The sequence below is a fragment of the Enterococcus sp. DA9 genome (assembly GCF_008000875.1).
Classification (GTDB): domain Bacteria; phylum Bacillota; class Bacilli; order Lactobacillales; family Enterococcaceae; genus Enterococcus_B; species Enterococcus_B lactis.
The window spans coordinates 1,886,887-2,002,229 of record NZ_CP042839.1 but is presented as its reverse complement, the minus strand read 5'-3'; the positions used below and the strand labels follow the sequence as shown (position 1 = coordinate 2,002,229).

The 115,343-nt window shown below is 37.7% G+C and carries 117 protein-coding genes, 1 tRNA gene, 8 pseudogenes and 1 other annotated feature (2 of these 127 only partly in view); of the genes and pseudogenes, 32 read left to right on the top strand and 94 right to left on the bottom strand.

Annotated elements, in window-relative coordinates; all coding sequences use genetic code 11:
- The 5 genes from FTX43_RS10605 to amaP (FTX43_RS10580) form a co-directional block, all read right to left on the bottom strand.
- Positions 1–190, bottom strand: partial view of an ammonium transporter gene (locus FTX43_RS10605; RefSeq protein WP_002313728.1) — the start only. It extends 1,025 nt beyond the left edge of the window; only the first 190 of its 1,215 coding nucleotides appear in the window; its start codon is at positions 188–190; its stop codon lies beyond the left edge, outside the window.
- Positions 191–518: 328 nt separating this feature from the next.
- The gene (locus FTX43_RS10595; protein WP_002290686.1) at positions 519–761 is read right to left on the bottom strand and encodes a GlsB/YeaQ/YmgE family stress response membrane protein; all 243 of its coding nucleotides are present in this window, start codon (positions 759–761) and stop codon (positions 519–521) included.
- A 31-nt stretch (positions 762–792) separates the two neighbouring features.
- Positions 793–1,350: an Asp23/Gls24 family envelope stress response protein gene (locus FTX43_RS10590; protein ID WP_002290684.1), complete on the bottom strand. Its 558-nt coding sequence runs from the start codon at positions 1,348–1,350 to the stop codon at positions 793–795.
- A 12-nt stretch (positions 1,351–1,362) separates the two neighbouring features.
- Entirely contained in the window at positions 1,363–1,551 is a 189-nt protein-coding gene (locus FTX43_RS10585; RefSeq protein WP_002290682.1) for a DUF2273 domain-containing protein, read from the bottom strand.
- A 12-nt stretch (positions 1,552–1,563) separates the two neighbouring features.
- Positions 1,564–2,130 (bottom strand): alkaline shock response membrane anchor protein AmaP, encoded by a 567-nt coding sequence (gene amaP, locus FTX43_RS10580; protein WP_002309174.1) that lies wholly within the window; start codon positions 2,128–2,130, stop codon positions 1,564–1,566.
- Between the two features lie 417 nt (positions 2,131–2,547).
- Here amaP (FTX43_RS10580) and FTX43_RS14975 point away from each other — a divergent pair, with 417 nt between their 5' ends.
- On the top strand, positions 2,548–2,721 hold the full coding sequence (locus tag FTX43_RS14975; protein WP_002291299.1) for a hypothetical protein: 174 nt from the start codon (positions 2,548–2,550) through the stop codon (positions 2,719–2,721).
- Positions 2,722–2,797: 76 nt separating this feature from the next.
- Here FTX43_RS14975 and FTX43_RS10570 read toward each other — a convergent pair whose 3' ends face one another.
- From FTX43_RS10570 to FTX43_RS10555, 4 genes are all read right to left on the bottom strand, one after another.
- Positions 2,798–2,953, bottom strand: a complete 156-nt coding sequence (locus tag FTX43_RS10570; RefSeq protein WP_002291297.1) for a cyclic lactone autoinducer peptide — start codon at positions 2,951–2,953, stop codon at positions 2,798–2,800.
- The gene (locus FTX43_RS10565) at positions 2,950–3,531 is read right to left on the bottom strand and encodes an accessory gene regulator B family protein (RefSeq protein ID WP_002329239.1); all 582 of its coding nucleotides are present in this window, start codon (positions 3,529–3,531) and stop codon (positions 2,950–2,952) included. Before FTX43_RS10565 ends, FTX43_RS10570 begins: the two co-directional genes overlap by 4 nt.
- Before the next feature lie 166 nt (positions 3,532–3,697).
- Entirely contained in the window at positions 3,698–4,438 is a 741-nt protein-coding gene (locus tag FTX43_RS10560) for a LytTR family DNA-binding domain-containing protein (RefSeq protein ID WP_002306636.1), read from the bottom strand.
- A 7-nt stretch (positions 4,439–4,445) separates the two neighbouring features.
- A complete protein-coding gene (locus tag FTX43_RS10555; RefSeq protein ID WP_053002113.1) occupies positions 4,446–5,723 on the bottom strand; it encodes a GHKL domain-containing protein in 1,278 nt (425 codons plus the stop codon).
- A gap of 310 nt (positions 5,724–6,033) precedes the next feature.
- Here FTX43_RS10555 and FTX43_RS10550 point away from each other — a divergent pair, with 310 nt between their 5' ends.
- Both FTX43_RS10550 and FTX43_RS10545 read left to right on the top strand, forming a co-directional pair.
- Positions 6,034–6,507: a DUF2975 domain-containing protein gene (locus FTX43_RS10550; protein ID WP_147607046.1), complete on the top strand. Its 474-nt coding sequence runs from the start codon at positions 6,034–6,036 to the stop codon at positions 6,505–6,507.
- A gap of 8 nt (positions 6,508–6,515) precedes the next feature.
- On the top strand, positions 6,516–6,749 hold the full coding sequence (locus tag FTX43_RS10545; protein ID WP_002306632.1) for a helix-turn-helix transcriptional regulator: 234 nt from the start codon (positions 6,516–6,518) through the stop codon (positions 6,747–6,749).
- A gap of 121 nt (positions 6,750–6,870) precedes the next feature.
- On the opposite strand, the gene FTX43_RS10540 is transcribed toward FTX43_RS10545, so the two are convergent.
- From FTX43_RS10540 to FTX43_RS15515, 4 genes are all read right to left on the bottom strand, one after another.
- The gene (locus tag FTX43_RS10540; RefSeq protein ID WP_261801533.1) at positions 6,871–7,896 is read right to left on the bottom strand and encodes a hypothetical protein; all 1,026 of its coding nucleotides are present in this window, start codon (positions 7,894–7,896) and stop codon (positions 6,871–6,873) included.
- A 38-nt stretch (positions 7,897–7,934) separates the two neighbouring features.
- Positions 7,935–8,333: a helix-turn-helix domain-containing protein gene (locus FTX43_RS15260; RefSeq protein ID WP_261801532.1), complete on the bottom strand. Its 399-nt coding sequence runs from the start codon at positions 8,331–8,333 to the stop codon at positions 7,935–7,937.
- A gap of 168 nt (positions 8,334–8,501) precedes the next feature.
- Positions 8,502–11,525, bottom strand: coding sequence for an LPXTG cell wall anchor domain-containing protein (locus tag FTX43_RS10535; protein ID WP_147607139.1), 3,024 nt, complete (start codon positions 11,523–11,525; stop codon positions 8,502–8,504).
- Between the two features lie 1,263 nt (positions 11,526–12,788).
- Positions 12,789–12,971, bottom strand: coding sequence for a hypothetical protein (locus FTX43_RS15515; RefSeq protein WP_147607045.1), 183 nt, complete (start codon positions 12,969–12,971; stop codon positions 12,789–12,791).
- Between the two features lie 605 nt (positions 12,972–13,576).
- Here FTX43_RS15515 and FTX43_RS10525 point away from each other — a divergent pair.
- Complete coding sequence (locus tag FTX43_RS10525; protein ID WP_002306626.1) at positions 13,577–13,948, top strand: hypothetical protein; 372 nt, start codon at positions 13,577–13,579, stop codon at positions 13,946–13,948.
- 287 nt (positions 13,949–14,235) lie between these two features.
- Here the strand turns inward: FTX43_RS10525 and FTX43_RS10520 are convergent, their stop codons facing one another.
- From FTX43_RS10520 to FTX43_RS10480, 9 genes are all read right to left on the bottom strand, one after another.
- Entirely contained in the window at positions 14,236–14,478 is a 243-nt protein-coding gene (locus FTX43_RS10520; RefSeq protein ID WP_002313724.1) for a GlsB/YeaQ/YmgE family stress response membrane protein, read from the bottom strand.
- Between the two features lie 31 nt (positions 14,479–14,509).
- Complete coding sequence (locus FTX43_RS10515; protein ID WP_147607044.1) at positions 14,510–15,415, bottom strand: Asp23/Gls24 family envelope stress response protein; 906 nt, start codon at positions 15,413–15,415, stop codon at positions 14,510–14,512.
- A gap of 12 nt (positions 15,416–15,427) precedes the next feature.
- Positions 15,428–15,616, bottom strand: a complete 189-nt coding sequence (locus FTX43_RS10510) for a DUF2273 domain-containing protein (protein ID WP_002291274.1) — start codon at positions 15,614–15,616, stop codon at positions 15,428–15,430.
- A gap of 11 nt (positions 15,617–15,627) precedes the next feature.
- Positions 15,628–16,191 (bottom strand): alkaline shock response membrane anchor protein AmaP, encoded by a 564-nt coding sequence (gene amaP, locus FTX43_RS10505; protein WP_002313722.1) that lies wholly within the window; start codon positions 16,189–16,191, stop codon positions 15,628–15,630.
- A gap of 37 nt (positions 16,192–16,228) precedes the next feature.
- Positions 16,229–17,122, bottom strand: a complete 894-nt coding sequence (locus FTX43_RS10500) for an SDR family oxidoreductase (RefSeq protein ID WP_002306620.1) — start codon at positions 17,120–17,122, stop codon at positions 16,229–16,231.
- A gap of 79 nt (positions 17,123–17,201) precedes the next feature.
- Entirely contained in the window at positions 17,202–18,125 is a 924-nt protein-coding gene (locus FTX43_RS10495; RefSeq protein WP_002313721.1) for a magnesium transporter CorA family protein, read from the bottom strand.
- Positions 18,126–18,173: 48 nt separating this feature from the next.
- Complete coding sequence (locus tag FTX43_RS10490) at positions 18,174–18,524, bottom strand: iron-sulfur cluster biosynthesis family protein (protein WP_002291264.1); 351 nt, start codon at positions 18,522–18,524, stop codon at positions 18,174–18,176.
- A 32-nt stretch (positions 18,525–18,556) separates the two neighbouring features.
- Complete coding sequence (locus FTX43_RS10485; RefSeq protein ID WP_002306618.1) at positions 18,557–19,459, bottom strand: glycosyltransferase family 8 protein; 903 nt, start codon at positions 19,457–19,459, stop codon at positions 18,557–18,559.
- A complete protein-coding gene (locus FTX43_RS10480) occupies positions 19,452–20,309 on the bottom strand; it encodes a glycosyltransferase family 8 protein (protein ID WP_002329245.1) in 858 nt (285 codons plus the stop codon). Before FTX43_RS10480 ends, FTX43_RS10485 begins: the two co-directional genes overlap by 8 nt.
- 333 nt (positions 20,310–20,642) lie before the next feature.
- Here FTX43_RS10480 and FTX43_RS10475 point away from each other — a divergent pair, with 333 nt between their 5' ends.
- Complete coding sequence (locus FTX43_RS10475) at positions 20,643–21,452, top strand: Cof-type HAD-IIB family hydrolase (RefSeq protein WP_002306615.1); 810 nt, start codon at positions 20,643–20,645, stop codon at positions 21,450–21,452.
- A 39-nt stretch (positions 21,453–21,491) separates the two neighbouring features.
- A pseudogene (locus tag FTX43_RS10470) lies at positions 21,492–21,994 on the top strand (isochorismatase family cysteine hydrolase).
- Positions 21,995–22,507: 513 nt separating this feature from the next.
- Here FTX43_RS10470 and FTX43_RS10460 read toward each other — a convergent pair.
- Positions 22,508–22,581: transfer RNA gene (locus FTX43_RS10460), tRNA-Ile, on the bottom strand.
- Positions 22,582–22,753: 172 nt separating this feature from the next.
- Here FTX43_RS10460 and FTX43_RS10455 point away from each other — a divergent pair.
- The 4 genes from FTX43_RS10455 (at position 22,754) to FTX43_RS10440 (ending at position 24,246) form a co-directional block, all read left to right on the top strand.
- Positions 22,754–23,077, top strand: coding sequence for a hypothetical protein (locus tag FTX43_RS10455; protein ID WP_002306612.1), 324 nt, complete (start codon positions 22,754–22,756; stop codon positions 23,075–23,077).
- Positions 23,078–23,233: 156 nt separating this feature from the next.
- On the top strand, positions 23,234–23,488 hold the full coding sequence (locus FTX43_RS10450; RefSeq protein ID WP_002306610.1) for a hypothetical protein: 255 nt from the start codon (positions 23,234–23,236) through the stop codon (positions 23,486–23,488).
- Positions 23,489–23,557: 69 nt separating this feature from the next.
- Complete coding sequence (locus FTX43_RS10445) at positions 23,558–23,803, top strand: helix-turn-helix domain-containing protein (protein WP_002306609.1); 246 nt, start codon at positions 23,558–23,560, stop codon at positions 23,801–23,803.
- Between the two features lie 77 nt (positions 23,804–23,880).
- Entirely contained in the window at positions 23,881–24,246 is a 366-nt protein-coding gene (locus FTX43_RS10440; RefSeq protein ID WP_002306607.1) for a TIGR02328 family protein, read from the top strand.
- A 222-nt stretch (positions 24,247–24,468) separates the two neighbouring features.
- Here FTX43_RS10440 and FTX43_RS10435 read toward each other — a convergent pair whose 3' ends face one another.
- The 3 genes from FTX43_RS10435 to FTX43_RS10425 form a co-directional block, all read right to left on the bottom strand.
- Positions 24,469–25,056 (bottom strand): hypothetical protein, encoded by a 588-nt coding sequence (locus FTX43_RS10435; protein WP_002320081.1) that lies wholly within the window; start codon positions 25,054–25,056, stop codon positions 24,469–24,471.
- A gap of 523 nt (positions 25,057–25,579) precedes the next feature.
- Positions 25,580–25,780: a cold-shock protein gene (locus tag FTX43_RS10430; protein ID WP_002293303.1), complete on the bottom strand. Its 201-nt coding sequence runs from the start codon at positions 25,778–25,780 to the stop codon at positions 25,580–25,582.
- A gap of 242 nt (positions 25,781–26,022) precedes the next feature.
- Positions 26,023–26,514 carry a flavodoxin family protein gene (locus FTX43_RS10425; RefSeq protein WP_002293299.1) on the bottom strand — a complete coding sequence of 164 codons (492 nt, stop codon included), beginning with the start codon at positions 26,512–26,514 and terminating at the stop codon, positions 26,023–26,025.
- Positions 26,515–26,676: 162 nt separating this feature from the next.
- Here FTX43_RS10425 and FTX43_RS14970 point away from each other — a divergent pair, with 162 nt between their 5' ends.
- Both FTX43_RS14970 and FTX43_RS10420 read left to right on the top strand, forming a co-directional pair.
- The gene (locus FTX43_RS14970) at positions 26,677–26,826 is read left to right on the top strand and encodes a hypothetical protein (protein WP_002293298.1); all 150 of its coding nucleotides are present in this window, start codon (positions 26,677–26,679) and stop codon (positions 26,824–26,826) included.
- Between the two features lie 842 nt (positions 26,827–27,668).
- Positions 27,669–27,875 (top strand): DUF3955 domain-containing protein, encoded by a 207-nt coding sequence (locus tag FTX43_RS10420; protein WP_002306600.1) that lies wholly within the window; start codon positions 27,669–27,671, stop codon positions 27,873–27,875.
- Between the two features lie 243 nt (positions 27,876–28,118).
- On the opposite strand, the gene FTX43_RS10415 is transcribed toward FTX43_RS10420, so the two are convergent.
- The 3 genes from FTX43_RS10415 to FTX43_RS10405 all read right to left on the bottom strand — a co-directional run bounded on the left by FTX43_RS10415 (position 28,119) and on the right by FTX43_RS10405 (position 31,713).
- Positions 28,119–29,120 carry an alpha/beta hydrolase gene (locus tag FTX43_RS10415; RefSeq protein WP_002313716.1) on the bottom strand — a complete coding sequence of 334 codons (1,002 nt, stop codon included), beginning with the start codon at positions 29,118–29,120 and terminating at the stop codon, positions 28,119–28,121.
- A 4-nt stretch (positions 29,121–29,124) separates the two neighbouring features.
- Entirely contained in the window at positions 29,125–31,038 is a 1,914-nt protein-coding gene (locus FTX43_RS10410; RefSeq protein ID WP_147607043.1) for an alpha/beta fold hydrolase, read from the bottom strand.
- A 168-nt stretch (positions 31,039–31,206) separates the two neighbouring features.
- On the bottom strand, positions 31,207–31,713 hold the full coding sequence (locus FTX43_RS10405; protein WP_002306591.1) for a cysteine hydrolase family protein: 507 nt from the start codon (positions 31,711–31,713) through the stop codon (positions 31,207–31,209).
- Between the two features lie 155 nt (positions 31,714–31,868).
- Between FTX43_RS10405 and FTX43_RS15435 the strand changes: the two are divergent.
- Positions 31,869–32,201, top strand: a pseudogene (locus FTX43_RS15435) (Spx/MgsR family RNA polymerase-binding regulatory protein); the annotation flags it as partial.
- A gap of 245 nt (positions 32,202–32,446) precedes the next feature.
- Here the strand turns inward: FTX43_RS15435 and FTX43_RS10395 are convergent.
- Together FTX43_RS10395 and FTX43_RS10390 are read right to left on the bottom strand one after the other, a co-directional pair.
- Positions 32,447–33,259, bottom strand: a complete 813-nt coding sequence (locus FTX43_RS10395; RefSeq protein WP_002336432.1) for a hypothetical protein — start codon at positions 33,257–33,259, stop codon at positions 32,447–32,449.
- A 195-nt stretch (positions 33,260–33,454) separates the two neighbouring features.
- Positions 33,455–34,293, bottom strand: a pseudogene (locus tag FTX43_RS10390) (lysostaphin resistance A-like protein).
- Positions 34,294–34,477: 184 nt separating this feature from the next.
- Between FTX43_RS10390 and FTX43_RS10385 the strand changes: the two are divergent.
- Positions 34,478–35,365, top strand: coding sequence for a peptidylprolyl isomerase (locus FTX43_RS10385; RefSeq protein ID WP_002293286.1), 888 nt, complete (start codon positions 34,478–34,480; stop codon positions 35,363–35,365).
- Between the two features lie 289 nt (positions 35,366–35,654).
- On the opposite strand, the gene FTX43_RS10380 is transcribed toward FTX43_RS10385, so the two are convergent.
- A complete protein-coding gene (locus FTX43_RS10380) occupies positions 35,655–36,440 on the bottom strand; it encodes a glycerophosphodiester phosphodiesterase family protein (protein WP_002336433.1) in 786 nt (261 codons plus the stop codon).
- A 610-nt stretch (positions 36,441–37,050) separates the two neighbouring features.
- Here FTX43_RS10380 and FTX43_RS10375 point away from each other — a divergent pair.
- Both FTX43_RS10375 and FTX43_RS10370 read left to right on the top strand, forming a co-directional pair.
- A complete protein-coding gene (locus tag FTX43_RS10375; protein WP_002293281.1) occupies positions 37,051–37,266 on the top strand; it encodes a DUF378 domain-containing protein in 216 nt (71 codons plus the stop codon).
- A gap of 137 nt (positions 37,267–37,403) precedes the next feature.
- On the top strand, positions 37,404–37,889 hold the full coding sequence (locus FTX43_RS10370; RefSeq protein WP_002306582.1) for a hypothetical protein: 486 nt from the start codon (positions 37,404–37,406) through the stop codon (positions 37,887–37,889).
- Positions 37,890–37,969: 80 nt separating this feature from the next.
- On the opposite strand, the gene FTX43_RS10365 is transcribed toward FTX43_RS10370, so the two are convergent.
- Positions 37,970–38,608 carry a hypothetical protein gene (locus tag FTX43_RS10365; RefSeq protein WP_002291921.1) on the bottom strand — a complete coding sequence of 213 codons (639 nt, stop codon included), beginning with the start codon at positions 38,606–38,608 and terminating at the stop codon, positions 37,970–37,972.
- A gap of 191 nt (positions 38,609–38,799) precedes the next feature.
- Here FTX43_RS10365 and FTX43_RS10360 point away from each other — a divergent pair, with 191 nt between their 5' ends.
- The 5 genes and pseudogenes from FTX43_RS10360 to FTX43_RS10345 all read left to right on the top strand — a co-directional run bounded on the left by FTX43_RS10360 (position 38,800) and on the right by FTX43_RS10345 (position 41,734).
- The gene (locus tag FTX43_RS10360; RefSeq protein ID WP_002291922.1) at positions 38,800–39,213 is read left to right on the top strand and encodes an Hsp20/alpha crystallin family protein; all 414 of its coding nucleotides are present in this window, start codon (positions 38,800–38,802) and stop codon (positions 39,211–39,213) included.
- Between the two features lie 181 nt (positions 39,214–39,394).
- The gene (locus FTX43_RS15430) at positions 39,395–39,655 is read left to right on the top strand and encodes a hypothetical protein (protein WP_033606565.1); all 261 of its coding nucleotides are present in this window, start codon (positions 39,395–39,397) and stop codon (positions 39,653–39,655) included.
- 159 nt (positions 39,656–39,814) lie between these two features.
- A pseudogene (locus FTX43_RS15425) lies at positions 39,815–40,049 on the top strand (hypothetical protein).
- Between the two features lie 392 nt (positions 40,050–40,441).
- Positions 40,442–41,232, top strand: a pseudogene (locus tag FTX43_RS10350) (TraX family protein).
- A gap of 109 nt (positions 41,233–41,341) precedes the next feature.
- Positions 41,342–41,734, top strand: a complete 393-nt coding sequence (locus tag FTX43_RS10345; protein ID WP_002291926.1) for a VOC family protein — start codon at positions 41,342–41,344, stop codon at positions 41,732–41,734.
- 80 nt (positions 41,735–41,814) lie between these two features.
- Here the strand turns inward: FTX43_RS10345 and FTX43_RS10340 are convergent, their stop codons facing one another.
- The 5 genes from FTX43_RS10340 to FTX43_RS14965 form a co-directional block, all read right to left on the bottom strand.
- On the bottom strand, positions 41,815–42,738 hold the full coding sequence (locus tag FTX43_RS10340; protein ID WP_002291928.1) for an NAD-dependent epimerase/dehydratase family protein: 924 nt from the start codon (positions 42,736–42,738) through the stop codon (positions 41,815–41,817).
- Complete coding sequence (locus FTX43_RS10335; RefSeq protein WP_002291929.1) at positions 42,739–43,416, bottom strand: type 1 glutamine amidotransferase domain-containing protein; 678 nt, start codon at positions 43,414–43,416, stop codon at positions 42,739–42,741.
- Positions 43,394–43,747 (bottom strand): helix-turn-helix transcriptional regulator, encoded by a 354-nt coding sequence (locus FTX43_RS10330; RefSeq protein WP_002306577.1) that lies wholly within the window; start codon positions 43,745–43,747, stop codon positions 43,394–43,396. The genes FTX43_RS10335 and FTX43_RS10330 overlap by 23 nt, the downstream gene beginning before the upstream one ends.
- A gap of 287 nt (positions 43,748–44,034) precedes the next feature.
- A complete protein-coding gene (locus FTX43_RS10325; RefSeq protein WP_002291933.1) occupies positions 44,035–44,232 on the bottom strand; it encodes a cold-shock protein in 198 nt (65 codons plus the stop codon).
- A gap of 292 nt (positions 44,233–44,524) precedes the next feature.
- Positions 44,525–44,668 carry a hypothetical protein gene (locus FTX43_RS14965; RefSeq protein WP_002291935.1) on the bottom strand — a complete coding sequence of 48 codons (144 nt, stop codon included), beginning with the start codon at positions 44,666–44,668 and terminating at the stop codon, positions 44,525–44,527.
- An 86-nt stretch (positions 44,669–44,754) separates the two neighbouring features.
- Between FTX43_RS14965 and FTX43_RS15255 the strand changes: the two genes are divergently transcribed.
- The gene (locus tag FTX43_RS15255) at positions 44,755–45,009 is read left to right on the top strand and encodes a hypothetical protein (protein WP_002306574.1); all 255 of its coding nucleotides are present in this window, start codon (positions 44,755–44,757) and stop codon (positions 45,007–45,009) included.
- A gap of 330 nt (positions 45,010–45,339) precedes the next feature.
- A complete protein-coding gene (locus FTX43_RS10315) occupies positions 45,340–45,642 on the top strand; it encodes a hypothetical protein (RefSeq protein ID WP_002313710.1) in 303 nt (100 codons plus the stop codon).
- Between the two features lie 180 nt (positions 45,643–45,822).
- Here FTX43_RS10315 and FTX43_RS10310 read toward each other — a convergent pair whose 3' ends face one another.
- Positions 45,823–46,083, bottom strand: a complete 261-nt coding sequence (locus tag FTX43_RS10310) for a hypothetical protein (protein ID WP_002329257.1) — start codon at positions 46,081–46,083, stop codon at positions 45,823–45,825.
- Between the two features lie 881 nt (positions 46,084–46,964).
- Entirely contained in the window at positions 46,965–48,800 is a 1,836-nt protein-coding gene (lepA, locus tag FTX43_RS10295) for a translation elongation factor 4 (protein WP_002291945.1), read from the bottom strand.
- Positions 48,801–48,946: 146 nt separating this feature from the next.
- On the opposite strand from lepA, the gene eis reads away from it, so the two are divergent.
- From eis to FTX43_RS10280, 3 genes are read left to right on the top strand one after another with little or no spacing between them, the layout of a single operon-like run.
- On the top strand, positions 48,947–50,167 hold the full coding sequence (gene eis / locus FTX43_RS10290; RefSeq protein WP_002291948.1) for an enhanced intracellular survival protein Eis: 1,221 nt from the start codon (positions 48,947–48,949) through the stop codon (positions 50,165–50,167).
- 19 nt (positions 50,168–50,186) lie between these two features.
- Complete coding sequence (locus FTX43_RS10285; protein ID WP_002313708.1) at positions 50,187–50,681, top strand: nucleoside 2-deoxyribosyltransferase; 495 nt, start codon at positions 50,187–50,189, stop codon at positions 50,679–50,681.
- Positions 50,659–51,345, top strand: a complete 687-nt coding sequence (locus FTX43_RS10280; protein ID WP_002316308.1) for a hypothetical protein — start codon at positions 50,659–50,661, stop codon at positions 51,343–51,345. The genes FTX43_RS10285 and FTX43_RS10280 overlap by 23 nt, the downstream gene beginning before the upstream one ends.
- A gap of 149 nt (positions 51,346–51,494) precedes the next feature.
- Here the strand turns inward: FTX43_RS10280 and clpB are convergent, their stop codons facing one another.
- The 36 genes and pseudogenes from clpB to FTX43_RS10100 form a co-directional block, all read right to left on the bottom strand.
- Entirely contained in the window at positions 51,495–54,104 is a 2,610-nt protein-coding gene (clpB, locus tag FTX43_RS10275) for an ATP-dependent chaperone ClpB (protein ID WP_002291951.1), read from the bottom strand.
- A 249-nt stretch (positions 54,105–54,353) separates the two neighbouring features.
- Complete coding sequence (locus tag FTX43_RS10270; protein WP_147607041.1) at positions 54,354–55,400, bottom strand: lysylphosphatidylglycerol synthase transmembrane domain-containing protein; 1,047 nt, start codon at positions 55,398–55,400, stop codon at positions 54,354–54,356.
- Between the two features lie 10 nt (positions 55,401–55,410).
- Positions 55,411–55,683: a DUF1294 domain-containing protein gene (locus tag FTX43_RS10265; protein WP_002306567.1), complete on the bottom strand. Its 273-nt coding sequence runs from the start codon at positions 55,681–55,683 to the stop codon at positions 55,411–55,413.
- A 34-nt stretch (positions 55,684–55,717) separates the two neighbouring features.
- Complete coding sequence (locus tag FTX43_RS10260) at positions 55,718–56,626, bottom strand: diacylglycerol kinase family protein (RefSeq protein ID WP_147607040.1); 909 nt, start codon at positions 56,624–56,626, stop codon at positions 55,718–55,720.
- Positions 56,627–56,756: 130 nt separating this feature from the next.
- The gene (pepT, locus tag FTX43_RS10255; protein WP_002291957.1) at positions 56,757–57,989 is read right to left on the bottom strand and encodes a peptidase T; all 1,233 of its coding nucleotides are present in this window, start codon (positions 57,987–57,989) and stop codon (positions 56,757–56,759) included.
- Between the two features lie 13 nt (positions 57,990–58,002).
- Positions 58,003–59,124 (bottom strand): Nif3-like dinuclear metal center hexameric protein, encoded by a 1,122-nt coding sequence (locus FTX43_RS10250; RefSeq protein ID WP_002313706.1) that lies wholly within the window; start codon positions 59,122–59,124, stop codon positions 58,003–58,005.
- Positions 59,121–59,821, bottom strand: a pseudogene (locus tag FTX43_RS10245) (tRNA (adenine(22)-N(1))-methyltransferase). The gene FTX43_RS10250 and the pseudogene FTX43_RS10245 overlap by 4 nt, the downstream one beginning before the upstream one ends.
- Before the next feature lie 141 nt (positions 59,822–59,962).
- Positions 59,963–60,403: a hypothetical protein gene (locus FTX43_RS10240; RefSeq protein ID WP_002291962.1), complete on the bottom strand. Its 441-nt coding sequence runs from the start codon at positions 60,401–60,403 to the stop codon at positions 59,963–59,965.
- A 128-nt stretch (positions 60,404–60,531) separates the two neighbouring features.
- Positions 60,532–61,458 (bottom strand): primosomal protein DnaI, encoded by a 927-nt coding sequence (dnaI, locus tag FTX43_RS10235; protein WP_002306563.1) that lies wholly within the window; start codon positions 61,456–61,458, stop codon positions 60,532–60,534.
- Complete coding sequence (locus FTX43_RS10230) at positions 61,458–62,831, bottom strand: replication initiation and membrane attachment family protein (RefSeq protein WP_002291965.1); 1,374 nt, start codon at positions 62,829–62,831, stop codon at positions 61,458–61,460. Before FTX43_RS10230 ends, dnaI begins: the two co-directional genes overlap by 1 nt.
- A gap of 22 nt (positions 62,832–62,853) precedes the next feature.
- Positions 62,854–63,357, bottom strand: coding sequence for a transcriptional regulator NrdR (nrdR, locus tag FTX43_RS10225; protein ID WP_002291966.1), 504 nt, complete (start codon positions 63,355–63,357; stop codon positions 62,854–62,856).
- Positions 63,358–63,670: 313 nt separating this feature from the next.
- Positions 63,671–64,003: a hypothetical protein gene (locus FTX43_RS10220; RefSeq protein WP_002291968.1), complete on the bottom strand. Its 333-nt coding sequence runs from the start codon at positions 64,001–64,003 to the stop codon at positions 63,671–63,673.
- Between the two features lie 51 nt (positions 64,004–64,054).
- Complete coding sequence (gene coaE / locus FTX43_RS10215; protein WP_002291970.1) at positions 64,055–64,684, bottom strand: dephospho-CoA kinase; 630 nt, start codon at positions 64,682–64,684, stop codon at positions 64,055–64,057.
- Positions 64,648–65,484, bottom strand: a complete 837-nt coding sequence (gene mutM, locus FTX43_RS10210) for a DNA-formamidopyrimidine glycosylase (protein WP_002291972.1) — start codon at positions 65,482–65,484, stop codon at positions 64,648–64,650. The genes coaE and mutM overlap by 37 nt, the downstream gene beginning before the upstream one ends.
- Before the next feature lie 44 nt (positions 65,485–65,528).
- Positions 65,529–68,174 carry a DNA polymerase I gene (polA, locus tag FTX43_RS10205; protein WP_002309058.1) on the bottom strand — a complete coding sequence of 882 codons (2,646 nt, stop codon included), beginning with the start codon at positions 68,172–68,174 and terminating at the stop codon, positions 65,529–65,531.
- 124 nt (positions 68,175–68,298) lie between these two features.
- Positions 68,299–68,982 carry a Bax inhibitor-1/YccA family protein gene (locus FTX43_RS10200; protein WP_002306560.1) on the bottom strand — a complete coding sequence of 228 codons (684 nt, stop codon included), beginning with the start codon at positions 68,980–68,982 and terminating at the stop codon, positions 68,299–68,301.
- The gene (locus FTX43_RS10195) at positions 68,975–69,460 is read right to left on the bottom strand and encodes a MaoC/PaaZ C-terminal domain-containing protein (RefSeq protein ID WP_002291977.1); all 486 of its coding nucleotides are present in this window, start codon (positions 69,458–69,460) and stop codon (positions 68,975–68,977) included. The genes FTX43_RS10200 and FTX43_RS10195 overlap by 8 nt, the downstream gene beginning before the upstream one ends.
- A 306-nt stretch (positions 69,461–69,766) precedes the next feature.
- Complete coding sequence (gene murC / locus FTX43_RS10190; protein ID WP_002313703.1) at positions 69,767–71,101, bottom strand: UDP-N-acetylmuramate--L-alanine ligase; 1,335 nt, start codon at positions 71,099–71,101, stop codon at positions 69,767–69,769.
- A 130-nt stretch (positions 71,102–71,231) separates the two neighbouring features.
- Positions 71,232–71,993 (bottom strand): YdcF family protein, encoded by a 762-nt coding sequence (locus FTX43_RS10185; RefSeq protein ID WP_002336444.1) that lies wholly within the window; start codon positions 71,991–71,993, stop codon positions 71,232–71,234.
- A 27-nt stretch (positions 71,994–72,020) separates the two neighbouring features.
- Positions 72,021–72,491, bottom strand: a complete 471-nt coding sequence (locus tag FTX43_RS10180; protein WP_002306555.1) for a SprT family protein — start codon at positions 72,489–72,491, stop codon at positions 72,021–72,023.
- Positions 72,492–72,510: 19 nt separating this feature from the next.
- Positions 72,511–74,691, bottom strand: a complete 2,181-nt coding sequence (locus tag FTX43_RS10175) for a Tex family protein (RefSeq protein WP_002313701.1) — start codon at positions 74,689–74,691, stop codon at positions 72,511–72,513.
- A gap of 143 nt (positions 74,692–74,834) precedes the next feature.
- Positions 74,835–75,566, bottom strand: a complete 732-nt coding sequence (locus FTX43_RS10170) for a metallophosphoesterase family protein (RefSeq protein WP_002291986.1) — start codon at positions 75,564–75,566, stop codon at positions 74,835–74,837.
- Between the two features lie 68 nt (positions 75,567–75,634).
- Positions 75,635–76,576 carry a rhodanese-related sulfurtransferase gene (locus FTX43_RS10165; RefSeq protein ID WP_002291988.1) on the bottom strand — a complete coding sequence of 314 codons (942 nt, stop codon included), beginning with the start codon at positions 76,574–76,576 and terminating at the stop codon, positions 75,635–75,637.
- A gap of 177 nt (positions 76,577–76,753) precedes the next feature.
- Positions 76,754–77,122, bottom strand: coding sequence for a VOC family protein (locus FTX43_RS10160; RefSeq protein WP_002291991.1), 369 nt, complete (start codon positions 77,120–77,122; stop codon positions 76,754–76,756).
- A 270-nt stretch (positions 77,123–77,392) separates the two neighbouring features.
- Positions 77,393–78,784, bottom strand: coding sequence for an L-cystine transporter (locus FTX43_RS10155; protein WP_002291993.1), 1,392 nt, complete (start codon positions 78,782–78,784; stop codon positions 77,393–77,395).
- 211 nt (positions 78,785–78,995) lie between these two features.
- On the bottom strand, positions 78,996–79,382 hold the full coding sequence (locus FTX43_RS10150; RefSeq protein ID WP_002291995.1) for a DUF1149 family protein: 387 nt from the start codon (positions 79,380–79,382) through the stop codon (positions 78,996–78,998).
- A 55-nt stretch (positions 79,383–79,437) separates the two neighbouring features.
- Positions 79,438–80,061, bottom strand: coding sequence for an HAD-IA family hydrolase (locus FTX43_RS10145; protein WP_002306550.1), 624 nt, complete (start codon positions 80,059–80,061; stop codon positions 79,438–79,440).
- A gap of 60 nt (positions 80,062–80,121) precedes the next feature.
- Positions 80,122–80,790, bottom strand: a complete 669-nt coding sequence (locus FTX43_RS10140; RefSeq protein ID WP_002309053.1) for a 2,3-diphosphoglycerate-dependent phosphoglycerate mutase — start codon at positions 80,788–80,790, stop codon at positions 80,122–80,124.
- Positions 80,791–80,801: 11 nt separating this feature from the next.
- Positions 80,802–81,239: a hypothetical protein gene (locus tag FTX43_RS10135; RefSeq protein WP_002292001.1), complete on the bottom strand. Its 438-nt coding sequence runs from the start codon at positions 81,237–81,239 to the stop codon at positions 80,802–80,804.
- A gap of 61 nt (positions 81,240–81,300) precedes the next feature.
- Positions 81,301–81,972, bottom strand: coding sequence for a hypothetical protein (locus tag FTX43_RS10130; protein ID WP_002292003.1), 672 nt, complete (start codon positions 81,970–81,972; stop codon positions 81,301–81,303).
- 184 nt (positions 81,973–82,156) lie between these two features.
- Entirely contained in the window at positions 82,157–82,555 is a 399-nt protein-coding gene (locus tag FTX43_RS10125; RefSeq protein ID WP_002313700.1) for a P-II family nitrogen regulator, read from the bottom strand.
- Complete coding sequence (locus FTX43_RS10120; protein ID WP_002306549.1) at positions 82,552–83,325, bottom strand: DUF1538 domain-containing protein; 774 nt, start codon at positions 83,323–83,325, stop codon at positions 82,552–82,554. The genes FTX43_RS10125 and FTX43_RS10120 overlap by 4 nt, the downstream gene beginning before the upstream one ends.
- Positions 83,322–84,005, bottom strand: coding sequence for a DUF1538 domain-containing protein (locus tag FTX43_RS10115; protein WP_002292009.1), 684 nt, complete (start codon positions 84,003–84,005; stop codon positions 83,322–83,324). Before FTX43_RS10115 ends, FTX43_RS10120 begins: the two co-directional genes overlap by 4 nt.
- Before the next feature lie 167 nt (positions 84,006–84,172).
- Complete coding sequence (locus FTX43_RS10110) at positions 84,173–85,060, bottom strand: carbohydrate ABC transporter permease (protein WP_002316317.1); 888 nt, start codon at positions 85,058–85,060, stop codon at positions 84,173–84,175.
- Positions 85,057–85,926, bottom strand: coding sequence for a carbohydrate ABC transporter permease (locus FTX43_RS10105; protein WP_002306540.1), 870 nt, complete (start codon positions 85,924–85,926; stop codon positions 85,057–85,059). The genes FTX43_RS10110 and FTX43_RS10105 overlap by 4 nt, the downstream gene beginning before the upstream one ends.
- 136 nt (positions 85,927–86,062) lie before the next feature.
- Positions 86,063–87,349: an ABC transporter substrate-binding protein gene (locus FTX43_RS10100; RefSeq protein WP_002313699.1), complete on the bottom strand. Its 1,287-nt coding sequence runs from the start codon at positions 87,347–87,349 to the stop codon at positions 86,063–86,065.
- A 273-nt stretch (positions 87,350–87,622) separates the two neighbouring features.
- On the opposite strand from FTX43_RS10100, the pseudogene FTX43_RS15250 reads away from it, so the two are divergent.
- From FTX43_RS15250 to FTX43_RS10090, 3 genes and pseudogenes are all read left to right on the top strand, one after another.
- Positions 87,623–87,883: pseudogene (locus tag FTX43_RS15250) on the top strand (response regulator); the annotation flags it as partial.
- 318 nt (positions 87,884–88,201) lie between these two features.
- A complete protein-coding gene (locus FTX43_RS15245; RefSeq protein ID WP_025476918.1) occupies positions 88,202–89,131 on the top strand; it encodes an AraC family transcriptional regulator in 930 nt (309 codons plus the stop codon).
- Positions 89,128–90,847, top strand: a pseudogene (locus FTX43_RS10090) (histidine kinase). The gene FTX43_RS15245 and the pseudogene FTX43_RS10090 overlap by 4 nt, the downstream one beginning before the upstream one ends.
- A 76-nt stretch (positions 90,848–90,923) precedes the next feature.
- Here the strand turns inward: FTX43_RS10090 and pheA are convergent.
- The 10 genes from pheA to FTX43_RS10040 form a co-directional block, all read right to left on the bottom strand.
- The gene (pheA, locus tag FTX43_RS10085) at positions 90,924–91,748 is read right to left on the bottom strand and encodes a prephenate dehydratase (RefSeq protein ID WP_002292021.1); all 825 of its coding nucleotides are present in this window, start codon (positions 91,746–91,748) and stop codon (positions 90,924–90,926) included.
- Positions 91,745–92,254 carry a shikimate kinase gene (locus tag FTX43_RS10080; RefSeq protein WP_002292022.1) on the bottom strand — a complete coding sequence of 170 codons (510 nt, stop codon included), beginning with the start codon at positions 92,252–92,254 and terminating at the stop codon, positions 91,745–91,747. The genes pheA and FTX43_RS10080 overlap by 4 nt, the downstream gene beginning before the upstream one ends.
- A complete protein-coding gene (aroA, locus tag FTX43_RS10075) occupies positions 92,247–93,542 on the bottom strand; it encodes a 3-phosphoshikimate 1-carboxyvinyltransferase (protein WP_002309041.1) in 1,296 nt (431 codons plus the stop codon). Before aroA ends, FTX43_RS10080 begins: the two co-directional genes overlap by 8 nt.
- 12 nt (positions 93,543–93,554) lie before the next feature.
- Entirely contained in the window at positions 93,555–94,646 is a 1,092-nt protein-coding gene (locus FTX43_RS10070; protein ID WP_002292024.1) for a prephenate dehydrogenase, read from the bottom strand.
- A gap of 16 nt (positions 94,647–94,662) precedes the next feature.
- Positions 94,663–95,829: a chorismate synthase gene (gene aroC, locus FTX43_RS10065; RefSeq protein ID WP_002292025.1), complete on the bottom strand. Its 1,167-nt coding sequence runs from the start codon at positions 95,827–95,829 to the stop codon at positions 94,663–94,665.
- A 1-nt stretch (position 95,830) separates the two neighbouring features.
- Positions 95,831–96,895: a 3-dehydroquinate synthase gene (gene aroB, locus FTX43_RS10060; RefSeq protein ID WP_002316320.1), complete on the bottom strand. Its 1,065-nt coding sequence runs from the start codon at positions 96,893–96,895 to the stop codon at positions 95,831–95,833.
- A 32-nt stretch (positions 96,896–96,927) separates the two neighbouring features.
- A complete protein-coding gene (gene aroF / locus FTX43_RS10055) occupies positions 96,928–97,950 on the bottom strand; it encodes a 3-deoxy-7-phosphoheptulonate synthase (RefSeq protein ID WP_002313693.1) in 1,023 nt (340 codons plus the stop codon).
- Between the two features lie 674 nt (positions 97,951–98,624).
- Entirely contained in the window at positions 98,625–99,599 is a 975-nt protein-coding gene (locus FTX43_RS10050) for a beta-galactosidase small subunit (protein ID WP_002306525.1), read from the bottom strand.
- The gene (locus FTX43_RS10045) at positions 99,580–101,463 is read right to left on the bottom strand and encodes a glycoside hydrolase family 2 TIM barrel-domain containing protein (RefSeq protein WP_147607039.1); all 1,884 of its coding nucleotides are present in this window, start codon (positions 101,461–101,463) and stop codon (positions 99,580–99,582) included. The genes FTX43_RS10050 and FTX43_RS10045 overlap by 20 nt, the downstream gene beginning before the upstream one ends.
- A gap of 17 nt (positions 101,464–101,480) precedes the next feature.
- On the bottom strand, positions 101,481–103,706 hold the full coding sequence (locus FTX43_RS10040) for an alpha-galactosidase (protein WP_147607138.1): 2,226 nt from the start codon (positions 103,704–103,706) through the stop codon (positions 101,481–101,483).
- 113 nt (positions 103,707–103,819) lie between these two features.
- On the opposite strand from FTX43_RS10040, the gene FTX43_RS10035 reads away from it, so the two are divergent.
- Positions 103,820–104,854, top strand: a complete 1,035-nt coding sequence (locus tag FTX43_RS10035; protein WP_002306521.1) for a LacI family DNA-binding transcriptional regulator — start codon at positions 103,820–103,822, stop codon at positions 104,852–104,854.
- A gap of 66 nt (positions 104,855–104,920) precedes the next feature.
- Here the strand turns inward: FTX43_RS10035 and FTX43_RS10030 are convergent, their stop codons facing one another.
- From FTX43_RS10030 to FTX43_RS10020, 3 genes are all read right to left on the bottom strand, one after another.
- Positions 104,921–105,931, bottom strand: a complete 1,011-nt coding sequence (locus tag FTX43_RS10030) for an alpha/beta hydrolase (protein WP_002345957.1) — start codon at positions 105,929–105,931, stop codon at positions 104,921–104,923.
- Between the two features lie 77 nt (positions 105,932–106,008).
- Positions 106,009–107,145: a 5-methyltetrahydropteroyltriglutamate--homocysteine S-methyltransferase gene (locus FTX43_RS10025; RefSeq protein ID WP_002292037.1), complete on the bottom strand. Its 1,137-nt coding sequence runs from the start codon at positions 107,143–107,145 to the stop codon at positions 106,009–106,011.
- 91 nt (positions 107,146–107,236) lie between these two features.
- Positions 107,237–107,468 (bottom strand) — a binding site (T-box leader).
- Positions 107,469–107,592: 124 nt separating this feature from the next.
- Entirely contained in the window at positions 107,593–108,354 is a 762-nt protein-coding gene (locus FTX43_RS10020) for a MerR family transcriptional regulator (RefSeq protein ID WP_002309028.1), read from the bottom strand.
- 98 nt (positions 108,355–108,452) lie between these two features.
- On the opposite strand from FTX43_RS10020, the gene FTX43_RS10015 reads away from it, so the two are divergent.
- Together FTX43_RS10015 and FTX43_RS10010 are read left to right on the top strand one after the other, a co-directional pair.
- On the top strand, positions 108,453–110,174 hold the full coding sequence (locus tag FTX43_RS10015; protein ID WP_002309027.1) for an ABC transporter ATP-binding protein: 1,722 nt from the start codon (positions 108,453–108,455) through the stop codon (positions 110,172–110,174).
- A 14-nt stretch (positions 110,175–110,188) separates the two neighbouring features.
- Entirely contained in the window at positions 110,189–111,973 is a 1,785-nt protein-coding gene (locus tag FTX43_RS10010) for an ABC transporter ATP-binding protein (RefSeq protein ID WP_147607038.1), read from the top strand.
- Here the strand turns inward: FTX43_RS10010 and FTX43_RS14955 are convergent.
- From FTX43_RS14955 to gatB, 5 genes are all read right to left on the bottom strand, one after another.
- Entirely contained in the window at positions 111,961–112,122 is a 162-nt protein-coding gene (locus FTX43_RS14955) for a hypothetical protein (protein WP_002306511.1), read from the bottom strand. The genes FTX43_RS10010 and FTX43_RS14955 overlap by 13 nt on opposite strands.
- A gap of 216 nt (positions 112,123–112,338) precedes the next feature.
- Positions 112,339–112,467, bottom strand: a complete 129-nt coding sequence (locus FTX43_RS15240; RefSeq protein WP_002292046.1) for a hypothetical protein — start codon at positions 112,465–112,467, stop codon at positions 112,339–112,341.
- A 2-nt stretch (positions 112,468–112,469) separates the two neighbouring features.
- Entirely contained in the window at positions 112,470–113,843 is a 1,374-nt protein-coding gene (gene rlmD, locus FTX43_RS10000; protein ID WP_147607037.1) for a 23S rRNA (uracil(1939)-C(5))-methyltransferase RlmD, read from the bottom strand.
- 110 nt (positions 113,844–113,953) lie between these two features.
- On the bottom strand, positions 113,954–115,009 hold the full coding sequence (locus FTX43_RS09995; RefSeq protein WP_002292050.1) for a diacylglycerol kinase: 1,056 nt from the start codon (positions 115,007–115,009) through the stop codon (positions 113,954–113,956).
- Between the two features lie 9 nt (positions 115,010–115,018).
- Positions 115,019–115,343, bottom strand: the 3' end of a protein-coding gene (gene gatB, locus FTX43_RS09990) for an Asp-tRNA(Asn)/Glu-tRNA(Gln) amidotransferase subunit GatB (protein ID WP_002309021.1). 1,106 nt of this gene lie beyond the right edge of the window; 325 of the gene's 1,431 nt are visible here — the last part of the coding sequence; the start codon falls outside the window, past its right edge; it ends in the stop codon at positions 115,019–115,021.

The window sequence follows — 115,343 nt, the reverse complement described above, 5'->3', positions numbered from 1 at the left end:
ATCCACCGAATATCCACATGATCGTTGTTATCCCAACTGAGAGAAAAGATTGAGTCATGATCGTCAGTATATTATTCTTTCGTGCCAGTCCGCCGTAAAAAAATGCTAAACCAGGAGTCATCAAGCAAACCATTGCTGTACATAAAATCATGAATGCTGTATCTCCTGTATTGATAGGTAATGTATTCATTTTTTCGCCTCCTTTCTACGTTTACGAGTATAAAAAAAATCTACTTGTATTTTTCTTCTGTTTTTATAAATACATTCTTGTATTTATAAAAGACAGACAATCAATAAAAGCTTGGTGTGCTGTGCTTTTTTATCGTTTTGACCAAATAAAGACAAAAAAATAAACGATTTTCTTTTATAGAAAACCGTTTATTTTCGTCTTTTTTTATTTTTCAAGCTATTTTTTCATAAGGAATAAAGAATACTTCATATAAAAAAGAACCGCAGCAAGTTTCGCTGCGGTTCTCAAATGTGTTCTTCATTTCAACATAAGTTTTTCTTCAATTTGCTTATAATTTACGTGCAAAGAATGAAACGACTAATACTAAAATGATTGCACCAATCAATGATGGAATGATAGCCATTCCTGCAATTGTTGGTCCCCAAGTTCCTAATAAAGCTTGTCCAATGGCTGAACCTACTAAACCAGCAATGATGTTTGCGATGATTCCCATTGATGATCCTTTATTCGTGATTGCTCCTGCAATTGCTCCGATGATACCTCCGACGATTAATGCCCAAATAAATCCCATTTTAAATTCCTCCTAACTGACTTTTTACTTCTTATTGTACACGTGGTTCGTTATTTTCTTTGACTTTTTGTGCACCTTTGCCTACAGCAGCTTTTGCTTTATCTGTTTGGCGTGAAGCAAATTGTCCTGTTGATTTTGCTGCTTCTGTTACTTTGTCTTGTACTGTTTCTTGATCTTTTTGGTATTCTTCTTGTGTTTTGATGTCTGCAACATTCACATTTACTTCGATAACATCTAAATGTGTCATATTGTTTACTTCAGTACTGATCAATTCTTTAATTTGGTTGTAGATGTCTTCGATGTCTTTACCGTATTCTACAATCACATCTAAATCCACAGCTACTTGTTTCTTTCCTACTTCTGTATTGATACCTGCTGTTACATTATCTGTGTTGACTAATTTTTCAGCCATATTTGAGAAGAATCCGCCATCTAATGTCAATAGACCGTCTACATCTTTCAATGCATAGCCGATGATTTTTTGGATAACTTTGTCTTCATAAGTCAATTCACCATTCATCATGCGGTTTTCCCCTTTTTCATTTGCCAAAACTGATCCATTTGTTGTGTTCATGTTTTTGTTTTCCATCTTTGTTTCCTCCTATGATTTAAAAAATTGATCCACTATTCCTGTCTGTTTCAAATAAAATCCGATTCCTGCGCCAATTGCTGTCATAATGATGATCAACAATGTTTTGAAAAATCCAATTGTTAACCATAAAACAGCTAGCAGTAGTCCAAGACCCCCAAAGATAATAGGGAGCTTGTATGCTGAAAATAGTTCTTTCATTATTTGGCCCTCCTATTCCACTCGAGAGTGCTTGTAGTCTCTTGTATCTTCTTGTTCTTCATAACCGCTGTATGTGACTGCCACTTTGACTGTTTCTTTTGTTCCAAGTACTCTAGTCACTTCTTCTTCGATGTCTTGCATCAGTACACCTGTTTTCCCTACTAATGAAGAAGTTCGCTTCAAGTCTCCGTTGACATGGATATGGATTCGATTTTTCGTTGAACGTATCCGTACTTTAGGTGAATGAATGAACTCTTCTTCGTGTAAATGGGAACGTACCAGCCCTTCGATCGCTTTTTTGTCGATCGTCAATTTGCCATCTTCCCGTTTCATAACGAAAGTTCCTCTTGATTTTGGATAGAAAAGAACGACTAGCAAGATGATAATAGCAAGAACGGCAAATACTACAGCTGCCCAGAAAATATATTGTTGCATGTAGTAATTCGTTAAGGTAAAGAAGCGAAATCGTTCCAATTGTTCAGGCATAATATACGGCGCATTAATTAACGCAATTGCTAGAAACACTGAAAGTAGTAGCAAACTCATGATAACACCGGTTATTTTTAACCCCTTATTCATTTTCCACCTCCTATAAACTTATTTTTACCCTGTAAATAACTCTACCGACAATCACAGTATAGAGAGCGAACAGTTAGTTTAGCACCAATAAATAAAGCGCTACCAAACGATATTGGATTATAACGGCATTTTATTGTCATTCTGATACTGAAATAACAACTACTCACTTATTCTCTATTTCTTTTTGATTGCTGGCTATACTTAAAGGATATTATTCAAGATTAAAAATTGCAAAGATTATGCTCAGTTATTATTACAAAATTCTATTTATTTGTTAAAATTTTTCAGTGAAGAAAAAAACGCAATAAAATAACTTAAGTTACTTTATTGCGTTTTTACTTTATTTTTCTATTATCATTTTTCTTATTCTCTTCTTTGGTTTATACTATTCTTATAAAGAAAAACGAGGTATGTCCTATGATGAAAAGATTGTATTATTCATTGATCATAACGATTGGCTATTTGATTGTATCGAATCTTGGAAATATGGTATTTGGTATCAGTAAAGAATTCAGTTGGACTACTACTCTATGGGAATCTTTATTCTTTTTCATCTTTGTATTTTTGTTACAAAACTATCGAAAAAAATAAAACTGTGTCAACGATCTGTTGGCACAGTTTTTAGGACTTACGGTACTTTTTATTCGGTAATCCATTTTATTTTTACTTATTTTTCTACTTCTTTTTTTAATGCTTCTGGTACTTTTGGTTCATAAACTAAACCAATACAGGTACTTCCGCTTATTACAGCCTTTTCGGCAACGCTGATAGCAATTGTTGTGATTGCATGTGAGAGACTAAATTTAGTTTGTGTGTGTTTCATTTGATGATCTTCCTTTCTTTTTTTGGAATGAATACAAGTAAGATTGCGGTCAACATACCCAGTAATATCATGACTCTTGAATCATTTGCTGGAATCACTGAACCGATCAGCGTGAGGCTTATTCCTGTTATAACTAGTTTGTTTCTTACGCTTCTTCTTTTTTGTTGGTCTTGTGCGATAAAGGAACCAATGATTCCTAAAACCATACTAAGAATAGCTGCTCCGATGAAATATTCGTAGCGTGTAAGTTCCAAATTGTAATGATTAGCCAAAACAGGTAGCGCCACCAATAATCCCATACTATAGAGCGTGCAGGCCATGCTTCGGCTTGCATGATATCCTTTTGCATATCTTCGTACAGCAATAAAAGACAAATGAGTGGTGATCACAGCAAGAATGCTATGTAAGAAAAACGCTGATACGTAAATAAGCATGAACTTGAAAAGATTAATGAACAGGATCGCTAATCCATAGTTGACTTTTGCTTCCTCCAGTTCTGTTAACCCATATTTCTCTCCGAGTTTTCTGCTCATCTTGCTTGACAGGTTCTCTTCAAGAGACAGATATTCATTTGGCATATCGTTCACCCCTTTCTCACTTTTGATTATACTAAAAATAAGGATGCATATATTAAAAAGTAAAAAGTGCGCGTTTTTTTTACATAACTGCAGTGTTTTCTTTCTTAATAAAGCCCTTATATTCTTTATATCTAAATTATTCTATAAAAAAAGAACGTGACATTCGTCACGCTCCTTTGCTAAATGCAATCAATAATTTTTTTAAACTTCGGGTGGAAACAAGACACTTTTCTCCGTTAGACATAAGGATCGTTCTTTCCTTCTTGTTGATGGAACAAATATTATCCACATTTACAACAAACGATTGATGGCAACGGTAAAAGCTCGGGCTAAACGATTCGATCTCTTTGATTTTTCCATTATATTCTAGCATTCGATTTTCAAGATGAACGATCACTTTGTGAGGAACAGGACTGGATTCAAAAAACAAGATTTCGTCTACGAACAATTTTGTATTGATTGGTCCACTCTTAATACGAATCTGTTCTCTTGTAGGTAAAATTGTATCAAGATATCTTTGGTTAGCCACATCGATACATTTTGTCACGCTTTCTTGCAGCAGTGTATCGTTCCCCTTCACAATATAATCCATTGCTTCTACTTTATACAAAAAAGTGAGATAAGCTAAATCCGTATAACTGGTCACAAAAATAATTTTTGCTAGTGGATCGTATTCTCTAATCGTAGCGGCTAGATTGATTCCGTTCATATTGGAACTTAAGTCAATATCTAAAAAATAGATGCCTTCTGTTTTATTTGAACGTATATATGAAAGCAACACTTCAGGGTCCGAGGTATCCATTTGAAATTTGATGTCATAATCTTGCATCATTAAATAATTTTGAATCATCTTTGCTAATTTTAATCTAAATGTTCCGTCATCTTCGCAAACAAAAATTTTCAACATAAAGATTCTACCCCTCCCAAATGGTCAGTATTTGAATAAACTGTCCTTCTTCGATTTTAGTATCTAAGTACACATTTTTATTCAACTGAACTAATTCATCAAGATTGCTTAGACCAATCCCACGTTCTTTCCCTTTTGATGAATAAGATTTTTTCTTTAATACATGTAAATCAGGTATATCAGAACGACATTTATTGGCAATAATAAAGGTTATCGCTTCTTCTTGTCTCAATCCGGCAAACAAGATTTTCGGCTTATCTATAATAGAAGATTCTTCAACTGCATTATCTAGTATGATCCCCAGCATCCGAACTAGCATGATAGAAGGAACGGGGAAAGAATCCAATTTTTGTGGCACATTTACGTCTATTTCTATTCCTTTTTCATGAGCTAGATACAACTTGCTCAAAACGATGCTTTTTATTTCCTTGGCTTCAAGATTTCTTATCGGTGACATTTCTAATAATTCCTGATCAAAAAGGGTTCCAGTTTCATTGATGTGGGAGTAAAAAAAATGTTTCAACCCATCTATATCATTACTTTGGATATAATTTTCCATAGAAACTAGTATGTTTTTGTAGTCGTGCTTGAACTTGCGTATTTCCATATAACTTTTTTCGATTTGCTCACTATATTCGATAAGATATTCCATTCGATTCTTTTCTTCTTTACTTTTATATTCTGCCTTTTTTGTATAAACAGCTAAAAAGCTGATAAGAATAGCAAAAAGGCTATATGCCAGCATAAAGATCCCATGAGCACCCTTCATGAAACAGTCTAAATCTGAAAAGCGTTCAATCATAAGAAAAATGAAATAAATCAAAAACGTAGCAATAACAGTATACTTACTAATATCATATACCATCGATTCAAGGGGTACTTTTTTTAATATATGATTCCTTAAATAAAATGCGAAACATAAATATAAAATAATTGATAAAAAACATATACCCAAATCATGCATCATTATAGATAATGATTTTAAGATAACGTAAATCAGATAATTAGAAAAAATAAGTAAGATAATAGATAACGAAGCATAGAATAAAGCTGATTGAAGCGTCTCTTCATGATAAATCACGAGAGCACACATGACTAGCCATACCAAACCAGTGGCAATTACATTTATCCATTGATAAAGCACCGATATTAATAGGATAACTAAGATTGATAATAAAGCATACTTTTTATTTCTTAGTTTCTTGTTCAAATAGCCCAATCCAACAAACATCGTCATCAGCTGCCCTGATATGAGTAGAGAATAACTTAACTGTAAAATATTCAATTTTAGAACCTCACTTTATGCATGTTTTACATAACAAAATAAACAGCAATTATGAATAAAAAAATTTATTTTTTAAGTTTTTCCCCATAAAAATTGTAACATAGTTTACTAACTATTTGTAAATAACATATTTAAAAGTTTCCTTATAAATCAAAAAGAATCAAAGGCTAACTTCAATTAAAACTCTCAAATACTATAAAACCACATTTGCTAAAAAAGGCAAAAATTTATTGTTTTTCGATAAAAAGTAATTGCTTTTCAATAATTATCCTGCTATATTTTAGCTATCAAAGATAAAAGAGGGATAAAAATGAAATTAAAAACATTATTATTAAAGTTTGTTGTTTTAGGTATAAGTGCCGTATTTATTTTATTCGGTATACTTTTTTATACTCAAATCGCTACAAGCGAAAAAGGATTCACTTTTGATTGGCAGACGACTTTATTCGTTTCTGTCATCTACTTCGCCCTTCTCTTAGGGATTATTATTGCTTATTTCTTATTGAGGCTGTTGAAACAAATCGAAGAAAACCAGGCCTTTTCCAATCAAAGCTTGGTCATTCTAAAAAAAATCGAACGAACGATTTTGATTATTGTCTTCGCCTTTTTCGGCTTGCTTCCTAAATTTTTGAAAGTGGCTGATTTAGATGATGCTCCTGGTTTGATGTTGGTAGGAATTGCTGTCGTATTCATTCCTTTTGCCGTATACACTTTGACAAGCGTGTTGGAAAATTTGCTCGAACACGCGATTTTACTTAAGACAGATCATGATTTGACAGTGTGAGGTGCGACATGGCTATTATCGTTAATCTAGATGTAGTATTGGCTCAAAAAAAGATGAGTGTAACAGAATTGAGTGAAAAAGTGGGTATTACGATGGCAAATATCTCTATTCTAAAAACCGGAAAAGCAAAAGCTATCCGTTTTTCTACCCTCGAAAAAATCTGTGAAGTATTAGAGTGTCAACCGGGGGATTTATTAAGTTACCAAAAAGACCCCGATCCTATACCAAAAAAAGGAATATAAAACATAACAATCAGTAAAAAAATAATCTGAATAATAGATGTACGAGAACTTTAGCGGTCATTACATCTATTACTCAGATATTTTATTTTGATGGAATATCCTGTTGTCTATAGATACGTATTTACACGTAGAGAGACTTTTCTTCTACTACTTGGTACTTCTCCTGATAAAAATGGAGAAGATTTTGGATCTCACGTTGATTTGGAAATAGAGAAATACCGAAGACCGGAATGTTTGTCTCATCATCAATCATTACATTTGTAATAATACAGTCGATATCTAGATGATATGATTTCTTTTCTTTCTGATTAAAGTTTGGCATGACACTAAATTGATAATAGTCTCCCAATTTTTTTTGCAATCTTTTTGCTATGTAATCCGCCTGTTTTTTTCTTGTATTTATGACTATCACTGCTTTTAATTTATTTTCTTTCCCTTCAATGTATGATAGCAATAACGGCCAGTCGAAAAGAATTTCTAAGATAGCATGGCGAACAAATGAATCGAGTTCAGGGATGACGTATCCTTTTTCTCTGCAGTCATCAACCATCCTGCCCTTCAGTTCTTCATATAAACAGGCTAAAATCGGCGGATCGACTATCGTTGTCTGGCTTGGATCATTTAGGATATATTCTGGAAATCGTGGTTGTGTCAGTATCTCTTTACATCGTTGAACGATCAGATCTTTGTTCTCACATTCCAACTGATATTTTTTTTCCAAGCAATCCATCCATGTCATTAAACAATTACTGATACAAAAATGATACTTTCTTTGCTCGCTTGCATTTCTTATTTTCAAAGCAGTATGGATGACTTCTGTATCAAATATCCACTGCCAGATTTTTTCTTCCCATGGCAAAGAAAAATGGCTCAAGTGATTTTTCTCCAAGAATGAAAAGGTGAAACAGCTGATTTTCTTTTGCTCCATTTCCATTTTATTTTTGTTGAATCGTTGTATACGACAAGCAATAAAAAAATGTAAAAAACATAAGGTTTTCGGATCATTTTTTGCTACCTCATACAGCTGATTTTCTTTTAAAAATAGGATAACCACGTCATAAATTGCTTCGCTAAAAGAACGATTAAAAATACTAGCAGGAGAAGGATACTTTTCCATCAGCAAACGAGCTGTAAGACCGTCGATCACCTGACCCTCTCCGACAATCCGAGTCAACCCTTTGATCCTCAAATCGTATTTTTTAATTTTGATTGGGTTTTCTTTACGATTCTTCGCAATGTACTTTCTGAAATAAACAGATACTCTGCTAATTCTAAATAATTCTCTTTTGGATGTAGCAGTATGGTTTCTAAATATTTATATTCAGTAGATTGGGAGATCACGATCTGATAAATATGATCTTTTGTGAAGGCAGGTGAAAATATAGCTGTCACACCAGCATCCCGATCAGTGACGATTTGGATATCGGAAGAATATGTATTGATTTCTATAAAATCGTTCCGCAATGTTTTTCCAGAACTTGCCAATCTTTTTTCCAATTGACTAAGACGGCAACGTTCCTCCTCGAATAGTATTTCTAACAGATTCAACTGACGTTGTAATTTTTTTGAGAGAAGATTCAACATGTTTCCACCCCTTTCTAACAAAATTCTTTTGATACATCCTGATAGATAAATGTAAAAGCACTCAATGTCGGTTTCCCTTATTGAGTGCCTTTAATTATATTATATCGTTTATCTGTTTTAGGAATAGGAACTTTGAGAACTATTTTTTCTTACTTAAGCAAAAAACGGTTATTGATTTTCAACTTTCTCTTTTGCTTTTCTTCTCATAACAATCGTCCCTATGCCTGCTACTAACGCGATACCAATCAACGTCCATGCAGTATTCCTAGTTGCATTGGTTTGTGGCATATTCAGTGAAGATTCATTATCTGCACTTGTTGTTGGATCATCTTGGATGCTTGGTGTCGTTCCTTCATTTCGTTCCGTACTGCCGCTTGTTCCATCATTATTCGTGTTATTATTTTGTGATTCATTCGTACTGGATTCCGTCGTGTGATCACGTACTTCATACGGCATATTCAATTCTGTTGAAAAACCGCCATAAGAACTGTCAGTCGTCACGTTGACTGCGACATTGTTCCGACCAGGAGTCGATGTGTCGATTTCAGAATTTAAAGAGACTGTATAAAGATTTTCTGGAATGACCTTGTCATTTACTTTTACATTTTTGATAAATGATTTAAGATCGAGATCCGTTGCACCTCGTGGGATTTCTACTTTATTAGCTTCTACATCAATTTTCCCGCTTGGTTCGAACCCATATTCTGTGACTTCATAATAAGCATATTGAGAACCGTAAGTGAAGTTCTTCTCCTGCTCATCTTCCATCAACATATTTCGTCTAAACTCTTTCGTATGATAGATCCTGACAATGTCTTCTATGTTGACATTCAATGGCTGTCCACTATTGAATCGAGACAATGCTTGTTCGATCGTTCGGTTTCCTGTTACATCATATGTGAATCTGCTAGTGGTATTATCTTTGTTCATCACATCGAATTGATAATAAATCGAGCGATCGGAATAATCATGCACTACTTTGGACAACTCTGTATTTGCCACACCTTGAGATGCTCGGATCATCATTTGAGTATTCTGATTGTTCGGATTTGTCTGTTTAATTAGACTGAATGCGCCAATCGTTGCGCCGTCATTGTTTTTGACTCGGATCGTACTTCCCCATTTCACTACATAAGGGATCTTCACTTCTGTGAACCCAGTACCATCAGTCGTGCTTACTCTCACACGAACCCCTTTTTCTCCCACTGTTGTCGTATCGAAGTTAGACAATTGTTCCACCGTATAAAGATCACTCGTTAGCGGACGTCCGTTGAATGTCACATTTTGGATCAATTCTGCCGGATTCACTGTATTCGTCTCATGTCCTAACAGCAGTTCTTGTGAAATCGGATCAGCCTTGATATCTGTAAATGGCTCGAATCCTTCTTCCGTTACTCTGTAATAGGCATAATTAGAACCACCTGTGTAATCTCTGACCATTTCATCCATCATCAGAAGATTTCTTCCTTGTGTCTCCGCGTGATAGACTTTGATGGTATCTCCTACATTGACTGCTAACGGCTGCCCGTTGTTGAAGCCGTTTACTGCTTGACGGATCAAGGTATTCCCTGTTATTTCATAGTTGTATTTTCGCGTGTCATTTTCTAGCACTTCGATGGCATAATAGATTCCTCTGCCGAACGGATTGTTCACTGGACGATTCAAGTCCGTGTTGCTTGAACCAGGAGAAGCATGGATTGCTAACTGATCGCCTTCTTTTAATAAACTAAACGCGCCGACGGTCATTTCTTCCAGTCCTCGAAGAACGAATGTACTTCCCCACTGTACTTCATAAGGCACTTCGATTTCGGTTTCAGCTAACCCATCATTCATCGTAATCTTTACTTTTGTCGTTCGTTTTCCAGTTGTACTTGTGTCAATCTCTGACACTTGTTCGATCGTGTAACGATCTTCTGAGATACTTTGATGATTGATCGTGACATCTTTGACTAGTTCTTTGACATCTAATGTGCTGACGTCCTCCCTCAAAGAGAATGTTTGCGAAGTCCCTTCTGCTTCCATCACTGGAATCGGTTCTAGTCCGAATGCAGTCACTCTGTAATAAGCATATTCGGAATCATAAGTGAAATCCCGTTCTTCTTCATCGATCATGACAACTGAGCTGTTCGGTGATCTCTGTGGGTGATAGATCTTGATTACATCATCCAATCGTACATCATAGTAACCATTCCCGTTCCCAAAGTTATTGATCACTTGCCGCAGAGTTCCTCTACCAAGTACCTCATAATTGTAGATTGACTGATTGTTTCTCAGGACTTCCAAAGAATAATACAAGGCGTGCATCGATTCTTCCGTACCGACCCGTTCATCTAATGCTGAAGGCAACCCACTGGTAACGGTTAATCTAGCTGCATTCCCACTTCTTAGATGTAAGGAATAAGCTCCTGCTGAGCCACCTTCGCTTGACTTGATCATGAATGTATCTCCCCAAAGATAATTGACCGATGTTTCGGCTGTTCCTTTGATCGTCTCCCCAGAAATCGGGTGTTTCGCTTGTACCGTGATCCGAATATCTTGTTTGCCAGCAATCGTATTCGTCGGCTCTGTCGATTCTGCTGCGACGAATTCTAAATCCTCGATCGCAACTGATTCCCCTTCAAAAGTGGCTTCTTCGATATAATTTTTAAACGTACTTGCCAGTGACGCAGAAGTTTCTCCTAATGTACGTTCTTCCATTGGCTTCAATTTCAGTTGGATCGCCGGATCAGGGAGTACAGGAAGTGGTTCAAATCCGAAAGCTGTGACACGATAATAGGCGTTATCTGTTCCGTAAGTGAAGTCCTGTTCTTCTTCTTCTACCATCAAGACTGAGCTTCCTGCACTCTTTTGTGGATGGTGAATATTGATGATATCGCCCAACTGTACATCAAGGTATCCATTTCCATTTCCGAATGTCGTGATCACTTGCTGTAGAGTAGCTCTCCCCGGCACCTCATGGTAATAAGCTTGTCGGTCATTTCGTAGCACCTCAATAGAGTAATACAACGAATCTTCAAGACCAATCCGTTCATCGAGAGGAGAATCTAATCCTCGAGTTGCCACGATTCGAGCATTATTCCCATTCCTCAACTGGAAAGCGTATGCTCCAGCTGATCGTCCATCATGGGCTTTCAATAAGAACGTGTCGCCCCAACGAATATTGACTGTTGTTTCAGCTGTTCCTTTGATCATTCGACCTGTAACAGGGTGTCTCGTTTGAACAGTCAGTTTGAGCGCCTGTTCTCCTACGATAGAAGAATCTGGCTCTGTTGATTCAGCGGCGACAAACTCTAAGTCAGCTGTATTAAGCCTTTGCCCTTCCATCGTCGCTTCTTGGATATATTCACGGAATGAAGAGGAAAGTGCAGGATAATTTCCACCGAGATGTCGATCTTCTACATTCTTCAATTTTAGTTCTAACTCTGGTTGAGGAAGAATATCCATCGTGATCGAACCAGTAGCTTCACGTCCATCAGCAGCCGTTGCTTTTGCCCGCCACGTTTTCGTACCAACTGAGCTCGTATCAGCATCGAGCCACTCTAACTGATGGGTCTGTCCAAGAGGGTCTCTCACTTCAAAGTAGTCAGCAGGATTAGGGATTGCTTCGCTCACGTAAATGGAATGCGGACCAGCCTTTCCAGTGATTTGTAGTGCTCTATCCTGAACCGTGATCGGCACAGTTACAGTAGTCGTTCTGCCAGAAGTATCTTCAGTTACTTTGATTCTAGTATTTTGAGTACCAATTGTATCCATTCTAGGTGGAGTTTCCCATTCTGTCTTCAGATCCCATTTGACATTACTCCGATCAATCGTCACATAATCAGAAGGATCTGGTACCGCATCGCCTTCCCATAAATTATGTGTGCCAGATTTGGCTTCGATTCCAAGCTCTCCCATTGATTTTGCTGCAGAGTGGAAATTTATTAATCTGTGTTGTCTATGAGACGCATTAGGTCCGGAAAGATACACTTGAACACGTAGCTCTATACTTTCATTACCTAAGTTTCGTTCGTCGCCTATCCTAGTTAATCTTATCTTATAGGGGTCGCCCCAATTAACCGTCAGCGCCCTAAATCTCCAATTCCCGCTCTTTGTATCTACAAAAGCAGAAAAATCATCTGAAGTAGATCCGATTGCTATACTTGTGCTAGTTATCCCAAGTGAAGAAAGTACATTGGAAGAAAAACTTGGAGAATCAATTTCTGGTACATTATGAACATCCATATATTCGTCATATGTTAGTTCTAAAAATTCCCCACGCGTAAAGGAATGGTCATGATTTGCCATCGCTTCATTGAATCTGTATACAAAATATCGTTCATAAAAATCCATTAATTCTGTTACCACTTCTTCCATTGTCCATCTAGTCAATCGTGTCTCTGGGAACATATAATCAACTTGGTTTGTTTCTTTTTTTCTTCTATTGGTAATCGTGGCAAGGTAGATGCTCGTGGTTTATTTTCCTCTTTCTTTGTTTCTTCCTGTTCTTTCTCTTCCTGAGGGCGTAATTAATTGCCTTAATACTGGTAATTCGATCGAATGTAAGGCAGAGGCGGCTTCTACTACGGTACCGCCCATATTCCCTAGAGCCAGTCCCAACGATAGTGTACTAGTCAATAACTTTTTTACTTTTTTCAATGAATGTTTTACCTCCTTTATTTTTCCTATACAGATCAATAGCGGTCTGTTTTAAACCGTCAGCAAAGAAGGTATGCTATTTTCTTGTTTTAAACATAAATAAATAGTGTAAAAATAGTTTTGTTCCTAACCTCCGTAGCTTTTGCTCAATTGACACAAGTCTGATCGATCAAATAGTATTTATTTTGCTAAACACCTAACGATCATTTGTTGTGACAAACTTGACGGTCAGCATTGTACGTGAATTGCTTCTGTTCCCCTTCTTACGATCTTTGAATATGTAGTTCTCTCACCAATAATCGTAACTGGGTGTCTCCCACTCCTTTCTTTTTGTTTTTATGCGGGAGCAAACTCCCACATTTATACTGTAAAGGGGTTCTTTCTATTATGTAATGCCACTTTTTACCATTTAATATGGAGTTTTTGACAGAATGTTTCGAATAACAACGATCCACTACTCATTTTTCTTTTTAACGTTAATTTGATAATAATGATTATTTATTTAAAAATACATTAGATAACATTTGTTACGACACGAAAAAGCTTCACAAACAAATATCGTTATTTTAAAATGAGGACGAATTCACACAATTAGGAGGAATAGTATGCCATTCATCGTTTACTTTTTTCTTTCATTACTCGTGATCTATATTCCATTACCAACATTCTTTCTGCTCGTCAATCGTCTAGCTGAGCAACATGATGCGATTACTGCTCTTACGAAACTTTGTTTACTTCTATTTGTTTGTCTAGATTACTTTACGAGCTATTATTGGCTAAAACAGACAAGAGTAAAAAAGAGATATTATTTCTTCCTTGTCTTTTTCAATCTCTTTGAGTTTCTGATCCATTGCTTTTTACTTCATCAGTATCATACGATTCATTTGTGGATCATCTGGGACTTTCAAGTGGTCGTACTATTTTGTATGTTCACCTTCCCTCTCTCAAGAAAATTTAGGGAGACATTGTTTTATTAAAAAAAGGTGGAGAAAGCTTATCTGTATCAATAAAGACACAGTTAAGGAAAAACTGGTCAACATACTGGTTTTTCTTTAAAAAACTTTTAAAAATCTAATTGGGAATTTACCCACACAAACAAGGGGCTATGACAAAATCTTGTCACAGCCCCTTATTTCGAATAAAAAGCTTGCATCTTCGATAATAAGCCCAACCAAACGAAAAATATGAAAAGCTATTTTTGTTTGGTTGTTCTTATTACTTGATGCAGAACAGCTTTTTCACGACCTTTTTATTAAAAGTCTTTTTACAGTTTTCTAGCAAAAAATGAGACAATCAGTACTAAAATGATGGCACCAATCAATGATGGTACGATTGCCATTCCTGCAATACTTGGTCCCCAAGAACCTAATAATGTTTGGCCAAGTGCTGATCCAACTAAACCTGCTACGACATTTGCAATAATCCCCATCGAAGAACCTTTATTCGTGATTGCTCCTGCAATTGCTCCGATAATTCCTCCGACGATAAGTGACCAAATAAATCCCATGTTTCGTTCCTCCTAATGTTTTGCTTCCTTATTACTGAACGCGTGGCTCTGTATTTTCTTTTACTTTTTCAACGCCGCTTCCAGCTGCTGATTTTACTTTATCTGTTTGATTAGAAGCAAATTCACCGGTTTTTTTCGCTGCGTCAGTTACTTTGTCTTGCACTGTTTCTTGATCTTTTTCAAATTCTTCTTTTGTTTTGATGTCCACTACGTTAGCGTTAACTTCGATGACGTCTAAGTGTGTCATATTTTTTACTTCTTTGCCGATTACTTCTTGCATTTCTTCAAAGATTTTTTCGATATCTTTGCCATATTCCACAATGATATCCATGTCAACTGCTACTTGTTTTTTACCGACTTCTGTTTCGATCCCAGCCGTTACATTATCTGTATTCACAAGTTTTCCTGCCACATTAGAGAAGAAACCACCGTTTGCAGATAATAAACCGTCTACTTGTTCAATTGCGATTCCAATGATTTTTTGCACCACTTTGTCTTCATAATTCAACTCACCGCGCATCGAATCTTCCTGCTCAGAGCCATGGTTTTCTTGGTCATTTGTATGTTGTGAACCAAATTTTTCTTGTCCATTTGAGTGTTCAGAACCAAGTTTTTCTTGTGCTTTCGCATGATCAGAAGGGTGCTTTTGTTCCTCTAATGGTTCAGAAGGATCGATTGCATCATGTTGTTCTGGAACTTTAGATTCTGGAGAGCCGGGATGATGAGGCGCATGTTTTTCTGCGTCATGTTTCTTTTCTTTTACACCTTGTTGAACATTTGGCACGACTGGATCTGGATGTGCAGATACTGGTGCTGTTTTGTTCTTTTCATCGTTCACACCATTTGATTGGTTTGGTGTCGTTGGGTCTGGATGTGCAGACACTGGTTTTTGGTTGTTCATTTTATTGTTATTATTATTTTTGTTATTGTTATTCATGGATGTTTCCTCCTAAGATTTAAAATAGTGATCTAAGATTTTCGTTTGTTTCAAATAAAAACCGATAGCGACACCGATAGCGGCCATGATCAAGATCAATAAAGTCTTGAAAAAGCCGACGGTTATCCATAAAACGGCTAATATCAACCCAAGTACCCCAAAGATGATAGGGAGCTTGTATGTCGAAAATAGTTCTTTCATTTTGGTCCCCCCTATTCTACTCGTTTGCGGTCATTACTTTGTTTAGCTGGTTCTTCAAAGCCTGTGTATCTCACGGATACTTTCACTGACTCTTTTGTGCCTAATATGTGTTGTACTTCGTTTTCGATTTCTTTCATCAATGTTCCCGTTTTACCAATGAGTGCTGAAGTTCGTTTCAACTCCCCTTTTACATTGACGGCGATCTTGTTTTTCGTTGCTTTGACATTTACTTTTGGTGAATGGATAAATTCATCTTCATGCAAGTGAGAACGAACCATTCCTTCGATTGCTTTTTTATCCAACGTCAACTCCCCATCACCATGTTTCAGTAAAAAGGTTCCGATCGTTTTTGGATAAAACAAGAAAACAAGCAACGTGATAATCGTCAAAATAGCAAATGCAACAGCAAGCCAGAATACATATTGTTGCACATATGAATTAGTGATGGAAAAGAATCGAAACTTCTCTAATTGAAAAGGCAGTGGATAGGCTGCACTTAATAGTATCGCAAACAAAAGTATAGATAGCAAAAGTAACGTTCCGATCACTCCAAGCGTTTTTACTCCTTTATTCATTTTCGCACCTCCTCATAGGGGTGAAACGATCAACTTTTTATAAGTTGATCGCTTCTCCACCAGTTACTCCGTAGATTTGAGCTGTGACATAACTTGCTTTATTCGATGCTAAGAAGACATAGACCGGTGCTAATTCTCCTGGCTGACCTGCACGTTCTAGTAAACTTTGCTGACCAAATTCAGGAATTGAATCAGAAGGCTGGCCTTCGTCTAGTTGCAGCGGTGTCCAGATTGGACCAGGTGCTACGCCATTTACACGGATTCCCTTAGGAGCAAGTTGTTTTGCTAAGCCAATCGTAAAGTTAGCGATTGAAGCTTTTGTTGCTGCATAATCCAATAAATGTTCACTTGGATTGAAGGCTTGGACAGATGTTGTTGTAACAATCGCTCCTCCTGCTGGGATATGCGGAACTGCTTCTTTCACTAAAGCAAACATAGCGATGATGTTGACCATGAATGTGTCTTTGATTTGTTCAAGTGGCAGTTCAACAATGGACTGGCAAGAAATTTGCTGTCCTGCATTCAATACCATCGTATCTAGCCCACCAAGCTCACTTACTGCTTTTTCAATGATTTCTTTAGGTGCTTGTTCATCACGAAGATCAAATGGTAGTAAGACGATTTTACGTCCTGCATCTTTGACGTATTTAGCTACTTCTTCTGCATCTTTTTCTTCTCCTGGGAAGAATTGAAGAGCGATGTCTGCACCTTCTCTAGCAAATGCAATCGCTGCTGCACGACCGATCCCTGAATCGCCACCAGTGATGAGTACACGTCGGTTTTCCAGCTGATTACTGCCCTCATAGGATTCTTCTCCGCAATCAGGAACAGGAATCATGTTCTGTTGTAAAGCTGGCGTATCCTGATCTTGCTTAGGAAATTTCTCCGTATGGTACAGATTTCGCGGATCGATTAATTTTGGTTCTGTCATTGCTGTATTCCTCCTAGTTTTTCTAAATTGTATTGCCAAAACAAATTTCTTTGTTTGATACCTGTTTTAAATAGTTTGTTTAATTCGTATAATCTTTTCGGTATAGATGGTAGCCTAAAACCGCCGCTGCTATCAAAGAGCCGAATACTACGAGGATAAATCCTAAAGCAGAGCTTTTACCCGGCAACCCTCCTGTATTCATTCCCCAAATCCCTGCAAACAACGCCGGAACGGAGATGATTAGTGCAGCTGAATCTAGATATTTCATGATGTGGTTTAGATTATTGTCCATCATCCCATTGAATAAATCACCAATACTCTCCAATAAGTCTCGATAGATCTCGATCATTTTTTCTGTTTGGCGCTGCCTCAAATGGACATCATAAAGCAACTGTTCATCGTCTAAACGTTTGATAAACGTTTCAGAATTCCATAATTGATCCATCGTTTTCCGCTGATCTCTTAAGGTATGATCGATATACACAATGTCTCTTTCAAGATCTGCCTGTTTATACAGTTCCTCATTCTCCGTCGTTTTACGAGCTGCTTTATCCAAAGCGTCAATTCTATGCTTCATTTCTCTTAGTTCTTTCACGTAATGGGTATAAATATCCAGTAATGTATACGTGATGATCTTTTCAAACGAGTTTAAATGATCTCCATGCTTTGTCAGCAAGCGATCCACGAAATCGGTCTTTCTATCAATACATGTAATCAAGAGATTATCGGAAAGTACAAAAGATATCGGTGTCAATTTTTTTTCGATACGATTATCTGACTGATCCAGATTAATCACAACCAAAGAAAATGGATGCGCTAATTTGGTCTCATAAAGGCGCTCCATCCGAGAAACTTCTTCCGGATATTCCGTGCCTACGAAAATATCATCTGGAAGCTCGAATTCTTTGATTGCCTGCTGAATCTCTTCTGGCTTTGTATTATCGAGAATAAGCCAATTGTATTTGTTTTCATCTGTTTCTGTGACTTTCATTTCATCATCCACAAAGTAGTATCTCAATGTATACCTCCTTTCTGGACTTTTCAAAAACGATTAGCTGAAGAAGCAGTTCTTTAATTTGATATTATAATCGAGTACTGCACTTTCATTTTCTAATGAGAAGCTGTCAAGCTGTTTATTAAAGTCCATGTTTAGTCGTTTACCGAAATAACTTTGTTCTACTTTAGATGTATAGATCTCCAGTAAAGGATGCTCGATTTTTGTTGCATACTCTCCAAATTCCGAAACAAAAGGAATGATTTGGAAAAAGCTGCCTTTTGCAAAAGCACCTTTATCCCTTAAAAATGGATCGGAATCATTGATGAGAGCGAGTGCAATTTTTGTATTTTCCCCCACTTTTTCGATTAACGTCTCTACTGCATTTTTAGACAGTGTAATTTCCATTCCTACTCCCCCTGTTCAGTTGTAGTCTTGTATTATTTAACAACTACGTCTGTTTTTTGTTGAATTTTTGCATATTTTGGATATTTAGGGAATTTAGCCACACAACGGAACGCCGTCATCCCTGCATATTTTTCGTAATATTTCTTCGTTGGTCCTTCAAAATCCTTGCTCCAAGGTTTCACATGTCCTGAGAAATGGATAATGTAAGGATTGTTGCGTGTTTCTTCGTATTCACGTTCACCTGCTGCTGTTGGATGTTTCTTTGCTTTAGCCATGATATAGCCTTGTGCATTCCAACGCGGATGAAGCGGAAGCCAACGATCATGTAAGATTGCATTTAATGCATCTTGGTCATGGAACCTTAATTTTTCTGGATTATGTTCGATGAAGTCTAATACTTTTTGCGTAATATTTTCATCTAACCATTTTTTTACATTGATCAGCATCAATCCTGAGTTGAAGTAACGCATTGATTTAGCTGGAATCTCCATTTTTTCTAATCGTTGATGAAACCCAGCGTCTTCAACAGCTGCTACGATTGAATCACCGAAGTCAAGACGCCATAATTTAGAGATATCTTGTAATGCAATCATGTCGCAATCCATATATAAGATACGTTCAACTTCCGTGCCGCGGAACAATTCCGGAATCGCTATGCGGTAATAAGCTGTTTCTGGAATACGATCGCTGATTACTACATTTGTAAAGAATTCTTTATTGATTTTCAAAAATTCTACATCTGAATTCATTCGTGCATTTTTCACTGAGAAACGTAAAAGCTGTTTGCTTTCAAAATCGATATCGTCGTCAATCACATAGAACCGAACAAATTTAGACGGGTTGCAATTATCTAATACTGAGACAAATAACGCAGCTAAATGCGGTACGAATTTTGTGTTACAACTTGCGACTACTGCTATTTCTTTTTTATTCATTGATCTCGCCTACTTTCGTTAGAGTACTGTGTGCTAATTTTTTTAAGTATAAATTGGTATACGGATGATCTTTCAACGTATTCCAAGGTTTATCATGTCCTGTAAAATGAACGATTGAAGGTTTTTCATTTCCTTCTTTATACAGACGTTCATATTTTTCATTTGGTGCTGGGTGTCGTTCAAAAATCAAAGAAGTCTGCATGTTCCATTTTGGATGAAGTTGTTCCCAATCTTCATAAAGGACAGCATTCAAAGCATCTTGATCGTGATAAATGATTCGATCACCATTTTCACTTAAATAATGGATAGTTTTTTCTGTAATTTCTTTTTTATTCCATTGATCGATGTCAATCACCATCACCCCTGAATTGAAGTACAAGTCATCGGAATCTATTCCTAATCTTTCCAATGCTTTCACTTGTCCTGGATCGATAATGGCGCCGATCGTTTTTCCATTTAATGGTTCATCATATAGTTTTACGATATCGTCTAGCACTAACACATCTGAATCTAAGTAAAGGACTTTCTTATAATCCTCTTTAGCTAATAAGTTGGGTAAAGAAATTCTTAAGTAAGCGGTAGTTGTGATATGGTCGCTGACTAGGAAGTCTTCGTAGATATCTTTTTCCACTGTCAGGAATTGGATACTTGCATTACTTGAATATTTATTTACCGTTTCTTCCAATCCTTGTTTACTATATTCTGATAGACCATCGTCAATCACATAAAATTTTATGCGTCTTGCTTTATTGCAATTTTCTAATGCAGTTGCGATCATCACGCTCAAGTAAGGAGCATAATTTTCGTCTGAAGCAGTCACCACAGGAACTACGCCGTATCTCTTCTCCATCAAAATCACTCCTTTTTCTAATCTTTTTCTAACCTGTTCTACATCTAGAATATTCCTCATTTGGCTTTAAAGCAAAATATATGCTTTGTTTTCATTGAATATTTTAAAATTTTTTTATTACAAAACGCATTGGTAAGCGCTAACTATTCGTTTTTCATGGCTTTTTATTCAAAGGTATTGACCAAAAACTACTATATATAGCCGCCTTTTTCTTAAGAATGTTTTTTGAAAAAATTCATAACGGCAAAGCAAGTTAGTTTCATTTTTTTAATTTCTCATTTAATCTTAAGGTAACAGGAAAATAGATATGTAAAAAGAAAGTAGGAAGATAAAATGAAACTAGCAGCGATTGATTTAGACGGTACCTTGCTTGATCGAAATGGAAAGATACCAGAAGAAAATATCCAGGCACTTCGGAAATTTGATGAAAATGGCGGAATCGTAACAGTAGCTACAGGAAGGAACAGCATTTCTGCTAAAGATATTTTTTCCGAATTAGGGATCGGCGGCTATTTGATTTCTTCCAATGGTTCGCTGATTGCTGAAATGAAGGATGGAAAGATGGCAAAGGTTCTCAGACGTTCGAAAATAGATATCGATACTCTGAAAAAAGCCTTCTTCTATGCTCAAGAAGCAAAAATCTCAATTATTGCCAGCCGAGAAACCCAAGATGATCAGCTGACATTCGATGAGTCAAATCTTGTCAAAGACGACCCCTATTATGAACATTTTAATCTGCAGAATCATTCTTTTGATCAAATTTTAAGTATGTTAGAAGATCCTTCTCTTAGCTATCTTAAATTAGCGTTAACAGATAAGAGTGAAGAAAAACTACAGAAGTTACAAAGAGATCTGCAAGCAGACGGCATCAATTCAGTATTCTCTGATCCGCATTTCTTAGAAATCACGCCTACAGGTATCACTAAAGCTCATTCACTTGTTTTTCTGGCGGATTACCTTGGAATCGAGTCGAGTGATATCATGGCTTTTGGCGATCAAGAAAACGACATTGCTATGTTGAATTATAGTGGGTTGAGTATTGCGATGGGGAATGCACAGCGGCAAGTAAAAGAAATTGCAAACCAAGTAACACTGACGAATGAGGAAGCTGGGGTTGCTTATATTTTAAAAAACTTCTATTGAAAATAAAAAAATGACGTCATGAACGTAGGAGGAAAGAAAATGTTAGTTATTATCGATATGCAAAATCATATTCTTGATCCAAATAGCGAATTTTATATTCCAGAATCAGACCAATTGGCGGAACGCATTGCTAAACGATTAGCTAAAGCACGCAAAAACAAAGAATATATTCTATTCACACGGGATATTCCAGTCGAACTGAAGGACAAAGAAGAGGAACGGGAAGATTTGCAATTGATCCCTCTTCTTTCTTCCCAAGGAAATGAACGAGTGATCAAAAAGTATTACTTTACGATCCCCCTGAAACTTTAGCTGAAATCAAGGAGACTTTGTTTGAAAGCAAAGAAGAACAAAAAGAGATCGAAGTGGTTGGGATCGAAACAAACTTATGTGTGCTCTCTAATTTGATAGGCTTGCAGAGTGCGTTTCCTGAAGCTGACTTTTTTGTTGATCCAACGTTAGTTTCTAGTAGAAAACATGGAGAATCTGCGTTGGAACTTCTGAAAGATTTCAATGTTTCGATCATTGAACCTAAAAAATAGACAGTCACACGTATGCTACAGTCTATTCTTTATATAAGTTCTATTATCATTTAGCAAGCAAATAAAAAAGAAAAAGCACGAAGAACTGTTTTCAGTCTTACGTGCTTTTTCTACAAAAGTATATTGGCTTTTCCATGACACCTTGGTAAACAGTGTTCTCCTGCCAACTCCTCAGTCACAAGTCACAATATTCAACAAACATGGGAAGCTGTTTTTTGAAATTGCTCCTTGTGACTCAGAGTTAAACGGTAGGCTCACGACCTCTTTCTTAAATGGTGTTCAATCAGCTGACTCTCGGTATTAGCTTAACAAACGGCAAAATATGAGGAACTATTTTTCCGTTTGTTTCTCTAATACTCAGGTCAAAACGCTTATTTCACAACCTCTTCCTTAAACGGTGTTCAAAAGCTTGCATCTGCGGTAATAAGTCCAACCAAGTTAAAAACATAAGAAGCTGTTTTTACTTGGCTGTTCTTATTAGTTGATGCAGGGCAGCTTTTTCACAACCTCTTATGTACCTTGTAGGACTCGAACCTACGACCGGACGGTTATGAGCCGTCTGCTCTAACCAACTGAGCTAAAGGTACATCATCATGAGATATATTTTAGTTACTTTTTAACTATAGCACGAATTATAGACGCTCACAAGCTTCAAAATATAAATAATATGATATATTTATTCTTATTTACTTGACTTGAAACTTGACTATTTTTTACTTGCTTATTTTAGAAGAAATGCTATTCTTTTAAAAATTCTCAATGCTAGGAGTGATTATTTTGCCATTTATTGCGATTTTATTCGATTTGGTTGCGGCAGCAGCTTACTTTCTCCAATACAATCATCAAAGTTCAGAAGTCCTGTTTGTTGGAATGATTTTCCAAGGTGTGATCACCCTTCTCCTTCTCATCATGATAATCAGCTACAAAGGAAAAAAATATGCACGTGTCCAGACAGAAATATTTGTTAAATATGTTTCTATTCGTTACGGGATCATCATTCTTTCCTTTTTAATGAATGCAATCGTCCTCTTTTTATATGTATTGAATTACTTAAATATCAATCCATTGATTTTTTCTAGATAGATAACTTGTATTTAGCGGAACAGTTCTCGCGTATGAGCAGAGAGCTGTTCCGCTTTTTCATCGGTCTATTCTTCTTTGATTTTCCTAGCATTTCATTTGTGATGTATGCAATAACATGTTATCTTTTATTAGAAGAAACGTTGAGGAGTCCGTTACATGATTACGTTGGTTAGAGTTTTGTTTTGGTTGCCTTCGGTCGTCCTGATCGCAATTATTTTTTATCTTATGCATTGGAACAAAGAACGGCTTTATTTAGCTGTTTTGACTCTTCCGGTTATTTATTTTATGTGGAAGGTTTTTAATTACAACTACTTTGAACCTGATAGTGTTTTTGTAGAAGAATTATCAGGGTTGGTTTTGTCTCTATTAATCGTCATTCTTTATTTGATACGTTTAAATAAAAAACATTGAGTCCTATTGATTGCTTGTGTAGCTTTCTATGGTCATTACAACTATCCTATTATGATGAAAGGTGATTAAATGAGTATCGAAGAAGCTATTTTACTGGATACTTTACGTTGTCGTCTGAATTTTTTAAGAACTGGCCGATCTTTATCCCAAGTAGCTGTTTCTAGCGCGTTAAGTATTCCTTTATTCAAATATCGTAAATACGAACAAGGGGAAGAAATTCCAAGTATCATTGAATTGATCTACATCGCCGACTTTTACGATATTTCCGTTGACTACCTGATTGGTCGCTCAGAAACAGCAAGCAAACTGAAATGATTTTTTCCAGCTATTGTGCTGGTTTTTTCATTTAATGTTTAAAGTGAACAAACTATGTACAAAAAGGAGATGTATCTATGCGTTTATGGCATGAAAAATTGATTTCAAAGCTTCCTCGTCAGCAGCTTTTAGGACAACATCGAGAATGCTGTGCGTTAAGAGGAAATGGTTGGGGAAAGAAACACGCTACTGTAGATTATGTCTTCCACTATTCTCCTTATAAATTATTTCAATATCATCAACTTGTCATGGACGAAATGGAAAAGCGTGGCTACAGCCCAGCACCTGAATGGACAGATCCTATGTACCGTGGCAAATCATGCGAAGCATTTTTTGATTTGCCTACTGTAGAACGTAGCGTTCCGATTTATCCGGAACATGATGAAGTGTATCTAGCAGAGTGTTTAGCAAATTTGGAGCAAAAAGGAATTTATCTTACCTAAAAAAGAGGCTGGGATAGAAGCGTTTAACTCCAAGAAATAAGAGGTAATTCACGAAAATTGCTTTTCAAATCTTTGTGAATTTCAGCTTATTTCCGAAGGAGTTGCTTCTGCTTCCGCCGTTTACACATGTTTAGAGCGTGAGACAAAAGTTTTTCTTTACTTTTGTCTCACGCTCTAATATAACATGAAAAACTCTTCTACTCTTCACTCATCGAAAAAGTCTTAACCAACGTAGGGTAAGCTCGAATGGTGCAAGTTGATTCTCAGGTTACCTTCGTCATCACGTATAAATCCGAAAGTATATTCTACTTTTGTTTCATCACCCGTTTTCCCAGAAGTAAAGTAATATTCTCCTGATGCGATTGCTGAATCCGTATCGATGATCGTTTCATGATTGTCGAAGCGGATGTCTGTCCAAGGCTCTAACGCAAAACCAGAATCTTCACTGATATCACCGCCAACGAAATAAGAAAGTGCTTCTTCTTTTGTTGCCCTGAATGGTAACTCTGCAGCTTTAGTTGGTTTAAAAAGCACAGCACCTTCGTCGTATGCATACAATGTCTCGATGACTTCTTCTGCTTTTTCTGTTGCTTCCTCCATGCCTTCTTCGCTTGCTGTACCGATACTTATGATTGCTTCTGCCCAGCGTTCCCGTGCTTCGTCGACTTCGGCTTCTGTGATCGTCTCAACTTTTACCTCTTCTGTCGTGTCTTCAGTTGTTTCTGTTGTTGATTCAGTTGCCGAATCGGTTGTAGAACAACCTGCCATTGCTAGTGTTAATGTTGATAGTAAAAATAGTTTTTTTATCATAAGATTATCCCCCCTGAAAACAGACTAAAATAATAACATTTCGTTTTTTTATTTTCAGTTAAAGCTTAATAATTTCTAAATGTTCTTAAATTTTATTTAAAAACTCTTATAACTTTCATAATACATAACATAGTTATTTTTAAATAAAAAATAAGCTCAATACATTTAAAATAAAAGACATAATTAAAATTAATCAAATAAATATCGTTATCTAAAAACAAAAAAATCCTTTTAAAATCTTACTACTATTAGGCTTTTTCGTTTTAATTTTCTTTAAATAATTATGCAAAAGTAATAGTTTATCTGTTTTTTTATTGTTTTAATAATCGATACACCACTTTATGTAAAATACTTCTCGAAAATACCTATTGACAAACAAACACAGCTATGAAATGAAAAAGCAAAGGACGAAGCAAAAAAGCACCAAGAAAAACATCCTTCCGCCTATTCAACGATTGATGAATTTCTTCGTACAAAAAAAACCGTCTTTTCGAAAGAAAAGACGGTTAAAAGTCAATTTTTATTAAGCTTTAACAATGTTTGTTGCTTGAGGGCCACGTTGACCATCTTCAACATCGTAAGACACTGCTTGGCCTTCTTCTAAAGTTTTGAAACCGTCGCCTTGGATAGCTGAGAAATGTGCAAATACATCATTTCCATCTTCACCAGTGATGAAGCCAAAACCTTTGTCTGCGTTGAACCATTTTACTGTACCGTTATTCATAAATAAATTCCTCCTGATACGTATCAATGTACGTTTTTTCGTTGCAATAAATATTTGATAGGCAAAAGGAGTTTTATCTATGTAGATATATCGCTCAAATTACGTTTCAAAATAGATTACTTATTTAATATATCATGCTTTTTCTAATAACACAAGAATAATGCAATGAAATATAAAATTTATTGTCTTCGAATCGATAAAAAAGTTGGATAACCGCGTTTGAGCCGCCTATTGTTCTCCATTTATTTGTTTTTATCTACTAGCATTTGTTTAAGTTGTCTGTTTGCTTCAGAGATTTGTTTCTTTTGATATAGTATTCCTTGTGAATCCATCATGAATCGTTTACTAATATTTTCTAGCATTCTCTCTATGCCTGGTATGGCTTCTTCTGGCGCTGCTCCTTGGACGATCCATAGTACTGGTAACTGGTGCAATGGCGCGTTTTCTGAATCAAGTCCGATTTGGAATAATTCTGTCCAACGGTCAATAAACGTTTTAAGCAGTCCACTAATATCCCACCAATAAATCGGTGTACCAATAACTACGTAGTTCGCCTTCGCCAATCTATCCATAACGGCATCAAAATCATCATTAGCTTTGACTTGACCTAATTGAGCAATATGAAAATCTACAAGATCGATCCTCTCATAATCTATTCCTTCTAGAACTTTCGCTCCCCACTTACTAGTCATACCTTCTTTGTTTGGACTTGCATTTATAAATATAGTTGTCATTGTGTTCCCTCCCCACTTTATTTTACAACATGATTGCTAAATTTTGACTTTAAACTTTCTTAACTATGAAAACCTTTCAATTGGTGATATACTTATAAATGGAATTTCGTTATCAACGTGTTCGTTGCCTTTCAGCAAGTATTTAAAGAAAGGAGAATGGCTATGACATTCTATAACAAAGATATACAATATCGAGTAACCTTGGATACAGATTTGAATCTCTTTGTCGTTTTTGACAAAGAAAATAGCAATCATGTAGCAACAGGTGTTACGATCGAACAAGCAGTGCAAGAATTAAAAAAATCTGCATAAGGAGTGGAAACCCTCATATGGACGATTCTCGTTCTTCTCTTTAAACGCATCTACTGGATGATAACAGTAGGTGCGTTTTGTGTTTTCAATAACTTCTTCTCTTCTGACAACCCTCCATCTAATTGACGATTGTATTCGACTGACTCAATCAACTAAATATTTTTTAAAAAAGGAAGAATCCTACTATAACAGAAAAAGTAAAAAATCCATTAAAACCTAAAAAGCCATTACCAAATATTTGGTAGTGGCTTTTCGGGTTCTGTAAGGGTGGTACAGAACATCAATAGTCGGTGGGTTAGAACGTATGTTATCACATCTTTGGAGAAGGTTGTATTGGTATTATTCGAGTGACTTATTAGATGCGATAACAAGGATAGTATACAGTAGGGAAAAAATTTATTTTTTCTTTTTTTATTAGTTTTGTTTCTTATTTTCTAAAAAATAAAAATAAATATTTGATGAATCAAGCATTCTCCGGATAAAACTGGCTTTCGAATACATATTAGGTTATCGTTTGTAATTTTATTTCACAGTTGTTATGATTGTTATGTAAAATAAAAAAGTTTAGGATACATCGATTTTTTGGGGAAATTCTTTTTGGGGGGTATCCTAAACCTTTTCTATTATTTTCTCATATTTTTCATTATTGGTCTAGACATATACTAATGAACTTCCTATCTATATGATGGATGAATCCTTTTTCATTTATCATGAGATAACTTTGCTCCAAACTTACTTATGATAGATGGATGGTATTTTTTGTTCACGTTCTAACAAACTTGACACATTTATGAATTCTTAATCTATCTATCCTATAATTATAAAAAAAGGAGGTGCTGCGTATGAAAGCTATTCATATTTCTTTGCTTTTTTTCGCTAGTGCATTGATTTTATTTGCTATTCATCTTTGCTCCCAGCCTTATATCAATAACAACGGAATATTAGTAGAACCAGCATTCTTTTGCTTACCGCTCGGTCTTTTATCCCTTTTTGCCTCCGCTGGATTCGGATTTGTTGCCTTTTTTAAACGATCGAAACAACAAATCTGACTATAAAATTTACGTAAAAGAGACCGTAAAAAAAACATATCACCTTTCCTTATTCCGAATAAATATTTTCCATAAACAATCTTTTGACAATAGGCTGGACGTCTCTTTCGCGAGAACTGATACACGGTACCTACAAGCTCTTCAGTCACCAGTCCCACTATTCATCAAACCTGAGAAACTGCTTAGTTCCTTCTGACTCGGAACTAAGCAGTTTCTTCACATCCTCTTTTACATCATGAGCGTTTATTCCTTGAAAAATGCTACTAATTTTTGGTATGTTTCTTGCGCTTGTTTATTACTAAAATCAAACTGATATTCATGGTTCAAGACAACATTTTTCTTCGTATAGTCTACTTTTGTGACTTTCACTCCTACTTTTTCAAATGCAGAAGCTGTTTGTTCCATTTGTTTCGTAAACGTATTTGTGTTCCCATCCGTCAAGAATGTTTTTTGCGTCCAACGGTCTGCATGTCTTGCTAAAGCTAAATGTTTGACGTCTTCTAAACGTTCAAAGTTCTTACTATCAAAATAAGCCCATCCACATTTTGCATAAAGAAAGCTAGAAATCTTATCACTTACTTGGGTAAATGCAGAAGGGTCTAGTAGTCCAGACAAAGAAACAAATTTTGTGATCTGCTTGTTCTCCAAAGTTGGATCAAGTTGATCGGCTTTTTTGATTTCTTCGTTTTGAAGTGCTAACAAATACTCTCCGCTAATTTGTGCGCCTGCTGAATCGCCACCAATCGAAATATTCGACCAATCCGCTTGCTCTTTTATCTCTTTTTTGGCTGCTTGAATGGCTTCGTTCAATTGGATAACTGGTGTAGGATGCTTTGCTTCAGGTGATCGTTCATAATCGATATTTACGACGATCTGCTGCGTGTCTGAACATAGGTATTCCAAATAATCACGACAATCGTTTTTATCCCCTCCTACATATGCGCCTCCATGCATCCAGAAAAGGATGGGCAACTTTTTCTTCTCCGTTTTCGGTGTGTAGATATCCATATGATTGTTTTTGTACTTTGAAGGATAAGTTATTTCTTTATTTCTATCGATTTGTTTGATTTTTTGCTGGAAATCGTCTGGTCTGGCATATACTTGTTCTTTTTCACTTGTGTCAAATTGTTTTCTAACAAGCAAACTAATCGGCTTTGGTGTGATTTGATTAATCAAAAATACAGTGACTAAAATAACTACGATGATAACTGGCACTGCAATCACTATTCGCTTGAACCATTTCATTCATTTACCCTCTCTTTCTTCGCCAAATCCATGTGATAATCGTGCTAGCAGATAAAAATCCACCTGAATAAATGAGAAGCGAATGTTTCTTTTCCCCAGTTTTCGGCAACATTCCTTTTTTTGTATCTGTCTTTTTTTGTACTTTCACTGTCATCTGAATCGGTAGCGTATCATCACTTGATTGATCATCTCGAGGTTCATCCTTTCCCTTATTGTCTGCATTCTCTGCCGGATCTTGTTTTTTTGGTGGAACTACTGGGATTTTTTTGTAATGGTAAATAATAGTTGGTGTCGTCTCGTTAAAAACCCCTTCAGTCGGTCCTTCAACATTTGCTAATTCGTATCCTTCGAATGTCTTTTGCTCTGTCACATAATTCTCTCCATAAGCTCCGTAAAGCCGGATTTCGTCCTGGTCTTTGAGTAGACTTTTATTGTTTTCATCCACATATTTCACGTTTATCTGATCATGGAACACTACTTTCAAAAAGTCCGTTACATGTTTCGTGTAGGCAGCATGGTCAACTTCCTGTGCCTTTCCATGCCCTGCTCCTTCTACCAATAAAAGGTCTTTATATCCTCCTGCTAACTCATATAGTTTTTGCGCGTTAGACACAGGTACTACATCATCTGCCGTTCCATGGATGATCAATTTAGGCAATGAACCAGACATTCCAATCGTAGGTAGAGCGGCTGTCGGATCCAAATGCATCTCCTGATCAAAATAATATTGTTTCAAAAGCCCCATAAACAAATCTTCATGCTCTTGATCCCCAATGATGTCTAACTGATTTTTTATGGCAGGCGGTAATGCAGGGACTACTGTCTGGCTATACGTAAAACGTAGTTGTTCATCGATTGATGCAAATCCGCAATTTTCAATAATTCCTTTGACATTGACTGGGATATCTTTTGCTAATACAGACATCATCGTAGCTGCTCCCATGGAACCACCATACAGCAGGATCTTTTGAGATGGACGTTCTCGAACTTCTTGATTGATCCAGTAAAGGACATCATCTGATTCATATTGTCCATAGGTTACATTATCGCCTCCACTGTTACCAGTTGCTCTGGAATCAACAAATAATAAATTATACCCTGCCTTATAAAAATCATTGTATTCTTCTGTAACGATCCCATTATTCCAATTCCCTCTAAATCCGCCATGGATCATGACTATTTTATCTGAACCCTGGTCGACATAGTAAGCATACACATCCATCATTTTGCCGTCTTGTTTGTTTAGTACAGTTTGATGAAGTTGTTTTGTGTTTGGATAGAAGCCTGTGTTTTCTGTAGGCGTCGTACCATCATCTGTACCTCCAAGCATTGACATCAACACACTATTTTTAGAAAAAGCGATATCATACAATAGATAAGTAGCAATCAGATGTTTGATAATCTCTTTGTCTACACCATAATCCTTACCAAAAAGCTCACTTAATACTAAACCTATTAGTCGTGCGTTAATTTCATCTACTGGTCCATTAAGTATATCTGTCATCTGTTTACCGAAGTAATTAAGATATTTCTTACCATTGAAGTTTTCGCCTTTACCGATATCATCATTTTCTGTCCCATTCTCTTTGTCACTTACTTTAGCAGAAGAGGATTTGTCGTTTGGCGTTTTTGTAGCTGTTGCTTCATCTGTTTGTTGGTTATCTGTGGTAGCGGTCGTTTCTTGATCTGTGCTAGTAACAGATGTCTCAGCCGTTGTTTCAGTACTTGTTTCTGTTTGTGAAGTACTCGATTTCGTTTCGTTTCTAGCATCAGTTGTTTCCGTGGTTTCGACCTCCCTAGATCCCGATTCGGAAAAGATACTCTCTCCATATACTGACCATTGCGGGACGTTTGTACTTACAGCAAATAAGACGACCAACGCTCCCTTTAACACTTGTTTTGTTCTCAATCGATTCACTCCTTTTTATGATTCTAGGAGAATTATATGTAAACGCAAACATTTTTTATACAAAAAACAAACGGTTTATCCCATAAAAATAGAACAGGATTATTTTCTCAATTTACGTAACAAAGCAGAATGGATAAACCAGTATCCATTCTGCTTTTCTTTAAACGATGAAACAGCTTATTGCTCCAAAAATGTCAGAAATCGTTTATCCCAAATATTCTCGTAAAAAGCGATTGTTTCCTTTGCTTTCATAAAAGGATGATCATAAGTCGTCGCTGCTCCTCTGCACATCATAAGCTGGTATCCTAATCCATGAGCAAACTTCACAGTCGTATCTATACAATACTCTGTTTGCGCCCCACATAATTCGATCGAATGACAGTCCAATTCAGTTAATAACATACTCAAATTAGTCTTATAAAATGAATTCGCATGGGTTTTTCTCACAAAATAACTGTGTTCAGGAATAGATAATTCCGACAATAGCTCCCATGGTTTTGTTTTTGGTACTAATTGATCATCTTCGTGTTGAACGAAAATAACTGGCTTTCCAATCGTTTCGTATGCTTTGATTCTTTTATTCACTAATGCTGTCACTGTTTTTAATCCGTGTATCGTCGAAGAATCAAAACATACCCCTTTTTGTAAATCGATCACTACGAATGCGTCGGCTGTGTTTGACATACGTATGCCTTCTTTCTTGATTTAATAGTATTTCTTATCTAGTTAGTTCCTTTATACGTGACAACAATTTCTTATTTTACACCTATAAATGGCACTTTTCGACTATTTCTTCATGTTATTATTTCATAAATATTTAGCTATTGGAGGAATGTATCATGATTAAATTATATATAGGTTCTAGTTGCTCGTCTTCTAGACGCGCAAAACGTTGGCTTATCACACATGATATACCGTTTATCGAACAGAACTTAATTCGTCAACCACTAACCAAAAATGAATTTATCCACTTACTAAAATTGACAAACAATGGCGTGACCGAAATGCCCTCTACTCATTCTATTAGTTATAAAAATCTTGTTCACAGAATAGATGAGCTCAGTTTGAGTGAACTATATATTGAGATTCGTACGTCCCCTTCTTTATTGAAAAAACCGATTATCTACGACCAACCTGCAAAACTTTTGACTGGATTTAGCGAAGATAAAATCAGGATGTTCCTTCCTAAAACTAAAAGAAAACAAGAGCTCAACGAACTCTTGCTTTCTGGTCATCTTGTTGATTTTAAAGAAAATAATCTTTGCGTTCCTGTTATTTCCTGTTTCTCAAATATGTTAGTAAACAAAAATAAACCTGGCAAAGCTACAACTTCGCCAGGCAATACAGCACTCTCGAATGAAATATTCACTCAAAAATCTATCGTTTTATTCAATTTTAAATCTGTTGCTTTTATTCTTTATTTCACTCGATGGAAGAGAGAACGAAAATAGCTTGCTCCTACAATCAAAATGAGTAACACACCCATCCATGTAATTAGCTTGTTTATGGTTCTACTACCAGTTTCTGGTAAATCGCTTTTTCTCTTATCTGTTTCTTTCGCTTTTTCTTGATGATCAATTCCACGAGAAACAAAATCAGACTGTTTTAGCACACTTTTTAGGTTGCTCCCTGCATTTCTCTTTTGTTCCTTAGTTGGTATGATAGGTACCAAATCAAGTTCATTATTTACTTTTCCTGTGCTGCTTTCGCTACTTGTGTTTCCTGTGCTACTTTCACTACTCGTACTATCCGTACTGCTTTCACTGCTCGTACTATCCGTACTGCTCGACGGTCCAACAACTGTCCAACTACTTGGTTTCAAATTCTCCGTAATCGTCATCTGTCCATCATAAAAAACAATCAAATCAACTTTATCTTTACTCTTGATCTCATCAATCGATAGTTCTGCAGAAATCATTATTGTATACTCAATACCAGCGGTCCATTGTACGTCCTTTAAATAAACTTCCCCAATAACCTTTTCTGAACTTCCATTACCATCCCAACCATATGTTAAAACAGCATGTATATCACTAGCATTCACGCTTTTATTTGGTTTGATCGGAATAGTAATGACTTGTTGTGTCACGTCATAAACGATCCGATCAGTTTTCACAGTAAATGAAAGATTTTCATTTGTCCGTTCATTTGCAGAAGTACTGATTCCAATCATTGCTGCAATTATACTTAGCCCAAGAATAACAAATAATACGGTCGCTGTTTTCTTCATTTCAATCACTCTCCATATAATAACCTTCTATTTGATAAAGGAATTATATAAAATGAAAATGATGAGAACACGACAGTCAGTTGTGAAAATTTAACAAAAGATGTCGTGTATTCGTTTGAATCTGTTTACTTTTTCGTTTAATCAATGAAAGACTTAAAAAAGCAAGACCGATATCAGCCTTGCTTTCTTCATCTTTTATTGATAAACAGCAGTATGTTTCTTCATTCGCTTTGTTTTATATGCATAGAGTAACAAACCAACAATCAAGACTAACAAGAATAATGTAGTCGATATAGACGCTTCAGCCCCAAAGTTTCCCCCAGTAATTATTGTGTTTTGCGATTGGACCAGAGTGGAGAAAAAACCTTGTTCTTACGTTCCGCTGACTGGTATACCTAAAATAACTCCTTGTGTCCAATTCCAAGTAATGTGAGCACCGATGGCCGTAAATAAACTTTCTGTACTGTAGATAAGTGCACTGAAAAAGCAACCTGCTAAAAAGATATTGAAAACTGCCAGAAATGTCATGTTAGGATTCAATCCGTGTAAAAGAGCAAATAATGCAGCAGATCCAATCATTGCTATTAATGGACCAAATCTAAGCAGCTGGTGCTGAAAAAAGCCACGGAATAAAAGCTCTTCGGATACCCCACTGCAATAAATAAAATAAAACTCGTGATCAGCGGCACAATATTTGCGTTTCCTGAATCTAACCGATACGCCCCTATCAAATATAATGGACTAGTAATAAGCAGAAACACTCCAATTCCACCAACGAGACCTCCCACTAAATACCCCCAGTCTTTTCCTCGTCCAGAAATACCATAATCTTCCACTTTTTTCCCTTCTATCTTACTAGCAAGAAATAAAGCTAGTAAAAAAACAACTAAATGTCCAACCGTACCAGCAATTGCTCCAATCCATTCACTGTCTCCAAGAAACATATCCGCAAGTGCATTATTGACAAGAATTCCTAAAACAAAACCAACTAAGACTATTAAAACAGAGCCAATCAATCGAATAATCCTGATCATCTTTCATCCCTCCTTTATATTAAGTGTAATAACCCTTTTCTTTCTTGTCTCGTGAAAACTATGTAAATGTTCTCCATCATAGAGAGAATAGATTTTTACGAACTAAGAATGTCTACAGCAACCTTACGAAAATGAAAGACTGTCTGCCTGGTTCTTCTGTTAGACTGTCTTTAATAAGGAAAGGATGGGAAATTTTTTGAAAAAACAACTACTGATTATGTGCCTTTCAGCATTTGCTATTTTGCTATTCTCAGGTTGTAGCAAGTCCAATGAAACAATTGCAACGTTTAAAGGTGGAACACTTACAGTTCAGGATTTTTATGATAACCCAAAAGTTAAATCAAACAATCAAACACTATTAAGAAAAATGATCGTCTTCAAAGCATTTGATGATGTATACGGAAAAGAGATTTCTTCAAAGGAAATAACAAAAGAATATAATGAACAGATCAAAAAACTTGGTCCAAACTACAAAGAACAATTAAAAGCAGTTGGCCAAACGGAAGAGACATATAAGAAACTTTTGAAACAGATGCTGGCTTTCCAGTACGGTTTGAAAGCCAATGTAAAATTAACAGATAAAGATCTAGACACTGCTTGGAAAGAATTCCATCCAGAAGTTAGTACACAGATCATCCCATTTTCGACTAAAGAAGAAGCAGATAATGCAAAAAAAGAAGTAAATGAAGGGGAAAATTTCTCCAAGCTTGTTCAAGCTTATGGAAAAAATAAAACACTAAAGGAAACTGATGGAAAAATGAATTTTGATTCAACCAATCCAGGGATTCCTACTGAAGTAAAAAAAGCAGCATTTCAATTAAACAACGGGGAAGTTTCTGATATCATTCCTGTAACAGATCCAACGACTTATCAGCAAAGCTATTATCTAGTAAAAATGGTAAAAAAACAGGATAAAGGTGCCAATAAAGATAAATACAAATCAGAGCTAGAAAAAATCGCCACGGAAACAAAAACCCTTGATACGGAATTCATGGATAAAACAATCCATAAAGTGATGAAAAAAGACAATGTAACTATTAAAGATCCTTATGTAAAAAATATATTCAAATAAACAAGTTTGACCCGATTGGGGATGTGGCAAGCAAGTTTCGGAAATTACTTCTTATTTCTTAAAGATGAACACTTCTGCCACGACCTCATGCGGGTTATTTTTTTCCATACCAAAACAAGTTCCATACCAAAACAAGTAACTGAATTTATCACAATCATATCAATATAAAATAAAAAAGAAGTTTTTTTATTTATGAACATGCTATATAAAAAAACCTAAGTCAACTTGACGACCTAGGTTCAAAAATGAATATAAAGATGAATAATTACATAAAATGAATATATTATGTTTATAAATCACTAGGATTGATTTCATCCGTTTCTACGATTGGAACGGATGATTTTTTTAACACTTCAAATCGTTTAACGTCATTTACCCCATACACTTGATACTCGATTCCAGATTTATTTAGTTTATTGATTGTTTCTTCTGTAGCAGCATCATTAGATAGTGAGAGCAACGCTTTTTTATAACTTTTTACTTGTTCAATCTCATCTTCAAGTTTATTTTTTTGGTCATATAACCAAGATACTGTGCAGTCAGGATGATTCTTTACGACTTCGTCTCGGATCTTTTTATCCGTCAGTACAAAAAATGAACGTTCATACACACTATTTTGTTTTAGCGTGTTTACGATGTCATTAACAAAATGTTCATCCTGCCAGTTTCCTTTTGAACCATCCACGTTGACAATCAAGTTATTTTTTTTGATTTCCTTTACGGCTTCTTCAAAAGTAGGTATCTTAACTTTTTTATTTACGTATTCTGGATAGTTTTTCGTATCTAAATTAAACTTCTTTAGTTGTTTGATCGTGTATGTATCTGGTTTCCCCGTTCCATCTGTTGTTCGATCCAATGTGTCATCATGCATCAAAAAATTCACGCCGTCTCTACTTGTCCGAACATCAATCTCGACTGCTTGGTAGCCTAATATTTTTGCTTGATGGATACTCTCCACCGTATTCTCAGGCGCAATAATGTGTGCGCCACGATGAGCCACTAAGTAAGTACCTTCATGTTCCAACCAATTATTTGCTAATGAAACACATCCTGTTAATAAAACAGTGAATAGCATTACTATTCCAATCTTTTTTTTCACTTGCCAAATCACCTCAAAAACAAGTATAGCAAACTTAAACCTGTTTAAAAAGTTATTTTAAAACGAGCTAAAAATATCCCTTATGGACTTTTTCTTCTTGTTCTGTTATACTAAAGAAACACGAAAGATATTTTTATGCGACACTTTTCATTTGTTTTTATGAAATTTATTCAAAACTGGCGTAACTTCAGAGTTACAAGGATGTATTAGAGGTTAGGGAATACATCGTTTAAATGAGAAATAAGTAATAGTTAGTAATAGTCACCGAAACTTTAAATTAATGAATATTGAATCGTCAGATAGCCTTCTCGAGTTTTCGAGAAGGCTATCGTTTATTTTATGGATAAGTGAGTCCGCAAGTCATTCCTCATCCCTCATCGGAGCTCATCAAGTATTTCTGACTGTCAATGTTGAAAATCAGACGTTTTGTAAGTCTATTTCTTTTTTTGATTGAAGGCATTATCTGCGATACCTTTACTTGTTTTTCCTCTTTTTGCATCATTTGCTAAAATCCCTGAGCGTTATATAAGCAATGTTTTTCTTTTTGATATATAATTGTTTTATCATTTAAGAAAGGAGAATTCTAATGAAAACTTTAGATGCTATTGCATTAACTTTATTGATTGTGGGAGGGCTGAACTGGTTGTTGGTAGGCTTGTTCGAATTTGATTTAGTAGCTATGATTGCTGGTGGTTCAACAACTATTTTTGCGAAGATCATTTATATCATCGTAGGTATTTGTGCGATTTACTGCTTGAAATTTTTCCCTATGATTACTAGAAAAGTTGATGAAAGATATTAGAAAGCTATAATTATTAAAAAAGCAATTATCTTCATGAACCTTCCCATTAGTGGGAAGGTTTTTTTATTTGAAGTCATCTGATTCCACATGGAAAGTGGTATACTGAATCAAGATAATCTATTTTAGGAGGTACCATCATGAATAAAGGGATTTACGTAGGATTGTTAGGGGTTGTACTACTTTTTTCAGCCTGTGGAAATGCTACAAAGAATTCTATCAATGAATCTTCACTAACCAATTCAACACCTGTGGTCGGTTCAACTAAAAGTACTTCTACTGCTTCCATTACTAATACTTCTACTAATAATGTAGATTCTCAATATAGCCAATCAAGCATTCAGTCGTCTACCATTTCTTCAACATCTGAAATGCAAGAAAGAACTGAACCTTCTCTTCCATTGGAAAACTCTGATGAAGCACTTCTATTTCTTATTGCCCATCGTTCCGAATTACAAAGTGAAGATATCGTTACTAGCTTTTATCAAAAAATCGATCAAGATTATTTGTTCACGACTTCTAGCAAGCAGACTCGTGCCCAAGGAGGATCAGGAAGTGTCGGTTTCTATCGAGTTTCCCCCGATGGAGTGATCTTGATTACTGATGCGTACGGCACACCGTTTTGATGATATAGAAAATTTCACATTTCTGTCTGTTCATTGTGTGTTTTAACGCTATTTTATTTTGAAAAACGCGAACGAGTATCTCAATCGTTCGCGTTTTCTATTTCAAAATTCTCTGGTACGTCCCATTTATTCGCCACCATTTTTTTGTCAGATGCAGTCATACGATATAAGTGACCATTTGCGTCAACTACATAGTTTGCTACAGCTACTTCTTCCATAAAAATATCTACTTCTACTTCTCTAACTTGATTGATACGAACGTCAAACCAATAATGGTTAGCGCTTACAATAGTTGGATCTTCTAACTTCAAATGATAGTATGCCCACTTCTCTACTTGCTCTCTTGTTAAATTTGTGGTATCTACTTCGCTTTTTGTCAGTTGTGTAATAAAATTAGTCGCCGGATGGTTTTCTAAATCCAATTTTTCTACATTTGGGTAAAAGAATTTGCTTATTATAAAAAATGACACGATGATGATTCCTGCTATACAACATGTGTAATAGACGATTTTTCTTCTACGGGTTTTACGTATCGTTTTTATTTGGTAATTTCGCGCTTCTCGATCTCGCCATTTTCGTTGCTGCAAAGCTGTTTTTTCTTTTTCTAAAAGATAGCCGAGTTCACGTTTCTTTTGTGGATTGCTTGTCCTAGCGATTTCTAATTCTAAATGATAGATTCTGCTTTCTTCTCGCCAATAGGGATTTGTGGTTTTTGCCATATTTTCTCCTCTCTAAATTATTTTCTTACTATTATTCTAGCAAACCCTTTCTCAAATTAGAAAGATAACCTTTGTAATTCACTAGATGAAACATTCACAAAGACAATCGTTATACTTGAATTTTTTTCAAAATAGAGTTATTACATAAATAGGGATAAATAAAAAATACTCTATTGAAAGGATGATCAAAAATGGCAAATGTACCTAGCATTCGCGACATGTTCCCTGATTTCAATGATGTGTTTAGTCCAGCGTTCAATGATTTTTTAGGTGTTTCAAGTTATCCAAAAGTAGATTTAGTTGAAAACGAAAAAGAATACAAACTAACAGCTGATATGCCTGGCTGTGACAAAGAAGACACGACAGTTGAATATTCAGACAATACTTTGACGATCTCTGCCAACCACGAGTCCCATACGGAAGATAAAGAAAATGGCAACTATGTACGGAAAGAAAGACATTCGGTCTCTTACAAACGTTCATTCTATCTTCCTGATGTTGATGAAGAAAAAATCACCGGAACCTTTAAAAATGGTGTACTGAAATTAGCATTACCTAAAACGGCGCATCATCCAAAAGAAACGAAAAAAATTGAGTTAAACTAAGAACTTTCGCCTCTCAATAAATGAGAGGCGATATTTTTATTTTTGATAAGAACAAGTGATTTCTAATTGAAATTTATAGTTATTCAGAACTAATTCAATAATCCTAATTAAAATTTCAAACGATACAAAAAAATATTTTGTTTTGGCGATAAAGATGGTATGATCTCTCTTGGTAAAAAATATGGGAGTTGATCATTTGATTGTCTTAAGTAAACTTTTATTTTGGATACCATTCATCATAATGACCAGTATTTTCTTTTACTTATTCAAAAAACCGAACAAATACTTACTTTTATCTGCTTGTCCGATGATTTATTTTATCCATAAAATCAGAGGCTTTTATTATTATGACTCTGGTATTTCATTGTTTTACTACGAAATCGGTTTATTAGCTTCGGCCATCTTTTTCATTTGTGTGTTAGGATATTTCAGAAAAAAATAAGCTTCCAGTCAAAATTGGCTGGAAGTTTTTTATTTTGGCGTAGAACTTTTCATTTGATATTCATACAAGTTGATCCATTTTTCTATTATTAAGTACATACCATTGTTACTCTTTGAATGTGAGGGATAAAGAATAAAAGGAGCTGGTATTTTGTTAGCTATGAGTAAAGCTTTATTTTTACTTCCCTGCACATTCATGTTTATTGTTTTATGTTACTTCAAAAGGGGGGAAATGGTGCTGGATCTATGTTTTGCTGTTTCTTCCCTTTTTTCCGCTTATTTATTTTCTGGAAGAAATTTAGGATGACATGGCATGTGATTCTGCTTTTCTTTTTAGTCATTCCTTGGGGCTTATGCTCTCACTTATGTTCTTTGCCATTGTGCTATTTTTTTGAATAAAAAATAATGTATAAACACGTTTGTCCCAACTAATTTATCTTGTAACTTGATTTTTTGCATTAAAACCAAATAAAAAGATAAAAAAGTGCGGTATTTCGCACATTTTTATTATATATAAACGTTTAGACAAATTAGATTACTTTTAGGTTCGTGATACATTGGCATAGAAATTATTTGCAAATTATAAGTTTACATCATTTAATTATAGTTACATACTATTTTCCCCCCTCATTCTCTGATATTCCAAAGATAATTTCTACTTTGTTTTGATTTTTGCAGTGATTCACATGACAAAAATGTTCGACTTTTCGATTGTATTTCTTACTTCAATTCATTAATAATGTGATTGTCACTTGTTTCATTTATTTAATCATTAGGAGGGGAAAATTTGAATACTGTTCGTTTGAAAAGAGGACTTTCTACCTTTGACTTGAAAATTTTAGGGATTACATTGATGTTTGTCGATCACATTCATCAAATGTTTTATCCGTTTGGTGTCCCCGACTGGCTGGATTGGTTTGGTAGACCAGTTGCTACTTTGTTCTTTTTTATAAGCGTTGTAGGCTTCTCACATACACATGATAAAAAGAAATATATGCAGCGGCTTTATCTCTCAATGGTTCTTATGGCCTTTTTTACTTATTTTTAGGTAATATCGTTCATTATGATGAAGTAGTATTAATGAATAACATTTTCAGAGATCTGTTTATTGGTACGGTCATGATGTATGCAATCGATCTTTTCACTGAGGGAAAAAATACAGGAAGTTGGAAAAAGATTGTTACAAGTATTCTCTTATTCATTTTACCAATCTTGCTCTCATTATTTATCCCGTTGTTATTTTCTAGTCCTGTTATCCTTCAAAACAAAGTTGTTTTTATGCTGATTACATCATTTTTACCTGCACTGCTTTTGGCAGAAAATAGTTTTATGGTTCTTTTGATTCCTTTGCTTTATTTAGCAAGAAATCACCGTAACATTCAATGTGTCATCATTTCGATTGTTGCTGGAATATTCTTCTTTTTAGGTACGACCCAGTGGATAATGATCTTTTCAATCATCCCAATCTTGCTATATAACGGACAAAAAGGAAAAGGAATAAAATATTTCTTTTATATTTTTTATCCGGCACATATTGCCCTATTATATTTGCTGTCTGCCTTTTTATATAAATACTAGACTGATGAATGACCATTTCGATTCAGTTCCTGTCTTTAGTCTTTTTTACCCATTCCATGTTACAATCGCTTTGCAATCGATCTCAAAAAAGGAAGCAGGAGGGAAAAAGATGAAGCAACTATTACCGTTTTTGACATATAATGGTCAAGCAGAAGAAGCAATCAATTGGTATCACAAAGCTTTTCCTAACTCCCAAATCACTAAGTTGAATCGGTATGGGGATGCGAGCAAAGAGGAATCGGATCTTATCCTTGAAGGTGAACTTAAGTTAGGCAATCAAGTAATTGGATTTTTGGATATGTCAAAAGATTTCCCTGCGCCTGTCTCCACCTGGGCATCTACCATTTTGATTGAAGTAGATAATCAGGAAGAATTTGATCAGGCATTTAATACATTAAAAGATAGCGGAACCGTAATGATGCATGAAAAAAATTACGAAAAGTATACGGAAGTTTGCTGGGTGACTGACAAGTTTGGCTTTACTTGGCAACTGTTATTCTAGTCATGAGATAAAACGAAAAAGCGATAGTTGACTTTCCATATTTAGTGGATGGCAACTATCGCTTTTTCTCTCGAGTAGCATTACTTTTCTAATTTGAATAATTCGTCTAACGCATTGGAGAATGTTGTTATTTCAAAATCTGGAAATTTCTTTTTAAATTTATCAGAATTAAACTTGTTATCATAATGATATCTAGGTAGTAACTCTTTTAGCTCTTGCATATTTTTATTGAATATAGAACCAAGATCAAACATCCATTGTTTGATCACTTTATATTTTACCGGTTTGCACAACTTTTCTTCCATCAACTTTATCATCTCTTCATATGTTCGACTTACATCACAAGGTAGATGCCAAGTTTGGTTATAAGTGTCAGGATGATTTGCTAAAAGTGCCATGGCTTTACTAGCATCAGGTGTCCAAATCAAGGTCCTTAAAGTTTGATCAGAAATTGGTACCAAAGCAGTCTTATCGTCTTTCACTCGGTTAAACAATAAACTGTTTGTAATACTTTGCGTCTTATTAGGTCCATAAAATTCAGGAGCGCGACAAATCATCACATCGATGTCAGGATTCTCCATTTCAGTCACTAGCCGATCTGCCATTTTAGCTCGAACAGTGGATTTGATACCATCATAAATAAATTTGCTATCCTCAAATTGTTCCGTGTCATTTTTTTCGTACATATAAGTGTTATCGAAAAAAACTAATTTCGCCTTTGTTTCTTTACAAGCCTGTATGACATTTTCTAACATGATTTCAAATTTTGTTTTCCACTGTTCGGAGTCCATCGGTAATCCTGCAGCAAAATAAACAATCTCACTTCCTGCTACAGCACGAATAGTTGCCTCACGATCTAAAATATCCGCTGAGATTAGTTCGTCTGTATCGTTGATTGATTTCGGATTTCGACTAACTAAGCGCAACTGTTTCCCGTACGTTTGATTGAGTTCTTTTGCTAATTCGTATCCAATTTGGCCATTACTACCAATAACTGTTTGCATTTAGATAACCTCCTTGATGAATGTTCGTGCTAGTTCTCTTGTTGAATACGGGTTTTGTCCAGTAATCAGATGTCCATCCTTTACCACATGACTCTTAAAGAAACGCTTCTTGATAAAATGTCCTTTTCTCTTTACAGTCATCTCTTCATTATCAAAAGGAACTACTTTGCTTTTCATCGCTAATCGTTCCTCCGTTTTAGTAAAACCAGTCAATTTTTTATTTGCTATTAAATAGTCATTATTAGCAAGTCTGATATTCAATAAACCTGCTATACCGTGGCACACAGATAATACATAGCCATTTGATTCATAAATATCACTCGCTATTTTTTGTAATGCGTTATTTTCTGGAAAATCCCACATCACACCATGTCCTCCGGTAAAGTAAATAGCAATATAATCTTCACTCTTTACGTTTGCAGGAGACAACGTATTCCTCAAACCTTTTTCAATAAATGTTGCATTAGAATAAATGTCCATAACATCAGAATCTAGATTTTTCATACTTCTAGGATCAATCGGCACATAGCCACCTAACGGACTAACAAAATCAGCTTCAAACTGATATTTATAGATTTCTGCTAAAAATTCTACTGTTTCTCCTAGCCAAAGCCCAGTAGCTTTATTTGTTCCTTTATATTGATTGACGTTTGTTTCAACGATCAGAATTTTCTTCACTGTCTTTTAGCTCCTCTATTTCAGTTATTACATCATTCAAAAAATCTCTTAATTTGTATATATTTTTATTTTCGTGTTTTAGATAGTAAAAATTTTTAGTTCCTTCTTCTCTGACCTCTAATAAATCGGCGTCTTTTAAAATTTTCAAGTGGTGTGATACTGCTGGTCTTGATAAACCTGTATCGTCAGTTAGTTCTCCTACTTGCAAACCATGACAGCTTTTTTCATTTAATAGTCTAATCAAGATCAATTGTCTTTTTGTGTCACCTAACGCTGCTAAAAAACCACTCAATGATTCTAGTTCTGTTTTTAAACGATCATGTCTAATCATTGTAGCTCACCTCTTTGGTTTATATGTTTAAACCATTAAACCATATTTGGTAAAATATGTAAATTCCTTTGCTCAGAAAAGTATCTTCTTTATGATTTGACGGTTTCAGAAAAAAATATCAAAGCAAGTAAAAACTGAGTAACAGAAAATAAACAAACTAAATCAAACAATAGTGTTAAACTTAATCAATGAACGAAAAAAATCCCTCACCTAATATTACAGTGAAGGATTTTTTCTACCAACATAAACAAAAAAACCACCTCATATGAGGCGGTTAACATTCAACATTATTTTACGATATTTACTGCTTGAAGACCGCGTTGACCTTCTTCAATATCATAAGTAACTGCTTGGCCTTCATCTAAAGACTTAAAGCCTTCTCCTTGGATTGCTGAAAAATGAGCGAATACGTCATTTCCATCTTCACCAGTGATGAAACCAAAACCTTTATCTGAGTTAAACCATTTTACTGTACCTTTATTCATATATATTTCCTCCTGATACGTATATAATACGTGTTTTATTGCAATTAATATTACTTGGTAAAAGGAGTTTTTATAGTGTGAATATATCGCTCAGATTACGTTTCAAATTAGATTACTTATTTACTGTAACACGGATATAATACTAACACAAGGATAATCACTCGATATAAGGTTTAAAAGATGTAAAATTTCAGAAAAATCACAACAATTGTTTAATGAACGAGTATGATCTCCGATTAAAAATCTCATATCTATCTACTTTCTTTTTGTTCTTCGTTAACTACTTACTTTTTCAACCTGAATGATGGCCGGCAATACAATTGCTCGCAATTTTATCCACTGCTTCTGTAGGAACACCGTATTTTTTAAACTTTGCTTTTATTTCAGTTAGTTCCGGTTTTCTGACTTTTTCCATTCTGGTGTGTTTGTAGTCCATTCGGAACTATTATCCTTAATATTTGGTTATTAGTTGATAAAGTGCTATTATCCTAATTGACATAAGACGATATGGGAGATGATACGGTGGTCACATTTAGCATGCTTTTATTTTGGATTCCAGTCTGTATTGGTATCAGCTCTTTTTTTTACTTCACTAAACGTTCTAGAAAAACAGTTATATTAATGCTTTCTTTTCTTCCTACAGCAATTTTTATCATAAAAATAGTGAAATATACATTTTATCAATCGCTTTCAGCATTATTTTTTTACGTAGTTGGGTTGTTTTTATCACTTATTCTTTTCATCATTGTTTTGCGATATCTTTATAAGAATGATTAATTATTATACATCGAAATGATTCTTGTTATCCTGAATGCTATTTTTTTAGATTTCAATTTTTTATAAATATTTTAGGTCTTGCTCTTATCTTATTTTCTAGCAATATTATAAAATTGATTGGTAACTTTCTAAAAGACGATCACTAGTTGATTGTCTTTTTTTCTGAATGTCTATGTAACTAAAAAATAAAAAAGAAGCTGTTTATCTTTTCACCTAGCGATAGTCGCTAAACTTTCCTTACCTTATTTTCTCTTCAGCAAAAAAATGGATAGAAACAAAAGTATCATGTATAATTAAATTAAAATTAAAATAATTAGAGAAGGTGAAATTATGGATGAATTCCAAATGATAAAAAGTACTCTTATGTCTATAAAAGAATATGTATCGATGATAAGTAGCTTTCCTAATGAAAGTGATAGAAACAGTGTAATAAGACAGTTTAATATTCAGTTTATAGGAAAAGAATGTAAAAAAGTTATTTCTATAGAGATTGCTAATTATTTAAAATTAGAAAATAGTATATTTAACAAATATATTCAAGAAATTGCCAAAGAACTCCACATCAAATTAGAAGGACTCCATAAGGTAAATTCTGCTACTTCGGAAGCTGATGCGTATTATATCTATCTTTGACAATAAGTAATTGATGTGTTTTAAATATGCGTAACTCCGATGTTTATAAATTAATAGACAGCAACGGAAATAGTAAAAACATACTAGGAAACAAGGATGTGAATTTCAACTCTTCATAATTGTTCTTACTATTTTTCAACCGTTGCTGTCTATCGCATTTCATCATTCTTTCAATCCGAATTAATTAGGGTACTTTATCGGCATATCTAGTATTAAACCGTCTATACCATGACTACTAGCGTAACATCTGTCTTTTTTTTCATTCCGCTCCCTCCCATTGACGAGCATCATTTTATATAGAAATCCAAGCTTACGAATAACCTCACTTGCAATAGCAACACCCTGACTTGCCACTTTATATACTTCTTCTGTAGAAACTCCGTATTCTTTTTCAAATGTTGCCTTCAGTACGTTCGATTCTTGTTTACTCGATTTATTCATTGCCGTTTTTCCAATTCTCATTAATCAATAACATTTTAAGTCGATTTTCTGAACTTATGTATCAATGATCATATAGCTTGAAACCGTTCTTATTATACTGTAGTAATCTACGTATCTAAGCAACCCTTCATTTTTGTATAAGTCTTTTATTACCGATCCCCCCCTTCAATCTCATTTTTTTCTCATAATCAATGAATAATGATAAGATAAATATATTGCAAAAGAGAAAAAATAAAGGGGATATAACTTTGTTATTTATTAGTAAAATTTTATTCTGGGTTACTTGTGCATATAAAATTATTGTTCTACATTGTTTAAAAACATGGCGTAAAAAAGATTGTTTACTGATCGTCTCATCCCTCCCATTTATCTATTTCATGATTCAGATTTGGGATGATTCAGATACTGATCCCCTTTTTTTATCCAATTATTTAGTTGGTTTAGTATTTTCGATAGTATTTTTTATTTGCATACTAATTTATCTGAATACAAAAAATTAAGTTTTCCAGCTCTTAGGGCTGGCTTTTTTTGTTTCTAGTCTATTTTTTCTGAAAAAGTTACTTGAATAAATACACTTTTTGAGAGATTATAGCCAAACTATTTTTTAAAACAGCTAAGAATTTTGCGCTAACTTAAGCGACATCACTCAGTTTATACATGGATTCTTTTGACTAATCCAAAGTTGTTTCCGACTAATCCTCTGATTCCATGGCATCCAAAACATGATTAGATGGACACCTATTCTCATATTACAAATAAAATGAGAATTGAAATGGTAGATATCATGGAGAATTTTACCAACAAAAAAACCACCGGTGACATTCCGGTGGCAAACCCATGTAAATATGGTATTTTTTCAGTATTGTCAAATAGACCTCTTACTACTTCTTACTTTCTTCTTCGTCCATTTTCAGAACGGCCATGAAGGCTTCTTGCGGAACTTCGACGGAGCCGATTTGTTTCATCCGCTTCTTCCCTTCTTTTTGTTTCTCTAAGAGTTTACGTTTACGAGAAACATCTCCACCATAACATTTAGCCAAGACGTTTTTACGCAAGGCCTTGATGTCTGAACGGGCAACGATTTTTTGTCCAATAGCTGCTTGGATTGGCACCTCAAATTGTTGGCGTGGGATTAGTTTTTTCAGTTTTTCAACGATTGCTTTTCCACGTTCATAGGCAAAGTCTCGGTGAACGATAAAGCTTAATGCATCGACTTTTTCTCCATTCAGCAAGATGTCCATCTTCACTAACTTGCTTTTTTGATAACCAGACATTTCATAATCCAATGAGGCATAGCCTTTTGTACTTGATTTCAATTTGTCAAAAAAGTCAAAGACGATTTCAGAAAGCGGAATATTATAGACGACATTTACTCGGTAATCGTCTAAATAATCCATCGTAATGAATTCTCCACGTTTTCGTTGAGAAAGTTCCATGACTGCACCGACAAAATCATTGGGCACCATAATCTGTGCTTTGACAAATGGTTCTTCTACATCTTGGATCGTTACAGGTTCAGGAAAATCTGCCGGGTTATCAACTGTAGCAGTCGTACCATCTGTTTTATTAACATGGTAAATAACGGATGGTGCAGTCGTAATCAATTCTAGATTGAATTCTCGTTCCAAACGTTCTTGGACGACATCCATATGAAGAAGTCCTAAGAATCCGCAGCGGAACCCAAATCCCAATGCTTGAGAAGTTTCTGGTTCGAATTGTAAAGCAGCATCGTTCAATTGCAGTTTTTCTAAAGCTTCCCGCAAATCGTTGTAACGAGAAGTATCAATTGGATAAAGACCACAATAAACCATCGGATTCATTTTTCGGTAACCTGGTAAAGCTTCAGCGGCAGGATTGTCTGCTAATGTTACTGTATCCCCTACTCGAGTATCTTGGACAGTTTTGATACTTGCTGTGATATAACCAACATCACCGACCATCAAAAAGTCTCTAGCAACTGCTTTTGGCGAGAAGACCCCGACTTCTGTAACATCAAATGTTTTGCCATTACTCATCAGTTTGATTTTATCTCCGGGTTTGACCATACCGTCCGTGATCCGGACATTTAGAACAACACCGCGGTAACTATCATAAATAGAATCAAAGATCAAAGCTTTTAGCGGTGCATCTAAGTCTCCACTTGGTGCTGGAACATATTCCACAATCTGCTCGAGAATATCTTCAATTCCAATCCCTGCTTTTGCACTAGCTAATACAGCTTCACTAGCATCGATTCCGATTACGTCTTCGATTTCTTGACGGACACGTTCGGGATCTGCTGCGGGTAGGTCGATTTTATTGATGACTGGCAGGATCTCCAAATCATTGTCTAACGCTAAATAAACATTGGCCAATGTTTGTGCTTCGATTCCTTGGGCTGCATCAACCACTAAAACGGCGCCTTCACAGGCAGCAAGGCTTCGAGAGACTTCATAGGTGAAGTCGACGTGCCCTGGAGTGTCAATCAAGTGAAAGATATATGTTTCTCCGTTTTTCGCTGTGTAATTGAGTTCTACAGCATTTAATTTGATCGTGATTCCACGTTCACGTTCCAAATCCATCGAGTCTAACAGCTGATCTTGCATTTCGCGAGACGTCACAGTGTGCGTCATTTCTAAAATACGATCGGCCAATGTAGATTTTCCATGGTCGATATGAGCAATGATCGAAAAATTACGAATCTGCTCTTGGCGTTCTTTCATTTTCTTTATATCCATAGCGTCTCCTCTTTTCATATAATCAGCACTTTCCATTATACCAACGAAAAGCAGTAATTTAAAGACTTTTTAATTAGTCAGCTTTAGAAGTTTTTTTGGTAGAATTTTGCTATACTGTTATCAAGCTAATAAATGGAGATGAAAAAATGGATCAAAAAGATTTTAGAGAAAATCTTGAATTAAAACCAGTCACTCAAGAACATATCGATCAGTTCAACGAATTACTTTCCTATGTGTTCCAAGTGACTGAAGCAGATATCGAGGAAAGCGGGTTTGAGAATAAACGAGCTTTTATCCGTTCCAAAAGACCGATTTTAGAAGTATCAAAAGTGTTCGGGTGGTTTCATGAAAACAAATTAATCTCTCAAATCGCTATCTATCCTTGTGAAGTCAATATTCACGGTGCACGTTATAAAATGGGAGGCGTGACTGGAGTTGGAACTTATCCAGAATATGCGAACCACGGATTGATGCAAGATTTAATCATCGTTGCATTGGATAATATGCGCAAGAACAAGCAATGGATCTCTTATTTGTATCCTTACAGTATCCCCTATTATCGGCGCAAAGGATGGGAGATTATGTCTGATAAACTTTCCTTTAAAATCAGAGATACACAGCTACCTAAACAAGTCCCAGTAAGTGGGATGGTTGAACGATTACCAGTTGATCATCCAGATGTATTTGCCGTTTATGACAAATTTGCCCAACGAAACCATGGTGCTTTATTCCGCAGTAATTTTCATTGGGAAGAATATTGGCGTTTCGAAAATGAAGATGAGCGCACAGCCGCTGTCTACTACGATAGCAATCATGAACCAAGAGGTGTTCTATTCTACTGGGTAGCTGAAGAAATATTTCACGTAAAAGAAATGTTCTATCTTGATCAAGAAGCTCGAAATGGCTTATGGAACTTTATTTCCGCACATTTTTCCATGATTTACTGGGTACATGGAGATATTTACAAAAATGAACCCTTAGCTTTTTTGATTGAAGACAGTCAGATCAAAGAGCAGATCGAACCATATTTTATGGCTCGGATCGTTGATGTAAAAGAATTCCTACAACATTTTCCGTTTGTTGGAACAGCTGATGCTTTTCATTTCATCATTGAAGATCCTGTCGCTCCTTGGAATAATGGCATCTTCGCCTTAACATGGGATGAACAAGGACAAGTCCGTGTCTTGAATGAACCTATAGGAAAACCTGTTCGATTGAATATCCAAACATTGACATGCTTGATGATGAATTATCGACGTGCTTCTTATTTGGCAAGAATCGAACGGTTAGAAACAGATGAAGAAACACTGAAGTCACTAGAGCGTATTATTCCAAATATGGAAGCTTACTTTAGCGATTATTTTTAATAAAAAGGATGATGTTTAGATGAAAATTTATTTTGCCGCACCAATGTTTGCTAAAAGTGATTTGTTATGTAACGAGCAGATAGTTAAAGAAGTCAGAGCGATCTCTTCTAAACTTTCAATTTATCTTCCTCAAGAAAATGAAGCAATCAATGACAAAACTGCTTATGCAGACAGTCGGATGATTGCTCTTGCAGATACAGAAAAAGTGCTGGAAAGCGATTTGATGATCGCTTTATTAGATGGATTGACGATTGATGCTGGCGTAGCATCAGAAATCGGTGTGGCTTATGCGAAAGGTATCCCAGTGATTGGCTTGTATACTGATACCCGGCAGCAAGGCGGAGCCCACCCGAAAAAAATCGCTGCGCTACAGGAAACAGCTGAGAATCAATTTCACTATCTGAACTTATATACAGTAGGACTGATCAAATTGAACGGAAAAGTGGTTTCTTCAGAGACTGAGTTGCTTTCAGAAGTAAAAAGATTTTTAGATGGAGGGACTTTCAGTGATTAAAGAAATCAAAAAGGTTCAAATAGCTTTACTTGCTTTTGGTGTATTCGTTGTCTGTTATAATTTTTATGAATTTATCACCCAAAAGTATTCGACTTCTCAAGGAATCACATTTATCGTGGAATCTTTATTAGGGATTGCATTGATTTTCATGCCACAAGTCATTTTGACAGTTTTCAAACTTAAAATTCCAGCAGCAATCGTTTTGTTTTACTGGTTTTTCTTATTTATCTCTGTCTTTTTAGGTACAGGGATGCATTTGATTAGTATCATCTCTTTTTGGGACAAAATCTTACATGCAGTGAGTCCAATGGTTCTGACAGCTCTTGGCTATGGATTGATTGGTTACTTGATGAAAGATGCGGAGATATCAAAAACCAGTCCTTGGTTGTTCCTCTTATTCGGCTTTGCGTTTGCTGGACTTTGCGGCGTGTTTTGGGAGTTCTGGGAATTCTTATGCGACCAGTTCTTAGGCATGAATCTTCAACGTTTTGCTGCTTCTGATGGCACACTGTTTGTTGGACGAGCAGCATTGATGGATACGATGGGCGACTTGCTGACAAATACGATAGGGGCTGCCTTGATGGGATTGTTTGCTTGGTCTCAAAGTAAAAAAGATGAGCGTTACTTTGAAAGTTATAAATTAGAAAAAGTGAAAAATACTTAATAACAAAGGTCGTGACAGAAGTGGACAGCTCAAAAAATTTCGGCTTATATCCGAAAAAGCTACTTCTGGAACACTGTTTATTTGAAAAAAAGGAGGTCTGACAGTAGTTGTGTCAGACCCCTTTTTTCTTTTATAGTCTCAATGGAAGATTAGACGATTTCTTCTAGCTCTTCTGTTTTGAAATGAAGTTGTCCATCAAGTAAAGTAATCGTTACTTTTGATTTAGGCATAACATGTCCTGCAACGATTTCTTTAGCTAATGGTGTTTCTACTTCCTTAGTGATAAATCGTTTCAATGGTCTGGCACCATATGCTGGTTCATAAGCATTTTCAGCGATCCACGTTTTGGCTTCATCACTGATTGTTAGTAGGATTTCTTGATGTTCCAGACGTTGTGCCAATTGCGCCACCATTTTGTCAACGATTCCTTTCACGTTGTCTAGGCTCAATGGTGTAAATAAAATCGTGTCGTCGATTCGGTTCAAGAATTCTGGTTTGAAGTTTCCACGTAATAGCGTGTTGACTTGTTCAGCCACTGCTTCTGGAATCGTTCCATCAGCAGTCACACCTTCCAACAGTAACTGTGAACCGATATTGCTAGTCATGATCAGAACCGTGTTTTTGAAATCAACTACTCGCCCTTTTGAATCGGTTAGGCGTCCGTCATCTAGGACTTGTAACAAGATATTGAAGACATCGGGATGCGCTTTTTCGATTTCATCCAACAAGACGATTGTATAAGGATTTCGTCTGACAGCTTCCGTTAATTGTCCACCTTCTTCGTAACCTACATAGCCTGGAGGAGCTCCGACTAGACGAGACACAGCATGTTTTTCCATATATTCACTCATATCGATCCGTACCATATGATCTTCTGAGTCAAACAAGTTCTCAGCTAAAGCTTTCGCTAATTCGGTTTTTCCGACACCAGTTGGTCCTAGGAAAAGGAAAGAACCTAGAGGACGATTTGGGTCTTGCAATCCAGCCCGTGAACGAATCACCGCGTCACTGACCGCATCAACTGCTTCATCTTGACCAATCACTCGTTTGTGAAGCGTTTCATTCAATTTAATCAGTTTTTCTCGTTCGCCTTCTACAAGTTTCGTTACGGGGATACCCGTTAATCTGCCAACGACTTGAGCAATTTCATTTTCGGTAACGGACTCTTGAACCATCTTGATCTCGCTGTCTTTTGCTTTGGTTTCTAGTTCCTTCAATTCTTTTTCTAATTGAGGTATCGTACCATGGCGCAATACAGCAGCGCGTTCCAGATCATAATTATTTTCTGCATCTTCTAATTCGTGTTTTGCTTTATCGATTTCAGCACGTTTTGCTGAAACAGAATTGACCTCTTCTTTTTCTGTTTCCCACTGCATCTTCATTGCATTTGCTTCTTCACGAAGTTCAGCTAATTCTTCTTGCAAATTTTTCAGTCGTTTTTTACTTGCATCATCTGATTCTTTTTTCAGTGCAGCTTCTTCGATTTCCAACTGCATCAAACGTCTGGTCACTTGATCTAATTCCGTTGGCATAGAGTTCATTTCTACCCGAATCGTTGCACTGGCTTCATCGATCAAATCGATTGCTTTGTCTGGTAAGAATCGATCAGTAATATAACGGTCAGATAAAGTAGCTGCTGCGACCAGTGCGTTGTCATGGATGTTAACACCATGGTGGATCTCAAAACGTTCTTTTAATCCACGCAGAATACTGATCGTATCTTCCACTGTTGGTTCTTTGACTAATACCTTTTGAAAGCGACGTTCCAACGCTTTGTCTTTTTCCATATATTGACGGTATTCATCTAAAGTTGTGGCACCGATCAAATGTAATTCACCGCGAGCAAGCATTGGTTTCAACAGATTTCCGGCATCCATACTTCCTTCTGTTTTTCCTGCTCCTACGATATTGTGAATTTCATCAATGAACAAGAGGATCCGCCCATCACTTTTTTTGACTTCTTTCAAGACCGCTTTTAGTCTTTCTTCAAATTCACCGCGGAATTTTGCTCCAGCGATCAATGCACCCATATCTAATGAAAAAATTGTTTTATCTTTTAAATTTTCAGGCACATCTTTGCGTACGATACGTTGAGCAAGTCCTTCAACGATCGCCGTTTTACCTACACCTGGTTCTCCTATCAGAACAGGATTATTTTTTGTTTTTCGTGAAAGAATACGGATGACATCACGGATTTCTTCATCACGACCGATGATTGGATCCATTTTTCCACTTTTGACTTGCTGTACTAAATCAACGCCGTATTTTTCTAATGCTTTGTATTGTTCTTCTTGGTTTTGCGAGGTCACCCTTTCTCCTCCTCTCATCTCTTCGATGTTTTTACGCAATTCTTTTTCAGATAATCCGTTTTTATTCAAATAAACAGTTAACGGATAATTTTTTAATTTCATCAACGCTAAAATAACGACTTCCGTTGAAAGAAACTCGTCGCCGAAGCTTTCACGTATTTGGTCTGCTTCATTCAATAATCGAAAGAAATTCTGGCTGAGGTTTTGTCCATATTGGACGTTTCCACCAGAAACAACTGGATACTCATCCAGTAGACGATCGATTTCATGTTCAAAAGATTCGACATCCAATCCGGCATCCGTATAGAAATTTCGACCAAAATGATTAGGTTGTAAAAAGATTTTCCATACATGGGCAATGTCGATATCTTGGTGTTTTCGAGTGACCGCAATCTGTTGAGCTTCAGCAATCGCTTCTTGAAGCGTCGTAGTCATTTTCTCAATATTCATACAGGTATACCTCCTAATTAAAGGTAAGATCACTTATTTCTTTGATCTTTACACAAACTATTATATCTCTTTGGTCAATTTTGGTCAAAATATACACATGTTTTTTTGACTTTTTTTCTCGTCTTATATAAATCTTAAAAAAACAAAATTGATTGTATACATATAAAAAAAGAGCAAAACAAACGTAAAATTATCTTACCCATAACGTTTTTCTTTGATTTGATAAAAAGGGTAGATCTTATAAAAGACCTACCCTTGATTTTCTTTATTCTCTTTTTTTACTTCTATTATTTCTTCTTTGATCACTCTTCGCCGTTCAGCAATCACATACACAAATCCATAGAGAAATGGCAAGATAAAGGAACTGAAACGATACAACAAAAGCGAAGAAACTGCGTCAACTGTTCCGACAACTGGTCTAAACAATAACAAGTAGACAAATTCAATGGAGCCAATACCAGCTGGCGTAGGAATAACCCCTGAAAGCACTACTGCAAAGCTGATAAACGAAATGGTCAGTAGAAAATCTATTTTAGGATGGTTTTCAATCAGAATCAAATAGGTAAGTACATACCAAAATACAAGTTTCAACATATTCCATAGATAAATACGCAATAACGCAGTCCTGTCTTGGATAATGGTTTGGACCGTTTCCCTTAAAGAGTAGATCTGCTGATTACATGTATCCACCCATTTTCGCAAACGCTCACTCTTAAATAACTTATTCGATAAGCTGACAAAAAATATTTGGACATTCAGACTGATGGACATTACCAATAAAAAGGCAACAATCACGATCGTCAAAAGAATTCCAGCAATAATAAACCAGATCATTGACGGACTATTAGAATAAAAAAGAGAGAATTGGATGAGCAAGCCAGCTAACGCATAGGTAATCACTGCAAGTTTGTACATGATCATATGGAGTGCTGTCACTCCTGCTCCCTGAGACAGTTTCATTCCTTTTTTATTATAAAAATAAATTTCCGAGATCAATGTTCCTGTACCAAACGAAACGATTCGGTAAAACGCAATATAGCTAGAGGTCAAGAACCCATCTTTCGTTGTAAAATTCGGCGCGAAAGGTTCAGCAATTTCTTTGATTGAGCGCCCTTCAGCGATTTGGTAAACTGTCCCTAATATAACAGTGGCTGCCAAAACGACAACACTGGTAGACATTAATTTGGCAAAGATATCTGCAAATGATTGATTGATTAAATAATAAATAATAGCAAAAATCGCAATCAGCAAAAGCAGATTCAGAATGATTTTAATTTTCGTTCCTTTAGATGACATCTCCTGCTCCTTAATGGAAAAAATAAATGAGAATCAAATCAACAAGCACACCCGCAGTGAATCCTACGGTAAACTTTTTTTTCCTTGTTTTATGATGAAAAACTTTCCGAGAAATCAATCCTCCCAAACCACCGCCTAACAGACTGACAAATATCAAGTTATTTTCAGGTACACGCCAGCCGCCATTTCGAGCCTGATGTTTATCATATCCCATCAGACAAAATAAATAAAAATTTACAATGAATAGATAAAACCACAAAGGATTGTGCAACAATACATCCATTATTCTTCTTCCAACTTTCTATTAACTACTATTTCTAAGCTTGTTCTTCTTTTTTTGGTGAATAAACTGCTAATCCTTTTGATACAACAGATAATTCAACTGGAAGATCATCTGTCGTGTCTCCATCTGTCCGAGTGCCAACAGATTTTTCCTTTGCTTTGATTTTCATGCGTTTGGCTGTGAAATAAGTGATGCCAGGTATCGTATAGAATTTTCCTCTCATGATTCTAGGCAAATAAAAAATAAATCGGAAAATATCTAAGGAAGGTACGATCGTTACATGGAATTTTCCATCATCTGGGGTCGCTGAATCGTCGAAATTTGTAAAGCCGCCCACGGAGTTAGACATCGTGACTGTCAATAACTGAGATTTTCCTTTCCAATGCTCCTCGTCTGTTTCTAAATCCAAATGATATTTTTTCTTCTTCAGCAATAACTTAAAGAATTTCTTGATAAAAATCCACGAGCCATAACGCTGTTTTTCTTCTTGACTGATCCAAACTGCTGTATCGGCTAAGATACCGATTGTCAGTGTAGAGATAATGACTGCATCATTGACTTGGCCATAGTCTATTTTTCGGACATTTCCTTCTAGAATCACGTCAGCAGCCTCTTCTTTCTTCAATGGAATCTCAAGGACACGTGCGAGATTATTGACTGTTCCACCTGGAAGTAATCCGATATGATACTGAGATAACGTTTGCTGGAACGTTTGGACGATATGATGGATCGTTCCGTCCCCTCCTATGATCACTAGAGTATCGGCTCCTATAGCTTCTGCTTTCTTGACTAAATCCGCATGGTCAATCGACGGGCCAGTTTCAGCTAAATCTACAAATAATTCTGGTTGCTTTTCTTTTACATAATCTTGAAACCAGCGTGCTAATTTCTCCCCCTCATCTTTCCCTGAACTTTTGTTATAAAAAACTAGCAGCTTTTTCATTCTTTACCTCCTATTTACTCTTCAAAAAAGAGGGCGGGACAATCCATTCCATTGTCCTGCCCTTTAGCCTTAGACAGATGACATTCCATCATCGGACGAACGCCTTGTCATAAGCTGTTCCTTTTCGATTTTAACTCTTTGTGTTCAATTCTGCAATTTTAACAATCACATCTGTTGCTTTTTCCATTACTTGTAAAGAAACAAATTCGAATCGACCGTGCATATTTTCTCCTCCGGCAAATAGATTTGGCGTCGGAATACCCATGTAAGAGATTTTTGAACCATCTGTTCCTCCGCGGACTGGTTCGATCACTGGAGAGATCCCAAGCTCGATCATTGCTTGTTTCGCTAATTCCACGATGCTCATATCTTTTTCGATGATTTCTTTCATGTTGTAATATTGATCATACATATCTACTTTGATTCGTTCTTGATCAAATCGTTGATTCAATTCTTCTTGGATATGTGTGATTTGTGCTTTGCGTGCTTCGAATTTTTCACGATCATGATCGCGAATGATATAACTCATAGAAGCTTCTTCAGGATTCCCATTCAATGCCATCAAATGGAAGAAACCTTCGTATCCTTCTGTTTTTTCTGGAACTTCATCGGCTGGAAGCTGATTATGAAAATCAATGGCCAGCTGTAAAGCATTGATCATCGTATCTTTTGCCGTCCCTGGATGTACATTTTTCCCTTGGATCGTGATATTTGCTTGAGCAGCGCTGAATGTTTCATACTGCAATTCACCTAAAGGACCGCCGTCGACTGTATAAGCAAAATCCACATTGAATTGCTCAACATCGAATTTATCCGCTCCGACACCGATTTCTTCATCAGGTCCAAAAGCTACTTTGATGGTACCATGAGGGATAGAAGGATTATTGATCAAGATCTCCATTGCAGTCATGATTTCCGCAATCCCTGATTTGTCATCTGCTCCCAGTAAAGTACTGCCATCTGTAGTGATCAACGTGTGGCCTTCATAATTTTTCAAATTTGGGAAATCTTTTGTATTCAACGTGTAACGTTCTTCCGCATCTAGTACGATCGTAGACTCTCCATCATAGTTTTCAATGATTTGTGGATTGACTCCTACTGCATTAAAGTCTGCTGTATCCATGTGGGAAATAAATCCAATGGAACGCACTTCATGATCGACATTGCTTGGTAATGTTCCCATAACGAATCCATTGTCTTCATTATAGAAAACATCTGATAAACCTAACTCTTCTAATTCTTTTTTCAATTCTTGTGCAAAAGCAACTTGTGTCTGAGTCGATGGGGTCGTTTTGCTTGTTGCATCGGAGCGTGTTTCTGTTTTGACATACCGTAAAAAACGTGGCAAAAGATTTTCGTACATAGTATTCTCTCCTTTAATTAAATTGAAATGGGTTTGTATTCGTTTCAGAAACGAAAAAGTCAATATCCCAATTTTCTTCTTGTTTCCAAGTCTCAAATTTCTCGATGAACCGTTCCTTACATAACGATTCAATATAATGTCCGGGATCAATTGCAATCAACCCGGCGCTTTGCATATCATGAGCCGTATGATAATAGATGTCTCCGGTGATATAGACGTCTGCTCTTTGAGCGATTGCTTGCGGATAAAATTTTTCGCCGCTTCCACCGCAAATCGCAATACGCTTGATGGATGATTTTGTTTTTTGAGGCTGAACGATTCTCAGTCCTTCTAATTGGAAAACTTTTTTTACTTGTTCCACAAATGTTTCTAAGGGGATTTCTTGCGGTAATTCACCTATTCGACCTAGCCCAAACTTTTCGACTGGTTCATCAATTGCGAAAAGATCGTACGCAGGTTCTTCATAAGGATGAACCGATTGCATGGCATCAATCACTTGTTTTTCGATTGTTTCGGGCAAAATAACCTCGACTTTTGCTTCTTGGACTTGTTCTGCCTTCCCTACTTTCCCAATCGCTGGTTGTGCACCAACATTCGGAGTAAATCGACCGTGTCCAATCGAGGTAAAACTTGTACCGGTATAATCGCCTTGCGTACCAGCACCAGCTGCAGCTAATGCTTCCCGCATTTTCTGTGCATGATCCACAGGTACATAAACCGCCAGTTTTTTATAATGGATTTCATGAGTCTTCACTAAATAACTCTCCACTTCAATACCAAGCAGTTCGCAAAACCAGTCATTCAGTCCGTCCCAAATAATATCCATATTCGTGTGTGCCGCATAAACGGCAATATCATGTTTCAACAGATCTGCATACATTTTTTCTTGCGGCTGATCAGTAGTCAGCCGTTTTACAGGGCGAAAGATTGGGGGATGTTTAGCAATCAGCAGATCGATTTTTTTCTCGATTGCTTCTTCGACCACTTCTGGGCGAACATCTAATGTCATCATTACCCGTTGAATCGGTTTATCTAATGTTCCAATATGCAGTCCGACTGGGTCTCCTTCTTCAGCTAGCCATTGAGGACAATAGCTCTCAAACTTTTGGATGAAGGTACGTCCGCTTATTGTCATATCTCTAAAACCTCCTCAATCATTTGGATTTCCTGTTCGATTTGTTTTTGACGTGCCTCTTGATTAGCTGCTTGTTTGAGCTGTTCACGGATAGCTTTTCTTTGTTGAAGCTCTCTTGTCCATTTTGATTTGAAGATCTCACTTTTCTCTTCGAGCAGAAATGGTCCGAACATCAGCTCCATTTCGTTGTAAGTAACTGGTTTTTGTTCTTTTTCGGCTACAATAATTTCATATATTTTTTGTTTTCTTCAAGTATTTTTTCTGATTGGATTTTGTATTGATTTTCTTGCAGCCATGATCGTAACGTACGCTCTCCGATATTTGGCTGAAGGATCAAACGTTCTTGTCCACTTAGGCGTTGATGCAACTTGCCAGCTTCTAGGATCTCTCGGATCAGCGAACCTCCCATACCCGCGATCGTGACAGCCGTTATAGCATCTTGCGGTTGGATCGCATCTAGACCATTTGCAAGACGTACAGTGATACGGTCTTCCAATCCATCTTTTTGGACTTGCTTACGTGCTGATTCATAAGGACCTTGAACGACTTCACCTGCAACTGCATATTTGATTTTTCCTTTTAGCATCAATGCAACAGGTAAGTATGCGTGATCTGATCCAATGTCTGCTAAACGAGCAGATTCAGGAACAAATTCACCAACTGCCGCTAAGCGCTGAGATAAATCTAAATGGTTCATAGCTTCACTCCTTCTAGGTAATTATAGCATTTTCCATATAAAATAAGGAGACTAGGAATAAAAAATTCCCAGATCTCCTTAAAAATTATACCTTTTTGTTCTATAAAACAACATTTTCTTATTTTTGAAAAATGTTGTTAATTATTTGTTCAATGAAATATCAATGATCGAATCTCCAGGCACTTGTGGTGGGATAGACATCGTCATGATCGGCATCTCAACTAATGTAAATTGGACTTTGTCACCGATTTTCAGTTCATCTATGTCCACGCTTATTTTTTCAGCAGTAGCATTCAAAATCACTCCGTCATTGCTGAATGATGTCCCCATATTCGCTGGATCTTCTTTGGCCATGACATCGACGAGTTTCAGTTGAATCGTTTCTTCTTCCGCTTCTACTTGAGTGATGCTTTCAATCGTTCCTACAAATATGCTTTGTCCCTCCGTTTTCGTACTGCTTGTTTTTATTGTTTGACCCGCATCAATCGAATCAAGAGAACCTGTGTTGCTGTCTGCACTACCGCATCCTGCTAAAATAAAAAATAGACCAACTACATATATACTAGAAAAAATAGCCCTCATAAAAAATCCTCCGTTTAAGTTTTTGCATTACTTGTTGCGGTGATTGTCTCCGGTCATTTCTGTCCATGTAAAGATTCGCTGACCTGCTTTTACTACTTGGTCAAATATCAGTTGGACTTATCAACTGTTCAACCATTGCGGCGGTTGCGACCAGTCATTTCGATTTCTTTTGTCAAATAACGTATGCGTTCCATTATGCGTTTTGCTTTCAGCGGCTCTTCATCTCCACGTTGAGTGACGGACAAATGCTGTTCCAATTCATCCATTGTGAAATTTGATGAGAAGAAGGTCGGTAGCTGTTCCTGCATCCGATATTGAAGGATGACGCCAAATACTTCATCCCGTATCCAACTGCTCATCGCGTCTGCACCAATATCGTCAATCATTAAAATGGGGGAACGCTTCACTGCATCTAGCTTTTCTGCCACTTGATCTTTTCCGATTGCCTGTTTCATCTCAACGGCAAACGTCGGAAAGTGGACTAATGTCGTGGTGAATCCAGCAATCGCTAGTTCTCTCGCTGTTGCTCCTAATAAGTATGTTTTTCCAATACCAAAACTCCCCACCAAATAAAGACCTTTATGATACCCTTTTGGATCTGCAGTATATTTCTCTACGAAATCTAGGGCTTCCAAGCTTGCATATCCTCGTCCATCTGTACGCTCAAAGTTTTCAAAAGATGCTGATTGAATATCTTTTGGCATATCCATTGCTTTTACTCGGCTTCTAATTTCTTCTTGTCTTTGCCGAGCTAACAATGCTTCTGTTGGTACATAAGTGACATCCACATAATGAAAATTCAACGTCAACTTCGGCTCGTATCCTGGAGCGATCATCGTTGGATCGTTTTTTTGATATTTACGCTTTTCTTGCACGAACTCATACAATTTGGCGTAGCTTTTTTCAATATCCGCTTGTGTCAGTTCTTCTTGGTGTGCACTTAGAAAAGCTTGAACATCCGTATCATTTAGGACGTCAGCAATCATTTCAGCATATTTTTCTTGATAATTACGTTTGCTGATGATCCTCTTCAATTCTTTGCCTACGTCTTCCATTAGATGTCACCCTCCTTTTTCGCCAGGTATTCTTTAAAACGGCGGTCAATCTCTGCTTTTTTCTCACTACTGATCTGTTTTTCATCTTTTGGCTGGTTGACCCAATCAGGAAGCTTTTCCCGCCGAACATTTCGCTTGCCGTTTGGATAATTTGTTTGCTTTTTTTGTTTTGATTGTTTTGCTTGATTGCTTATTTGCCGAATATGCTGAATCGCTTCTTCTGCTGTGGCGATTTTCTTTTGTGCCCATTCATTTGCCACTGTATTCACATAACTAGCATTTAAGCTAGCATTATTTTTGATCACCAACACATAATTCAGCAAAACATTGATCACACTGCTGGAAAGACCTGATTGAGAAACAAGGTCTTGCAGTAACCAAGTTTCTTGTTTAGAAACATATCCGCCTTTTTCTGACTTGATTGCTTCCAGATATTTCATCGGCGGAATGCTCTGTGCTTCTTTTATCAACTGAAGCGCTGCATTTGTCAAATGTTCGTTCGTCGGAGATTCATTGCTGTTTTCAGCAACAGCTACTGTTTCCTTTATTTGCTTCACTGGTCGTCTCTGCATTGCCAAAACAGCTTTTTGCAGCTCCTTCATGGATACTTTTTGTTCACTAAAATCATAAGATTGACTGATGAGTTCACCAAGAGTTAGTTCATCGAATCCATAAAGCTGATGATACATGTCGACTTGTTTGATGATTGAATCATCAAGAACAGTCATATGTTTTTTTGCCAGCCAATCATTCAAAAATTGCCAATCGAATGTCGAATCTGTTTCAAGTAATGCTACTGGCTCAGATTCTTCAAAAGATTTATTCAGTGATTCGATGTTTTCTTGATTAGCAGCGTATACTGCTTCATTGAAGCGATAAACATCTAAAAATTTTTTTGTGATTTTTTGATATCCCTCTGTTGTATGCCTTTTAGGTTCAAACAACTGGGTAAGCTTCTGGAATCGTCGTTCACCAACTTTTTCCAAAAGAAGAAATGCCAGAACAGAATCTTTGAAAAATGCTTTAGGAATGAGTGGCTCTAGCAACTCATAAATAAAACGAGGCCCCAGATCGCTATCTTCTTTAAAATAAACATCCAGTAAGCCGATTCCTTCCAGCTTTTTTCTTGCATCATAAAATTGAGGGATCCCGCAGCCTAGACTACTGAGTAAATCTGCATGCATCCCTTCAGGACCTTCACCAGATTCTTGCGAGATCTCTGATAACAGAGTGAAATAGATACTCAAGGCTTCTCCGCCGATCAGTGGCTGATAAAGATACAGCAACGCGTTCTTGCTGTCTTCCCTCAGCGGAGCTTCTTTTCTTCCTTGGTAAATATTTTTTGGTTGAAGCTCTTTCCAAGCATTTTCCAAGGAAATGCCTCCTTTTTGTTTCTTAATTGTTTTCTTTATTATTCTCTTTATTATTCTCTTTATTATTTTCTTTTGCTTTATCCACGATATCTTGCAGCTCTTTTAAGAAAACAGACATATCTTTGAACTGGCGATAAACACTGGCAAAACGGATATACGCGATTTCATCTAAATCGACTAAATCCTCCATCACATATTCACCAATCAGATTCGTTGATACTTCGTTTTCCCCAAGACTGCGTACGCGGTTTTCGACATGGTTGACGATTTGTTCCATTTGCTCCATAGCTACAGGTCTTTTTTCTGCTGAGCGGATGAGTCCTCTTAAAATTTTATCGCGATTGAATTCTTCGCGTTCCCCGTTTTTCTTGATGACTAATAACGGAGCAGCTTCAATTCGTTCAAAAGTAGTGAATCGGAACGAACAATTCTCACATTCGCGACGGCGACGGATCGCACGTCCATCATCTGCTTGACGGCTGTCGATTACTCGTGAATTATTATGTTGACATCTGGGACATCTCATTTTGTCTCACCTCTTGCATCGCATTTTTATATAAAGGATGTGTCTTTCTTTACAACTAGTTGTATTATAACACGAAACAAATCACAAACGCGACTGTCCTACCCAAAAAAACACGGATATAAGAACAATTTTTTCTATTTTCATGCGTAATTATGTCCCCTGTCCTAATTCAATTTCAATTTTCCAGTACTGATGACCTTGATTGCTGAGAAATGACTCGCCCAAAAGCTGATTTAGTCGGCTAGCACAAAAAACTTGAAGCAGATGAACATCTTATCATCTGCTTCAAGTCACATCTCTATTTCTTATTGTTTTATAACTTCTCTTCGATTCCTGTATAGTGTTTCATTCGTTGTTCCTCGATTTTTTGTTCATCAGGAATGTGTTCACTTTCTGGGAGCGGTGTCTTACTACGATCAGGTACCGGATTTTTTCGTTCTTGAGTCAAATCTTGCTGTTTCGCTTCTTTTTCTGCCTGCTGGTCTTCTATTTCATCGATTCTTGCTTGGTACTGCTTTTCTTTCTCTTCTGCTGTTTCTGATTGCGTACGACCTTCATCGATTAGATTTTCTTTATTGAGTATTTCGCCGATTTTTTCTTTTGCGTTACCTACGACTTTATCCTTTTGGTTTTTAAATGATCCCATCGCTATCCCTCGCTTTCTATATACTCAGGATAGCAAACTTGACACAGATACTCAAAGAAAGCGATTAGCTGAAAGCCAATTTTCGATTTGTTCCACAAGTTCCTCTTTTGTTCCGTTGTTGTCAAACAAAATATCCGCACGCTGCTTTTTTTCTTCGATTGGAAGTTGACTGCTAATTCTCTGCTGTGCTTGTTCTAGTGTTAGTTGATTACGTTTCATCAAGCGTCTGAGTTGAATATCTGGCGTGGTATAAACGACAGCTACTGCATCCATATAGTGGTCATAATGACCTTCATAGAGCAATGGGATATCTACAATTACTAAAGGATGATGGGAACTTAGATAGGCGATTTGATCTTTTATCGCTTTTCGGATAAACGGATCTAATAGCTGATCAAGTTTTTGTCGTTTCTCCTTTGATGGAAAAACAATCATCCCAAGTTTCCCTCGATCTAGCTGACCATCAGACTGCAATATCTCTTGGCCAAACACGGACACAACCTTCCTCAGAGCAAGCGTTCCAGGCTCAACAGTTTCTCTAGCAATCACGTCACCATCGATCAAAGGAAATCCATGAGACTGAAAGACTTTGGCTGCCGTACTTTTGCCAGTAGCTATTCCGCCCGTCAAACCTAAAACAAAGCCTACTTTTCGATTTTCAGCCTTTGACAATTCGGACAATAGTGAGTCCCCCTTTGTGCCACTTTTATTTTCACGATCGGTGTCCCACAACGTATACATGGTTTGCCAGTTTGCTGATAGACATGTAGTGCGACTTGGAATCCGCCTGATTCTCCTAATGCATTCAAATAGCTGCGAATCGTGGTACCTCCGGCTTCTATTGCACGATTCAAAACATCAATGATCGATAGACGTAATTGTTCTATCTCTTTTGGACGTAATGTATTCGCCGGTTGTTCTGGATGAATCTTCGCTTCCCATAATGCTTCGTCTACATAAATATTACCTAGTCCCGTTACTAGACGTTGATCTAGCAGTAAAGGCTTGATTGCTTTGTGCGATTTTTTCAGTCCAGCTGCAAAATCTGCTAATAAAAAGCTGTCAGGCAATGGCTCAGGTCCTAATTTCATGATTCCTCGGTAAGTTGCACTTGCTCCTTTTTCGACAATTGTCATACGACCAAATTTTCGTACATCGTTGTAGCGAAGTTGGCTCCCGTCCTCAAAAAAGAAAAGTACATGCGTATGTTTATCGATTGGTGTATTTTCTTTCGTGAATTGATATTTTCCTTCCATTCGCAAGTGTGAGATCAGTTCATAATGATCGAGATGAAAAATCAAAAACTTCCCTCTACGTCCAATGGATTGGATGGTTTCGCCAACAAGAGAAGCCTCAAAGATGGGCGTCTCTGGTTGCTCAATGATCTTGGGCCACAAGACCTGCACTTTCTGAATCGTTTTTCCTACTACTAACCGTTCCAATCCTTTACGAACGGTTTCTACTTCTGGTAATTCTGGCATTTTTTCTTTTCACCTTCATTATATTGCTCTGTCTTAAACAATGTTTATTTTGCTTCGTACCACGTTTTTCCCCAACTGCTGTCAGTGATCAGTGGTACATGGAGAGAAACAGCTTGTTCCATAACTTCCTTCACCAATTTATCTAATGATTCAAGTTCTTTTTCAGGTACCTCGAAGACAAGTTCATCATGAACTTGTAACAGCATCGTAGCTTGAAGACCTGTTTCTTTTAATCGTTTATCCAATTCAATCATCGCGATTTTCAAAATATCAGCAGCACTTCCTTGAATTGGTGTATTGATAGCTGTTCGTTCCGCAAAAGAACGGATATTGTAATTTCTTGAATTGATGTCTGGCAAATATCGTCGGCGGTGATACAGCGTTTCGACGTAGCCTTGATCTTTTGCTTCGCGTACGATTCTTTCCATATATTCTTTGACACCTGGGTATTTTTCAAAGTACGTATCGATGTATTGCTGTGCTGCTTTTCGGCTGATGCCTAAATTTTGTGAAAGTCCGTAATCAGAGATGCCATACACGATACCAAAATTCACTGCTTTTGCCTGCCGACGCATATTTGGTGTGACATCCTCTGCCTTTTCGATTCCAAATACGCGCATCGCTGTGCTGGCATGGATATCTTGACCTTCTAGGAAGGCAGCTTTCAAATGTTCATCATTTGAGATATGCGCAAGTACGCGTAACTCGATTTGTGAATAGTCAGAAGAATAAATCAACCAGTCTTTTTCTCTCGGAACAAATGCCTGACGTATCTTTCTCCCTTCATCTAATCGAATCGGGATGTTCTGCAAATTAGGATCAACAGAGCTTAATCGTCCTGTTTGGGTCAATGTCTGGACATAACGGGTATGCACTTTTCCATCTGATTGGATCACTTTCAGCAGTCCCTCGACATAGGTAGATTGAATTTTTGCGATTTGACGATAGGTTAGGATATCCTCTACGATTGGTGCTTGTTCACGAAGCTGTTCCAGTACATCTACGGCTGTGGAGTACCCAGTTTTTGTTTTTTTGATAACGGGTAATCCCATTTTTTCAAATAAGATCACTCCTAATTGCTTTGGTGAATTCAAATTGAATTCTTCGCCGGCTTCTTCGTAGATTTTTTGTTCGATCTCTCTTAAGCGAGCAGAAAACTCGCCCTTCATTTCTTGTAAGCGAGTCGCATCTACTTTGATCCCGCTTATTTCCATCTCTGCCAAAATGATAGACAATGGCAGTTCCATTTTCCGGAAAAGATCTTCTTGGTTTTTATCTGCCAGTTCTTGGCTCAATTTTGGTGTTAACGCATTGATTGCAGCTACTTTTCGCGCTAAATGAGCAAAAAAGAGTTCCTCTTCTTCTGGTAAACCTTTTTTCGCCCCTTTGCCGTATACAGTTTCATCTGATTGGATATCGTTGTATCCGTAATGTGCAGCTATTCCTTCGATATCTGTGCTTTTTTCATTCGTATCGAGAAGGTATGCACCTAGCAAGACATCAAAATCGATTCCTTTCGTTTTTCCAGTATAGCGATTTAAAGCAACATAAGTTCGTTTCGCATCATATACTTTTTTCAATCGGTTCGGATCAGTGATCCAAGAATGGAACGCTTGGTTTTCGAATACAGACAGATCATTCGTGACATAGATTTTCTTTTCTGTCCCCCACGCTACTCCGACGATTTCCTCTGTATGGTAATTGTCGCCCATCATTTCCACGTACAGTGCCATATCCGTAGTAAACATTTCCTCTTTAAATTCATGCACGACTTCAAATAAAATATCATCCATTTTTACTTCTTCTTCAACGATATTCAGTTTAGAAAGGAACTGATTGAAATCCATTTCTTTATAAAATGGAACGAGTTTATCGAGATTTTTCCCTTCATACTTCAATGAGTCGATAGAGACCTCCACAGGGGCTGAAGTATTGATGGTCGCCAATTTCTTCGATAAGAACGCTTGCTCTTTGTCATTTATCAGATTTTCTTTCATTTTGCTTTGCTTCATTTCATCAATATGCTCATAGATTCCTTCGACTGAGCCATATTGTTTCAATAGCTTGATAGCTGTTTTTTCACCGATTTTAGTCACACCTGGGATATTGTCAGAGGCATCTCCGGCTAGTCCCTTCATGTCAATAATCTGTTTTGGTATCAATCCATCATATTTTTCCGCCACATGTTCTGGTGTATAACTTTCGATATCGCTGACACCTTTTACAGTGATATCCACTTTTACTTCTTTACTAGCTAATTGAGTCAAATCCCGATCACCGGAAAGTACGACGACATCAAATTGATTTTTATCTACTTTTTCTGCCAAAGTACCGATAATATCATCCGCTTCATAATTGGGCAATTCGTAATACTGTACACCTAATCCCGTCAACAAATCACGGATATATGGCATTTGTTCTTTGAATTCGCCTGGTGTTTTAGATCTTCCTCCTTTGTACTCCGCATACATTTCTGTCCGAAAGGTCGTTTTTCCTGCATCGAACGCAACCAGAACATGCGTCGGTTGCTCTTTTTGCATAACATTTTCAAACATCGTATTGAATGCATAGATTGCATTTGTATGAAGACCGTTTCTGTTTTTGAAACGTTCAAGGGAATTGTGCAGCGCAAAGAATGCGCGAAAAGCCACACTGTTCCCATCAACGAGTAATAATTTATTTTTTGTCATCTTCTTAACTCCTTACTGTAAAGTTCTTATTCATTCTAACAAAGAATCATGCGGAATGCGAAAAGAAAAAGCGGGACCATACCAAATATTTTGGTATAGCCCCAACTGATCAATTTTTTCCTTTTTAGTTGTTCCGTCCAAAGATTCTTAAAAACGCCAAGAACAAGTTGATAAAGTCTAAATACAGCTTCAATGCCATAAATACAGCAATGCCACTATGTGCTGTTCCATTTGTCTGGACATAGATATTACGAATGCTTTGGTTATCATAAGCTGTGATCCCTGCAAAGATGACGACTAAAAGCAGTGAGATGAACAGCTCAACTGCGCTACTTCTCAAAATGAAGATGTTCAAGACTAGTGCAATGATCACTCCGATCAAAGCAGCCTGTCCTGCTCTTCCGACCCCGCTAAGATCTCGTTTTGTTGTCACTCCGACAACAGACATCCCCATGAACATCAAGGTAGCTGTCAAGAAAGCTTGTGTTACTGTTCCAATATCGTAGAATGCAAGAGTAACTGCTAATGTTACGCCATTCAAAAGAGAGTAGGCAATGAATCCACCGATCGCTAAGCTCGGATTCTTTTGTGCTTTTACGCCTAGAACCATTACCAAAATCAGTTCAACGATCCACAGACCCATAAAGCCTAATGGAAAGTTATTGATAAAAGTTGCTAGTTGTAAAGGAAATACCCAAAGAGCCAAGTAAGAAGTGACTGCACTAAGGGCAAGCCCCATACCTAAAAAACCATAAACTTTTGCATAAAAACGATTGATGCCTGACATTGATGTACTTGGATTATTCATTTAATTCACCTTCACTTTCGATTGCTATTTCCAATTCAGGAACTTGTGGCGGTTGGACCATAACAACAGCATCCAACACACGATCTTCGTTCGTGTTTTCCGCTTCTACAGAAATCGTCACCACGTCCTTCATCTTATCTACTTTTATGACCTCAAACTGAAAAGTCAGTGTTTCATAATGGAAAACCGGTTCAATAAAATTGACAGAAAAATTGACAACATGTGATCCTGGTCCAGGAAGATGCTTTGAAATTGCACTTGTGATGATCCCCATCAGCATCACTGATGGAACGATTGGCTGATGATATTCTGTTTTTTGTGCAAAGTCATGTTGGATATACAAAGGATTTGCATCATTCGTCAATCCCAAATACAGCAAAAGCTGGTTATCTTCAATAGATTCTGTTAAAGATAACGAGTCGCCTTCCTCGATTTCATTTATTGTTTTTCCTAGTTTTCTCGGCTTACCTATGTTCAAGATAGAAACCCTCCAGTTTATTTTTAATCATACATTATTGTACCAAAAGCAGCGCAAAAGGCAAGTTCTGCTCCTTTGATTTAACAGATTCCTATAGTTTAAAGAGGTCGTGAAAAAGCTGTCCTGCATCAAGTAATAAGAACAGCCAAGAAAAAACAGCTTCTCATGTTTTTGATTTGGTTGGGCTTATTGCCGCAGATGCAAGCTTTTGAACGCCGTTTATCAAAAGTTGTAAAAAAGGGAGCATGACAAGAATTTTGCCACTCTCCCTCTTTCTATTTTTATAAGGACACTGCAGTAATTGTATTACAGTACATTTTTCGTCGTGCTGCTTAAAAGTTTTTCATACGCTTGTTCAAATTTTTGAACATCTCCAGCACCCATGAAGATTACTACTGCATCATGATAATCTAATAATGGAGATACATTATTTTCTTTGATGACTTCTCCACCTTTTTTGATTTTCGCTCCAAGGTCTTCGATCTTAACGTTTCCTTGTTCTTCCCGAGCCGAACCAAAAATATCGCATAAGTAAACTTTATCAGCTAAATCAAGTGCTTCTGCAAATTCATCCATCAATGCAATCGTACGCGTAAACGTATGAGGTTGGAAAACTGCAATTATTTCTTTATCTGGATATTTTTGGCGTGCGCCATCAATGGTTGCTTTGATTTCTGCAGGGTGATGCGCATAATCATCGACTACGGTCATGTCTGCTACGATTTTTTCACTGAATCGACGTTTTACTCCTGGGAAAGTCAGCATTTCTTCCGCAACTTCTTTCAGATCCAGATTTTCGAAATACGCGACTGCAATAACACCTAAAGCATTTAAAATATTGTGTTTGCCGAATGCCGGTACAGTGAAATGTCCAACAAATTCATCCCCATGATAGACATCAAAAGCAGAACCGGATGTTGTACGTTCGATGTTTCGTGCTTGGATATCATCATTTTCTGTGACACCATAATAATAAATCGGCACATCTGCTTCTAATTTGCGTAAATAAGCGTCGTCACCGTACGCAAAAATAGCTTTTTTCACTTGTCCAGCCATTGTTTGGAAAGCTGTAAATACATCGTCGATACTTGTATAATAATCCGGATGATCAAAATCGATGTTTGTCATGATCGCATAGTCTGGTGAATAGGCAAGGAAATGACGGCGATATTCACAGGCTTCAAATGAAAAGAATTCCGCTTGCGGATCACCATGCCCTGTTCCGTCTCCAATTAGATAACTTGTTGGACGAACACCACTCAATACATGAGAGAGCAGACCAGTCGTACTTGTTTTTCCGTGAGAACCGGTTACAGCGATACTCGTATAGTTTTGGATAAAATGACCAATAAAGTCGTGATAGCGAATCACTTCCAAACCTAATTCTTTTGCTCGCTGGATTTCTTCATGTGAATCAGGAAATGCATTTCCTGCAATAATCGTCATACCTGGTTTTACATTGTCTGCGTTAAATGGCAGAATCGTGATATTTGCTTTTTCTAAATCTCTTTGTGTAAAGAAATATTTTTCAATGTCTGATCCTTGGACATTTAAACCTTGTTCATGTAAAACAAGAGCCAAGGAGCTCATTCCTGAACCTTTGATACCAACAAAATGATACAATTTATTTTGATTTTCCATTTGAATCCTCTTCTCTTATCTAGCGTCCATTCTTTTAGCTATTACATTCAACACGCTCCTCATTATCTTATAAACGATTGAAAATTTCAACCAAATTTATTTAGAAAGGAGGATTCGCCTGCTAAAAAGGTCATGTACGGGAAAAATCCGTTTTTATTGACTGTTTGATTCTTGTATAAGAAGACCAAACTTCTTCTGATATATCAATATGAGGAATAAAATCTTTTCCTTTCGGACCATAGCCATTCTCATCGTCGTGGAGTCGCTCCATTTCTCCTAACACCAGTGCATAGAAATATTCCTTCGGCCATTGATGGTTCAGTTCTTTTACTGTAAAGACGATCTCCTCAGAAAAGTGAAGGATTTCCGGCACAAATGGCACAGCATTTGCGAAAACAGTTTGTTCATTTTGCCATACTTTCTCAAAAGTTGCTCGAGTCCTGCGTTGCAGTGTCGGATCATTCATCAATAGGACTTTTTCTGGTACAGCATCTAAGGAATGAAGAATCTCCAGTGAAAAAGTGGCGTTCTCTCCAGAATTTGTAGACTTCGATTCTATCAGGAAAGCCTTATCGGGCAAATCATAGACTTCTTTTAGATACTGACGACAGATTTCACTTTCACTCATGCCTTCTTCAAAATGAAATCCTTGCTTTTCAAAATTCTCATAAAGGATCCTAGTCGCATGACCCACCCCGCCGACCAAAAACAAACGTTCTACTTGACCATTTACATACATTTGTGCTGCTTTATCAGCTAAGATAGGAAGACCGTTTCCAGCTAAAATAAGTGTAGGTGCCGACAATTTCTCAAAATCTTTCTCATCAGGTGCGGCTAAAAAGGCTAATAACTGATTCCAGTCTTTTAGATTTCTCTGCTCGTTTTTTTCCAAAAACTCTTCATCCTTTCATTTGATTTTTTATACTTCATTGAGGCTTTCTCTCTTTGTCTCAATCCATTTGATTTCCCCATGACATCTTCCACAACGATATTTGTGTACATCGATTCTTCTTTTGCGGCAGATCGTGGCAGAACAATCTTGGCATTGATAATATTCGATCTTTATCTGTTTCTTCGTCAAGGCTGGCGCATAGCGCAATCCTCCTGTTTTTTTCAAAAGATACTTGAAATCCATATCTTTATGACGATATCCTCTTCCAGTTAGATGCAGATGATAATGGCAAAGTTCATGTTTGATGATTCCTGCAATTGTTTCTTTGTCTGACTCTTCAAACAGCTTTACATTAAAATCTAAATGATGATCGTTTAAATGATAGCGCCCGCCAGTTGTACGCAAGCGTGGATTGAACATTGCTTGGTGCTTGAAAGGACGCTGGAAGCTTTTTAATGATATCTCTTCTACTAACTGCTGCAGTTCTTCTTGTGTCAATTTTTGTTACTCCTCATTGTTACTCTTCATAAGGGGAAAGCATCGTCAAACTGATTCTGCCTTTTTTCGTATCAACTTGCTCTATCCAAACCGTCACGATATCTCCGACTGACACGACGTCTGTTGGATGCTTGACAAATTTTTTGCTAAGTTTTGAGATATGGACAAGTCCGTCTTGTTTCACACCGATATCGACAAATGCGCCGAAGTCGATGACGTTACGGACCGTTCCAGTCAATTCCATACCTGGTTTCAAATCTTCCATACTCAACACATCTGTACGCAATAGGGGCGCTGGCATCTCATCACGCATATCTCGTCCAGGTTTTGTCAGCCCAGCTAAAATATCGGCTAACGTTTCTTCTCCGACTGATAAGCTTTCAGCCAGTTTCTCCGCGGATAACCGTGTCAATTTTTCTACTGCTTCTTCTGTCCCAAGCTCTTTTTCTGAAAGATGGACGGTCATTAATATGTCTTTCGCAATAGAATAACTTTCGGGATGGATACCGGTGTTGTCCAAAATGTTTTTCCCGCCAGGAACTCGCAAGAAGCCGATTGCTTGTTCATATGCTTTTGGTCCTAAACGTGGCACTTTTTTCAGCTGAGTTCGTGCAGTAAATTCTCCATTTTCTTCACGATAACTGACAATGTTTTGGGCAGTCGTTTTATTCAATCCTGATATATGCTGCAAGAGCTGTGGACTAGCCGTGTTCACATCCACGCCTACTTGGTTGACCGCTGTTTCCACGACAAAATCCAATTGTTCAGCCAAACGTTTTTGAGAAACATCATGTTGGTACTGTCCTACACCGACAGCTTTAGGATCGATCTTGACTAATTCAGCTAAAGGATCTTGCAGACGACGGGCAATAGAAACAGCACTTCTTTCTTCTACTTGTAGATGCGGGAATTCTTTTCGTGCAATTTCGCTAGCAGAGTAAACAGAAGCGCCAGCTTCATTGACAATGGCATAATAGGCTTTATGGTCGGCTGATTTCAATTGTTCAGCCACAAAAAGTTCTGATTCCCGACTGGCTGTTCCATTCCCGATAGCTACCATATCTACTTGATATTGATTGATCAATTGGATAAAAGCTGGACCAGCAGCTTCCCTTTTCGCTTGTGCTGCAGGTTTATGCGGATAAATGACTTCGATTGCCAAAACTTTTCCTGTCGCATCTACGACTGCTAGTTTACATCCAGTACGATAGGCCGGATCAAATCCCAGTACGACTTTACCTTTTAGCGGCGGTTGCAACAAAAGATTGCGAAGATTTTCTCCAAAAATAGCGATGGCTTGCTCATCCGCCTTTTCAGTCAATTCATTACGCAGTTCTCGCTCGATTGCCGGCTGTATAAAGCGTTTATAACTATCTTGATAGGCTTCTCTTACAAAGGAAGAAGAAGGTGAGGCAGGATTTTTCACTAATTGGCGATCCAAGTAAGCTAAAACTGCTGCTTCGTCTACTTGAAGGAATACTTTGAGAACCTCTTCTTTTTCTCCTCGATTAGTGGCCAATATCCGATGAGAAACCATTTTATGGACAGGTTCTGCAAAGTCATAATACATTTCATATACGCCTTTTTCATCTATTTTCTCATCCTTGACTTGGCTGACATACATGCCTTTGTTATACGTATAAGACCGAATCCAAGTCCGAAATTTTGCATTATCGCTGACTTGTTCAGCAATGATCTCATGCGCACCTTGCAACGCTTCTTCAGCAGAAGAGACTTCTTTTTCTTTATCGATATATTTTTCTGCTTCCGATTGCACCTCTCCATCTGTAAGCTGCATCAGCCACAGCGCGAGTGGCTCAAGTCCTTTTTCTTTAGCAATCGTTGCTTTTGTCCGTCGTTTCTGTTTGTATGGCCGATATAAATCTTCCACTTGTTGCATTTTTACGGATTGCGTGATTTCTGTTTCTAACTCAGGGGTCAGTTTCCCTTGTTCATCGATCAGCCGAATCACTTCGTTTTTTCGTTTTTCTAAGTTTTCAAGATATGCATACCGCTCTTCGATTTCACGAATCTGGACTTCATCAAGACTTCCCGTCATTTCTTTTCGATAACGCGCGATAAAAGGAACGGTGTTTCCTTCATTTAACAAATTAAGTACAGTCGTCAACTGCTTGGGACGATAGTCTGAAAGCTCTTTTTGTACAAGCTGAATGATTGTCTGGTTCAAATTTTCCGTCATTAAAATGCCTCTTTTCTGCTAAAAATTGCTTCTTTATTCTATCATACTTTTTATCATGGGTTAAACTGCTGAAAGAAACAATATTCTCTATACAAATAAAAAGAGCCGCAACAAAGTCGCAGCTCCTTCATTCTTTCCATTTGTCAGATTCCTTGCCAAGATCCTTCGTTGTTCTGATATTCAATGTCTTGAAGGATGCCTTCCTTGTCAAAAACAACCCCATGCAATGACCCTCCGAATACAGCCCCACCGTCCATTCCGATTTTATGATCCTGAATCCAGAGATCTGTTGTCTGCATATCTCCATGGAGCATTGGTGTAATCGTATGTCCAAATACAATTGTCTTACCTGTATTGTTTTTCCCTTCATGAAATGGTTCCCGTATCCAAATAAAATCGCTTGGACTTGTCTTACGCCAGTCTTTCTTTGTCAAATCCACTCCAGCATGGACAAACAGATAATTTTCCCATTCATAATACAAGGGGCGCTGGACTAAAAATTCAATCAGTTCTGGGTATCTCGATCGGATCATCATTGAGATTTCAGTCGGGGAGTATTCCTCCGACGCACCTGGGTGAAGTAGGCTTTCAAATGTTTCTTTTCCACCATTTCTGATATAAGGCGCATACCAGTCCTCCGGTGCTTGCAGAAATTGCAAAAAATATTCTTCGTGGTTGCCCCGGAGATAAATGGCTCCTGTTTCTTCGACTAATTGTTTTCCTAATAGAAAACATTCCTTTGTACGAGGTCCTCGATCATTGAGATCTCCTAATAAAACAAGCTGATGGATCGTCGGATCATAATAGTGAATAAGTTTTTCAAAAAGATCATATTTACCATGGACATCGCCAATAGCATAAATCAATGATTTCATGTGGATCACCATCCTCAACGATAGTATAGCGCATATTGGAAATGGTCGACAATCAAAACTATTGTTTTCTATTTATTTAAAGCTGCAAACCGCAGTTCTGCTTCTTCTGGAGAGATTCCATGGTCTTGAACATAGCGGTTGCGTGGATGTTTCGCACACTCTACGCTACATGCTCCTAAATGTTTTTCTTCATTTTCAATGGAAGCAAGAATCTGGCGATTGCACTCAGGATTGCTACAATTGATATATCGTTCACATGGTGTTCCGTCAAACCAGTCGCGACCGACGATTTGTTTATCTACTTGGTTGATATCGACAGCGATTCGTTCATCAAACACATACATCTTGCCGTCCCATAATTCTCCTTGGACTTCAGGATCCTTACCATAAGTAGCAATACCGCCATGCAGCTGTCCGACATCTTTGAATCCTTCACGGACAAGCCAACCAGAAAACTTCTCGCAACGAATACCACCAGTACAGTAGGTCACTACCCGTTTTTCCATAAATTCTTCTTTGTGCTCGCGAATCCAGTCTGGAAGCTCTCGAAAACTGCGTATATCTGGGCGTACGGCCCCTCGAAAATGCCCCAAGTCATATTCATAATCATTCCGTGCATCAATCACCACTGTCTGTTCGTCTAAAATAGCTTCTTTAAATTCTTGCGGTGAAAGATAAGCACCTGTCACTTGGTTTGGATCAATGTCCTCTTCTAGCTTTAAACTTACAAGCTCTGGACGGTATCTTACAAACATCTTCTTAAAGGCATGTCCTTCGCTTGGATCAATCTTGAACATCGTATCAGCAAATCGAGGATCAGCTTTCATTGCTTCCATATAGGCAGTCGTGTTTTCAACGGTTCCAGACACAGTACCATTTATTCCTTCTTCAGCTACTAGAATACGACCTTTAAGATCCAAAGATTTGCAAAAGGCTAAATGATTTTTGGCAAATTCCTCTGGTTCTTCTATTTTTGTATAATTGTAATAAAGCAGTACTTGATAATCCATGTATTTCTTCCTTCCTTCTTTTCGTTCCTAAACAGTATAAAGAAGGCGTTCGCATTTGACGATTTATTTGCTTGTGTATAATTACGCATGTGTTTTTTTGTTTACATAATATTATTATTTGAATTAAAAAAACTTCGCTTTCCTGTTTTGCACAGAAAAACAAAGTCTTTGTTTCTATTATTTACCTGTAACCGCAAAGTAATTGCCATCAGGATCAGCAAAGTTGAAGACATATTCTTCTCCAAGCTGTACCATATCACCTAATGTGACTGATTGCGTCTGCATTTTTTTATATAATCCAAAGATATCTTTGCTGTAAAACATCAAAGATGGGGCACTAGTAGCTGTACCAGGTGAATGGGACTCAACAAACGCTCGATCATATAACACGAATGAGGTTTGACTGTCCTCAATCCCTACTTCAATTACAAGCGTCCCATCCATTTCTTGACGATCTTTTTCCGCAAAGCCAATTGCTCTCCAAAACGCTGCATTTTTTTCTACATCGTCCACATACAGCATGATTTTTATTTCATTTGTAAACATCTGTTTCCTCCTAAACGATCTGTTCTAACATCCCCAACTTTGTCAGTTTACCATAGGAAAATGGGAAAATCTACGAAAGCTCTCAACAGATTCATCCTACTTAAATACGCTTCTCTTTAATAATAAATTAAGTTGGTTGTTTTTGTTATTCAGGCTTTCACTTTTCGGAATAAATATTTTGTACTTATATGGAATGAATAAAAAAACATACTAAGAGAGGAGAACATCATTTATCAATGATGTTCCCCTCTAATCTTAGTATGTTTTTAACTATGCATTCACATCGATCACTTTTGAATCATCATTGATGACATCGCGATCTAAATCTTTGATGCGTGCACTTGTCACGATACCAGCTACCATGCTACCGCTGACGTTTACTGCTGTGCGTGCCATATCGATTAATGGTTCAACAGAGATAACTAACCCAACGATTGCTACTGGCAAGTTCATTGCCCCTAAAACGATCAGTGAAGCAAATGTTGCACCACCGCCGACTCCGGCTACACCAAAAGAGCTGATTGTTACAATCGCCACAAGCATCAAAATAAATTCCAAACTAAAGACATTCACTCCAGCCGCTGGTGCGACGATCGTTGCCAACATAGCTGGATAAACACCAGCACAGCCGTTTTGTCCAATAGATAAACCAAAACTTGCTGAGAAGTTAGCTGTTGCATCGTCTACTCCTAAAGCTTTTGTCTGAGTCTCGATGTTCAATGGCAAGGCTCCGGCACTTGAACGTGAAGTAAACGCAAAGCTCAATACTGGAAAAGCTTTTTTGAAATAGTTGATTGGATTGACTTTGGCACCAATCAAAATCAGTGAGTGGACAATTAAAACAGCCAGCAATGCTACGTAAGATGCAACGACAAATTTACCTAAATTGACGATAGCTGCAAAATCACTTGTTGCCAAAACGTTTGTCATCAAAGCAAATACCCCATATGGTGTCAAACGCAGAACAAGCGTCACAATCCGCATAATGATTTTATACAGACTGTCGACTAGATCTGAAAAGAATGCTGCTTCTTTTGGCGCTTTTCTTTTCACCCCTAGATAAGCGATACCGACAAAGGCTGCAAAAATAACGACTCCAATCGTACTAGTTGCACGGCTACCTGCTAAATCAGCAAATACGTTTTTAGGGATAAAGGATAAAATCTGCTGCGGAATCGATAAGTTTTCAACCGTTTCCTGACGTGTCGCCAATTCAGAGATCCGTGCTGTTTCTGCTGCTCCTTGTGTGAATTTAGCTCCTTGAAGACCGAACAGCATCGTTGAACCGATTCCGATCAATGCTGCAATAGCTGTTGTACCAAGTAAAGAAGTCAGTACAGTTGCACTGATTTTCCCCAGCTTTTCAGAAACTTTCATTTTTGTGAATGCACCAATGATCGAAATGAACACTAGAGGCATAACTAACATTTGCAAGAATGATACATACCCTTGTCCTACGATCCCGATCCATTCTATTGATTGAGTAACGACTTTGTCTTCTACCCCAAAGATCAATTGAAGCAGACCGCCAAAGACGATACCAACTCCTAATGCTGTAAAGACGCGTGTTGAAAATTTTGTATGGCGCTTTTGCATACGATAGAACACATATAATAATGCCGCAAAAACTAGAACCACTAAAACTGTGATGAGTGTTGTCATTTTTCTCCTCCTCATATTATTAATGACAAGTCCATCGAAGGAAGTAAAGGTTCCCGAGAATGATTCTTCAACCATCCTCCTGAAAAATTTTTTTCAGTGACTTTTATATTTTAGACGATTTTTATCGAAATGACATTCTTTTTGCTTACAATTAGTAATAAAAAAACATGCCTGTGATAGATTAAAACTATCGCAGGCATGTTTTTACTGTCTATTCTTGTTTTTCTGATTGAAAATTCAATTTTACCCCAGGCTGATCCAAGGCGATCTCTGTCACCTCATAAGACATCCGGCGTACGATATCGAATAAAGGTGCTACTAGTTCGTCCACTTCTTCTTGTGTGACATCATTTTGACCTTCAATTTTCCGATTGAGGATATGATTGATCTGACTCACACTTCCAGATAAAACATATGTATCAAACACTAAACGGAACTCTAAGCGTGCTCCTACGATGCTATGTTCTTTCGGATAGTTTTCGATCGTTTCTTTCAAAGGCGAGAAGCCCACTTTCAAATCTGTTTCTACTTCTTGGTTCGGTAATCTCATATCATAATGAAATGCTTCTACTACTTCTTTTTGTCTTCTGATTTCCATATAATTTTATCACTCCTTTATAAAAATTATAACATATCTCCTTTGTAAGGGGATACTATTTTTTTACGTTACTCTGCAAGGATAGGATTTCATTCAAATTTCCTACCACATAATCTGCAGGAATCTCTCCCAGAAAATGATCGATATCGTAAAGACAAGTAACGACTCCTGCGTTTTTCCCTGCTTCAATATCTAAACGGCGATCGCCGATCATCATCGTGTCTGTTCTTTCTAAATGAAAAGTCTCAATCAAATACTTTAAAGATGCTGGATCCGGTTTACGAGGAAAATCCTGATCAATCCCTACTACTTCCTCAATCAGATGGGCTAATTGATACTCTTTCAGCAGTTCCCATGTCGATTCTGTCAAACGGTGGGTCAAGATGAAGTGACGTCCTCCATTGATTTTTAGCCTTTCAAGTACTTGTTTCGTTTCTGGAAATGGACGGGAAGCTTCCTTGCTTTTTTTCTCATACCGATGAAACCATTCATTAAACTCATTGGCGTCCAAATTTGATTCATTGATCAAATAACTGGTGGAATATTTTTTCATTTTGAAGTAGATCTCTTTTTTGTCCATATTGATACCAAAATCTTTTAGAGCTTGCTGAGCACCATCTACCATTGCGGGATACGTATCAAACAATGTCCCATCAAAGTCCCATATATAATTTCTCACGTTTTTTGTTCCATTCCTTTGCTTCTTTTTTCTATCTTTCATTATAGATAAATACGTTGATTAAAGTATTGTTTTCTCTAGAATCGTCAAATCGTCTGTTAATGTATATTGGATTGGTTGTGCGTTCGGGATATCAATTGTATCCATTTGATCCTCAGGAACATTTTCTAAATATTTTGTCAGTGCTCGGATGCTATTCCCATGACCCACAACTAGTAAATCTTTCCGATCTTTCAGTTTTGGTGCTAGTTGATCTTGCCACAAAGGAATGATCCGATTCACTGTCATTTCTAGACTTTCTCCGTACGGAATCAAATGTGGATCCAAATGATCATATCTGCGGTCAAATCGGTTTTCTGCGGTTAGCGGCGGAACTTCTGTATATCCTCTGCGCCATTTCTTTACTTGATCTTTTCCGTATATTTCTTTCATCTGATCCTTGTTTTTACCAACAAGATCCCCATAGTGCCGTTCATTCAGACGCCATGTTTTTACTATAGGAAGCCACAACTGCCCCATTTCTTCTAGTGCGACTTGACCGGTAAGAATCGCGCGTTTTAAAACAGAGGTGTAAACCGCATCGAATTGAAGACCGGCTTCATACATTTTTTGACCGGCTACTGCTGCTTGTTCTTTTCCTTTTTCTGTTAAGGCGACATCTAGCCACCCTGTCCAGTAATTTTCAAAATTTGCTTCGCTTTCGCCATGACGCAATAATACTAATTTCATTTTTTTCTCCCTTAAACATTCGTTTCGAATTTTATGCCACATGTTTTGCATGTCACGCGTATTCGTCCTTTTCCTCTAGGCGCACGCTGCTTTTGATGACAATTCGGGCACTCAAAAAAAGTATAGCTTTTTCGTTCCGTTTTAGCTTGCTTTTTGTTTCTCATCTGATGATATTTTTCTTTGACTTTATCAAAATATTCCAAATAACGTTGATTTTCATTTAGTCTAGGATAGATTTTTTTTGATAGAAAACGAAATAGCATCCATCCGAAAAAGACGATGAACAACAATTGCCCGATTCTAAATGGCAACCACCGACTTAGTAAACTAAAAAAAAGTGCGATAATCAATAGAACCCGATTCAATTGATCAAATTTTGCATATCTTCCCTGCATAAGTTTTTGATAGTTCTGCTGAAACCGTATCAGTCTTTCTAACCATGTTTGCATCCTATTATCTCCTCCATCATCTATCATTCATTATGACAAAAAAAACAAAAAAGAAAAAGCCTTAATTGGCCTTTTCCATTGCGACTTGATGAAGGACATTCCGATTTCTGGTAAAGTCGATCACAATCACTTTCTTTTTATCTTCTCTGTTGACTACACGGAATGTGTCCGTCAATGGCAAAAACAGCTTCTTAGATGGTAGCTGTTGCATACGTATAAATCGATGGATCATCGTAATCAATTGAGGGAATTGAATGGACGTATGAAGCAGATTTGGATATTTTTTCAACAGTTGAGTCGTTTTGATCAAATTCCGTTTTTTACTGATTACTTTTAAAAAGCTTTTTAGAATCTTTTGCTGACGTCTAAAAATAGAAAAAGAATTTTCATCATCTATTTGATAACGCATTTGTTTCTGTAGTTCTGCTGCAGTCAAATGAATCTTCCCATCATTCGTATCGATCATCAAACCTTCTGGGAATAGCTCAACGACTGCTCGATCCCAAGATTCGAGAGAAAGCTCGATATAATCTTTTACCGGTAATTCCAATTCTGCCTCAAAAAAGTGCAAAACAGCCGATAGTCCTTCTGCTTGATAAATTTCTCCTAATGTTAGTCCCTCTAGATGGAACTCTGGTGAAAAATGCAGCAATGTTTTATTTTCCTGCAATTGAACATATAGAAATGTAGACCGCTCAATCAGAGTATCTTTTAAAACAACTAAAAAATTCATTTTTCTCCCCCTTTTTTCATCATTTTTAAAATAGCATATTTTGAAAAGAATGTCTGATGCTTAGAGAAGAATTTCATAAAAATTTACTATTTCATAAGTATTCACGAAAAAAACCTAAACAAAAAAGCGGAAATAACGTTCATCCGCCTTCTTATTTAGGTATATTTTTTCTTCAAATGCTTGTCTATGATTCAGGACTTTCTCTATCGTTAGTTTCATCCAAAAGTTCCTGCATCCCGATAATTTCCCGATACTGATGAATCTTAGTGATACCAATTACTTTATCTACATCAATACTAAAACAAATCCCGTTACCTGGAACATCGATGTTGATGCCTTGACCAATCGCATCCATCACTTGATTCGTCAAACTATCTGGTACTAATGTCAAAACAACATCTTTTTCTGGCGAGATGTCCAAACCTAAAAATTTCCCTGAATCATGTACACCAGAACCACGACCATGCAAGATTGTACCGCCAGCTGCACCTGCTTCTTTTGAAAAGTCGATGACATCTTCACCTGTTCCTCCGTCCACGATCGTCACAATCATGTGAAGATTCAATGCTACAAGATCTTTCATTTGCTTCCCCCCAATTTTTGCAATCTTTCTTTTTCAATTCTGTCTTTTTCATCTTTTCGTTTATAAATATATCCTAGTACTAAAGTGGATAATATTGGTGTCAATGCAATCATTGCAACCACACCAAACCCATCAATGATCGGATCTCTTCCCTCAATTTGTGCAGCGATCGCCACGCTCATTGATAAAATAAATGTCGAACACATCGGACCCGTTGCTACTCCACCGTTGTCAAAAGCCATTGCTAAAAAGATCTTGTCCACTTTTCGTCCTAAAATAAATGCTAGCCCATATCCTGGGATCAAGAAATAATAAAGAGAGAATCCGACGAGCAAACGCCACATAGACAATCCTACTGCTGCGCCAATCCCAATCGAAATCACCATCAGCATGACTTTCGACCGGATCCTCCCTTCACTCAATTCTTCAACCTGTTTGACCATTACATGAATCGCCGGCTCAGCAAACCCTACTAGGAACCCCATCAAAAAGCCAAGTGGAACCAATATATAATTATAGGGCAATCCAGCGATCGTACTACCTAAATGCTGTCCTACCGGAACGTAAGCCATATTGACTCCGTGCAAGAAAAGGATCAACCCAATAGTCGTTATCAAGAAGCCTTTCATAATGTCAAAGAAACGCTTCTTGCGCATACGAAAACTAATGATATTCATCAAAACAAATAGAATCACGATAGGTGCCACTGCTAAAATAACTTCCATAGTAACGATCTCGATACCATCTATCACTTGCTGCCAGAAATTCATTGGAAGATCACCCCCAAAATCATTACGGCAAGAATTGGTCCTAATGAAGCAATACCAACCATTCCAAAGCTGTCATTTTCATTTTTCTTTTGTTTGATCATACTAGTCATCCCTCCGGCAAGGGCCAAGATAAATGGAACAGTTACTGGACCAGTAGTCACTCCCCCCGAATCAAAAGCAATCGGCATGAATTCGGAACTGGTGAAGAACGAGGCGATCAAAACGCCTATGTAGCCTATAGCCATCAATTGATAATAGGATAGCTTGAATACGACCCGAAGCAGCGCAAAGGCTAGAAATACTCCAGTGCCGACGCTGACGATCCCAATCAGCAACACTCTGCCAATCTCTCCGTCAGATATATCATATACTTGTTGTCCCAAAACTTGCACGGAAGGTTCGGCAATCGTGATCACGATCCCGATAGCAAACCCCAAACTGACCAAAACAGCCAAACTTTTCTTTTTGATCATATATTTCCCTACTAGATCTCCGACTTCCATCATGGAATAGTCTGCCCCAAACAAAAAGAGCGTCATTCCGATCATCATGATAGCCGCACCTACCAAGAATGAAGCGAGGTCTTCTCCTTCTAACGGCGCAAAAACAAACGTTAAAATGACAATCAGGACGGTCATCGGCAATATGGCAGCAATCACTTCTTTAAAATTTTTTAGCATGTATCCTCCTCCTTTACTCTTTAAGTTTACCTTAAAATGAAAGAGTTTTCGAGTATAAACTTAAAACGTTATCTTTTAATTTTTCTCAACATAAAATAACACACGTCCCAAAAGTATCTTTTTACTTGGAAAAGATGACTTTGTAGGGACGCACTTGCTGTTGTTTTTTATTTTACAGAGCCGATCATTCCTTGAACGAATTGCTTTTGCAAAACAAAAAATACGATGGCAGTTGGTAAAGTAGCAATGACTAATCCAGCCATGATCATTCCATAATCTGGCGTATAGGAAGCACCCATAGCAGATAAAACAAGCGGAACCGTCCGTTTATCAGGAGATTGCAAAGCCACTAAGGGCCATAAATAATTGTTCCAACTGCTCATGAATGTGATGATTGCTGCCGCTGCATAGGTATTTTTAGCCGTCGGCATATATACTCTAAAAAAAATACTTAGTTCTTTTAGACCGTCTAATCGAGCGGCTTCTACTAGATCTTTTGGAAAGGATTTAACATTTTGTCGGAAGAAGAAGATCAAAAAAGCAGTGCTGACAGATGGTAAGATTACAACTAAGAAACTATTGATTCCCAAAATCGTTCCGTTCAATTGTGAAAACATTCGATACAAAGGAATCATCAACGCCGCAAAAGGAACCATCATCGATAGCAGTAGAATATTGAAAATCAAGTCTTTTCGCTTGCTTTGATAAATCTCAAACCCATATCCTGCCATTGAGGAAATCAGCAATGCAAACACAGTGGTCACTAAAGCGATCATTGCTGAATTCCAAAGGGAACGAGTAAAATTCAGTTCATTGGAAAACAAATTTTGAAAATTGATGATCAAGTTACTGCCAATCTTTATTTTTCCCGATGTGATATCCACGGGTGTATTCGTCATTCCCAGAATCATCCAGACAAAAGGGAAAATGGAAATAAATGATAGGATGCTTAATGCTGTATACTTTAATGCTGACCCAATTGCCGAACGAAGTCCTAAGGCTTGTTTTTTGACGTTGGGATGTTCGATCGGTTCTTTTTCTACCATGCTTTTCATCGACTCTCTCCTCCTACTTTCGTTTGGATTATCGACAATATCACAATAAAGGCAACAATAACAAAGGAAACTGCTGCCGCATATCCAAAATTAGGCGTGAATTTATAACTCAAATTATAGATGTATTGAGACAAGGTGGTCGTTGCATTTGCTGGACCCCCGCCAGTAATATTTTGTACTTCATCAAAAAGCTGCAATGTCCCGATCGTCGAAGTAATGGAAGTAAACAAAATGATCGGTTTTAAATTCGGGATCGTCACTTTGATAAACTGCTGCCATTTAGAAGCACCGTCAATAGATGCTGCTTCATAAATCTCCGAATCAATATTTTGCATGCCTGAAAGGAAAAAAATCATATTGTATCCAGTCCAACGCCAAGTGATCGAAAGAATGATCAGAACTTTCGCCCAAATTGGATGAGTCAGCCAGCCAATCGGTGTATCAATCATACCAATGCCCAACAACAAGTTGTTTACAAGGCCAGATTGAGAAAATAGACTTTTCATGATCAGAGAATAACTGACCATCGAAGTGATACACGGAAGAAAAATAGCTGTTCGAAACAACCCTTTATATTTCAGCTTTTTATCATTTAAGAGGTTGGAAATAAAAAGCGCTAGAAACAGCATGATTGGTACTTGAACTAGTAAATATAGGAACGTATTGAAAAAAGCTTTTTTAAAAGTAGCATCTGTCAGCATCCGCTGATAATTACCTAATCCGTTAAATCTCATATTGACAGGGGGACCACTTTGAAAAGACGTGATCAAAGCCAAAACCATCGGAATAAAAACCATGATCGATATCAAAATGACTGGCAAGATTAAAAAAGCATGCCCGTTTTTGAATAAATCTTTCTGCTTCATTCTTTTCCCTCCAATTCTATCATTGATTATTTAATTGAAAAGACAAGAAAGACAACGTCTGTAAGGCAGCCGCCATCTTTTTTGTCTTTTCGGTTGTCTGATGAAAAAGCAAAGAAATTTGCTTTTTTATCACCAATCAATTAGCCAACTGTGCTTCTACTTGTTTTTGTGTATCTGCTAGTACCTTGTCTGTCTCTTCTCCATTGATGATTCGATGAAGAGCTTCGGCTACGACTGCTTCAATTGCATAGGTCTCATGTCCGTAATTCACTTCTGGAATTTCTGATGTCCATTTGGAAAAATCATCAAAGACCTTTTGGCCACTGTAAAATTCTGAAGCTTCTTGATAAGCTTCTTGTTCATTTGCACTAAGCATCGTAGACACCAGTCCGATTTCTTTCGCAAGAGTGCCCATCAGTTCTTCATTCGATGCAAACGTTGCTTCGAGGAAATCTTTCGCTGATTCTTCTCCAGCTACTCCTTTGAGCACATACCAGCCAGCGCCGCCAAGGTTAGAAGCTTGCGCTTTTTGTAAACTTTCTGGCAGTGCAGGTATTGGCGCAATCTTCCATTTTCCAGATTGGTCTTCTGCTCCTTGAATCGTTGAAGAATACCAAGCGCCAGTTGGGCTAGAAGCTACTGCTCCTGATTGTATCGCAGTTACTCCAGCATTCCAGTCAGAGGTTTGTTCGACTAGGTCTTCTTTCAAAAGAGTGGCAAATAATTCAAGACCATACTTTAAAGATGCATTGTCTTGGATCGTGACCGTCTCCCCATCTTTGGACGTATACCATTCTCCCGCTTGTTGCATCATCATTCTTACTCGACCAAGATCAGAAGGATTGACTTCAGCGATTTTCTTTCCCGTCTTTTCTTTGACATCTCGCGCCACTTGAATATACTCGTCCCACCTCAGATTCTCCATGTCCTCTTCTGTATATCCTGCTTCAGCCATCAGATCCGTACGATAGAAGTTTGCTGTTACGCCCGAATCGAAAGGAACACCGTATATTTTTTCTCCTACTTTGTTTACCGCAAATTTATACGGTGCAAAATGATCTTCCTTTACAATAGCAGACAAATCAGCGAATGCATCTGGATAAGAAGTCAAATAGCCTTGTATCCTATAATCTTCAATCAAGACGATATTGGGCAATCCTTCTGTATTCCCGCTTGCTAAAGCGGTGTTCAGTTTCTGAACGATATCATCCTGAGACATCGTAACAACTTCTATCTCTGTTTCTTCGTTCTCATAAATTTTTTTTGCTTCATTCACTGCTTTGATATTGAATGTCTCATCCCACGCCCAAACAGTGACTTTTTCTTCGTTGTCTGCTGTGCTACTAGCACTTCCGCATCCTGTTAAGAAACCTGATGCTGCCGCTAAACAAACGACTCCAGCAATTAACTTTCTGATGTCCATTTTTATCCGCTCCTTTTCCATCCATTAGTTGTTTACGTTTGCTACATTCATCATACCAAAATTTGAAAACGGTTTCTTTATTATTCAGATACTTCAAAAATTTCTCCTAAAATAATAAAAAAATACAAATCAACTATGACAAAAGGAATAATCTTAGCATCTAGACCAAAGATCGAAAGGGTGGAGGTTTCTTTAAAATAAAAATATCCTTGCATTTTCTCCTAGAAATAAGTATTTTTAAATTACAAGACTATTCTTAAGGCGGGTAAAAAAATGCCAATACGCGTAATTCTTATCGATGATGAACAGACGATTTTAGACGGAATGAAACAGTTGATCAATTGGTCTGAGCACGGGTTTCAATTAATAGGAACTTTTTCCAGCCCGTTGAAAGCGCTTGACTTTTCTTTGGCACATGCAATCGATATCGTGGTCACAGATGTAATGATGCCTGAACTAAATGGGATCGAATTATCGCGGCTATTAAAACAGCAACAACCTGAAACACAGATTCTTATCCTCTCTAGCTATGATGAATTTGATATGGTTAAAGATTCTTTCAAATATGGCGTCGCTGATTATCTTTTAAAGCCTCGATTGAGTCCTGATTTTTTTCTAAATTCCTTAATTGCCGTTTCACAAAAAATCAAAAAAAAGCCCAACAAAAGCCCAATCACCGATCGTTATGAGCAGATCTGCGAGAATCTTTCACAGCAGATTGCTGGACAAACTCGTCCATTGCTTGACCCTCTTCTTTTTGAACACACCTTGTTTTTTCTGGTATATACCGAAAATCGGCCATTCAGTTCAAAACAAGGCTCTAAACAAAAACAGTCGATCATCCATTCGTTGATGGATAGCGACGATTCATTTACTATTTATCCCTTTTCTACCTTTTCGGAAGAATCCGGCTATGTGATCAATACTGATTCCAAAGATACACTTAGGAAGTTTGTTCAAAAGTTTCGTCAAGAAATTTTTCCAGGTGATTTTTTTGTTGTTTCTGACTCTTTTGCAATCCAAGATATCAATGAAATATTCCAAGAAATCAGAAATTGTACCAAAGGACAACGTTTCTATCATAAGGGAAAGAACCTTGCTTATCAGCATGAACTTCTTCCGTTATCAACCAACCACGAGCAGCAAGCAAGTAGCTATTTAACAAAAATCGTTCATAAAGACTACGCTTTAGCTGTCAAAGAACTTGAGGGTTTCTTCACGACAATATTGGAACAGCCTATTGATCCAGCTTATTTGAAACATGAGGCAATCAATCGTTTCTATGCATTACTCAACGCTTTGGCTGACGAATATGTTGGGAATGAAGAACTTTCTTTGCTCAAGATCGCCCTTCCTTCTTTATTAGCCGATGCTGAGTACTTGGAAGATTTTTCTATTCTTGTCAAAGAAACACTTGAGAAACTCACCCACTTTTCTGCAAATGCAATAAAAGACAATTTCGATATCTTGACTTTGATCTACGAGTTCGTCCAGGAAAATTATGAGAAAGAAATCAATTTACAACTTCTATCCGAAAAATATCATTTTTCATATAGCTATCTTTCAGCTATCTTTACTGAAAAATTTGGCATCAACTTTTCAAAATATCTAAAAAAAGTCCGTATTAGTAAAGCCAAGCTCTTTTTAACGGAAACACGGCTTACTTTGACGGAAATCTGTGAGAAAGTCGGCTATACCGAACTGGGTTATTTCTCCAGAGTTTTTAAAGAAGAGACAGGAATGACACCTTCTCAATACCGTAAAGGAACTTTTGTAAAATGAGAAAAAAAATCAAAGAGCATGAACTCTTTACCAAACTTCTGTTCATTTTGTTCATCGGTCTTTTTCTGCAGGCCATCGTCATCTCTTTGTTTATTTATCATCGATCAAGGGATGCCTATATCCAGCTGTTCAATCAATCGAATGATGTGGTACTAAAAAGAATTTGAAGGCTTGAATGATGCAATCGAGAATACATTAGCCGCTTTTGATTCCAACCCAGCTGTCGAAAGCTATTTTTCCAATGGTCCAGTCCAACATATGGAACAGCTTCAGCAGCTAAGAACGATCCAAAAAATGAATGACTCTCTTTCAAAAATCCATCCAATGATCGATTACGATGTGTTGATCTTTGGAGAAAACGGAAGAACTTTTGTCGGAAACGACATGCTCACTGCCGTATCTGCCGATTCTTTTTTTCAATCTGCGATTGCCCAGAGAGTGAATGAACGTGCTGCTGATACACAAATGCTTTTTGTACAATACGGATTGACTCTTCGCGATAAGAAAGCACCCAGCGTCTTCTTTGTCAAAAAACTGAAAAACACATTGAATCACATTTACGGATATGCTGTTTTATCGATCTCATCTCAGCAACTAGCGAATCTTTTTCAATCTGTAGTGAATCCTGAGATATCGAAGATCTCCTTCATGAACGAAGAACAGACGATCATCGCATCAAATGAAGAAAATAGAATTGGGAGCCGATCAATGATTTTCAAAAAACTAACAGTAGGCGAAACAACGATTTCAAATGGACAGCAGTTGACCCGTCTTCCCCTGTACCGCCAGGATTGTACATTACTCAGTCAAGTCGATCTTCATTCTTTGTCTAACCAAATGGGCGTGATTTTCCCCATTATTTTGTATAATATCGTGACACTTGCTTTTGCTGGCTCATTGGCATTTATGTATTTGGATCGACACACAAAATCGATCTACCGCTTGATTGATTCGCTAAACTGGCTAGAGGAAGATGGCTTAAAAGCTACTGTTCCTGTACAAGGAAGCCATGAAGTCCAATTGCTAGGGAATACGATCAATCAATTGCTAAGTAATGCGCAGCATCATTATGAACAGACCATCTAAGACGAAAAGAAGAAACGTTCGCTTGAAATCCAAACTATGCAAGCACAGATACAGCCCCATTTCATTTATAATACGCTGACTAGCTTGAAATTTTTGATTTGGCAGAAAAAAACAGATGAAGCAGTTCAGGGAATCGACAGTTTCATTACTTTACTAAGAAGTACGATTGGAAAAAAAGAAGAAGTGATTCCAGTCAAGGAAGAAATCAAAAGCGTACAAAGTTACATTGATCTTTTGAGTATGCGATATGGCGAAAGAATCTCGGCTAAAATAATGATTCCTGATGAACTGCAGACATTATCTATGCCGAATATGATCCTTCAACCAATTATCGAAAACGCCTATCTTCATGCTTTTCACAATAAAACGCAAGGATTCATCACGGTGTACGGCAAAACAAAAAATCAGCTTCTTTTATTCGAAGTGATTGATAACGGCGATGGCTTCGATACTGAAAATACCAAACAAAAAAATGATCATTTCTCAGGAATCGGCATCAGTCATGTAGATGAGCGGATACGCCTAATGTATGGAGATGCATATGGCATAACGATCCAATCAGTGATTGGGACAGGAACGACTGTAACGATTTGTCTCCCGCTTCTTCCTAAAAATCAATCAGAATATTAAAAATAAAGAATAGCCAAGCGCTGATTGATTTATTTTAAGTTAAATCAATCAGTATTCTTGACTTTCATCTACGCGTCTATTCTACTGTCAATACTGGATAACAGCCCAATATTTGACTTTTTCCTCCGAGCATCTTGATTTCTTGGAGCGCATTCTCTACTAATGCCATTGGGCGGTCCAATAACAAATCGATTACGAAAAAATATTCTCCCAAGCTAGTTTTCAATGGTCGGGATTCAATCTTACTTAAGTTGATCTCCCGCCAGCCAAAAGCTGCCAGCATTTTATGAAGCATCCCTGGCCGATTAGCAGGCAGTGTCAAGATGACACTCATCTTTACTGGAACTGGCTGCTGGCTGGTCATCTTTCGGTCACCGACGATCCAAAAACGTGTCTGGTTCAACTCATTATCTTGGATATTCACAGCTAAGATCTCCAATCCAACATGCTGTGCTGTTTCTAATGAAGCAATCGCTGCTGCGTCTTCTTTCGGATGTTCTGCTACATACATTGCTGCAGCAGTTGTTGATTCTGTTGCTACTAAAGGAACATTAGGATAATGCGTTTCTAAAAACTGTTGTGATTGTGCTAGTGCTTGGGGATGAGAAAGGATTTTTGTAATCTTTGTTGCTGCATTGCCTAAAAGCTGCTGCTTGATAGGAAGAACGATTTCACTTTTAACTTCGACTTCTGGATGTTTGGAAAGAAGATCGATTGTGTGATGAACAGATCCTTCCAATGAATTCTCTACAGGAACGACAGCCAGATCCACCTGTTTGCGAAACAAAGCGCGCAAACAAGCAGGAATCGAAGCATACGCAGTCAATTGTTCTGTAGGAAATAGCTGGCAAGCCGCCTGATAAGTGAACGAACTTTCTGGCCCTAGATAGCTGACATTCATATGCTTTTGATCCTCTCTATAATGGTATCGATGATCTTTTCTGGTGTTTCATTGGTCGTGTTGATTCGAAGTGTCGCGCTCTCTTCATACCAGGAAAGTCGTTGTGCCAATAAGGCTTTTATTTCTTCTCTTGTTTTTCCAAGAGCTAACGGTCGAATAGACGTTTTATCTTGTTGGATACGATCGATTAGACAATCTGCTTCTGCCTCTAAGTAAAGAACAATTGGCTGTGTTTGTAAAAATTGCCGATTGGCAGCACATTGGACGATTCCTCCACCAGTCGCGATAATTTTATCTTCATTTGACAGCTTTCTTAAAACCTTTGACTCCACTTTTCGAAAGCTGTTTTCACCGTAATAGTGAAAATATTCGGCAATCGACAATTGGATATGTTCCTCAATCTTTGTATCTAAATCTACATACTCTTTTTGTAAACGTTGAGCTAACCCTTTACCGATCGTTGTTTTTCCAGCGCCCATGAAACCAATCAGCAAAATGCTAGCCATGAGCTTCTCCTCCTGACACAAGTTCTGCTAAATCATCGAAAAATGCCGGATAAGAGATTGAAACGGCTTCGGCTCCTTCTAGTTCGCAAGGTCCATCAGCTATCAAAGCAGCTACTTGCAGCATCATCCCGATTCGATGATCGCCTCTGCTAGAAACTTTTGCGCCATGCAGAGGTGTTGGTCCATGGATGATCAAACCATCTGCTGTTGCTTTTATCTTTGCTCCCATTTTTTGCAATTCTTCTGCCACCGCATCAATTCTGTTGGTTTCTTTTACTTTTAATTCTTCTGCGTCTTTAATGATCGTGATTCCTTCTGCTTGAGTAGCCACTAAAGCTAGAATTGGCAGTTCATCAATCAGACGCGGAATGATTTCTCCATCAATCGTCGCTTTCTTCAAATGACTCGTCTTGACACTTAAATCAGCCGATTGGTTCTGTTTATTGTGATTCGTCTGGGTAATCGCTGCGCCCATCTCCTCCAACACATCTAAGATACCTGTCCTTGTTGGATTGACCCCGACATTTTTTAACAACAGCTGGCTTTCCGGAACAAGAAGTCCTGCTGCTAGAAAGAAAGCAGCTGATGAAATATCACCTGGAACAGTGATCTGCTGACCGGTTAATTTTTGCGGTCCTGTCACCATGATTGTTTTATCTTCCACTGTGATCCTTCCACCAAATTGACGAATCATTTCTTCCGTATGGTTACGGGAACGTTCTTTCTCAACGATTACGGATGTACCTTCTGCTTGTAGTGCCGCAAACAGCAAAGCAGATTTGACCTGTGCACTAGCTACAGGCATATTGTATCGGATAGGTGATAAAGAGTGGGTTCCTGTCACAGTGATTGGTAAACACTGGTCATTTTCATTTCCTTGCAAGTCAGCACCCATCTCGCGTAAAGGCTCCATTACTCGCCCCATTGGACGTTTAGACAATGAAGCGTCACCGAACAGAGTCGTTGTAAAAGGCTGACCAGCCAAAATACCCATCAATAAACGACTCGTCGTACCGGAGTTTCCCATGTCGATGGGTTCAGTTGGTGGGACAAAGGAGTGGCTACCGCGACCATGAATCTTGATCACCTCTTCCTCTTCTTCGATTTCGACGCCTAATTGTTGGAAGGCATGTAAAGTACTCAGACAATCTTCTGCGCGCAAAAAATTTTGTATAGTCGTCGTTCCCTCAGCAATTGCTCCAAACATGATGCTGCGATGAGAAATCGATTTATCTGCTGGTATCCTAACAGTCCCTCTTAATCCATGTATTTGTTGTAATAATCGCATTTATCCAGCCTCCTATTTGATCCAGCAATGATAACTGGTATTAGACATAATGGTTCTTTTTGCTTGTAACAAATCCTGTTGATTTTTGAAACTGATTTGCAGTATCCCTAAAATATCTTCTCGCGTCTCTTGGATCTTCAAATTAATCAAAGAAACTCCCGCTTTTCCGATCAGTCCAGTTACTTCTGCAATAACGCCAGGCTCATCTGGCACATCGATAAATAAATCAAAAAAGGCAGGGATCGCGCCTTGCTTATGGATAGGCAACTGGTCTCGACTTTCTTTTGCCCGATTGAAAAAAGAAAAGATTTCCGATTGGTTCTCAGTCATGATCCATTCTGCTATTTGTGTCATTTCTTGCTGCCAATCTGCCAATCGTTCCAATAATATCTGCTTATTGCTCAACAAAATATCTGTCCACATGACAGGATCCGAGGAAGCGATCCTAGTGATATCTCGAAAGCCTCCTGCTGCTAGTTGTTTGGCTCGCGGATATTCTTGATTGAATTGTTCTGCCTGATTGACTAAACCAGCTGCCAGAATATGTGGAAAATGACTTAGCATTCCTGTTATACGGTCATGTTCTCCTGCTGTAAGAGTCACATATTTTGCTTTGGTTCCGCAAAATAGTTCTTGCAGTTTTTCAACATCTTTTTTCGTCTTTTCCAAAGGTGTAAAGATGTAATAGGCATTTTCAAATAGTTTAGCATCTGCTGCCTGTATACCTGATTTGTGAGAACCAGCCATTGGATGTCCACCGACAAACCGAAGATTTTTCTGCTCAGCGGATGTCACGACTTGCTGCTTCGTACTGCTGACATCCGTAATGATGACGTGATCAGACAAGTTGATTCTTTCAAGGACATCAAGATAAGCTAAGGTTGTACGGACGGGAACGGCTAATAAGATAACGTCTGCTTGTTCTGCACCTGTTTCAAAATCATTTGCAACGTAATCAACGATCTGCTGTTCTACTGCTTGCTCACGGGTTTTTGACTGACTATCCCAACCAACTACTATCAGTTCTGGATTGGTCTGACGAATACAAAGTGCCATAGAAGCACCAATCAGTCCAAGCCCCACGATAAAAACATGTTGTGCCATCTTATTTGCCCCCTTTTTAGTAATGTTTCAAGTAGTCACGGTACTCCTTCACTGCAGCTTTCAACTCAACAAGCGAATCACTTGGGAATTTTGACAATAGCTCTGTCGCTACCACAGTGGCTACAACATTTTCCGCAACGACACTAGCTGCAGGAACTGCTGTACTATCCGAACGTTCTACACTTGCTTTGTAAGGTTCTTTTGTATCGATATCAACACTTTGAAGTGGCTTGTACAATGTAGGGATGGGTTTCATGACCCCGCGGATAATAAGTGGTTCGCCATTGGTCATTCCGCCTTCGAAGCCGCCTAGATTATTGCTACGTCGGAAGTAGCCTCGTTCTTCTTCCCATAAGATCTCATCCATCACTTCTGATCCTGGTAATGATCCAGCAGTGAATCCGACCCCAAATTCTACTCCTTTAAAGGCATTGATACTAACCACAGCTTGCGCGATTTTGGCATCTAGCTTCGTGTCCCATTGTACATAGCTTCCTAATCCAGCTGGAACGCCTCCAACGAGCACTTCTACAATTCCTCCGATCGTGTCTCCATTTTTCTTTGTCTGATCGATCAGTTCTTTTATTCTTTGCTCGACTGCTGAATCAACAACCCGTACTTCAGATGCTTCAGAAATTTCTTTGATTTCTTGAATGGAGATATTTCCAGGTATTTCTGCTTGGATTCCACCAAGACAAATCACGTGTCCGGCTACGATGATGTCAAGTTCTTCCAGAATTTTCTTGGCAATTGCGCCGATTGCTACACGCATGGTCGTCTCTCTTGCAGAGGACCGTTCAAGCACATTCCGAAGATCTCGATGATGGTATTTCATACCGCCTACCAAATCCGCGTGTCCTGGACGCGGACGTGCAACTCGCCGCAGTGATCGGTCTTTTTCAGGTACTTCTGCTACAGACATGACAGTTGTCCAATTTTTCCAATCTTTATTTTCTACCACTAAAGTGACAGGTGAACCAATTGTTTTGCCGTGACGGATGCCAGACGTGATCCGAACACGGTCTTTTTCGATCTTCATCCTTCCTCCTCTGCCGTAACCAGTTTGTCTGCGAGCGAGTTCGTAATTGATTTCTTCTTCTGATAGAGGTAACCCTGCTGGTAGTCCTTCAATAATCGCTGTTAATTCTGGTCCATGGGATTCTCCCGCAGTCATATAACGCATCTTACAGTCCTCCTAAGTAATCTTTGAATGTCTCTGTAGGAACAGGTACGATTTTTGCTTGCCCAATCTTTTCTAGCAAGATGATATTCAATTGGCTTCCTCTTGCTTTCTTATCATGGGTTATCGCGTGGAATAATTCCTCTGAATGACTTAGATCGTAAGTAATCGGCAGGTGGAATTTTTGGAGTATCCTTTCTAATGCAGCTGTCGATCCAGTTGGAGACAAGCCGATTTTTTCTGCATGAGAAGTGATGGCTACCATTCCAATAGCTACTCCTTCTCCATGACTGACTACCCCATATCCTGCTGTATTTTCAATTGCATGGCCAATTGTGTGACCAAAATTTAAAATAAGTCGATTTCCTTGGTCAAAGACATCTTCTTCCACTACTTTTCGCTTGATTTTCAACGTAGCAGTAATGATTGGAACAGCATGCTCTAAAAGATCTTTTTCGTCTTTCAGCTCATTCAGCTGTTGCCAAAGCATTGCATCTGCTATAGCTGCTGATTTGATGATTTCAGCGATCCCTTCTCGTAAACGACGTACCGGCAAAGTCTTTAGAACCTCAGGATCAATCAATACGCCAGCTGGCTGGCTAAATGTTCCGACAAGGTTCTTCGCTTTGTTTGTATTGACTGCTGTCTTCCCACCGATACTAGAATCTACTTGTGCAAGTAGCGTAGTCGGAAGTTGAACGAAATGGATCCCACGCATGAACGTTGAGGCCACGAATGCGGCTAGATCACCCACCATTCCTCCACCAAGTGCAAGTATTCCATCGCTGCGGGTAAAATCATTATCTGCCAAAAAATCGTATAACTCAGCTGCTTGTTCCAAAGATTTACTGGTCTCACCCGCCGGTACGATTGAAAGGACTGGTTCAAAATCAGCTTGTCTCAATTGGAACATGATTTTTTCCGCATACAGTGGAGCAACGTTGGTATCAGTGATTACAGCTACTTTTTGAGGCTTCCAAATCGTTTGAAGCCATGATCCAGCCTGTTCTAGTGCACCTTCTTCAATATGAATATCGTATTTCTGGTTATCAACATGTACAGTAAGCATTCGTTTCACTTCTTTCTTTTAAAAAGCTGACATTAATCGAGTGTTTGGATCTTTTCCATTGCTTCTTTCATGATCGTCACTTCTTTCATCATGCGTGAGTAAGTCTTTTCATTCAACGATTGGGGACCGTCTGACCAAGCATTTGCAGGATCAGGATGAATCTCTACGATCATGCCATCTGCTCCGCTTGCCACACCCGCACGGGCCATTGGTGGTACAAGATCCCAAATACCTGTACCATGACTTGGATCAACGATCACAGGGAAATGAGTTAATTTTTTCATCAATGGGACAGCACTTAAATCAAACGTATTACGTGTAGCTGTCTCGTAAGTCCGAATCCCACGTTCGATAAAAATGACAGGAGATTTGTCTTCGACTGCAATGTATTCTGCAGCATTAAGCCATTCATTGATCGTACCAGAAATCCCACGTTTCAATCCAACAGGTTTACCTGTTTTGCCGACAGCAGATAGCAGTTTGAAATTTTGCATATTACGTGCGCCAATCTGTAGGATATCGCTGTACTCAGCCACCATGTCGATATGTCCTTCATCCATCACTTCAGTAATCACTTTCATTCCAAATTCATCAGCCGCTTGACGGATGTATTTCAATCCTTCTTCTTCTAAACCTTGGAAAGCATATGGAGAAGTACGTGGTTTGAAGGCACCACCTCGCAGAATTTTTGCGCCCCCGGCTTTAGCCATCCGCGCACATTCTCTGATTTGGTCTAATCCTTCGATAGAACAAGGACCAGCCATCGTCACAAAACTGCCGTCACCGATTTTTACTCCGTCTACATCCACGACTGTATTGCCAGGATGGAATTCTCGAGAAGTCAATTTGTATGTGTTCAAAATACGCACAGCATTTTCTACTCCTTCGTAGCGTGTAAATGCTCCTTCTTGTAAACTTCGCGTATCACCTTTTAGTCCAATCACTACTCGTTCTGTTCCTTGATCGATTGAGACTTTGAATCCTTCTTTTTCGATATGATCGACGACTTTTTTTACTTGTTCTTCCGTTGCTTCTTTTTTCATAATTACTATCATTGTTTTTCCCGCTTTCTTTTGTTTACTTATCTATCTTGGCTGATTTTCTCTACTTTTTCAAGGTGGTTTTACATAAATTCCTACTAAACGACCGTGTCCTATTGTTCTCATTTTCGCTCCTTCTTTCCTACTTATGAACCGGATAATCAACAAAAAAAGATGTCCCTGTAGGAAATTGCCTCTACAGTGAACATCTTCAACGAGCCTTAAAAAGCGCTGCAAAAATATAAAATAGCCACTATAGATGAATTTCTCTACGTGGCTGTAAGTCGTGTTTAAAAATCTTTAGCCATCATAGATACAAACTTGGTTTGTTTGTACCCACGAAGTCATGAATACAAACCTATCTAAAATAGCTAAAGTAATACGTATTCAGTTTTGTAAGTTTTCTAGATTTCATAAAAAATCGCTCCAAACTGATGTAAGAATTGTACCTAGTATAGACATAAAAAAATCGACTGTCAATCATTTTTGTGAAACTTTTTTTAATTTTCTGATAGTTAACTTTATTTTTCAGAAAAATAACAATTGGTTTCATTGAAGAAAATAGTCATGAACAAAAGATTCTGAGAACTTTTTTGCTCGCTTGTTCATGACGTATCTTGTTCATGACGTATAGAATAAAGCAGCTTTGTCTTGTAAACTCTGTTTTTCAAATAATAATCTAAAGATCGCTACTGGATAATAAAGCTGATTTCATGGTCCTCTTCGCCGCTGATGCGATAAGGTGACTCAACATCCGCTCCCCAGCTATTGATACCCCCGACTCCTCTTACTTTTGCAAAAATCGTAAGAACCGTTCGTCTTTCTGGCGGTAGTTCTTCTATATGTGTCGCCTGTTCCAGTTCTTCTGCTTTGAATGGTAAAGCGGAAAAAGCAAATGGCGTATCCTGCTGTTCAAATCGTAACGAAAAGTCTTCTTGATCTTTGTCCGTATTATCCAATGTTTGATTTCTTGTCAGTTCTAGCCATTTCGTTTCCATATGCATACCGCATTCTTGGGGAACAAGATATGGAGGGATAGGGAGTCCTTCCACTTTATAAATACCTTCGATACCACCAGCCAGCCGATCCGGATATGTTTCCCCTGATAAACCCTCATACTCAAAGAATTTTGCTTTTGTTGGCATAATGAACCTTATACCCAATGCTGGTAATTCCGGCAACCCTTTTTGTCCAACATAATGCATTTTAACAAGCATTTTACCCTCTCCAGCGATTTGGTAGGAAATTGTCACTTGTGTTTTTGGTACTGTGTTGATTTCCAGTGTAAAAATGATTTCAACTGTTCCAGCGTATTCATTACTTGAATATTGATTATTTACTGGGGCAATCGGCAAATCGATCTTTTTATTGTCCACCAGTACTTCTATTTCTTTGACTTTTGGATACAATCCGGCTCCTAACCACATACCAGATTTAAATCCAAATCCGCTACCTCTGTCATTATCGGTCGTTGCCCGCCAAAAAACTGGAAGTGTTTCCCGGTATAGCCATTCTTTTCCGTTTTTATTGAGCGATTCTAGTCCGCCTCTTGTATAAGAAAAAATATAATGCGTATTCCCCGATTTGACACCTAATGTACAGTCGCCGAAGACGATTGCAACTTTTTCTGTCTCCATATGACTTTTATTTACTGTATTTTTCATAATAATATCTTACCTCCTGCATGGCGGGTTTTTCTTGTCCATCTGCAAAAACGATTCCATTCCCTGAGAATTCATAGTCACTTGGTTTATCGTCAAAGTCACCGCCATAGCGCATCACTTCTCTACCAGTGATTGGATCAGTCACTTGGATCGCCTGATCTTTAAAATCCCATATATAGCCTCCTTGGTACATTTCATAACGATCAAGCAACGTCATGTAAGAATCCATTCCACCTAACGAATTCCCCATGTCATGCATGTATTCACATAAGATGAACGGTTTTTCCGCTTTATTTTCAAGGTAGTCAACAATCTCTTCTGGTGGCGCATACATGCAGCTTTTTACATCTGAAATCGAATCTTCGAATGCTGGATTTGGAAAATTCCCTTCATAATGAGCAAGTCGATCCGGGTCTACTTTTTTGAAGTAATCGTTCATTTGTCGAATGTTTTCTTCCGCATAGGATTCATTTCCAAGAGACCAAAAAAGAATGCTTGGATGGTTCTTTAATGTTTCGAAATTCGTTTTTGCCCGATCAAGAACAGCAGATTGCCACTGAGGTACTGCACCTGGCACATTGTAAGAAGGCTCAAATGCACCCATTTTTTGCCATGAGCCATGGGATTCGAGGTTCGTTTCCGCCATCACGTGGATACCTGCTTGGTCGCATAAATAATACCAAGTGATCTGGTTGGGGTAATGAGATGTCCGTACGCCGTTGATCTTTGCATTTTTTATGATAGCCAAATCTTTTTCCATATCTTCTATAGTGATGGCGCGTCCTTTTCTTGGATGCCACTCATGTCGATTTACCCCGTTGATGATCATCCGTTTTCCATTGAAGTATATGATTTTATCTTTGATTTCGATTTTACGAAAACCGAAGGAATAGTTAATATACTCCGTTACTCTTTTTTCTTCGTCTATCGTCTCCAATTCAAGCTTATATAAATTGGGCTGAAAATGCCCCCACAATGCCACGTTTTCAAATCCATCGATCCGAATCGTCATTTGTTCTTTTAACGGATATTGCTGTTGATAGATTTCCTTCCCCTCAGGATCTAGTATCGCTACATTCAGCTGACTGTTTTTGGCTACTTGCTCAAAAGACAAATCTACTTCAAGTTTACCATTTTGACATTTGTCATCTAAGCGAGGTTTGATCCAAAGATCTTCTAAATGGTTTTGTCCTCGAGCAACTAAGAAGACCTCTCTGAAGATCCCAAAAAATCGGAAAAAGTCCTGATCTTCCAAGAATGCAGCTGTACTTCTTTTGTAAACCTCCACAGCTAGAATATTTTCTTCTTCCAAATAAGGTGTTAAATCAAATTCAGACGGAGTGAACGAATCTTCGGCATAGCCGATAAAATGACCATTCAACCAAAGGAACATTGCTTGTTCTACACCAGCAAAATGTATCGAGATTTGTTTTCCCTTTAGACCTTCTTCTAATCGAAAAGTCGTCAAATAGGACCCCACCGGATTGTCTTTAGCAGCTGAAAATATCCCTTCCGCCTCTTTCTCAGGGCTTGTCGTGAAAGGGGGACGGCGAAATACATGTCCCTCCCACGGATACATCGTATTGATGTAATGGATCTTGTCATAATTTGCTAATTCAATATGACTAGGAACAGTGATTTCATCAAAAGAACAGGCATCAAAATCTTTTTTATAAAATGTTTTTGGACGTACCGAAGGATTTGGCGAATAACAAAAACGCCATGTTCCATTTAAAGACTGTTTAAGGGATGATGTGGTTTCTACTTCTTCCCTTGTTGCATAGCAAACATGATCACTATGCGCATTTGATTGGTTCACTCTAAAAACTTGTGGATCATCTAACCATTTTATATTTGCTTTCATACTTTTTTCCTTCTCTCTCATAACTTTTTGAAATGAAGCAGCTCTGTTTGGAAATCACCTTGAAAATCAGGGAAGTAAAGTCCGACTGTCATCAATTCGGCCCCCGAAAATAGCCGCTTCGAGGTCTGTTCCTGATAAAGTGCCTCATCATCTAACCCCAACAGATATACTTCATGGAACGCTGGTTGAGCTGAAGCTAGTATCCTCCCTAAAAACACAATAGCTTCATCTTGTTTAGGAGACACAAACATCCATGCGACAATATTTTCTTCAAAAGGACTCGCCAAACGATAATAATGGCCGTACTGGATCACGGGACGAATCGTTTGATAGGATATAATTTGTTCTTTGACTTGCTTTTTTTCTTCAGGAGACAGCTTTGTCAAATCCAGTTCATAACCAAAAACAGCGCTCATAGCTGTTTCTCCTCTTGTTTTCAACGAAGTAGATCTGCCAGTCTGATGATTTGGTACAGCTGATACATGAGCCGTGATGGACGAAATCGGATAAGCAAAACTTGTTCCATATTGGATTTTCATACGCTCCACTGCATCCGTGTTATCACTTGTCCATGACTGCGGCATATAATAAATAAAACCAGCATCAAACCGCCCACCTCCACCAGAACAGCCTTCCCATAAGATTTCCGGATAATCAGCTGTCAAATGTTCGAGTAGTTCATAAAGCCTAAGCATATAACGATGCGCTACTTCTCCTTGTCTAAGTGGGTCAAGGGTAATCGAATAGATATCTGAAAGCGAACGATTCATATCCCATTTGATGTAGTCAAGAGGAATCGTGTCTAAAATCTTTCTCATTTGTTTCTCAATCGTCTGCCGAACATCTAACCTTGTAAAATCCAGTACATGTTGTGATCTGGAAGCAGAAGGCATTCTACCTGGCACCTGCATAAGAAAATCAGGATGTGTTCGATACAGTTCAGAATCAATGGAGATCATTTCTGGTTCAAACCATAAACCAAATTTCAATCCTTTGCTATGAGCATAATCTGCTATTTCACGTAATCCATTTGTCAACTTGCCTTTATACTCGAACCAGTCTCCTAATGAAGAATTGTCCGCATCTCTTTTTCCAAACCAGCCATCATCTAATACGAACATTTCGATGCCTAGCTCCTTTGCTTCATCAATGATCGCCTTGATTTTTTCACTATTGAAGTCAAAGTAAGTGGCTTCCCAGTTATTGACAAGAATCGGCCGTTCAGCAAATTGATGACGACCTCTTGCGATTCTTTCACGTAGCAACTCATGGTGGATCTGACTCATTTTGTTCAATCCCTGACTTGAGTAAGAAAGGATCATTTCAGGTGTTTGAAAAGACTGATTTGCATTCAATTCCCACGAAAAACAATGGCTGTTGATCCCACCGACGACTCTCAATTGATTGATCTGATCTTTTTCAAGTTCGAAAGAATGGTTGCCGGAATAAACAAATTGAAGTCCAATCGCTTCTCCAGTATTTTCTGTCGTATGATGATGAACTAAAGCAATAAAGTTATTCATATGGTGACTGCTCGTTCCTCGACGGCTTTCAAATACTTTTGTTCCAGATAAAAGAGATTGCCGTGAGATCTGTCTTTCATTGACATGTGCTCCTGGCAAAGCAATGACTTCATCAAATCGCCTAGTATGGGCAAAATCTAACTGGAAACTAGCTGCTTTTTCTAGTTTGATTGTTTCTCTAGTTTCATTTCTTATCTTTACAGATCGTGTGATCACTGCTCTATCACTAAATATGGTATAGAACAAATCGAAATAAATCGCTGTTTCTCTATCCTTAAGTGAAATCACCAACGTTTGTGCCTCTGACTTGTCTAGCACATAAGTTTGAGGCAAGCCTTCGATGTCTGGCTTCCCATCTGTAATATAATGACTATCATATCTCAGATCCAGTAAGTCTGACCCATTCTTGCGCTGAATGATCGATGCGGGCGTTCGAAAGTCCATGCTGCCATGAGAAGAGTATTCTTGTGGTAGTGTATCTTTCGACAGAGACCGGTCAGGATTTAAGGGAATATTTCCTGAAAATCCACGATCTCTTCGGGGATAATTTTTATTGTCTTTGTACTGCTTGACTGGTTTGCCAAAATAAATATGCGCCAATACATTGCTCTCTTCTATCTTTATCAGATAAGAAAGAAATGTATTTCGTAAATGGAATACTCGGCTCTTTTCATCAAATAAGATGAAATTTTTTTCTGTTTTTTTATGTGTAATATCCATCATTTCACTCCCACCAAAACGGAAACCGTTTACTTTTTTTATAATTCCTGTATACTGTTTACTAAACAATTTTGTCAATAGAAATTTTTTGTTTTTTTGAGGAGTGTGTAAAAATGGTTGGAATTAGAGATGTCGCACGAAAGGCAAATGTCTCTCCTGCTACAGTTTCCCGCGTGTTGAATAACGATCAGACGATCCATGTGGCTCAGGCTACTCGGCAACGAATAGTAGAGGCAGCAGCTGCGTTGGATTATGATATCAGTACTCGAAAATATATCAAAAAGAGAATGCCTTCGATTGGTGTGATCTCTACGATCGGCAAAGCGAGCGAAGAACAGGATATCTATTACAAACATTTGCGAGTAGGGATGGAAGAAGAAGCTCGACGTCTGCATTTAGGGATGAATCGAATCTATAATCTATCTGATAATCCTAAACAATGGGAAGATCTAGATCAGTTAGGTGCGGTGATCGTTGTTGGGACCGTTACGAAAGAATCGATTACCGCCTTATTAAAACAAAACATGCAAATAGTCGTCGTGGATAACCCTGACATCCAGCAAGAGGTCGATATGGTTTATGCAGATCTTGAACGGATGACTAAAACCGTACTGGAATTGTTCTTAGAAAATGGCCATAAAAGAATAGCCTATATCGGGGGGTATAAAGTCGATATGGATGAACTGGGTGGGAAGCAGATTTCTATAAACGAAAAGAGAATGCGTGCCTATCAGCATTTTATGATCGATCATCACTTAGAAAAATATATGTCTTATCGTCTAGGTGGCTGGACAGAAAAACAAGGTGAGGGACTTGCGACTGATCTATTAGAAAATGAATCCCCTCTTCCTACTGCCATTCTTGTCGGGAGCGATCCAATGGCAATCGGTGTCTATCGGGCATTGAAACAAAAAAATATCCAAATTGGAGAAGAGATTGTTGTAGCAAGCTTTGATAATATCGAGACAATCGCAAACCTCTCCCCTGGCTTGACCAGTGTCCAAATCAATGCGAAATCAATTGGGCAAGCAGCTGTTCGAATGGCATTGGAGCGAATTGACGGAATACGGGACGAACCAATCATTTTGACTTATCCTGCACGATTGATTGTTCGGGAAAGTTTTATCCCAAGAACAAAAAGGTATTAAAAGAGAGGTTGTAAAAAGCCGCTTCGTTTCTTCATACTCAAAACTAAACGGCTTTTTCACAACCTCTTACTTATACTTATTCACAAAATCCAATGTCTGCTGGTAACAATTTTGCGATTCTTTTAGCGTGTAATCAAATTGGTATTCATGGGTAATCTCTTTTTTTGTATCTGTATAAAACAAGGATTGCACGGGTACCTTTAATTCTGTCAACCGATTTTCTAATGCTTGACCTTGCTCTTGGAAGGAGTAAGCATTTCCGTCAGTTATATACGTTGGCGGAAATTCCTTAGAAACATGGTCAGCTACACTAGCTTCTTTCAGTTGCTCGCTCGTTTTCCAATCTTTTGTTCCAATCAACGACCATGCAACGGTTTTGACGAAGAACTTCATAAATCGATCATCCGAATGTTGCTGTGCTGTTAGCTTTAAATCAACGGGTCCACAATAAGAAATGGTTCCTTTCAAACTATCTTTTGGAAGTACCTGTTTGATTTTCATCTGTTTGGCATACGCTTCATTTGTTTGTAGAGCTGCATATTGCAAAGCGATTTGTGCACCTGCACTATCGCCGCCAAAAAATAGTTGTTCCATGTCTAGCAGTTTGTCGTCGCCTTCAGCTAATAAATCTTTGACCAGCTCATTCACTTGAAGAACTTGATTAGGGTATTCTGAATCAGGCGCTAATTCATAATTCATCGCAACCACTGCGATGTTGGCATCTGATACTAATTTTGTCGCAAATTCCTTGACACCTGATTTATCTCCGCCGACGAACCCTCCACCATGTACCCAAAACAGAACAGGAACAGGTCCCTTGCTGTTTTTTGGATAGTAGATATCATACGTATTCTCTTTATAGTTGGACTCGTACGTCAAATCTGTTTTTTTCGCCACGTTTTTTTCTGCTTGATTGAACGTTTTCTGATCGGTGATTTGAACAGTATTTGAAAACATATGGTTGATCAAGAATGCTCCGGGTCTGGGGGAAAGCTGGAAGGCAAGAAAGATTGCAAACGCGATCCCAAGAATGATTCCGAAGAACCACCCGATAAATTTAAGAATTTTCTTTTTCATAAGTCTCCCTCAGAAATTAATATTAAGCATTCTGATTATACCATAGTGTTCTTTCCTAGCAAGCTCTCCTGCATGATTTAATTGTTCCCCCAAACTTCTTCTGCAATGCTTTTGACAAAAGCAATCTTTTCCCATTGTTCTTCTTCAGACAAAATATTTCCTTCTTCTGTTGAAGCAAATCCGCATTGAGGACTTAAGCACAAACGATCCAAAGGCAGATATCGTGTCGCTTCGTAGATCCGGTCAATCACTTGCTGGCGCTCTTCCAGTTCACCACTTTTCGTTGTGATCAAGCCTAATACAACTAATTTATCTTCGGAAACTTTCGCTAAAGGTGCAAAACTCCCAGCACGTTCACTATCGTATTCTAAATAATAGGCACGGACATTTTCTTGAGTAAATAATGGATCTGCTACGTCGTCATAGCCCCCCGATGCTGCCCAAGTAGAATGATAATTCCCGCGACAGACATGTGTATTGAGTGTTAAATCATCCGGCTGGTCAGCTAAGACTGCATTGTTGATCGTTAAATAAAGATTTGCTAGTTCCCGACGAACTTCTTTTTCATCTTTTCCCTCATCCATCGCAAACCCTTTAGGAAGTGGTGCAACTAATACTCCCCATGTACAATCATCTAGCTGGATCGTCCGCGCACCTGCTTCATATAAGTCGTCGATCACTTGACGATAAGCTGCGATGATATCTTTGATCAATGTTTGATTGTCTTCATAGACTTTTCGAACATGGGGTAATATATCCGGACGAAGTAGTTCCACTAAAATTTGAGCTGGAGCAGGAATTGTCTGTTTCACTTCGATGCCTTGACTTGTATGTGCCTGAGTGAATTTAAAATGTTCGACGAAAGGGTGGTTCGTACCAGAAATTTTCCCCGTCACAATCACTGTACCAGGACGTGTCTCTTCTCCATGAAAGAAATAGCCATGTTCAGGCACATAAAATTCCACGCCATTCAACCCATAAAAGAAGTCCAAGTGCCACCAGCTGCGACGGAACTCTCCATCAGTAACAGCTTTCAAACCAGCTCCTTCTTGTTTTTTTATCAATTCGATGATTGTTTCATCTTCTACTTTTCGAAGTTCTTCTTGTGTGATTTCCCCATCAGTAAAACGAGTCCTTGCCTCTTTCAATTTTTCAGGACGTAAAAAGCTCCCAACGATGTCATAGCGAAATGGTGATGTTGTTCGAATTGTCATAAAAAATCTCCTCCAATAATCATGTTTTAACAAAGCGTAAGAAGCTTTTCAAAAAAGAAAAAAGTACCCGCCTCTTTTGCCGTTGAACGACAAAAGGGACGAATACTTCGTGTTACCACCCTTATTTGCATTATTCTCACAAATAATGCCTCATCGGTACAGATTGTATACCCGGCGAGTTATCGGTCGCTTTACCGTTTAGATTGCGTGAACAATCCAAAAAACTCAGAGCTCATCTTCACTGACCAAACAATCCTTGCTCTCACCTACCAAGGTCTCTGTACTTATTTCCGATCAGCTACTCTTCTCTTCAACGCTTCATTATTTGCTAATTAATATCCCACTTTCGTTTCATTTTGTCAATCTTTTTTCAATAAAAAAAATCGAGCGATTTCTCTCTCATTTCATTTTCATCCATTCAATCCACTTATCCTAAATATTTCTTTCCTATTTTTTCATTTCCATCCATGCATGATAATATTCAATTCTGATATTGTTTTCGTCCGTATTGGTCAATAGATATTGTCCGATCACTTCTCCTGTTTCCCACCCTTTTTCATGCATTGTTTCTCTGACTTCTAAGATATTATTACGTTCCGCATGGTTCATCTCAGATTTCAATAAAAACCGGCGATAAATAGTCGTATCTTTTTTCTTCCAAATCACATCTTGGGAAAATAAATGTATGTCACTGGGGTCGATAAAAAAGCCGTACATCGTTTGCGAACTGGAAGCTGGCATACTCATCATTCCAAAACTCGAATAGTTTGGTAGAAATTGTTTTATTTCCACAATATCTTCAAATTCCGTTGAGATCATACAGTCAAAAGGGATCTCTTCTATAGGAAATTCTTCCTCGTTTGTATCGATCATCAATTTCAACTGTTTTTTTCGCGCCCTTATCTCTTTCTGTTTTTGTTTCATTATCAATAGTTCTTTATGGATTCTTTTTTCTGTTTCATCAAGTGTCTCATATAACTCCGTCAACGTTTTACCATATAAATTCTTCATCTGCTTGATCGGTATATCTAATTTTCTATAAAAAACGATATCATAAAGCATAAAAATATCATCGATATCAAACAAGCGGTAATCATTCTCTTCCTGTCTGCTTGACCGGATCAGTCCCTGTTCATCCCAATAGCGAATCGTTGATTTTGGCAAATCAAACAGTTCCGATACTTGGCCGATCGTGTACATTTTTTTCATTTTTTCTCACCTCTTTTCCAGTTTATTCTTTTTTCTATTGACCTTCAAGCTACTTGAAGGTATAGAATCGAAAAGTATCAGGAAAAAGGAGGAATAATATGACTATCTTAAAAAAATTCTTACAGCAAAACAAAGGACTCGCTCTCCTTACCTTTGTGATGATCTGTTTACAAATCGCCGGTACATTAGGTGTACCAAAATTAGTAGCCAAACTGATCGACACAGGTATAGCAAGTGGCGAAGCCTCTGTTATCAAGAAAATCGGCGTTGAAATGCTACTTGTAGCATTTCTAGGAACGATTGCTGCAGTTGCCTCTAGTTACTTTTCAGCATTGGCATCCGCTCGGTTTGGTTTCCAGACACGGGAGAAATATTTCCGTAAATTCCAACAACTGTCAATGAAGGATATCAGCCGTTTCAGTTCTGGATCTCTTTTGACAAGAATGACGAATGATGTCGATAATGTCCAGCAAATGATTGTTTTATTTTGCCAAATGATTTTACCAGCACCAGTTATTTGCTTTTTCACCATCCTCATGATGTTTCGTTATTCTCTATTGCTTACATGGGTTACATTATTCTCTGTTGTTTTTTACGTATGGATCGTTTACCGACTGATGAAACGAGGAACGCCTTTATCTTTGAGTATCCAACCAAAAATGGATCGGATCACCATCACATTGAGAGAATTCTTTACGGGGATCAATATGATCCGTGCCTTTGATAATCAATCATATGAAGAAAAGCGAACGAATCAGACCTTTGCAGATTATGCTAGTCAAATGATCAAAGTGAACCGAATCTTTGCTTGGGTCACTCCAATTGCTTTTTTACTCATGGGAATCGTTTATGCTTCTATTTTGTGGTTTGGCGGAAATCTTGTGGCAGACGGGACGTTACAGATCGGGGTCGTGACCGCGGTAGTGGAATACTCTATGCTGACACTTGCTTATTTGATGATTGCAGCCATGGTACTGGTCATTATCCCTAAATCATTCGCCTCTTTACGACGGATAGAAGAAATACTCGAAGCAGAGATCGAAATTAAAGAAGAGACGATCCAAACAGTTGCTAAACCATCCTTTGATCAGACAAATGCAGCTGCTTTTAAACATGTCACATTCAAATATACTGAAACTTCTGATCCAGTTCTAGAAGATATTGATTTTACAATACCTAAAGGAAAAACAACGGCGATCGTTGGTGGGACCGGATCTGGAAAAAGTAGTTTAGCAAAACTTCTCTTGAGACTAAGTGATCCTACGGTAGGAAAAGTGACCCTTGGTGGTATTCCTCTTACTCAAATGACGCAGGAACAGATCCGCTCCCACATCAGTTATGTCCCTCAAAAAGCCTTCTTATTCAGCGGTACGATCTTAAGCAACTTGCAGATGGGAAATGAACATGCTTCACCAGAAGAATTGGCTAAAGCGATCAAGGTCGCCCAATTAGAAGAACTAGTGGACACTCTTCCTGATGGATTAGATAGCTTTGTTGCTCAAGGTGGTTCTAATTACTCTGGCGGACAGAAACAGCGGATATGCATTGCTCGAGCATTGATCAAACCAGCAGAAATCTATGTATTCGATGATAGTTTTTCCGCTTTAGATTATAAGACAGACGCAGCATTAAGGGCAGCACTCCATAAACACATGTCGGAGAAAACTCTCGTGATTGTTGCTCAACGGCTCAGTACGATCCAACAAGCAGATAACATCATTGTTTTAGATGAAGGAAAAATCGTAGGACAAGGTACTCATGAAGAACTATTGTCTAATTGTCAAACATATCAAGAGTTTGCCAAATCACAAGGAATATAGAAAGAAGGGATTCGATGGAAAAGAAAAAAACGTTGAACACACACGCTTTGATACGTTTTTGGAAAATGATCAAACCTGAACATAAATATTTTTACGGATTGTTTCTATGCAGTTTATTGGGCAACCTATTAGTTGTAGCCATGCCCCTGATCATGGGAATTGGGATTGATGATTTGTTGTCGCAAATAAGAAAAACAGGTATTGGACAGCTTACTTTCAGTGATATCAAACAGGCATTGCTGTTCCCTGTCTTATTGCTGATCGGCTGTTCAGTCCTAAGCAGTGTTGCTTCATTTATCCAAGAACGTACAATGGCAGCATTAAGCGAAAAGATCACATTGAGGGTACGAAAAGAAATCACAAAAAAATTCAAAACATTGCCGATGTCGTTTTTTGATAATCATCAAGTCGGCGACATCATCAGTCGGACGACTACCGGACTCAATCAGCTTTCTCAAGTGTTATTGACAGGTATCAATCAATTTTTCACTTCTGTGGTAACAATAGTTGCTGCTGGTCTAATGCTGTTTTATATCGAAAGCAAGCTTACTTTGCTCGTCTTATTGCTGATCGTCGGAAGTTCAATTGTTACAACTAAAATTGCGAATAAAAACAAACAGATTTCTGAACAAAACCAATATGAACTAGGTGTCTTGAATAATCGGATGGAAGAAATCTTAGCTGGTAATCTAGTAGTCAAAACATTCAATCAGCAAGCTCGTGCAGAGGCTTCTATACATGAAGTAAACAAAAAACAATACAATGCTTTTAAACGTGCTCAATTTATGAACTTTGCCATCTATCCGGCAATCCGTTTCATCAATCAACTTGCCTTCATCATAAGTGCGGTATTCGGTGCTATACTCGTTCTTTCTGGCGGTGTGACGATTGGCTTCTTACAAGCTTACCTTCAGTACATCAATCAGATCTCTGAACCAATTTCCACTGCTTCTTATGTGATCAACTCGATCCAATCCGCAATGGCTGCAATCGAAAGGATCTTTGAAATATTAGATGAAACAGATGAAATTCCGGACCTACCAGAAGCAAAACTTTTGGAAGAACCGAAAGGAAAAATAGCTTTCAAAAATGTACAATTTGGTTACACATCAGATAAAATATTGATGAATCAAGTTGATTTTTCAGTAAAACCAAAACAAACTGTGGCGATTGTTGGCCCAACTGGTGTAGGAAAAACGACTTTAGTTAATCTGCTGATGCGTTTTTATGAACTGAATAAAGGAAAGATCGAATTTGACGGCTGCGATATTACTAAGCTTTCGCGTGGAGAACTACGCCGTTCTTTTGGGATGGTCTTACAAAATACCTGGCTGTTTGAAGGAACAGTGGCCGATAATATTGCCTATGGGAAAATGGATGCCACGAGAGAACAAATTATCGAAGCGGCTGAAATCGCGCAATGTGATCACTTTATTCGAACACTGCCAGAGGGATATGATACAATCATCTCTAGCGAAAATGGTACGTTATCTCAAGGGCAGCTACAATTATTAACAATTGCACGGGTCATTCTGGCAAATCCCCCTGTCGTTATTTTAGATGAAGCAACTTCTAGTGTAGATACACGAACAGAAGCATTGATCCAGCAAGCAATGGAGGCTGTGACAAAAGACAGGACAAGTTTTGTCATTGCCCACCGTTTGTCAACGATTGAAAATGCAGATATGATCCTTGTAATGAAAAACGGCGATATCGTCGAAAAAGGAACGCATTCTGAATTACTCCAAGCACCAACGCTTTATGCTAGCCTTTATAATAGTCAATTTCAGGTAGCATAGCCAAAAGAGCGTGGGACAAAAGTAAAGAACACTTTTGTCTCACGCTCTAAACACGTATAAAAGGCGGAAGCAATTCTGATGGCTTTCATGAGTTTTTTTAACGTAGCTTTTCTAAATGCAGCTACGTTTCTTGTTTCTTTTGTCATCATGACTTTTTTCACCCCTCATTTTCAACGACTTTTTCATGAACAGCCGTTTGAATTACCAAAAAACGTGGAGTAAAGCGGCATTTTGTTCACTCTTTCTTTGTCTTTTTTAGGTTATATTATTGTCAAGAACATGAAACGAAGTATAGGAGGATTTAAATAGTGAAAGGATGTGGAACGATCATCAAGATCATCGTTCCACATCCTTTTTTAACCATATTAATTATTAAAGATCTTAGGGCCTTTTCTCATGTTTTTACGATCATTTTTAGGTGTTTCCATTTGTTTGGATCGACCTCCACCTTGTTTCTTTTTGATCAATTCTTTCATTTTTTCTTTTTGGTCCATTTTTATTCTCCTTTAACGAATGAAGCGACTAATTCGATATGATGGGTTTGTGGGAAAAGATCTACAGGCTGAACTTTCTTCACGGCATAACCTGCTTCTGCAAATAACTTAGCATCTCTTGCAAAAGTTGCCGGATTACATGAGATATAGACGATTCGTTCTGGTGACATTTCGATTGCTGATTCAATAAAATGATGATCTAATCCTTTTCGTGGAGGGTCAACTACGATCACAGATGGTTTGATTCCTTTTTCTTGCCATTTTTTCATGACTTTTTCTGCTTGTCCGACTTCATAATAAACATTTTCGATTTTATTATTTAAAGCATTGAATTGTGCATCTTCAATTGCTTCTGGAATAACTTCCATCCCATACACCTTATCCACTTTGTCTGCTAAAGACAAGCCAATCGTACCTATTCCTGAATAAGCGTCAATCACAATGTCTTTTTTATCTAACTCAGCAAACTTGATGGCTGTTTGGTACAGATACTCTGCTTGTTGAGTATTTACTTGATAAAATGACTTTGCTGAGATTCGATAGGTTTTTCCTAATAGCTGATCTTCGATATAGTCTCTGCCATATAAAACTTTTTCTTTGTCTCCTAAAATCACATTTGTTTTTTCTTCATTGATATTTTGGATGACCGAAACCACTTCTGGCAATTCTTCATGAATGGCTTCAGCAATTTCCTTGGATTTAAAGAATTTTTCTTTACGAGTAACTAAAACGACCATCATTTCATGGGAATAATGACCACGACGTATAATGATGTGACGAAGCTGTCCTTCATTTTTTTCTTCATTATATCCTCGTACTTGGAACCGTTGCAAGATATCTCTGACTACTTTGATTGCTTGATCGATGACAGGATCTTGGATATAAAAATCTTCGATAGGGACTAGATCATGGCTATTCTTTTTGTAAAAACCGGTGGCTAACTGTCCATCGATACGGCGAACAGGGATCTGTGCTTTATTACGGTAGCCGAATGGTTCTGCCATTCCGACAGTTGGAAGTACAGGAATTTCTGACATCTTAGCAATCTTCGCCATTACATGCTCTACTTGTTTTTGTTTGAAAACAAGCTGTTGTTCATACTTCAAATGGGCTAAAGGTGCGATACCTGTGCGAAGTAGTGCATTGTTTTCTACAGGCTGGCGATCAGGAGATTGTGTAATAAATGTTTCGACTTTCCCATATCCAAACTTATTGCCCGCTTTCACTACTAGTATTTCTACTTCTTCTCCAGGAAGTGCATTTTCGATAAATAATGGATAACCATCGATTTTTGCTACCCCCATTCCTTCATAACTCAAGTCGACGATTTCGACTGTATATCGTTCGTTTTTCTTTACTATTTGCTGTTCTGTCATATTTTGCTCCTTTAAGCCTATTTTTCAATCCTACTGAACTCTACTATAAATCAGTTAATTACACAACTAAAACCGGCACTGACCTTACTACGTTCAGCACCGGCTTTTGATTAATTCTTTTGATTAGGTGTTTCGTCTGCTATTTTTCCGTCACCGTCGATATCTTCATCCGTTAAACGTTCGACTTCTTTTACGAATTCTTTGCTGACAACCTCTAATTCTTCTTCATCTGTGCCTGTGATTGCTTCATCAGGAATCTGATCGGTATTGGCAAAGAACTCAATGTGCTGATGAAGATTTTGGAAATGCATCGGTGCTTCCCCGCCATATTCACCATCTAAGTTGATCATTACTGGTCGATTGATATCATCTTCTGTTTCGACGAACAAACTGCTTGTTTTGGTATAGATTACTCTTGGATCATCGACATGTCGACCGCCATTCAGCATGAGTGCCGCAATATGCAAGATCTCAAAGATATTTGCTGTCTTTACAATGATCAAAGAAAACTTGCCATCATCCAATTTGGCATCTGGCGCGATCTGTTCGAATCCTCCAACAGAGTTCGTCAGCCCTAGGAAAAACATCGAAGCATTTCCGATATATTCCCCTTCATCATACTTCAAGCGCATTTTGATTGGCTTTACTCGAGGTAGCATCTCTGCTCCTTTCGCAAGGTAGGCAAGATAACCAAAAATACTCTTTAGTTCTGATGGAACTTCATAAGTCAATTCTGTCAAATAGCCGCCTGCAGCGATATTGATGAAGTAACTGCTATCAGAAAGACCGATGTCCATTTTTACTGTTTGGTGTTTTTTTATTACTTCTGCTGCTGCTTTAATATTATCTCTAGGAATTTTTAATGCTCGAGCATAGTCGTTCGTCGTACCGGCTGGGATAATGGCCATTTTAGGACGGTGTTCAAGCGGAGCGATCCCATTGACCACTTCGTTGATCGTTCCGTCGCCCCCAGCTGCCACTACTAGATCAAAACCTAGTTCTGCAACTCTGCGTGCTTCATTCTTGGCTGAATCAGGTTCTGGTGTAGTGGCATAGGCGCTAGCTTCAAATCCTGCTTCTTCTAATGCCTGCAGGATATCCGCCAAATTTTTTTTCAATAATTCTTTTCCCGAGGTAGGGTTATAAATTACGCGTGCTTTTTTCATTTTCAGCCTCTAGCGTTTCGCTAATTCATCTTTAAGCAGCTTGTTCACGACACCAGGATTTGCTTGCCCTTTAGTTGCTTTCATGATTTGACCGACTAGGAAGCCAACCGCACGATCTTTTCCATTTTTGTAATCATCGACAGATTGTTGATTGTTATCCAAGATTTCATTAATGATTGGAAGAAGTTTGCTAGGATCAGATAATTGTACCCAACCATTTTTCTCAACAACTTCTTGCGCTTCTCCGCCATTTGTGATCAATTCACGGAAGACTTTTTTGGCGATTTTTGAGCTGATCGTTCCATCGGCGATCAAACGAATCATTCCTGCTAAG

Bases quoted from the DNA above. Each gene is read 5' to 3' on its own strand.
- FTX43_RS10070 (WP_002292024.1), bottom strand. From the start codon at position 94,646: ATGGCACAACATGTTTTTATCGTGGGGCTTGGACTGATTGGTGCTTCT.
- FTX43_RS10370 (WP_002306582.1), top strand. From the start codon at position 37,404: ATGAATAAAGGGATTTACGTAGGATTGTTAGGGGTTGTACTACTTTTT.
- FTX43_RS10155 (WP_002291993.1), bottom strand. From the start codon at position 78,784: ATGACAACACTCATCACAGTTTTAGTGGTTCTAGTTTTTGCGGCATTA.
- FTX43_RS10160 (WP_002291991.1), bottom strand. From the start codon at position 77,122: ATGTTTACAAATGAAATAAAAATCATGCTGTATGTGGACGATGTAGAA.
- FTX43_RS10455 (WP_002306612.1), top strand. From the start codon at position 22,754: ATGCTAGGAGTGATTATTTTGCCATTTATTGCGATTTTATTCGATTTG.
- FTX43_RS10340 (WP_002291928.1), bottom strand. From the start codon at position 42,738: ATGCAAACAGTTATTGGTAGTAATGGCCAAATTGGATACGAATTAGCA.
- FTX43_RS10380 (WP_002336433.1), bottom strand. From the start codon at position 36,440: ATGCTATTCACTGTTTTATTAACAGGATGTGTTTCATTAGCAAATAAT.
- FTX43_RS10020 (WP_002309028.1), bottom strand. From the start codon at position 108,354: ATGAAAAAAATGTACACGATCGGCCAAGTATCGGAACTGTTTGATTTG.
- FTX43_RS10285 (WP_002313708.1), top strand. From the start codon at position 50,187: ATGAAAATTTATTTTGCCGCACCAATGTTTGCTAAAAGTGATTTGTTA.
- FTX43_RS10250 (WP_002313706.1), bottom strand. From the start codon at position 59,124: ATGACAATAAGCGGACGTACCTTCATCCAAAAGTTTGAGAGCTATTGT.
- rlmD (WP_147607037.1), bottom strand. From the start codon at position 113,843: ATGACAGAACAGCAAATAGTAAAGAAAAACGAACGATATACAGTCGAA.
- FTX43_RS10375 (WP_002293281.1), top strand. From the start codon at position 37,051: ATGAAAACTTTAGATGCTATTGCATTAACTTTATTGATTGTGGGAGGG.
- FTX43_RS10035 (WP_002306521.1), top strand. From the start codon at position 103,820: ATGGTTGGAATTAGAGATGTCGCACGAAAGGCAAATGTCTCTCCTGCT.
- FTX43_RS09995 (WP_002292050.1), bottom strand. From the start codon at position 115,009: ATGAAAAAAGCACGCGTAATTTATAACCCTACCTCGGGAAAAGAATTA.
- FTX43_RS10040 (WP_147607138.1), bottom strand. From the start codon at position 103,706: ATGGATATTACACATAAAAAAACAGAAAAAAATTTCATCTTATTTGAT.
- FTX43_RS10405 (WP_002306591.1), bottom strand. From the start codon at position 31,713: ATGTCAAACACAGCCGACGCATTCGTAGTGATCGATTTACAAAAAGGG.
- FTX43_RS10135 (WP_002292001.1), bottom strand. From the start codon at position 81,239: ATGCAAACATGGTTAGAAAGACTGATACGGTTTCAGCAGAACTATCAA.
- clpB (WP_002291951.1), bottom strand. From the start codon at position 54,104: ATGAATATTGAGAAAATGACTACGACGCTTCAAGAAGCGATTGCTGAA.
- FTX43_RS10345 (WP_002291926.1), top strand. From the start codon at position 41,342: ATGAAGCAACTATTACCGTTTTTGACATATAATGGTCAAGCAGAAGAA.
- FTX43_RS10030 (WP_002345957.1), bottom strand. From the start codon at position 105,931: ATGAAAAAGAAAATTCTTAAATTTATCGGGTGGTTCTTCGGAATCATT.
- FTX43_RS15245 (WP_025476918.1), top strand. From the start codon at position 88,202: ATGGATAGCGACGATTCATTTACTATTTATCCCTTTTCTACCTTTTCG.
- pepT (WP_002291957.1), bottom strand. From the start codon at position 57,989: ATGTACGAAAATCTTTTGCCACGTTTTTTACGGTATGTCAAAACAGAA.
- FTX43_RS10310 (WP_002329257.1), bottom strand. From the start codon at position 46,083: ATGAATAAATCGAGTAAACAAGAATCGAACGTACTGAAGGCAACATTT.
- FTX43_RS10545 (WP_002306632.1), top strand. From the start codon at position 6,516: ATGGCTATTATCGTTAATCTAGATGTAGTATTGGCTCAAAAAAAGATG.
- FTX43_RS10170 (WP_002291986.1), bottom strand. From the start codon at position 75,566: ATGAAATCATTGATTTATGCTATTGGCGATGTCCATGGTAAATATGAT.
- FTX43_RS10440 (WP_002306607.1), top strand. From the start codon at position 23,881: ATGCGTTTATGGCATGAAAAATTGATTTCAAAGCTTCCTCGTCAGCAG.
- FTX43_RS10010 (WP_147607038.1), top strand. From the start codon at position 110,189: ATGGAAAAGAAAAAAACGTTGAACACACACGCTTTGATACGTTTTTGG.
- aroA (WP_002309041.1), bottom strand. From the start codon at position 93,542: ATGCGATTATTACAACAAATACATGGATTAAGAGGGACTGTTAGGATA.
- FTX43_RS10125 (WP_002313700.1), bottom strand. From the start codon at position 82,555: ATGAAAGATCTTGTAGCATTGAATCTTCACATGATTGTGACGATCGTG.
- FTX43_RS10325 (WP_002291933.1), bottom strand. From the start codon at position 44,232: ATGAATAAAGGTACAGTAAAATGGTTTAACTCAGATAAAGGTTTTGGT.
- FTX43_RS10140 (WP_002309053.1), bottom strand. From the start codon at position 80,790: ATGAAATTAGTATTATTGCGTCATGGCGAAAGCGAAGCAAATTTTGAA.
- FTX43_RS10415 (WP_002313716.1), bottom strand. From the start codon at position 29,120: ATGAAATGGTTCAAGCGAATAGTGATTGCAGTGCCAGTTATCATCGTA.
- FTX43_RS10270 (WP_147607041.1), bottom strand. From the start codon at position 55,400: ATGTCATCTAAAGGAACGAAAATTAAAATCATTCTGAATCTGCTTTTG.
- pheA (WP_002292021.1), bottom strand. From the start codon at position 91,748: ATGAATGTCAGCTATCTAGGGCCAGAAAGTTCGTTCACTTATCAGGCG.
- FTX43_RS10200 (WP_002306560.1), bottom strand. From the start codon at position 68,982: ATGAATAATCCAAGTACATCAATGTCAGGCATCAATCGTTTTTATGCA.
- FTX43_RS10100 (WP_002313699.1), bottom strand. From the start codon at position 87,349: ATGGACATCAGAAAGTTAATTGCTGGAGTCGTTTGTTTAGCGGCAGCA.
- murC (WP_002313703.1), bottom strand. From the start codon at position 71,101: ATGGAAAATCAAAATAAATTGTATCATTTTGTTGGTATCAAAGGTTCA.
- FTX43_RS10315 (WP_002313710.1), top strand. From the start codon at position 45,340: ATGGATGAATTCCAAATGATAAAAAGTACTCTTATGTCTATAAAAGAA.
- dnaI (WP_002306563.1), bottom strand. From the start codon at position 61,458: ATGGAAGACGTAGGCAAAGAATTGAAGAGGATCATCAGCAAACGTAAT.
- FTX43_RS10025 (WP_002292037.1), bottom strand. From the start codon at position 107,145: ATGACAATTCGAACAACATCACCATTTCGCTATGACATCGTTGGGAGC.
- FTX43_RS10265 (WP_002306567.1), bottom strand. From the start codon at position 55,683: ATGGATGTATTGTTGCACAATCCTTTGTGGTTTTATCTATTCATTGTA.
- FTX43_RS10560 (WP_002306636.1), bottom strand. From the start codon at position 4,438: ATGTTGAAAATTTTTGTTTGCGAAGATGACGGAACATTTAGATTAAAA.
- FTX43_RS10585 (WP_002290682.1), bottom strand. From the start codon at position 1,551: ATGAAAGAACTATTTTCAGCATACAAGCTCCCTATTATCTTTGGGGGT.
- FTX43_RS10550 (WP_147607046.1), top strand. From the start codon at position 6,034: ATGAAATTAAAAACATTATTATTAAAGTTTGTTGTTTTAGGTATAAGT.
- FTX43_RS15260 (WP_261801532.1), bottom strand. From the start codon at position 8,333: ATGTTGAATCTTCTCTCAAAAAAATTACAACGTCAGTTGAATCTGTTA.
- aroC (WP_002292025.1), bottom strand. From the start codon at position 95,829: ATGCGTTATATGACTGCGGGAGAATCCCATGGACCAGAATTAACAGCG.
- FTX43_RS10130 (WP_002292003.1), bottom strand. From the start codon at position 81,972: ATGAATTTTTTAGTTGTTTTAAAAGATACTCTGATTGAGCGGTCTACA.
- FTX43_RS10045 (WP_147607039.1), bottom strand. From the start codon at position 101,463: ATGAAAGCAAATATAAAATGGTTAGATGATCCACAAGTTTTTAGAGTG.
- FTX43_RS10120 (WP_002306549.1), bottom strand. From the start codon at position 83,325: ATGAATTTCTGGCAGCAAGTGATAGATGGTATCGAGATCGTTACTATG.
- FTX43_RS15430 (WP_033606565.1), top strand. From the start codon at position 39,395: ATGGGAGTTGATCATTTGATTGTCTTAAGTAAACTTTTATTTTGGATA.
- FTX43_RS10590 (WP_002290684.1), bottom strand. From the start codon at position 1,350: ATGGAAAACAAAAACATGAACACAACAAATGGATCAGTTTTGGCAAAT.
- FTX43_RS10430 (WP_002293303.1), bottom strand. From the start codon at position 25,780: ATGAATAACGGTACAGTAAAATGGTTCAACGCAGACAAAGGTTTTGGC.
- FTX43_RS10110 (WP_002316317.1), bottom strand. From the start codon at position 85,060: ATGAAAAGCATGGTAGAAAAAGAACCGATCGAACATCCCAACGTCAAA.
- FTX43_RS10475 (WP_002306615.1), top strand. From the start codon at position 20,643: ATGAAACTAGCAGCGATTGATTTAGACGGTACCTTGCTTGATCGAAAT.
- amaP (WP_002309174.1), bottom strand. From the start codon at position 2,130: ATGAATAAGGGGTTAAAAATAACCGGTGTTATCATGAGTTTGCTACTA.
- FTX43_RS10395 (WP_002336432.1), bottom strand. From the start codon at position 33,259: ATGAAGAAAACAGCGACCGTATTATTTGTTATTCTTGGGCTAAGTATA.
- FTX43_RS10490 (WP_002291264.1), bottom strand. From the start codon at position 18,524: ATGGAAATTACACTGTCTAAAAATGCAGTAGAGACGTTAATCGAAAAA.
- FTX43_RS10385 (WP_002293286.1), top strand. From the start codon at position 34,478: ATGGGAAATTTTTTGAAAAAACAACTACTGATTATGTGCCTTTCAGCA.
- FTX43_RS10510 (WP_002291274.1), bottom strand. From the start codon at position 15,616: ATGAAAGAACTATTTTCGACATACAAGCTCCCTATCATCTTTGGGGTA.
- FTX43_RS10515 (WP_147607044.1), bottom strand. From the start codon at position 15,415: ATGAATAACAATAACAAAAATAATAATAACAATAAAATGAACAACCAA.
- lepA (WP_002291945.1), bottom strand. From the start codon at position 48,800: ATGGATATAAAGAAAATGAAAGAACGCCAAGAGCAGATTCGTAATTTT.
- FTX43_RS10485 (WP_002306618.1), bottom strand. From the start codon at position 19,459: ATGAATAAAAAAGAAATAGCAGTAGTCGCAAGTTGTAACACAAAATTC.
- FTX43_RS10480 (WP_002329245.1), bottom strand. From the start codon at position 20,309: ATGGAGAAGAGATACGGCGTAGTTCCTGTGGTGACTGCTTCAGACGAA.
- FTX43_RS10425 (WP_002293299.1), bottom strand. From the start codon at position 26,514: ATGACAACTATATTTATAAATGCAAGTCCAAACAAAGAAGGTATGACT.
- FTX43_RS10525 (WP_002306626.1), top strand. From the start codon at position 13,577: ATGCCATTCATCGTTTACTTTTTTCTTTCATTACTCGTGATCTATATT.
- eis (WP_002291948.1), top strand. From the start codon at position 48,947: ATGGATCAAAAAGATTTTAGAGAAAATCTTGAATTAAAACCAGTCACT.
- FTX43_RS10280 (WP_002316308.1), top strand. From the start codon at position 50,659: ATGGAGGGACTTTCAGTGATTAAAGAAATCAAAAAGGTTCAAATAGCT.
- FTX43_RS10330 (WP_002306577.1), bottom strand. From the start codon at position 43,747: ATGATTAGACATGATCGTTTAAAAACAGAACTAGAATCATTGAGTGGT.
- amaP (WP_002313722.1), bottom strand. From the start codon at position 16,191: ATGAATAAAGGAGTAAAAACGCTTGGAGTGATCGGAACGTTACTTTTG.
- FTX43_RS10520 (WP_002313724.1), bottom strand. From the start codon at position 14,478: ATGGGATTTATTTGGTCACTTATCGTCGGAGGAATTATCGGAGCAATT.
- FTX43_RS10050 (WP_002306525.1), bottom strand. From the start codon at position 99,599: ATGAAAAATACAGTAAATAAAAGTCATATGGAGACAGAAAAAGTTGCA.
- aroB (WP_002316320.1), bottom strand. From the start codon at position 96,895: ATGCTTACTGTACATGTTGATAACCAGAAATACGATATTCATATTGAA.
- FTX43_RS10150 (WP_002291995.1), bottom strand. From the start codon at position 79,382: ATGGAAATCAGAAGACAAAAAGAAGTAGTAGAAGCATTTCATTATGAT.
- FTX43_RS10420 (WP_002306600.1), top strand. From the start codon at position 27,669: ATGAAAGCTATTCATATTTCTTTGCTTTTTTTCGCTAGTGCATTGATT.
- FTX43_RS10080 (WP_002292022.1), bottom strand. From the start codon at position 92,254: ATGGCTAGCATTTTGCTGATTGGTTTCATGGGCGCTGGAAAAACAACG.
- aroF (WP_002313693.1), bottom strand. From the start codon at position 97,950: ATGATAGTAATTATGAAAAAAGAAGCAACGGAAGAACAAGTAAAAAAA.
- FTX43_RS10570 (WP_002291297.1), bottom strand. From the start codon at position 2,953: ATGAAACACACACAAACTAAATTTAGTCTCTCACATGCAATCACAACA.
- FTX43_RS10360 (WP_002291922.1), top strand. From the start codon at position 38,800: ATGGCAAATGTACCTAGCATTCGCGACATGTTCCCTGATTTCAATGAT.
- FTX43_RS10165 (WP_002291988.1), bottom strand. From the start codon at position 76,576: ATGGATTATCAAGTACTGCTTTATTACAATTATACAAAAATAGAAGAA.
- FTX43_RS10435 (WP_002320081.1), bottom strand. From the start codon at position 25,056: ATGATAAAAAAACTATTTTTACTATCAACATTAACACTAGCAATGGCA.
- mutM (WP_002291972.1), bottom strand. From the start codon at position 65,484: ATGCCAGAATTACCAGAAGTAGAAACCGTTCGTAAAGGATTGGAACGG.
- FTX43_RS14975 (WP_002291299.1), top strand. From the start codon at position 2,548: ATGATGAAAAGATTGTATTATTCATTGATCATAACGATTGGCTATTTG.
- FTX43_RS15240 (WP_002292046.1), bottom strand. From the start codon at position 112,467: ATGGACCAAAAAGAAAAAATGAAAGAATTGATCAAAAAGAAACAAGGT.
- FTX43_RS10015 (WP_002309027.1), top strand. From the start codon at position 108,453: ATGACTATCTTAAAAAAATTCTTACAGCAAAACAAAGGACTCGCTCTC.
- FTX43_RS10565 (WP_002329239.1), bottom strand. From the start codon at position 3,531: ATGCCAAATGAATATCTGTCTCTTGAAGAGAACCTGTCAAGCAAGATG.
- FTX43_RS14965 (WP_002291935.1), bottom strand. From the start codon at position 44,668: ATGGACTACAAACACACCAGAATGGAAAAAGTCAGAAAACCGGAACTA.
- FTX43_RS10535 (WP_147607139.1), bottom strand. From the start codon at position 11,525: ATGATCAAAGGAACAGCTGAAACAACAGTCAATATTCGTTGGGGCGAC.
- FTX43_RS10500 (WP_002306620.1), bottom strand. From the start codon at position 17,122: ATGACAGAACCAAAATTAATCGATCCGCGAAATCTGTACCATACGGAG.
- FTX43_RS10365 (WP_002291921.1), bottom strand. From the start codon at position 38,608: ATGGCAAAAACCACAAATCCCTATTGGCGAGAAGAAAGCAGAATCTAT.
- nrdR (WP_002291966.1), bottom strand. From the start codon at position 63,357: ATGAGATGTCCCAGATGTCAACATAATAATTCACGAGTAATCGACAGC.
- FTX43_RS10595 (WP_002290686.1), bottom strand. From the start codon at position 761: ATGGGATTTATTTGGGCATTAATCGTCGGAGGTATCATCGGAGCAATT.
- FTX43_RS10240 (WP_002291962.1), bottom strand. From the start codon at position 60,403: ATGAGGGCTATTTTTTCTAGTATATATGTAGTTGGTCTATTTTTTATT.
- FTX43_RS14955 (WP_002306511.1), bottom strand. From the start codon at position 112,122: ATGATGACAAAAGAAACAAGAAACGTAGCTGCATTTAGAAAAGCTACG.
- FTX43_RS10260 (WP_147607040.1), bottom strand. From the start codon at position 56,626: ATGAAAAAGCTGCTAGTTTTTTATAACAAAAGTTCAGGGAAAGATGAG.
- polA (WP_002309058.1), bottom strand. From the start codon at position 68,174: ATGACAAAAAATAAATTATTACTCGTTGATGGGAACAGTGTGGCTTTT.
- FTX43_RS10220 (WP_002291968.1), bottom strand. From the start codon at position 64,003: ATGGGATCATTTAAAAACCAAAAGGATAAAGTCGTAGGTAACGCAAAA.
- FTX43_RS10175 (WP_002313701.1), bottom strand. From the start codon at position 74,691: ATGACGGAAAATTTGAACCAGACAATCATTCAGCTTGTACAAAAAGAG.
- FTX43_RS10450 (WP_002306610.1), top strand. From the start codon at position 23,234: ATGATTACGTTGGTTAGAGTTTTGTTTTGGTTGCCTTCGGTCGTCCTG.
- FTX43_RS14970 (WP_002293298.1), top strand. From the start codon at position 26,677: ATGACATTCTATAACAAAGATATACAATATCGAGTAACCTTGGATACA.
- FTX43_RS10115 (WP_002292009.1), bottom strand. From the start codon at position 84,005: ATGCTAAAAAATTTTAAAGAAGTGATTGCTGCCATATTGCCGATGACC.
- FTX43_RS10445 (WP_002306609.1), top strand. From the start codon at position 23,558: ATGAGTATCGAAGAAGCTATTTTACTGGATACTTTACGTTGTCGTCTG.
- FTX43_RS10105 (WP_002306540.1), bottom strand. From the start codon at position 85,926: ATGAAGCAGAAAGATTTATTCAAAAACGGGCATGCTTTTTTAATCTTG.